Origin of the sequence: Streptomyces sp. NPDC047315, from assembly GCF_040643215.1 — a bacterium.
In the GTDB taxonomy this organism is placed as follows: Bacteria; Actinomycetota; Actinomycetes; order Streptomycetales; family Streptomycetaceae; genus Streptomyces.
In genome coordinates this window covers 1-115,343 of record NZ_JBEYTZ010000030.1, presented here as the reverse complement: position 1 = coordinate 115,343, position 115,343 = coordinate 1, and the positions used below count along the sequence as shown (strand labels likewise).

Here is a 115,343-nt window from a genome sequence, read left to right as displayed (position 1 = left end):
GCGGTCAGCACCCGGTGCGCACGGCGGAACTCCGCGGCGTCGATGCGCTCGTGCGGCGTGTGGTCGAGGCTGGCGTCCCCGGGGCCGTACGCCACCATGGGGACCCCGTGCCAGGTGGTGGCCAGGGTGTTCATGTCGCTGCTCCCCTTCTTCAGGAGGAACCTGGGGGCGGTGCCGGCGTCCCGGAAGGCCCGCTGGAAGCTCTTGACCAGCGGGTTGGAGCGGGGGGTCGACTTGCCGGGGGTGGCCCGCAGGACGTCCATCCGCACCGGCTCCACCGCGGCGGACCGCAGCGCGTCGAGCAGTGCGTCGACGTCGACCCCGGGGGGTACGCGCACGTCGACGACGGACTCGCCGGCCTGGACGTCGCCGTGGTTGAGCGCATTGACCCCGAGGACGGCCGTCAGGGCTTCGGGGGCCACCCGCTCCACCTCCCGGCGGGCCGCGGCCAGGGCCTCGACGAGCCGGTCTCCGGCGGTGCGCACGCCCTTGCCCGCGGTGTGGCCGGTGTGCTCCGACACCGCGAACCGCACCTTGATCAGCCCGTAGTAGCCCACCGTCAGGGCGGCGGCGCCGCTGGGCTCGCCGATGACAACGGCGTCGGCCGGGTAGTGGTCGCGCACGTGGAAGGCGCCGGCGCCGGTGATCTCCTCCTGGACCGCGCCGACGACGCGCAGCTGCACGTCGTCGGGGAGTTCAACGTCCACGAGGGTCTGGAGGAAGGTGACGAGACTCGCCTTGGCGTCCACGCTGCCGCGCCCGGTGAGGACGTCGCCGTCCCATCGGGCCGGCCAGCGGTGCGGCACGGTGTCGACGTGGCCGAGGAGCAGAAGCCGGCGCGGGCCCGAGCCGCGGGTGGCGACCAGGTTGCCGACGGTGTCGATCTCGGCCTTGATGCGGTTGTCGGTGCACCACTCGGCGAGGAACTCCGTCAGCTCCCGCTCGTCCCGGGAGACCGACGACAGCTCGACGGACCGGGCGAGCAGGGTGAGGTCGGCGGCGGGCGCGGGCGCCCGCCAGAACCAGGTGGCGTCGGTGGCGGCGAGGGTGTGCGGGCCGGTGACGGCGATGTCGCAGCTGCCGCGCATCGCGATCTCCGCCGCCCGCACCTTCTGCCGCATCCTGCCCCGGGCGTAGCGCTGTCCCTCCCCCTTGTGGGCGTGCCTCAGGGTGCTGGTGGGGTTGCGGGGGTCGGTGAGGAGTCCGGCGGTGCCGGTGACGAGCCGTAGGTGGTCGGCGTCCAGGGCGCGGGCCGCCTCGGCCGCGAGGACGTCGGCGTCGACGTTGAGGGCCGTGCCGCCCTCGACGTCGGCGACGGGTGGACTGAGGCAGACGACGTCGAAGGTGTCGAGCAGGGCCCGTAGTCGTGGCACGTCCAGGGCGCAGACGGTGCCGGCGCGGTGGTCGCGCACGATGCGGACCTTGCCGTCCTCGACGGCGCGCAGCGGGCCGTTGACGGTGGCGCTGACCAGTGAGCCGGTGCGTGCGACGGCGGCGAACACCGAAAGGCCGCGCCGGGTGAGCTCCTGTTCGATGCGGGGCAGGGTGACCTGTTCGTACGCGGCGACGATGTGCGGCGTCTCCTCCGGCGGGCAGTAGCGGACCTCGTCGCCGCCGCGGGTGGTCAGGGTGCGCACGGGGCGGCCGATGGTGCGGTAGTGCTCGCGGATGCCGGCGGCGCCGCCGGCGACGACGAGCACCTGCGCGCCGCGCTGGCGCAGCGCCAGGACCTCGTCGTACACCTCGGTGTGCACATGGCTGGCGCTGCCCAGCTTGACGACGTAGAGCGCGGCTCGCCGGGCGCTGGCGACTTCTCCCAGAGCGGACATGGTGGGGCTCCCTTTCTGCGTGGTGGTGCGCGGTGCCGCGGACGCCGGCTCAACCGATGCCCCGGCAGTTGCCGCCGTCCGCCACCAGCACGCTGCCGGTGACGAAGGCGGCCTGTTCGCTGGCGAGGAAGGCGACGAGGGCGCCGAGGTCCTCGGCCCGGCCGATCCGCCCCAGGGGCAGGCTCCGGGCGACCTCGGCGAGGCGCTCTTCGACCTCCTCGCCGTACTGGACGTCGAGGATGGGGGTGCGGTGGAACCCGGGGGCCAGCACGTTCACGGTCACCCCGGCGTCGCCGAAGGTGTGCACCAGCCCCTTGACGAAGCCGAGGACGCCGAGCCTGGCGACGGACGAGAGCCCGCTGCCGGGGTGCGGTTGGCGCACCGACTCCGAGGTGATCATGATGATGCGGCCCCACCCCGCGGCGGTGAGGTGGGGGGCCGCGGCGAGCGCGAGGGAGACGTGCGGCAGCAGGTTCCCCTCGACGGCGTCGCGGTACTCGGCGACGGTGAAGCTCTCCACCGGGCCGAAGGGCACGCCGCCGGAGTTGGTGACCACGACGTGCAGGGCGCCGAACTCCTCGGCGGTGCGGTCCACCCAGGCGGCGGCCTCTTCGGCGTCGGTGAGGTCCACGACGGTGGTCAGGACCCGGCCCGGGCCGCTCGCGTCGACCTCCGCCCGGGCGCGGGCCAGTCGGTCCGGGTCACGGGCGCAGAGGGAGACGTGGGCGCCCTCCGCGGCGAGGGCGCGGGCGGTGGCGAGGCCCAGGCCGCTGCTGGAGGCGGCGACGAGGGCGACGCGACCTGCGAGTCCGAGGTCCACTGGGTCAGTCCCTTCTCGGTTCGGTGTCGTGCGGTCAGCTCGCGCCGGCCGCAGTGGCCTTGGGGCGGCTGTCGGCGCGGGCCCGCCCGGGCAGCAGGGGGTATCCGTACCGGGTGAGCAGGGGTGCGGAGATGCCGGTGGCGGCGACGAGGTCGCGGGCGCCGAGTTCGGTGCGCCAGCGTTCGTCGGGCCGGATCGTCGTCGTCCCCCGGCGCAGCCGGTCGGGGTTGCCCGTGACGGTGTGGTTGACGCCGAGTTCGACGACGCCGGAGTCGTCCACCGGCGAGTCGTCGTCCAGCCCGGCGAAGCGCAGCACCTCGGTGACGGTGCGGCCCGGCGCGCGGGACAGGTCCTCGTGGCGGATGCGCAGGTAGCGGCCGACGGCGGCTTCGCCGATGAGTTCGGACGCCAGGTTGAAGGCCGTCCAGTAGCCGGTGCTGCGCGCCGGGCTCATCGGGTCGATGTACTCCTTGCCGCGTCGGTAGGACAGGGCGGTGGCCCGGGGATCGCGCACGATGTGCAGGACGCGGACGTCGAGGTCGGTGCGGCCGAGCAGGGCGGCGGCCTCGGCGGGGTACTTGGAGCCGTCGACGACGAGCCGTTCGGCGCCCCGTTCGGCGAGCAGCCGGTAGATGCGTGCGGTGTGGCCGGTGAGCTCCTCGACGCCGGGGGCGGGGGCCGCGGTGCCGAGGGACTCAGCGAGCCGGGTGCGGGTGTGCCGGGTGCGCAGCAGCGCGCGCTGGCGCATCGTGAGGTGACGGGCGGTCGCCTCCGGTGCCGTCTCGGGCGCGCCGGCGGCGAAGGCGGCCAGGACGTCGGACCACAGCGGGCAGTCGCGCACGGCGGCGCCGCAGCCGCAGGTGGAGTTGGTGCCCGCGCCCAGGACGCCGTTGCGCCACAGGTAGTGCAGCTCGCCGATGTGGCGTACGCCGGGGAGCTCGTTGAGCAGATTGCCCAACAGGGTGGAGCCGCTGCGCATCCAGCCGGTGATGTAGAGGACGCGCGGGAGATGGTCGGTCATCGGGTGGGGTCCTTCCGGGTACCGGGCGGCGGTCAGTCGCGCGACAGCAGCAGGAAGTGCTGCGGCAGGTGGACCGCGAGCCCGACGCGGGTGCTGGCTTCGACGAGGTCGCCGCCGTCGGGGCCGGCGCCGCGGCGCAGCGCGATGGACGCCACCTCGGGCACCAGGAGGGTGGCCGCCGCGCGGAAGTCGCCGAGCAGCGCCTGGTCACGCGGGATCATCCGGGTGCGGGAGACCGTGATGCCGACGCCGCCGAGCAGGCCGAGGGTGCCGGCCTTGGCGAGCTGCCAGTACGTGGCGGGGTGGACCACGATCCCGTCGCAGGAGCCGCCGGTCTCCTCCACTTCGGCCGCGGCGCTGGTGAGGGAGTCGGCGAGGTCGTCGCCGAGCGTTCCGCGGCGGATCTCGGGCAGCGTCAGCAGCCCGGGTACCGCCCCGTCCGCGCTGCCGTGCAGCAGCGACTCGTTCTCGACGACGGAGAGTCTGACGAGGACGCGGTAGTCGACGAAGGTGGCGAGCAGGGTGGGCTCGTCCAGCAGTCCGTCCGGCAGCGGTACGCAGACGGTGAGGTCGGTGAGGTCGGCGCCGCGCAGGCTGGAGGCGAAGGCGCCTTCGGGGGTGCTGGCGTACGAGGTGCCGGAGGCGTTCACCGCGGCGCGCGGGGGCTCGTACACGTAGGGGACGGTGCGGTCGGGGACGGTCGCGGTCTTGAGCAGGTGTCGTACGGCGTAGCGGGGTCGGGTGGCGAAGAGCGGGAAGGCGGCCGGGAGATGGGCCCGGAACGGTACGACGCGGTCCTCCCCCGGGGCGACGCCCCGTACGGCCCAGGCGAACTCCTCGCCCGGGGTGCGGGCCTTCAGGCCGGGGTCGGCCAGGGGGATGCGAACCCCCTGTTGAACTGCGGGACTTGCAACGGCGCCCTGCATGGTGACTCCTCCCTCGTTAACACGTTCAGGGGAAAGGCTGGCGAGCTAATTGACATTAGACATTTCTTCTGGACGCTGCGGACGCCGTGGACTTCAGGTGTCCTTATGAGGGGCATAACCTCGCGTTACCAGCTATCGCCGACACCGGTTACCGGTCATGCGGCTGGAATATGCCCTGGCCACGGCGGGGCGGGCCGCGTACGCGAGCGCGCCGGGACGGTCCATGGGGGGAGTATGAAACTCTCTGCCCGGGACCATGAAAATCTCATATCGGGTTCGTGTATCCCGGGGTAGGAGACGCCGTGCACCGGCGTCTAAGGTTTTCCTACCCGTCGCTTCACACTGCACTCTCTGATCAGGTCCCGCGTCCCCAGCGAGAAGAACGGGTGTGTGGCAGATCGTTCGTGGAGGTGAGTGGGAGAATGCACCACAACCTGCAAATCAATCAGCTCAGAACCCTGGTGGCAGTCGTCGAGCTGGGTGGCTTCCGCCGGGCCGCCGAGGCTCTGCACATCACGCAGCCCGCGGTCAGTCAACAGATCCGGCAGTTGGGCCGGCTCACCAAGGCCCCGGTCTTCACCTCGACGGGCCGCAACCTGCGGCTCAGTCCGCAGGGTGAGGAGCTGCTCGGCTACGCGCGCCGGTTGGTCACCCTCAACGACGAGGCCGTGGGGCGGTTCGTACCGCTCGCCGGCAACGTCAGGTTGTCCATCGGCATCGTGAACCAACTCGCCGAGGCGCTACCGGAGTTCCTCCGGGTCGTCATGAAACGCATGCCGCACGCCCAGGTCAGCGTGCGGACCGGGCTGAGCGAGTCCCTGGAGAGTCAGGTCTCGGCAGGACAGCTGGACCTGGCACTGCTGCTCCAGGCCCGCCCCCAGCGCACCAACGCCACCAGTCACCACCTGGGGCACATGAAGATGGACTGGTTCGGTCAACCGGCGCACGGCGAACGGGCCGCGCTCCCGCTGACGCTCTTCACCGAACCGTGCACCCTGCGCGGGCGCATCATGGAGACCCTCGACGCCTCCGACGTCCCCTGGCGCATCTCGTACGAGGGCTCCGAGTTGGTGGGGCTGCGCGCCGCCGCCAAGGCGGGCCTCGGCATGGCGTGCCTGGTGGCCAACGGCGACGAGTTGTGGGGGCTGCCCCGGGCGATCAGGCCGGGCCTACCGTCCGCGCCCGGCCCGATACCGGTCACCATGGCGTTCCCCGTCTCCGCCAACTCGTCCGGGCTGCCGGGCGTCGCGGAGAAGGCGTTCCGCCAGGCGCTGCGGGGATATCCGTTCACCGAGACCCCGGCCCGCGGGCCGATGGAGGGGATCCCGGTCTGACCGCACCACGAGCCCGATCGCCGCACCGAACTGCACCAAGAACAAGGAGATGCACGTGCCCCACGACGTGACCGTGGACCTCGCCCGCCTGGCCGACCAGGAAGGCGTCGACCCCTCCGTCGACCCGTACGCCCTCTACACCCGGTTACGGGAGGCGGGCCCCGTCCACCGGGTCCGCCTCCCCGTCACCAAGGACGAGTGCTGGCTGGTCGTCGGACACCGCGAGGCACGGGCCGCGCTCGTCGACGAGCGGCTGAGCAACGACGTCCGCCTCGCCGCCGACCCGCGTGACGACGGCTCGCTGGCGCTCGGCCGCAACATGCTCCAGGTCGACGCGGTCGAGCACGGCCGGTTGCGCCGGCTCGTCGCGGGGGTGTTCACCGCCCGTCGGGTGCGCGCCCTGCGCCCCCGCGTCCAACAGCTCGCGAACGAGTTGGTGACCGCGTTCCTCGACGGCGGGTCCGCCGACGAACCGGTCGACCTCGTCGCCGCCCTCGCGCTGCCGCTGCCGATGGCGGTCATCTGCGAACTGATGGGGGTCGCGGACGAGGACCGCGAGGACTTCCACCGCTGGTCCGACGCGATCGTGAAGCCACCGACGCCCGACGCCGCGGGCGCTGCACTGCACTCCCTCATGCGCTACTTCGCCACCCTGATCGAGAACAAGCGCCGACACGGCGGCGACGATCTGCTCAGCGCTTTGGTCCGGGCGAACGACACCGGTGACCACACCGGCGACGACGGCAGTGAAGGTGGTGCCGCGCCGGCGCCGCGGCTGAGCGACGACGACCTGCTCGGCATGGTGTTCCTGCTCTTCGTGGCGGGGCACGAGACGAGCGCCAACCTCATCGCGGCCGGCGTGCACGCCCTGCTGCGCCATCCGCGGCAGCTCGCGGAGCTCCGCGCCGACTGGTCCCTCCTCGACGGCGCCGTCGAGGAGATGTTGCGGTACTGCGCCCCGGTCCAGGCGACGGCGTTCCGCTTCACCTCCGAGCCGGTCACCGTCGCGGGCACGGAACTGCCGGCCGGGGCCCCCGTACTGGTCAGCCTGGGCGCGGTCAGTCGCGACCCCGAGCTGTTCCCCGCACCGGACGCCTTCGACATCCGTCGCCCGCCGTCGGAGGTCCGCACCCATCTGGCCTTCGGACACGGCGCGCACTACTGCATCGGCGCTCCGCTCGCCCGGCTGGAAGCCTCGCTCGCGATCCGCACGCTGCTGGAGCGATGTCCCCGGCTGCGGCTCGCACCCGAGGGCGGCGGGGCCGGTGGGATCGTCGAAGAGGTGGTGTGGCGGCCCAACGCCATGCTGCGCGGCCTCGACCGACTGCCGGTGCTGCGCGGGTGAGAAACGCCGATCGGGCCGGCCCCGGTCCGGGGCCGGCCCGATCGGGCACGTGGACCAATCCGTAGGACAGACGTCCTAGTCCGATGGACACCGGCCCGGGCCCCAGTCGACGTCCAGAGCGAGGCCCGGGACGTCGTCGTAGCCGCCGAACGCGGTGCCGGTGATGGCCGCGCCGGTGTCGCCGGCGAGATAGACGGCCAGGCTGCCGAGCCCGTCGTCCCCCGCCGGTTCGACCGCCCCGCGACCGTTCGGGCCGAACGCCCTGCCGGCGTACGGCATCACGCCCCGCAGCCCGGCCGGCGGATCCGGGGTGCGGCGCGCCCCGGGGCTGAGCACGTTGACCGTCACCCCGGTGTCCCCCAGCGCGCGCACCAGTCCGCGCATGTAGCCGAGCAGGCCCATGCGCGTCACCGATGCGACGCTCGGTTCGGACGTGCCGTGGCCGCTGACGGCGGGCGCGATCATCATCACCCGGCCGCCGCCGCGCACCTTCATGCACGGCAGCGCGGCCAGGGTGACGCTGATGTGCGTCAACACGTCGGCGTCGATCGCGGCCCGGTAGTCCGAGATCCGGAAGCCGTCGGGGGGACGGTCGAGTCCACCGGAGTCGGTGACCACGATGTCCGGGCCGCCGAAGGCGTCCGCGGTGCGCCTGACCCACTCCGCGGCGACGAAGTCGTCCCGCAGGTCGGCCGGCATGCTCAGGACGTCGCCCGCGCCCAGTGCGTTCACCTCGACGTGGGCGCGCGCCAGGGCCTGGGGGTCGCGGGCGCAGAGCGAGATGTCGGCGCCCTCGGCGGCGAGCGCCCTGGCCACGCCCAGCCCGCCTCCCCCGCTCGGGGCTACCACCATGGCGACGCGTCCTCTCAACCGTGCGGCCATGTGGCTGCTCCCTGGGGTCATGCGCCGGGCGGCGCGGCTCGCTCGTCATCCGGGATCACGCCCGGCCGGCTCCCCCGAATTCCTTCCCATCTTGGAAACTACATTATCCATGAACTCACCCAACGATTTCCCCTGCCCGTATAAGTGATTCCATCAATATCGATCAGATGGGTTTATTGGTGATTCCGGGGGGAAATCGGATACGGTTTCTATTGGCCGAATTCCACACCACCACAAGCGGGGTGACGTTCATGCAGAAGGTAGCCGCAGGACCGGAGTGCCCGGAATGCACCGCCGAGGTTCCGTTCGAGGGCGGGGCGCGGGTGAACGAGATCATCGAGTGCCCGGAGTGCAGCAGTGAGTTGGAAGTGACGTCCGTGCAGCCGCCGGAGCTGGTGTTGGCCCCGGAGGTCGAGGAGGACTGGGGCGAGTAGGCCCCGGGCGGACAGGAAGGGATTCCGCGATGAGTTCGCAACCGCCGCGCCTCGGTGTGCTGGCGTCCCGGGTGCGCTACGAGGAGAAACGCCTCATGGCCGCGCTCGACCACCGGGGCATCGGCTATGAGCAGTTGGATTCCCGTGCGCTCTCGATCGCGGCCGGGGCGCCCCGGGTCGGTCCCGACCTCGTCCTCAACCGCGAGGTCGGGCACTACCGCGCGCTGTACGCCGCAAGCGCCCTGGAGTCGGCGGGGGTGACGGTCGTCAACAGCGCGGCGGCCACCCACGTCAGCGGGGACAAGTGGCACACCTCGGCGGCCCTGGTCCGCCGGGGGCTGCCGACGCCCAGGACGGTGCTCGCGACCACCCCTGAGGCCGCGTTCGCCGCCCTGGCGGAGATCGGCTACCCGGCCGTGATCAAGCCGCTCGTGGGGTCCTGGGGACGGCTGGTGACCCGGGTCAACGACCGGGATATGGCCGCCGCGGTGCTGGAGCACCTCGCCGCGCTCCCCTCGCCCCAGTCCCACGTCGTCTACGTGCAGGAGTACCTGCCCGGCGCCGACCGGGACATCCGGGTCCTGGTGGTGGCCGGCCGGGCGGTCGGAGCGACCTACCGGCACGGGTCGGAGTGGCGCACCAACGTCGCCCGGGGCGCCGTCAGCAGGATCTGCCCGCTTCGACCCGGCCACGTGCAACTCGCCGTCGCCGCCGCCGAAGCGGTGGGCGCCGACGTCGCCGGCGTCGACCTCCTCGAAGACAGGGACGGACGGCTCACCGTGATCGAAGTCAACGACAGGGTCGAGTTCCGGGGCCTCCAGGAGGCGCACGGCACCTCGATCGACGTGGCCGGCGCCTTCGTGGACGCGCTGGCGGAACGCCTGACCGCCGGGCGCGGCGACCGTCGCACCGCCGAGGGGGCCGCGGCATGACACGCGTCGCCGTCGTCGGAGCCGCCGGGTACATCGGCGGCGAGCTGCTGCGCATCCTCGTCGGTCACCGCGGCGTGGAACTCGTCGCCGCCACCTCCCGCAGCCTCCAGGGACGGCCCGTGGACGGGCCGCATCCGAACCTGCGCGGTCGCACCCGACTGGCCTTCAGCGCGGAGGAGGACCTCGACCGGGTGGACGTGCTCTTCTTGGCGACGCCGCACCGGGAGACCATGCAGCGCATGCCGGAGTTCCTGGCCAGGGCCGAGACCGTCATCGACCTGTCCGGCGACTTCCGGCTGCGCGACCCGCAGGCGTACGTCGACTACTACGGCGTCCCGCACGAGGCGCCCGAGCTGCTCGACGCCTTCGTGCCCGGGCTGCCCGAGTTCCACCGGGAGCAGTTGCGCACCGCGGACCGGATCAGCGTGCCGGGGTGCATGGCGACCGCGGGGATCCTCGCGTTCGTGCCGCTCGCCCGGGCCGGTCTGATAGAGGACGAGCTGACGGTCGACGCCCGCACCGGCTCCAGCGGCTCGGGAGCCAAGGCGGGCCGGGAGAACCTGCACGCCGAACGCAGCGGTGCACTCCGCGTCTTCGCGCCGACGCGCCACCGTCACGAGGCCGAGATCGCCCAGGCCACCGGAGTGTCGGTACGGATGACGGCGACGGGTGTTGAGGCCGTGCGCGGGGTGCAGATCCTCGGCCGGGCCCAGCTCGCGCCGGGGGCCGACGAGCGGAGCATCCGGGCCGCGTACCGCGCCCACTACTCTGCAGAACCGTTTGTGCGGGTAGTGGCGCACCGCCGCGGGCTGCACCGCTTCCCGGACGCGAAGATCCTCTCCGGCTCCAACTTCTGTGACGTGGGCTTCGCGCTGGACCGGGGCGCCGCCCAGGTCACCGTGATCGCGGCCCTGGACAACCTGGTCAAGGGCGGTGCGGGCAACGCGGTGCAGTGCATGAACGTCAGGTACGGACTGCCCGAGGAACAGGGCCTGGAGTTCACCGGGCTGCACCCCAACTGACGGCGGGCGCCGCGCGTGCCGCTGGACCGGGCCGGGCGGCCCGCCCCGTACCCCGTACACCGTACTTCTGTGAATCCGCCGCCGTCACCGCACGCCCTCGTCATCGCACGCCCCTCTCCATCCCGCGTGCGGCCGGCTCTCCCTTCCCGTGCGCACCGCCCACCACGGGTGCCCCGAACCCGCTCGACCCGCACTCGGCCCGCCTCGATGAGGCCCGGCCGACTCAACGAGAGGACAGGCATGACCAGCCCGCCCACTTTGCGGAGCCCGGCCCTGCCGGGCACGACCGCCGACCCGGCCGCCGTGACGGGCCGGATCAGGGAACACATCGTCACCCTGTGCGCGAGCCCGGAGGGCGGACACCTCGGGGGCTCGATGTCCCTCGTCGAGATCCTCACCGCCCTGTACTTCAACGTGCTGAGGATCGACCCGAACGACCCCGCCGCGCCCGACCGGGACATCCTGGTGCTGAGCAAGGGCCACGGCGGACTCGCCCTGTACTCGACCCTGTGTGAGGCCGGGTTCTTCCCCGCGCAGCGCCTGGCCGAGTACGCCCGCCCCGGCAGCGACTTCATGGCGCATCCCCACCCGGGCATCCCGGGCATCGAGATGCCGTCCGGCTCCCTCGGCCACGGCCTGGCCCTCGGGGTCGGATACGCCGTCGCCGCCCGGCTCGACCGCTCGGACCGCCGCTGCTTCGTGGTGATGGGCGACGGCGAACTCCAGGAGGGCTCCGTCTGGGAGGCCGCCGCGGTCGCCGCGAGCCACCGGCTCGGCGGGCTGACGGCCGTGATCGACCGCAACCGCCTCCAGATCACCGGCGAGACGGAGTCCGTGAGCCGGCTCGAACCGCTCGCCGAGCGCTGGCGCGCCTTCGGCTGGCGAGTGACCGAGGTCGACGGACACGACGTCAAGGCGCTCACCGGCGCCCTGTCGGCGCCCGATCCGCACCGGCCGACGATGGTCATCGCGCACACCGTCAAGGGCAAGGGCGTGCCCGCCGTCGAGGGGCAGGCCCGCAGCCACTACGCCCGGCTCGGCGAGCGCCAGCGCCAGCGGCTGCTGACGTCGCTGCGCGCCGCGGCCCGCAGGAGGCTGTGATGACCACCGCCGCGCCGCCCTCCACCCGGGAGGTCTATCGGGACCTCATGGCCGAGCTGCTGCCCCGCGACCCCCGGCTGGTCTGTCTGGACACCGACACCGGGCTGTTCAACGGCGTCGACTTCGGGGCCGGCGCCGACCGGTACCTCAACCTCGGCATCGCCGAAGCCACCTTGATGTCGGCCGCGGCGTCCCTCGCGAAGGCGGGCCGGGTGCCCGTCGTCAACACGATGGCGGCGTTCGCGGCGGCCCGCGCCCTGGAGTCGGTGAAGATCGACATCGCGTTGGGGAACCTGCCGGTGCGGATCGCCGCCACGCACTCCGGGGTGTCCGCCGGGCATCTGGGGCCCACGCACCACGCCCTGGAGGACCTGGCGGTGATGCGCACGCTGCCGAACATGACGGTCGTCGTGCCCGGTGACGCGGCCACCACGGCGGACCTGTTCCGGCAGTCGCTCGACCTGCCGGGCCCGGTCTACCTGCGGCTCGGCCGCAACTCCGTACCGGACCTGCCCGAGGGTCCGCCGGTGCTGCTGGGCCGGGCCCAGTGGCTGCGCCGGGGCACGGACATCGCCCTGGCCGCCTGCGGCCCGCACCCGGTGCAGGCCGCCGTCGCCGCGGCGGAGCAGTTGGCCGAGGAGGGGATCTCCGCGTCGGTGCTCCATGTGCACACCGTCAAGCCGCTGGACGTGGCCGCGCTCATGGAGGCGGCCGGGGACAGCCGCACGGTGGTCACGGTCGAGGAGCACTGGCGCACCGCGGGCTTCGGAGCCGCGGTGGCCGAGGCGCTGAGCGAACTGGCGCCCGCACGCGTGATGCGGGTCGCCATGCCCGACGCGTTCGTGCCCGTCGCCGGCGGCCAAGAGTACCTGCTGGCCCGCGGGGGCGTCACGGCCGGCGCGGTCGCCGCCCGCGCCAGGACCGCACTCGGCAGACGCAGGAGGGACGCACGATGAGCGAGGTGTTCCGCACGTCCGGTTGGTGGCGTGAGGAAACGATCCTGGACGATCTGCGGCGCGCGGTGGCCCGCCGTCCCGACAAGGCGGCGCTGGTCTGCTACCGCGACGGGGAGCCCGAGACGCTGTCGTACGCGGAGCTGGCCGAGCGGGTCGACCGGATCGCGGTCAACCTGCGCCGCCTCGGGGTGCGCCGCGGCGACGTGGTCACCCTCCAGCTCCCCAACTCCTGGCAGTTGGTGGCGCTGTGTCTGGCGTGCGCCCGGATCGGCGCGGTCGCCGGCCCCGTGGTGCCGGTGATGCGCCGGCGCGAGGTGGAGTTCATGACCCGGCTCACCGCCAGCGCGGTGTACGTCGCCGCCGGCGAGTTCCGCGGCTTCTCCTACGCGCGGATGAGCGCCGAGATCGCCGCGGACGTGCCCACGCTGCGCCACCGGGTGCTGATCGGCGGCGGGCCCGACGCGCTCGACTTCGACGCGGCCCTCCTGGACCCCGCACCGGACGCGTCCGAGCTGGCGGCCCTGGACGGGTTGGAGGCGCGGCCCGACGAAGCGGCGCAGATCATGTTCACCTCCGGCACCACCGGGGAGCCCAAGGGCGTCGTGCACAGCCACAACACGCTGTACGCCATGAACCGCGCCCAGGCCGACGTCCTAGGGCTCGTCGCCGACGAGGTGACGGCCATGGGCTCCCCCACCACCCACCAGGCCGGCTACACCTGGAACTTCGTGATGCCGCTGCTGCTGGGCGCGACGTCCGTGCACGTCGACGCCTGGGACCCGCGGGCGATGCTCGACGTCCTCTCCGAGCAACGGGTCACCTTCTTCATGGGCGCGCCCACCTTCCTCTCCGACCTGATCGAGGCCCAGCGCACCGCGCCGCGGGATCTGTCGGGCCTGCGGACCTTCGCCACCGGCAGCGCACCCATCGCCCCGCTGCTCGTGGAGGACGCGCGTCGGGTGCTGGGCTGTCGGGTGCACGCCCTGTGGGGCATGACGGAGAACGGCTGCGTGACGATCACCCGGCCCGAGGACCCGCCGCTGCGCGCCGCCGAGAGCGACGGCACCCCCGTCCCGGGCATGGAGGTCCGGGTCGTCGACGACAAGGGCGTGCCGGTGCCGGCCGGCGGGGCGGGGCTGCTCCAGGTCCGGGGCGCCGCCCAGTGCCTGGGCTACTTCCGCCGCCAGGACGTGTACGCCGCGTGCGTCACCGACGACGGCTGGTTCGACACCGGTGACCTCGCCCGCGACGACGGCCACGGCGGGATCCGCATCACGGGCCGGGTCAAGGACGTGATCATGCGGGGCGCCGAGAACGTGCCGGCGGTGGAGGTGGAGGCGGCGCTGCTGCGGCACCCGGCCGTCAAGGACGTCGCCGTGGTCGGCTATCCGGACGACCGGCTCGGCGAGCGGGCCTGTGCGGTGGTCGTCGCCGTCGACCGGCCGCCGCAGCTCGCCGACCTCCAGGAGCACCTCGCGGCGCTGGAGATGACCAAGCGGTACTGGCCGGAGCGGCTGGAGATCGTCGCGGCGCTGCCGCGCACCCCCTCCGGAAAGATCCAGAAATTCGCCCTGCGGGAGTGGCTGCGCGCCTAGGGAGTGTCTTCAAACACTTTGAAGACACGGCCTAAGCCCGGCGCCCGGGACCGGGCACGGGCGCGCGCCCCGCGAACGATCGAGACGGGATTGGCATGGACTTCGACTTCACCGAAGAGCAGCAGCAACTGGCGAAGGCCGTGGGTGAGTTCGCGGCGGCCAAGGTCGCCCCGCACCGCCACGAGAGCGACGTGCGCGGCAGCTACCGCCCGGGGCTGCTGCGGGAGATGGCCGACGAGGGGCTGTTCTCGCTGCGGGTGCCCCCGGCGTACGGCGGGCGCGGGCTGTCCGCGGTGGGCTGCGGCATCGCCCTTGAGGAGTTGGCGGCGGCCGACCTCACCGTCTGCTTCCCGGTGCTGAACGCCGCCCTCGTCGGCGCGGTGCTCGCGGCGAACGGCACCGAGGACCAACTCGCGCGCTGGCTGCCGCCGATCGCGCACGGCGAGGCGGTGGTGGCGCTCGGGCTCACCGAGCCGGATCGCGGCACGGACGCGGCCAACATCGACATGCGGGCCGAACCGCGCGCCGGGGGCTGGGTGTTGACGGGCGAGAAGACCTCGATCATGGTCACCGCCTATGCGACGCACTGTCTGGTCTTCGCCCGCACCGGCGGCCCGGGGGCGCGCGGCATCACCGCGTTCTACACCCCGCTCGACGTCGAGGGGGTGCGCCGCGAGCGGTTGAGCGACCTCGGCTGCCGGGCCGGCGGGCGCGGTCGGATCGTCTTCGACGGGGTGTTCGTCGACGAGCGGGACGTCGTCGGGGAGCCGGGCCTCGGCTTCGTGGAGGTGATGCGCGGCTTCGGGGTCTCCCGGGCGCTGATCGCGCTGATGGCGATCGCGGTGGGCCGGGCGGCGCTGGACGAGGCGATCGCCCACGCCGGCCGCCGGGAGGCGTTCGGCAGCCCGATCGGCACCTTCCAGTCGGTGGCCTTCCCGCTGGTGGAGCACGTGACGATGCTGCACGCGGCACGCCTGGTGTCGTACGAGGCGCTGCACCGCGCGGACGCGGGCCGCGATCCGCGCGTACCGGCGAACATGGCGAAGTGGTGGGCGCCGAAGGCCGCGGTGGAGGCCGTGCACCAGTCGCTGCTGACCCTCGGTCACCTGGGGTGGAGCGAGGAGGGGCCGGTGGCGCAGCGGCTGCGGGACGTGATCGGGCTGCAACTGGCGGACGGCACGGCCGCGGCGACCAAACTCGTCGTCGCCCGGCAGCTGTTGGGGCGCGAGGCGGCGCCCTGACGCGCCGTCGCCGCGGGGGCGGTCAGGCGCGGGTCTCGGTGCGCTTGCCCTCGCGGTAGGTGCGCATCTTGGCCCGCGTGCCGCACACGGCCATGGAGCACCAGCGGCTGCCGCGGTTGCGCGAGCGGTCGTAGAAGGCCCACTCGCAGCGGTGTTCCCGGCACGCCTTGAGCCGCTGCCAGGAGCCGTCGGACACGGCGGAGACGCTGATCGCCAGGACCGTGGCGAGGACGCCGCGCATGTCGGTGAGTGCGGGTTGGAGGCCGAGGTGCGAGCCGTGGTCGTCGAAGCCGGCGACGATCGGGCAGTCGCGGGCGATGTGGCCGAGCGCGGCGCGGGCCTCGGGGTCGGGGTCCGCGCCGTTGTTCTCGCGCAGCAGCGCGCGCAGGGCCTCGCGCAGGGCGATCGCGTCGCGGCGGTCGGGCTCGCTCGGTTCGACGCCCGCGCCGGCGAGGCCGTGGTGCGTCAGCCAGCGGCGCATGCGTTCGGTCGAGGTGAACTCGTCCGGCCCGAACTCCACGTTCACGCTGTTCACAAAGGACTGCACGAGGGAGAGGCGGCCGGGCGCTACGGCCCGGTCACCCGGTTGGCGAACTTCCCGCAATCGCTCCACGGCGCACACCCTACCGACGTTGGTCCTTCACTGGTAGCGGTTCGTCGAACGTCCCCTTGGCCAAGCAAGGTCCCCCTCTGCTGGGCCCTCTGGACGAAGCCGCCGTTGCCCCTGCGGGAGCGTTGGTCTCTGCGGCCCGGTGGTGGGCTTGTCGCGCAGTTCCCGCGCCCCTGTCTTGCATCCCCGGCCGTCCACCTGCGGGACGAGGGTCTTTTAGGGGCGCTGGGGTCCCCCATGCCCTCTGGGCACAGGTGGGGGTGCCCCCGTCCCCGCAGGGCACAGGTGGGGGTGCCCCCGTGCCCGCAGGGCACAGGGGGAGGAACTGCGCGACAAGCCCACCACCAGGGTGCAGACGCCACCACCGCACCCCTTCACGGCGATACCGCGCCCGCCGAGGCAACCACACCGTCGGAGGGGCCACGTGGGACCGTCCCGACACGACCCAGCGCGCGGTCGACGAGGGGGCCGGCGCCGCCGGTGTAGGTGGTGGCGTCCAGGAGGGCCGCGAGGGTCGCCGGGGCCAGGTGGGGGCGTACCTCCGGGTGGTCGGCGAGCAGGTCCGAGAGCGGTCGTCCGGTGGTGGTGGCGGCCCCTGCGACGTCGGTGAGCAGCGCCCTGGCGCGGGCCTTGCCGAGCGCGGGGGCGAGGGCGGCGGCGACGCGTTCGGTGGCGACCGCGCTGCCGGTCAGCGACAGGTTGCGGCGCATCGCGTCCGGGGCGACGGTCAGGCCCCGGGTCAGTTCGACCGCGGTGTGGGCTGCGCCGCCCACCAGCCGTAGGCACTCGCGCAGCAGTAGCCACTCCGCGTGCCAGGCGCCGGCCGAGCGTTCGTCCTCCGACACCAGGCACTGCGTCAGGCCCGCGGCCATGGGCGGCACTTGGAGGGCGGCGCTGCGGATCAGCGTGGACAGTACGGGGTTGCGCTTGTGCGGCATCGCGGAGGAGACCCCGCGCCCTTCGGCAGACGGCTCGGCCACCTCGCCGACTTCGGTGCGGTGCAGGACCTGCACGTCCGCTGCGATCTTGCCGAGTGCGCCGGCGGTGAACGCGAGGGCCGCGGCGAGGTCGGCCACCGGGGTGCGCAGGGCGTGCCACGGCAGGACGGTGCGGGCGAGCCCGGTCTCTGCGGCGTACGCGTGGACCAGGGCTTCGAGGTAGTCCGCGGCGTTGCGGGGGCCGTTCGCCGCGGCGCTCCCGTCGAGCGCCGCGTACTCCAGGTAGCCGGCGAGGGTGCCGGCGGCGCCGCCGAGGGAGACCGGCAGCCCGTCCGCCAGCAGGTCGTCCACCCGGCGCAGCGCGTCGAGGACGAGTTGGCGCCAGCCGGCGGCCTTGAGGCCGAAGGTGGTGGGGACGGCGTGCAGGGCGAGGGTGCGGCCGGCCATCGGGGTGTCCCGGTGTTCGGCGGCGAGTGCGCCGAGGGCTTCGGCGACGTGCGTCAGATCGGCCCGGACGATCCTCAGGGCCCGGGCCGCCACCAGCATCGCGCCGGTGTCGAAGACGTCCTGGCTGGTGGCGCCGCGGTGTACGTAGTCGGCGGAAGCCGGGTCGACGTCGGCGACGAGCCGGGTCAGTCGGGCGACGAGCGGGACGACGGGGTTGGCGGTCTGTCGGGCCGCAACCGCGATGTCGCGTGCGTCGAAGCGTTCGGCGCGCGCGGTGGCGGTGATGGTGCGGGCCGCTCGTGGGGGCAGGGTGCCGAGTCGGGCCTGGGCTCGGGCGAGGGCGGCTTCGGCGTCCAGGAGGGCTTGGAGCCAGGCCCGGTCGCTGACCGCGTCCTCCACGGGGGTGCCGGCCCGGACCGGGGAGAGCAGTCCGGTGTCGTGGGCCCGGTCGGGGCGGTCGCTCACACGATCACCCCGTTCACTTCCGAGGCGTCCGTGGGGCGGTGCGCCGAGGCGTCGGCGCCGGTCGGCAAGGTGGCGGGCGGCAGTGCGAGCACCGCGCGGGCGATGGCGTCGGCGTCGGCGAGGGTCACGGAGTCGACGCCGGGGCGGATGCCGGCGGCGGTGACCCAGTGGACGGCCTCGGTGGGCACGCCGTAGGCAAACCGCCGCGGGTGGACGTGGCCGCTGGCGTCCCGCAGCCGGTAGGGGCGTTCGGTGACGGCCAGTCCCCCGGTCTCGTATCCGCCGCCACGGGCGTCCGGGATGCGGTACGGCGCGGCCTGTTCGGTGGTGAGCAGGTGCCGCAGCAGGGGGTCGCGGGTGCGGCGGAGGTCCGGTTCGGGCAGCCGTGCCTCGATCAGCACCCGGGAGCGCACCAGCGGTCCGGGCACCACGGTGGAGTCGGCGACGAACGCGGGGTTCTCCACGTCGAGTCGGATGCGGGTGCCGGGGCCGGTGAGGGTGACCAGGCCCGCTTCGATCAGGGCGATCAGCTCCTCGATCCGGGACGCCGGCGGGCCGATGGACAAGAAGGCGTTCAGCGGGGTGTACCAGCGCTCCAGGTCGTCGCGGTGCGAGGCGGCGTCCAGGCCGCCGTGGTCGACGGCGAGCCGGATCTCGTTGCGCAGGTCCCGCAGGACGTCGAGGGCGGCCTTCAGCGGCCCGTCGACGTTGCCGGCCTGGGCCTCGGCCACGTCGTGCGCGAGGTGGCCGACGAGCCAGGTGCCGAAGTCGGTCCGGTCGGTGAACTGCCGTTCGCCGTAGGGGCGCACGATGCGGTCCCAGTCCCAGCGGTCGGCGGGCGAAATGCCGTACTGCTCCAGCAGGGGCGTGGCGTCGCGGTCGTCGGCGAGGTCCAGGAAGGCGGTGGTGAAGGCGGCTTCGGCGGTGGACCGGCCGCGGCGGCGCAGCAGGGCCGCGTAGTAGACGGCCTCCACTTCGCGGCGGATCAGCGGCCACAGCTCGGCCAGGAAGTCCACGGCCCGGCCGCGCTCGGTGGCCCAGCGGCGCAGTGCGGCGATGTACTGGGGGGTGAGGAGGCGGGGGGTGTGGCGGCCGTGGGCGCCCTTCTGGTTGCGTCCGCGCGCCTGGTAGGGCACGCCGCGCCGGGAGCTGGGGAAGAGGAGGGGTTCGTCTCCCGAGGGGTGGTAGCGCAGCCGTCCGTCGTCGCCGCGGGCGTAGGTGCCGCCGCGCCCGGTGGTGAACAGCGCCATGTGGTCGAAGAAGTTGAGGCCGAGTCCGCGCAGCAGCACGTTTTCGCCGGGTTCGATGCCGTCGAGGTCCACGTCGGCCGGGTTGGCCGGCGGGATGTACGTGAGCCGGTGCACCCGGGCCAGGCTCGCGGTCCTGGCCTCGTGCGGGGAGAGCGCGGCGGGGACGTGGCCGAGGGTGAGTACGACGGCGTCGAGGCCGTGCAGCCGTGTGCCGTCCTCCAGTCGGACGCCCTGGGGTCCGCCCTGCATGCCGTGGGTGTCGGCGAGGGCGACGGCGCGGGAGCGGTGCACCCGGATGGTCACGTGGGCCGGGACACGCGAGGTGACCTGGAGGAAGGCGTCGTGCAGGTAGCGGCCGTTGAAGGCGCGCGTCGGGTAGTCGTCCGGGCCCAGTCGGCGGGCTTCGGCGAGGGTCGCCTCGTCGTAGTCGCCGGGTGCGCCGAGCAGCGCGAGGGACTGGGCCCACTCGTACAGGCTGGGTCCGGGCTCGACGGGGCCGTCGATCCGGGAGCTGGCGTCGGTGTAGACCGTGATCTGCGAGGCGACGGTGTTCATCAGCAGGTGGCGCGACTGGTCGGAGCGCCACACGGCGCCGGCGCCGGGTACGGCCGGGTCGACGACGTGGATCACCAGTTCGCCGCGGCCGGGGCGGGCGCGTTCGTTGGCGCACAGCCGCTCAAGCAGGGACAGGCCGCGCGGTCCTGCGCCGACGACGCAGATCTCGGCGCGTCGGGAGCGGTGGCCCGGGGCGGGGGTGTGGGCAGTGGTCATGTCAGGGCTCCCGTGGTGGCGTGGACGCCCCGCGCCGCGGCGAGGGGGGTGCGGTGTCCGTGCATCCAGGCGACGTGGTCGTGGAGTTCGTCCGCGTCCATGGCGGACAGCAGCGCGTTCCTCTGCTCGGCGGCGGGACCCGCGGGGTGCCACAGGCGGATGCTTTCGCGGGCGGTGAGCTGGATGCGTGCGGTGCGTTCGCGCCGGGCGTCGGCGTACGCGGCGAGGCGCGCGGGCAGGGCGCCGGCGTCCGCACCGCCGAGCAGTTCGCCGAGGACGACGGCGTCCTCCAGCGCCTGGCAGGCGCCCTGGGCCGCGTAGTGCAGCATGGCGTGCGCGGCGTCGCCGAGGAGGGCGACCCGGCCGTCGGTCCAGCGGTCCGTGGGGTCGCGGTCCACCAGGGTCCAGGTCTTCCACTCGTCGCCCAGCTCCAGCAGCTGTCGGGCGATGCCGCCGAGCGGGGTGAAGGTACGGCGGACGGTGCGGCGGGAGGCCGGGACGCCCGAGACGGGCTCGGTGGTGCCGTCGTCGTGGCTGGCGGCGAGGTTGAGGTGGCGTCCGCCGGCGATCGGGTAGTGCACGAAGTGGCAGCCCGGCCCGGTCCACCAGACGACGGACCGTTCGAACCGCAGTCGCTGCGGTACCCGTTCCATGGGGATGACGGCGCGGTAGACGGTGATGCCGGAGACCCTGGGGTCTCCGTCGCCGACGAGTTGGCGGCGGACGGCGGAGTGGATGCCGTCGGCGGCGATCAGGACGTCGCCGCTGATGCGGGTGCCGTCGGTGAGGACGGCGGTCGCGGTGGTGGCGTCCTGCTCGTAGCGGGCGACGGCGTGTCCGCTGTGCAGGGACACGGCGTCGGAGGCGAGGCAGGCGCGCAGCAGCGCGGCGTGGAGTTCGGCGCGGTGCGCGACGACGTAGGGGTTGCCGAAGCGCTGCCGGTATCGGGCGGTCAGCGGCAGGCTGGTGACGTGTCGGCCGGTGACCCCGTCCATGAAGCGCAGTTCGGACATGTTCACGGCGGTGGCGCGGACCGCGTCGCCGACGCCGAGGGCGTCGAGCGCGTGCAGGCCGTTGGGGGCGATCTGGATGCCGGCGCCGATCTCGGCGAAGCGGTCCGCCCGTTCCAGGACGGCGGCGCGGTGGCCGCGGGCGGTGACCGCGAGTGCGGTGGCGAGCCCGCCGATGCCGCCGCCCGCGATGACGACGAGTGCCATCACGCGCTCCCGTTCTCCGCCGCGAGCCAGCGGGCCAGTTCCAGCCGTTTGATCTTGGTGGTGGCGGTCTGCGGCAGGTCGTCGAGGTGCCGTTGGACGGGGTCCGCCATGGGCGGCAGTCCGGCGGTGGCCGTCCGCCAGGCGTCGAGGTCGAGCGGGGCGCCGTCCCTGGTGCACACCACCGGTACGGGCTCGCCCGCCGACCCGGGCACGATGACGACCTCGGTGAGCTGTTCCAACTTGCTGAACAGGGCGTCCTCGGCGGCGAGCGTGGAGCCGAAGCCGTCGATGAGGTCGACCTCGCGGTCCAGCAGGTGGATGCAGCCCCAGCGGCTGCGGTAGCCCACGTCGCCCATCCGCCACCAGCCGTCGGCGGACACCTGGGCGTCGTAGCGCTCCTGCTCCCCCAGGTAGGTGACGATCCGTCCGTCGCTCCTGATCTCGATGTGGCCGGGGTTGTCGCTGGACGGCGGCTTGCCGTCGCGGCTGACGACGCGGATGTCCGTCATGCCGGGGAACGGCATGCCCACGCAGCGGCCGTCCGCGTGCGCCGAGCGGCGCCGGGTGTAGCCGCGCACCACGACCGGGCCGACCTCGCTCTGGCCGTACAGCTGCCCGAACAGGGGGGCGCGGCGGCGGGAGGCGGCCAGCAGTCGGCGCACGGTGCGCGGGTGGATGGCGTCGAAGGTGGAGCTGAAGAGCTTCACGCCGGCGAGGGGTTCGCGCGGGTCGTCAGCGAGCTCCTCCCAGGCCATGAACGAGTTGGGGTGGGCCTCCAGGACGCCCGGGCGCAGCCGGGCGAACAGGTCGGCCGCGGCGCCCGGGTCGGAGTCGGCGAGCACGGCCACCGGGAAGCCGCGGAGCAGGGAGATCGCGAGCGCGGTCATCAGCCGGGAGTGCACGAAGGAGACGTGGATGGCGACGGTCTCGCGGCCGTGCACGATGCCGGCGAGCGCGGTGGCCTGGGGCCGGTAGCGGGCCTGGAGGGTGCGGCCGGTGTGCACGGCGAGCTTGGGAACGCCGGTGGTGCCGGAGGTGTGGGTGATGAGGGTGGGGTGGTCGGCGGGCATGGTGACGGAGGGGACGCGCGGGGCCCCGGCGAGGGCCGCGAGTTCCAGCGCTCCCTGATGGCTGCCGGAGGTCAGCAGGACACGCTCGGCGCGGTCGAAGACCGAGCGCGGTAGCGCGGCGAGCTTGGCGGCGTCGGTGACGAGGTAGGGGCGGTCGGTGCGGCGCACCAGTTCGGCGACGGTGTGCCCGTCCAGCGCCGGCGAGAGCAGTACGGGCACGGCGCCGATGCGGGCCGCCGCGAGGGCGATCAGGGTGATGTCGAAGCCGTCGGTCTTGTGGACGACGACGCGGTCACCGGGTCGGATGCGCACCGCCCACAGCCGCGCGGCGATGTCGTCGACGAGGTCGGCGGCTTCGGCGACGGTGGCGCGCCGCCCGAACTCGGGGGCGATGTCGAGGTCGTGGTCGAGGATCAGGACGTTCGCCGGGTGCCGGGCGGCGGCGCGTTCGAAGAGGGTGCCCAGCTGGATGCCTCTGTTCCGTACACGCTGGAGAAACATGTGGTCAGACCTTTGCCGGAGGGTGTCGACCGGCGGCCGTCGGCAGCCGGAGGGGCGGGCGCACGGCGGTGCCGGTGCGCGGGGCCGGTCCGGTGGGTGCGGCCGGCCGGGCGTCGTGCGGCGGAGCGGCGGTACGGGGGGTGCCGCAGTCAGCGCGGGGTGTCGTCGCCCTCGGTGACGCCCTCGATGACGTCCTTGATGCGGGCCAGGGTGCGCGGCAGGTCGGCGGCGAGCTTGTCGCTCCACTCGGCGAAGAACCGGGCGCGTTCGGTGGCGTCCATCTCCGCGGTGATCCCGCGGATGCCCTCGGTGGCGGCGCCCATCGTGAAGCGGTGGACGAGTCGGCTGCCGCCCCGGGCGGGTTCGACGTCGTACGCCCAGGTGCTGTCCTGCTTGCGGCCCGACTTGTCGCGCATCGACCACTGGAAGGTCACGCCGGGTTCGGCGGCGATCACCTCGGACTCGGTGAACCAGGTGCCGCGGACCACGGGGGCCCAGGCGACGACGTCCGGGGAGCGCAGGTTCTCGCCGCGGAACACCGCGCCCACGGTGGCCGGTTCGCCCGTGGTCCAGGCGCCGCCGACGCACTCGGGGCTCCACTCGCCGCTGCGCGGCAGATCGCTGACGACGGCGTACACGACGGCCGGCGGTGCGGCGACCCACACCTCGACCGCGAGCTCGAACAGGGGCGGCTCGGCGCCGCGCGGGGCCGTGGTGACGGTTCGCCCACCGGTGGCGGTGACGGCTGTCTCGGTCATGTCCAAGTGCCCCTTTCACGTCCCCGGGCGGGGAGGTCGCCGTGGGGGCGCCCCGAGCACCCCCGATACCATCCATTACGGTAAGCAGGTAACGACGGTGCGGCCATGGGCCCCCGATAAGGGCTTCTTCTCGGAGCGGGAACACCCCGTGCGCCACCACTCGCGCGACGGGCGCGCCCCCGGTGTCGTACGTGCGTTACGTTCGTCGACATGCGCGCTGCCTTCATCGAACGACTCGGCGAGCCCGAGGTGATCCGCTGCGGCGAGTTGGCCGAGCCGCGCCCCGGGCCGACGGACGTCCTGGTCGACGTCGAGGCCACCGCGGTCAATCCGGTCGACACCTTCGTGCGCTCCGGCCTCTACCGCACCCCCACCCCCTTCCCCTTCGTGATCGGCCGGGACCTGGTGGGCCGGGTCGCCGGTGCGGGACCCGGCGCACCGGGGTTCGCGCCGGGCGACCGGGTGTGGTGCAACAGCCTGGGGCACGGCGGACGGCAGGGCGCGGCGGCCGAGCGGGCGGTGGTCCCCGTCGACCGGCTGTACCGGCTGCCGCAGGGCGTCGATCCGTACGAGGCCGTGGCGGTGTTCCACCCGGCCGCCACCGCCTACCTCGCGCTCTTCACCCACGGCGGGCTGCGCAGCGGGGAGACCGTCCTCGTGGCCGGCGCCGCGGGGAACGTCGGGGCCGCGCTCACCGCCCTGGCGGCGGCTGCGGGCGCCCGGGTGGTCGCCACCGCATCGGCGCACGACGCCCCGTACTGCCGTGCGCTGGGCGCGGCCGAGGTCGTGGACTACCGGGCCCCCGACGTCGCCGAACGCATCGCCGCCGGGGCGCCCGACGGGGTGGACCTGCACGTGGACACCTCCGGCCGCAACGACCTCGCCCAGGCGGTCGCACTGCTCGCGCCGCGCGGCCGGATCGTGCTGCTCGCGGGGGCCGCCAGTCGACCGGTGCTGCCGGCGGGGCAGCTGTACATGAAGGACGGCTCGCTGCGCGGCTTCGTGATCTCCCGCGCCACCGCGACCGAGCTCGCCGAGGCGGCCGGCGCGATCAATCGGCTGCTCGGGGCGGGTGCGCTGCGCCCTCGTCTGGTCGAGACGCTGCCGTTGGCGGCGGCGGAGGAGGCGCATCGGCGGCTGGAGGAGGGGGAGGTCCACGGCGCGCGTCTGGTGCTGCGGATCGGTGCCTGACCGAAGCGGCCGACGCGCCTGGGGCCTTGCCCGCGCGCCTCTGTGCCTTTTGGACGCAGCCGCCGTTCCCCTGCGGGAGCGTTGGTCTCCGCGGCCCGGTGGGTGGCTTGTCGCGCAGTTCCCCGCGCCCCCAAACCCTCGTCCGTCTGCGGACCGCGCCGGGTTGCTCGCGCAGTTCCGCCCCTGTGCCCTGCGGGCACGGGAGAACCCCCAGCACCCCAAACCCTCCATCTCCAGCCCGCAGACAAGTGACGGGGGAAGCGAAACAGGTGGCGCTGGGGGTACCACCACGCCCTTCGGGCGTAGGGGGCGGAACTGCGCGACAAGCCACAGACGACCGGTGGAGACCAACGCACCCCGCAGGGGAACGGCGGCTGCGTCCAAACGGCACAGGCGCACGCGCGGGGCTTCGGCGCGCTGACCGAGATGCCGTAAGACCCGCGTTACCTTTTGACCCGATGTGCGTTGTGTGGCCAATTGGACCATTCCCCCGAGGGAGCGCACATGCTACGTGGCGTAGCCAACGTCCGGTACCACACGTCCGACCTGGAGGCGGCCAAGCGGTGGTACACCGAACTGCTCGGCATCGAGCCGTACTTCAACCGTCCGGAGTACGCGGAGTTCCGCATCGGTGACTACTCGCACGAGCTGGGGCTGCTCGACACCCGGTACATCGGCATGTTGGGCGAGCACACGTCCACGGACGGCGGTCCGGGCGGGGTCGTCGCCTACTGGCACGTCGACGACGTGCAGCAGACGTTCGAGCGGCTGCTGTCCATGGGCGCGACCAAGCTGGAGGAGCCCCGGGACTTCGGTGAGGGCTTCATCGGGGCCACCGTCGTGGACCCCTTCGGCAACGTCCTCGGCATCATGGACAACCCGCACTACGTCGACATCCTGTCCGCACAGGGCATGAGCTGACCGCACGCGGCACGACGGCGTGGCCCCGGAAGTCGCCTCCGGGGCCACGCCGTTCGCGTGCGGTCGTTCGGTCTCAGGCGGCCCGAGCCGGTGAGCCCGCGGTGACCAACTCGGCCATGTGCGCCACGCTGGGCCGGTCGAACAGGTCCCCGACGTCCAGGTCGGCCCCCAGGTCCGTGCGGACCCGCTGGGTCAGCCGGGCGGCGCGCAGCGAGTCGCCGCCCAGCTCGAAGAAGTTGTCGAGCACCCCGATCCCGTCGATCTCCAGGACCTGCTCCCACAGCGCGGTCAGCACCCGCTCCACTTCGCCGCTCGGTGCCTGGTACGCGCTGTCGACGTCCGGGCGCGACCTCGGCGGCTCGGGCAGCGCCCGCCGGTCGATCTTGCCGTTGGTCGACGTCGGGAAGTCCCCGACCAGGTACGCCGACGGCACCATGAACGCCGGCAGGCGCTGCTGGAGCGCCTTGCGCACGTCCCGCACCACCGGGGTGGCGCCGGCGACCGGCTCGATGTAGGCGGCGAGTTGGACGTCGCCGTGCCCGTCGCGGTGGGCGAGCACCGCGGCCTGCCGCACCCCGGGCTGGGCGGCCAGCACGACCTCGATCTCCCCCAGGTGGACGGTGTTGCCGCGGACCTTGATCTGGTTGTCGGTGCGTCCGACGATCTCGATGCTGCCGTCCGGCCAGTAGCGGGCCATGTCGCCGGTGCGGTACAGCACCGGGTAGTCGGCCGGGGAGACCGGGTTCGGGATCCACTTCTGGCCGGTGAGCTCGGGGCGGTCCAGGTAGCCGGCGGACAGGCCGTCGCCCGTGATGCACAACTCGCCGACCACGCCCGGCGGCACCGGGCGGAACGCCTCGTCGAGCACGTACGTCCGCACGTTGCAGATCGGTCGGCCGATCGGCGGCAGCCGGCGCGCCCGGCCCTTTTCGCCCAGGCTCAGCCCCAGTTCCGTGATGTCGCAGGACGCCACGGTGGTCGCCTCGGTGGAGCCGTAGAGGTTGATCAGCCGGAAGGGCAGTCCGGCCGGGGGCCAGGACTGGATGCGCTCCCCGCAGACGCGGATGTCGCGCAAGGGGGTGTCCTTCGGCCACGCGAGCGCCCACAGCCGCTCCGCCATCGGCTTCATCAGCAGCGTGGTGGTGATGCCCTCGGCGAGGATCCAGGACCGCAGCCGCTCGGGGGAGGCGACGACCGTCGCCTCGGGTATGTGGACGGTGGCGCCGGACGCGAGCACCGGGAAGCACTCGACCTGGATCATTCCGTAGCCCGGCGCGGCCAGCCAGGTGCCGTGGGACTCGCGGGTCATCCGGCACAGGGTGCGCATGCCGTGGATGAGGTTGCGGGCCGAGCCGAACCGGGCGAGCACCGCCTTGGGCTCGCCGGTGGAGCCGGAGGTGTAGCCGACGTGGATGATGTCGTCCGCGTCCACGGGTTCGCCGACCGGCTCGACCGGTCCGGTGAGCCGGGCCGTCTCCTTCGGGTCGTCCAGCGCGAGCACGGGACGGTCGTCGGGCACCAGGTCGAGGTGGTCGACGAGGGTGACGACGGCGGCTGCCGACGAGTCCTGCACCATGAAGCGGACCCGGTCGCCGGGGAAGCCGGGGTCCAGCAGGACGACGGCGACCGCCAGTTTGAAGCAGGCGAGTTGGGCGGCGAGGTTGTCCGCGCCGCGCGGCAGGCAGACCCCGACCCGGTCCCGGGGCCGCACGCCCAGTGCGCGCAGCCGGTGGGAGATCCGGTCGGCCGCGTCGTTCAGCTCGCGGTACGTCACCCGGGAGTCGGGCAGCGCCACGGCGACGGCGTCCGGCGTGCGCCGCGCGTGTTCGGCGACGACCTCGTGGAAGAACGGCGCCGGCACCGGCTCGTCGGTGCGGTTCCAGTCCACCAGGGCGCGCTGCTCCTCGGCGTCGGAGAGCAGGGCGAGGTCGCGGACGGCGGTGGCGGGTTCGGCGACGAGGGCCGCCAGCACCCGCTGGAGGTGGCGGGCGTACTGGACGGCGGCGGGGGCGTCGAACCAGCCGCCGGGCAGGGCGACTTCCCAGGACGGCTCGACGTCCGGCACGAGCAACGCCGGGGCGGCGAGCCCCGTCGCCCCCGGGGGGCTCGGGGATCTCGCGTCGGTGACGACGGCCATCGGCGGGTGCTCCGTGGGGGCGGGGCGGGCCGCGGCGACGGCGGAGAGCAGTTCGTCTCCCGTGGTGTCACCGGTGACCTTCAGTTGAACGGTCGCCTCGTCGGTGCCGACGAGCAGTTCGTTCTCGCCCGTGTAGCGGTGCAGCAGGGCGGCGAGGGCGGCGGTCGCCAGGTGTCGCCGTGCGGCGCCGGTGGGCGTGGCGCTCGGGGCGGCGAGCGGGGCGCGGTGCGGCGGCAGGGCGGTGTCGTTCGCCCGGAGGCGGGCGAGCGGCAGGGCCGTGTGGGGGCTGGGGGCAGTGGTGGTCGTGGTCGTCTGGTCCACCGGTGTGGCTCCTCTCGGATGCGGACGCGGAATCCCTGCGGAACCGTGCTCGGGCCTCGCTCAGGCGACGAGTGCGGTCGTGCGGGCGGAGCGCTTCGCGACGGCTTCGGCCAGTCGCTCGACCATCCGGACCGTCTGGTCCCAGCCGGCGCAGGCGTCGGTGACGCTCAGTCCGGGGATGAGGTGGTCCGTACGGCCGAGGACGAGGTCCTGTCGGCCGGGCCGGAGGAAGGACTCCACCATCATTCCGGCGATGCTGGTGTCCCCGTCGGCGACGCGGACCGCGACGTCCTCGACGACGTCGCGCTGGCGCTCGTGGTCCTTGCCGCTGTTGCCGTGGCTGGCGTCGATGACGACGCGCGGCGGCAGTCCGGTGGCTTCGAGCAGTTCGACGGCGCCGGCGACGTGCCGGTGGCCGTAGTTGGGGCCGCTGTTGCCGCCGCGGAGGACGACGTGGCAGTCCGGGTTGCCGCGGGAGGTGACGACGGCGGCCACGCCCTCGTCGGTGACGCCGGGGTAGACGTGGCCGTGCGCGGCGGCCACGATCGCGTCGACGGCGTCCTTCGCGCTGCCGTCGGTGCCGTTCTTGAGGCCGATGGGCATGTCGAGACCGCTGGCGAGCTGTCGGTGCACCTGGCTCTGTACGGTGCGGGCGCCGATGGACGCCCAGCTCACCGCGTCGGAGAGGTAGCGCGCCACGGACGGGTCGAGGAATTCGCAGCCGACCGGGAGGCCGCTGCGGACGATCTGCACCATCAGTTCGCGGGCGCGGCGCAGCCCGTCGTTGAGGTCGTGCGTGCCGTCCAGTCCGGGGTCGCTGACGAGCCCCTTCCACCCGAGGCGGGTACGCGGCTTCTCGACGTACACGCGCATGATGACCAGCAGCGAGTCCTCGGTCTGCCGGGCGAGGTCGGCGAGGCGCCGGGCGTAGGCGAGGGTGGCCGCCGTGTCGTGGACGGAGCAGGGGCCGACGACGACGGCGAGCCGGTCGTCGATCCCCTGGAGGATGCGGACGAAGTCCTCCCGGGCGCGCAGGACGGTGCGCCGGGCTCCGGACGGCAGGGGGACCTCGGCGCGCAGGGCGGCCGGGGTGAGCAGCGGGCGGAGGGAGGCGATCCGGGCGTCGGGGGCGGCGACGGAGGCGTCGACGGTGGAGAAAGGGCTCATCGGAGTGTTCCTTCCCTGGAGGTGGTGGTCAGACGGGGTCCGCTGCGAGCACCGCCGCGGAGAAGGTGAAGCCCATGCCGGTGCCGATCAGGAGCAGGCGCTGGCCGGGCTCCAGCAGGTCGTGGCCGATCAGGTGGTCGAGCGAGTGGAGCTGGTCCACCGATCCGAGGTGGCCGATGGTGCGGCCGAGTTCGGCGAGGGTGTGGCGGGGCGCCAGGTCGAGCGGTCGTTCGAAGCTGTCGCGGTACAGGGTGCGGCCCACGTAGGGCGCGAGCAGCCAGTCGACGGCGTCGGGGGTCACGTCGGCGTCGGCGAGGGCGCGGGCGACGACGGTGCGGGTGCAGTCGGCGGTGCGCTGGATGACGTCCCGCAGGGAGACCTCGCCGCGGGACAGGAACTCCCGGGTGCGGCGGCGCATGTCGGGGCGCTCCGGCGGCGGGGCGGTGCGGAAGGGCTCGTCGCCGCGGGAGAGTCCGCCGAGGACGGTGTCGGTCTCCGAGACGTGGGACAGGAGCCGGAGCCGGCCGCCACCACGGGTGAGCACGGCGGCTGCGGCGCCGTCGCCGAAGACGATGCCGGGCGAGGTGTGGAAGCGGTCGGCGGGCGGCGCGAACCGGTCGGCGACCGTGACGAGGGCGCTGGTCAGCTCGGGGCGGGCGGTGAGCGCGTTCGCCGCGATGTCGAGGGCGGCCATGGAGCCGTTGGACCAGGCTGAGACGGCCTTGGGCATCTCCGGGAGCCGGGTGCCGAGGAGTTCGCCGGCGATCCAGCAGGGGGCGGACCACATCTCGATGCCCTGGAAGCTGGCCTGTCCGTGCAGGTGGAGGGTGTCGGGCCCGGTCGCGACGCCGAGGGCGGCGGCCTCCTTGAGGGCGAGTCGACCGGCGGAGACGGCCATTTCGGCGGGTGCCGATTCGGCGCGCGAGTAGCTGACCATGCCGGTGCTCTCGGCGGCGAGCGGGTCGTAGGAGCCGTCGTCGACGGCGGTGGATATGGGGACCAGGTCGCCCAGGACGCTGCCGGTCCCGGCGATCCAGACGTCATCGAACCTCATGGCCCGGCGCTCCTTCCGATGGGGGGCCTTGGGGCAGGTCGCGCAGGTGGTGCTCGCCGGAGAGCAGTCGGGCGGGGCCCGCGATCCCGGCGAGCACGGCGTAGGCGCTGCGCACCAGGACCCGGCCGACGGCGGAGTCGATCGCTCCGGCGAGGTGGGGCACGCTGGTGCGGTACCGCACCGAGTAGACGGCGGTGCAGCCGCCGTCGGGGCGGTCCACGGCCGACCACGAGCCGGCCAGTTCCTGGAAGTCGCCCTCCACCTGGGTGAAGGCGATGCGGTGCGGCGTGGTGTCGTCGGGTGCGGGGGCGGTGGACTGGACCCACCGTGCGGTGCCGCCGCGGAAGGCGATGACCCAGCGGCGCGCGCCCTCGCCGACGTCGTCGACGGAGAGGACGTCCGGGGCGTGGGTGGGGAAGGCGTGGTCGTCGCCGAGGCGGCTGATCAGTTCCTCGGCCGAGCAGTTGAGTTCGGCCGTGAGCGTGCGCGGTCGCATGGGTGGTCACTTCCTGTCGGTTTCACGGGCTTCGCGGGCTTCACGGGTGCACCGGATCGGCGGGTGCACGGGGTCAGCGGGGCGCGGACTCCACGGGTGCACGGGTTCAGCGGGTGCCGCCGGGCCGGATCACGCTGACGGCCTGGAGGTGGGTGGTGCGCAGCATCGGGTGGCTCGCCTCGCCGAAGGCGCCCCCGGTCAGTCCGGTGCCGCCCTGGTTGGGCAGGAAGGGCAGGAAGCCGCTGTGCGAGTCGTTGACCTTGAGGTTGCCGCCGTTGGTGACGGTGGTGAGGTAGCGCTCGATGGTGTCGGTGTCCCCCGTCCACAGGGAGTTGCGCAGCCCGTAGGCGTTGGCGTTGACGAAGGCGAGGACGTCGTCGAAGAGGGCGTCGTCGCTGCCGCCGGCCTCCGGGACGACGATCGGCAGCAGGGGGAAGAAGGTCTCGTCGCGGACGACGGAGAGGTTCCGGGCGCCGTGCAGTCCGTCGACCCTGACGACGGTGGGCTCCAGGAAGAACCCGGTGTCGCTGGGGCGTCCGTCGACCTCCAGACGGCGACCGCCGTGCACCAGCCGGGCGCCGCGGGCCAGCGCCTCGGCCAGGCATCCGTAGAACCAGTCGGCGCCGAGGACGGGGGTGAGGACGACGCCGGGCTCGTCGGGGAAGCCGGGGCGGATTCCGCTCATCGCGGCGACGAGGCGTTCGATCAGCTCGTCGGCGATCGCCGGGTGGGCGATGACCTGGTTCGGCACGTTGCAGATCTGACCGGAGTTCATGAAGAACTGCGTCAGGCTCTGCACGGCGTCGTCGAGGTCGGCGTCCCGCCACACCACGCAGGCGTCGTTGCCGGCGAGCTCCAGGATCGGCTTCTTGCGGGCGGCGACGCAGTCCTTCTCGAAGCGCAGGCCCATCGCGCTGCCGCCGAAGTAGATGACGTCGTCGACGTGTTCGCTGGCGAGCCAGGCGTCCAGCATCGGCGGCCCGCACAGGGCGTTGAGGGTGCCGGCGGGTGCCCCGGCGTCCTCCAGGACCGGCGCGACGACCTCGCGCATGGCGTACATGCAGCTGAGGGGGACGCCGCGGGGGGCGCGCACGACGAGGGTGTTGCCGGACAGCAGGGCGGTGAGGCCGTTGAGGGCGTTGACGGTGGCGGCGTTCTGGGGCGGGTTGAGGCAGACGACCCCGTCGGGGACCCGGCGCAGCGTCATCTCCCGTACGCCGTCGTGGCGCGTGGTCGCCATCTGCTCGGCGCACCACTGGAGGGTCTCGGCGCTCCAGCCGGTCTCCGGGAGTCCGTTGATCATTCCCTCGGCGACGGAGCGGGGCTGGCCCTCGGCGACGAGGAGGTCCACCAGCGGTTCGCGGTGGTCGAGCAGGCGGCGGGCGATCCGCTGACCGATCTCCAGGCGCTCGGCGAGCGGGACGCGCGCCCAGATCGGGGCGGCGGCTGCGGCGGCTTCGAGCGACTGCTGCACCAGGGCGTCGTCGGCGAGTTCGCAGGCGCCGGCGACGACGTCGCCCGCGGCGCTCGCGTCCGCCTTGCCGAGGTCGAGGTCGCGCTTGAGCCGCAGGCTCGGGAAGGTGTCCTCGATGATGGCGCGCGTGGTCACCGTGTGCACCCGGTGTCCGCTTTCGCTGGTTACATCACGACCGCCGATGTAGGCGGGATAAACCCTGGTCGTCACGTTGTCCCCTCCGAGCACTCCGTTGCGCGACCGCGCTGTGGTTACCAGTCAAAAAGTTAAGTTGGTAACCGAGTCGCGGCAATGAGCCCGCGATAAGGCTTGGTTGTCACTCGAAGAAGCCCGGTGCGGGTCGCACGACGCAGCCGGCCCCCGGGAGTGTCCCGGGGGCCGGCTTGGGGGGAGGTGCGGCGGTGAGACACCGCCAGGGGGCAAGGTGGTTAGGGCGTTTCTGATGGATCAGGCTGGTTTAGTGAGCGGGGTCTGGTGCCGTGGATCTTCCCCCTGTGCCCTGCGGGCACGGGGGGACCCCCAGCGGAGGAGGGAGTCAATGCGGTGGGGGTCCCACCGTGCCCGCAGGGCACAGGGGGCCATGGGCGACCGACGACAGCGCGGAGAGGGGGCACCTCCCGGGCCGAAGGCCCAGGGGGAACGGCACCAGGGCACGCGAGCCCAGCAAGATCCGTCAGAAGCGCCCTAGACGGGTACGGCTTCGACGAGGGCGTAGCGGGCCGGTGCCAGCGGTGTGACGTCGGCGAGTTCGAACCCGGTGCGGGCGCAGAGCGCGACGAAGTCGGCGCGGGTCCGTTCCCGCCCGCCGAGGTTGACGAGCATGTTGAGATCGCTGAGGTGTGGCAGGGGCGACGCGGACGCGTCGACCACGTCGGGCAGTACGGGCTCCACGATCAGCAGCCGGCCGTGCGGGGGCACCACTTCCCGGCAGTGCCCGAGGATCCGTTCGGACCGTACGTCGTCCCAGTCGTGCAGCACGCTCTTGAGCAGATAGGCGTCGGCGCCCGCTGGCACCGAGGTGAAGAAGTCGCCGGTGGCCGTCGTGCAGCGGTCGGCGACCCCGGCCGCGGCGAAGGTCGCCCCGGACTGCGCCAGGCCCTCCGCGGTGTCGTACAGCAGGCCCCGTAGCCCCGGATGGGCGCGGAGCACCGCGGACAGCAGGGTGCCGTCGCCCCCGCCGACGTCCGCGAGCGTGGCGAAGCGCCCGAAGTCGTACGCCGTGGGCAGGATCCGCGCGGCCACGCCGGTGTTCTGCCGCATGGCCGCGTTGAAGAGGTCGTTGAGTTCCGGTTCTCGGGCGAGGTGGGTGAAGAAGTCCGTGCCGAAGACGTCGTCGAAGGCCGGCCGGCCGTCGCGTACCGCCCCTTCCAGGCCGCGCCAGCCCTCCAGCATCGCCGGGTCGGTGCACATCCGCACGAAGGAGTGCAGCGAGTCCGGTCGGTCGGTGCGCAGCAGGGCGCCCTGCTCGGTGAGGGCGAAGTGTGCCGGGCGCACCTCAGCGACCAGGCCCAGCGCGGTGAGGGCCCGCAGCAGCCGGTGCAGCGCGCCCGGTTCACAGGAGAGTTCGTGCGCCAGCTCCCCGGCCGGCCGCGTCTCGTCCCCGAGTCGATCGGCGATGCCGAGGGAGGCCATGGCGCCGATCGCCCGGGTCTCCATGTGTCCGCAGACCAGTCGGGTGATCGCCTCGCGATCCACGGGCGGGCGGGCTCCTTCGGGGGGCGCGGCGGCCGTCGCGGGCCGGCCGGTGGTGGTGTGCGACATGCTCTTCCTCCGTCCCACGGGCGCGGTGCGGCTGCCCGGTGTGGCGACAAATGGGGTACGGCGCTGATCGCTGCGGGGCGGCTCAGCGGTAGTGCAGGGCCTGGCTCCAGTCCTCGTCGGGGCCGAGCAGGCTGCGCGGCTTGACCACGTCCCGCCCCTGGGCCAGCACCTCGTGCGGCACCAGCGCGCCGGGCGCGAGCGCGGTGATCTCGCAGGGGACGCCCAGGGTGCGGGCGACGGCCGCGGTCAGCTCGCGCACGGCGGCGTCCCGGTGCTCGTCGGGGACCTCGAAGTGCAGCCGCAGCACGTCCGGTTCGGCCCGGGCCCGCCAGAACAGCACCTCGTACGCGAGCGGCAGGTCGAAGACCAGCTCCTCCAACTGGTGCTGGGTCACGTTGCGGCCGGCGACCGGGTGTCCGAAGGCGGACCGTCCCAGGACCCGGACCGTGGGCAGGTGCCAACCGCAGCCACAGGGCTCGTTCGAGACCTCGACCTCGTCCTCCAGGTTGTACCGCAGCAGCGGCATGGCCTCGCGGTACAGCGGGGTCACCACCAACTGGCCGCTGCCCTCGGTGCTGAAGCGCCCGGTCCGCGGCGAGTACACCTCGAACAGCACCCGGTCCGCCCACAGGTGCAGCCGGCCCTCGGGGCACTCCCCCGCCAGGCTGCCGGTCTCCGTCGAGCCGTACTCCTCGACGACGGGCACGCCCCACAGCTCCCCGATGCGCCGGCGGCGGGCGGGGGTGAGCGGCTCGCCGCCGACGAAGATCGCACGCAGGTCGGGGAAGTCCTTCTCCGGGGAGAGCCCGGCAGCCCGCGCCGCGGCGGCCCACATCAGGGGCTCCGTGGGGATGGACCAGGTGAGGGTCACGCCGAGGTCGTGCAGGGCCCGGATCACCCGTACGTACGGCATGGCGAGCGAACGGTAGTCGCCGGGGACGACCAGCGCCCCGCGCATCCGGGCCGCGGCCTGCGCCAGATGACCGGTGATCATCAGGGCGTAGGGGGTGCGCACGAAGAGGGTGTCGTCGGCGGTGATGCCGACCCACTTGCGGGCGTAGCGCTCGGCGAGGTCCACCCAGTCGTCCTCGGTGTAGTACGAGGGGGTGGCCTGGCCCGCGGTGCCGCTGGACTCGTGGTACGTGGCCAGCTCGCGCCGCTCGACCGCGAGCAGCCCGAAGGGGTACTGGTCCCGCAGGTCCTGCTTGGTCGTCGGCGGCAGCGCGGCGAAGGCGTCGGCGTCCACGGGGAAGCCTGGAACATCTGGGGCGGCCGGCCAGGCCGCGGCTCCGGCGCCGGGGGCAGCGCCGGAGCCGTGCCGGGCCCGGTAGAAGGGGGTGCGCGCCGCCCAGGACAGCACCTGCGGAAGCCGTGCGCGCTGGAGTTCGCGCAGTTCCTCGATGCCGTTCCAGTCGCCTATCTGTGGCAGTGCCGGCCGCATGGGTTCTCCTCGGTCGAGTCGTCCGCCGCCGGGGGTGCGCGCCCGGCGGGGGTCAGGTCTTCTTCCGGCCGCCGTGGGGAGGCTCTCCGGCGGCCAGTCGTTCGACGTACTGCGCGATCCTGCGCTGCCGCGTCTCGGGCCGCTTCGCCTTCTGGACGTTGAGCAGGATCAGATAGCTGTTGCTCTTGCTGAGGGCGGCGAAGGCGGTGGCCGCCGCGGGGCTGGCGTCGAGCGCCTGCCGCAGGTCGTCGGGGACCTCGGCGGTGCTCGGCGGGTCGTACGCCGCGGCCCAACGGCCGTCTTCCTTGGCGCGCTCGATCTGTTCGAGGCCGGCGGGGCGCATGCGTCCCGCGTCGATCAGCTCCGTGACCTTCGCGCAGTTGATCTTGGACCAGGGGCTGCGGGGCCGGCGGGGGGTGAAGCGCTGGGCCCACCAGCCGTCGGGGGTGTTCGCCGACGACGCCTTCCCGTCGATCCAGCCGTAGCACAGCGCCACGTCCAGCGCCTCGTTCCGGTTGATCGAGGCGACCGGGGTGCCCTTCTTGGGCAGGGCCACCCAGACCTCGTCCGCGCTCCGGTGGTGCTTCTCCATCCACTCGGTGAAATCCTCGACCGTGGTGAACACACGGGTCTCATCCATCATCAAGCCGCCAGCTCTCCGTTCGGGTACCGGTTTCACCGTAGGCAGGTCGGGGCGGGGGCACCACGCGGCCGTGATGAGGAGTGCTTCTCACCTCGATCACCCCGGACCGCCCCGAGCACGTCCGCAAGGCCCCCGCCCGCCCGGTCGGCTGATCAGCCCTCACCTCCCGTGCGCGGTCGGAGCAGGCCGACGAGGACGTCCCCGATCAGCTCCGTGCCGTTGCGGGTGAGGATCGACTCGGGGTGGAACTGCACGGAGGCGAAGCCGGGGCCGCGCAGTGCGTCCACCTCCCGTCCGGTGGCGGCCCGGAACACCTCGACCGTGCCGCCCCGCACGGGGCACGCGAAGCGGTCGCCGGGTGCGACGGCGGTGTAGGTGTTGTAGAAGCCGACGAGTTCGGTGCGTCCGAAGACGTCGATCTTCCGCTGCACGCCTTGGTTGGGCACATCCCTGCGGGCGAGATCGAGGCCGAGCACCGTGCTGAGCGCCTGGTGTCCCAGGCAGATGGCGAGGAAGGGGGTGGCGCCGGCGAGCAGTCGGCCGGCGAGCTCCCGCAGCCGGGCCATCTTGGGGTCGTCGCCGTCCGTCGGGTCACCGGGCCCGGGGCCGAGGACGACGGCGTCGTAGGCGTCGAGCGCATCGGCATCGGCCCGGTCCAGGCGTTCGTCGTCGTGGCGCACCACCGTCACCTCGCAGCCCAGGGCGGTGAGGATGAGCGCGGTCATCGCGGTGAAGGCGTCCTCGGCGTCGATGACCAGGACGGTGCGGTCGGCGAGCTCCGGTGCGCGGCGGCTGCGCCGCTCCGGGTGGGCGAACCAGAAGTCGGCGAGCGGACGGTTGCGCTCGGCCAGCGCGCGGAGCACGTCGGGGTGGGCGCGCAGGTCCTCGACGGGGGCGGCGGCGGTGCCTGCGCCGGCCGGCGCGCGCAGCGCCTCCAGCAGCCCGGCGGCCTTGGCCCGGGTCTCCGCCGCCTCCGACGCGGGGTCGGAGTCCCGTACGAGCGTGGCGCCGACCGCGATCCGCAGCCGTCCGGCGGCGTCGATCTCGGCGGTGCGGATCAGGATGGACGAGTCCAAGGAGCGCTGGCCCGTCGCGTCGCGGCCGATCAGGGCGACCACTCCGGCGTAGTAGCCGCGGCCCTCGGGCTCGTACCGGCTGATGACCCGACAGGCGCTCTCCAGGGGGCCGCCGGTGACGGTGGGCGCGAACATGGTCTCGCGCAGGACGTCCCGCACGTCGAGGTCGCTGCGCCCCTCGATCAGGTACTCGGTGTGGGCGAGCCGCGCCATCTGCTTGAGCGCGGGGCCCACCACGCGTCCGCCCGACGCGCAGATCCGGGCCATCATCTTCAGCTCTTCGTCGACGACCATGTACAGCTCGTTGGTCTCTTTGGTGTCGGCGAGGAAGGTCAGGACTTCGGCGAGGTCGGGGCCGGCGTCCGGGTAGCGGTAGGTGCCGCTGATCGGGTTCATCACCACGGTGCCGGCGTCCAGGGTGATGTGGCGTTCGGGCGAGGCGCCGATGAAGGTGCGCTCCCCGGTGTGGATGACGAAGGTCCAGTGCGAGCCGGGGTCCCGGCCCAGCAGCCGTCGGTAGAACGACAGCGCCGTGCGCGGCGAGTAGTCGGTCAGCTCCGCGGAGAAGGCGCGCTTGATGACGAAGTTGGCGCCCGTGCCCCGGCCGATCTCGTCGGTGAGGATCCGGCGCACGGTGGCGGCGTACGCGTCGTCGGCGTCGAACTCGGCGCCGTCGAGCCGGATCGGCACGTCGGGCAGCCGGGCGGCGACGTCGTCCACGGGCAGCACGGTCTGCGCGGTGACGGTCATGGTCAGCAGGGGTGCGCCGTCGTCGGGGAAGGCGAAGCCGCGCTCGCCGATCTGTCGGTACGGCAGCAGGGCCAGCACCTCGTGGCGGCTCCGGCCGCCGTCGGGCGGCAGCGGGATGTCCGCGATCTTCTCCACCGCCGCCGTCTCGCCGACGATCAGGTCCAGTTGGCCGGGGCCGGTGGCGCCGGGGCGGTGCAGCAGGGCGAAGGGCGGGGCGTCCGGGCCGAGGACCAGGTCCAGCAGGTCCGGGCCGGTGCACGGGACGCCCGCCGGGCCGCGGGCACCCCGTGGCGCCTTGCGGCGGCGCCCGCGGCCCGGGGGGCGGCTGGTGGTGCGGGTCGCGGTGTCGGGCGCGGCCGGCCGGGTCGTCGGGGGGAAGGTCGTGAAGGGGGGCACGGGGGTCATCGCGCTCCTCCGTCCAGCATGGCCAGCGCGGTGGCGGTGGAGAGGGTGACCGAGCAGCGGGACGCGACGTAGTCGAGCGCCATTCGGTGGTACTCGGGGGTGAAGTCGGCGACGGCGTCCGCCACCACGAAGGTCTCGATGTCGTTCGAGAAGCCCTCGTGGGCGGTCATCAGGATGCCGACGTGTGCGTACACCCCGCAGATCACCAGTTGGTCGCGGCCCCGGTCGGCGAGCAGGTCGAGCAGCCCGGTGCGGCAGAAGGCGCTCGGGCGCCACTTGGTGAACACCACGTCCTCGGCGGCGGGCGCGAGGGCGTCGGGGATGGCGCGGTGGCGGGGGTCGGCGCTCATGCCCGTACCCCAGAAGTCCTTGAGCAGGCCGCGCTGTTCGTCGCTCATGCCGCCGGGCTGGGCGGTGTAGACGACCGGTGCGCCCAGCGCGGCGAAGCGCTCGCGCAGGTCGCGCACGTTCGCCAGGAGGTCGGCGAGGGGGGCCCGGTCGGCGGAGAAGGGCTGGAGGAAGTAGTGCTGGACGTCGTGGACGAGGAGGACGGCACGCTCGGGGTCGATGGTCCAGGGCGCCACGTTCGCGGGGAGTTCGTCTTCGGCCGGCATGGGGTACGGCTCGATCGTCGGGATCGCCATCGGTGCTCCGTTGGTCTGGGTCCGGGGCTGGTGGTGCCCGGGCTGGTTGTGGGACTGGTGGTGCCCGGGCTGGGGCTGGGCTTGCGCTGGGTCCGGGCTTGGGGTGCACGGGGTCCGGGGTCGGTGGTGCTTCAGTGGCCGAGGCCCGCGCCGCCGTCGACCGTGAGGGCGTGCAGGGTGATGTGCGCGGCCCGGTCGGAGAGCAGGAAGACCACCGCGTTCGCGATGTCGTCGGGGCTCGCGAGCCGGCCGAGCGGGATGCCGGCGCGGAAGGTCGGGCCGTCGCCCTCGATCGACACCCGGCGGGCGTCGTCGCCGTTCCACAGGGAGGTCAGCATCGGGGTGTCGGTGGAGCCGGGCGCGACGACGTTGCAGCGGATGCCGTGCCGGGCCAGCTCCAGGCCCAGGTTCTTGGTGAAGCTGGTCGCCGCCGCCTTGGAGGCCGCGTACGCCGCCATGTTCCAGCGGGGGGTGACCGCCGCGTTGGAGGCGACGGTGACGATCGCGCCCCGGCCGCGCGGGATCATGCGGCGGGCCACCGCCCTGCTGACGTTGAAGACGCCGGTGACGTTGACGGCGAAGGTGAGGTTCCAGTCGTCGTCGCTGAGCTGGGCGGCCTGGCCGGTGCGCAGCACGCCGGCCGCGTTCACCAGACTGTCGATCGGGCCGAGTTCGCGTTCCGCCCGCTCGACCGCGGTCTCCACCTCGGTGCTGGCGGCCACGCTCGCGGGGTAGCCGTGGACCCGGTGGCCCTCGGCGGTGAGTTCCTTGACGAGCGACTGCAGGTTCTCGCGGTCGGCGTCGACCGCGGCCACCGCCGCTCCTTCGGCGACCAGTTGGCGTACCGTTGCCGCGCCTATGCCGCCCGCCGCTCCGGTGACCAGCGCTGTCGTGTACCGCATCTGTCATCCCTCTCCTTCGTGTGCCGCCGCCGGGTGCGCTCGGCGACGAGGTCGGGGTCGACTCCCAGGCAGCGCACCGAAAAGGATCCGATCGCCCGGAGGTAGTCCGCTTCGAGTCGTTCTTCGTCGAAGGCGGTGCAGCGCCCGCCTTCGACGACGGTCCGGCCGGCGACCAGGACGGTGTCGACGTCCATGGAGCCGCCGAGGGCGAGGAAGCCCTCCAGGGGGCGCGTGTTGAGCAGGTAGCGCCAGTCGTCTGCCGGCACCAGCACCAGGTCGGCCTGTTTGCCGGGTTCGATGCTGCCGATCTCGCCGGACCAGCCGAGCCCCTTGGCGGGCAGTCGGGTGGCCATGGCGAGGGCGTCCGTCGGGAGGACTTCGGTGGGGTCGGCGTACATCTCGTTGAAGGTCTGCCACACCGCGCGCATCGCCTCCGCCATCCCGCCGACGGGCATGGGCGCGCCGTCGGTGGACAGGGAGACGTCGAGCCCGGCGCGGCGGAACTCGGGCATGGCCCGGGTCTCGGTGAGCGTCGACTCGCCGGCGGGGCCGTACTTGGCCGGGGAGAAGTTGATGTGGGCGCGGGCGTCGACGAGCAGGCCGCGCTCCTCGTGGTCGGCGAAGGCGCAGTGCACGGCCGTGAACCGGTCCGAGAGCAGGCCGAGTTCCGCGAACCGGCGCACGGGAGTGGTGCCGTAGTACGCGGCCATCACCCCGACCTCGTTGCGCAGCGCGCCCACGTGCGTGGCGAACGGGACGTCGTAGCGCCGGACGAGTTCCGCGAAGCCGGCGCCGAGTTCGTCGGTCATGTTGACGCCGTAGACGGACGTCGGTCGGGCGCGCACCAGTCCGCTGGTGTCGCGCTCGCAGGTGCGCAGCAGTGCTTCGATGCGGGTCAGTACGGTGTCGGCGTCCCGGGTGCGGCGGAAGCGGGTGTCGCCGGGGGCGCAGACCGCGTCGCTGGCCCAGGTGCTGACCGAACAGCGCATGCCCAGTTCGCGGGCGGCGGTCGCCAGCGCCTCGGGGCGGTTGAAGGAGCCGACGTCGCCGAGGGCGGTGACGCCGGAGCGCAGTTGCGTCCACATGGAGTAGCGGGCGATCGCCACCGCTTCTTCCGCGGTGAGCAGTTCGATCTGGTCGTAGAAGGAGTCGAAGAGCGTAGAGATCTGTTGGATGTCCCCGCCGAGGGCCATGAAGGCGGGTTTGTCGTCCCGGTCGTGGGGCGGGCGCTGCGCGCCCTTGAACACGAAGCGGGTGGCGAACATGTCGTGCCAGTGCGGGTTCACCAGGCCGGGCAGCACGAGCTTGCCCCGGGCGTCGAGGACGCGCAGCCCCGCCCGGGTCGTGGGCGTCAGCGCGGCCTCGACCTGCGCCGTCGGCCCGGCGGCGGTGATGCGACCGCCTTCGATCAGTACGGATCCGTCGGGTACGACGTGCGCCCCGGCGTCCGCCGGGTACAGGTACCCGCCTCGGACAAGCAGTGCACTCATCTGCGGGGTCCTTTCGTGTCTCCGTTACCACCAATGAAGTTACGTAGGTAACAGGCGTGGAGCCACGGGCCCTCGATAAGGGGTTCTTCTCGCAGCGCGAAGAAACCGGGTCGGCGCAGCGGGCGGAATGCACGGCCGACGGGTGCAGGATGGAGGGGAGTTCAGCGCGGGGAATGGGAGGGGCCCGCCGCCCGGGAACGCTCCGGACGGCGGGCCCCGACGCCCGTCGGTCAGCGCACCGTGCGGAAGAATGCGCGCAGGTCGTCGCAGAGCAGTTCGGGCTCCTCCAGCGACAGGAAGTGACCGCCGCGCTCCAACTCGGTCCAGCGCACGACGTTGTGGTCCCGCTCGGCCCAGCGGCGCACGGTCACGTCGTGGTTGGACACCAGCACCGCGGTGGGCACGGTGCCGGCCTGCCCCCAGTCGGCCGCCGCGCCGTCGCTGTCACCGCCGTACTCGGCGTCGGCCCCGTCGTCGCTCCAGGAGTTCGCGGACATCTCCTCGTAGTAGATCTGCGCGGCGGAGCCCGCGGTGCCGGTGAGCCAGTAGAGCGAGACCTCGGTCAGGATGCGGTCCCGGTCGATGCTGTCCTCCGGAAGGCCGTCCTCCGGGTGCGTCAGCTCCTTGAACTTCTCCACCATCCAGGCGAGTTGTCCGACGGGCGAGTCGGTGAGCGCGTACGCCACGGTCTGGGGCCGCTTCCCGTTGCACTGGAGGTAGCCGTCGTTGAAGTCCTGCATCGCCTGCCAGCGGCGCTGCTCCACCTCCGTGAGGCCGTCCATCTCGCCGTCGACGCCCGCGGGGAAGGTGACCATTCCGTTGACGTGCACGCCGCTGACGCGCTCCGGCGCCTGCTTGCCGACCTCGGGCGCGACCCACGAGCCGGTGTCGTACCCGTGGACGCCGTAGCGCTCGTACCCGAGCCCCGCCATCAGCCGGACCATCAGCCCCGCCATGGCGGCGGCGCCGGCGCCGGGGCCGGCCAGCGGGGTGGAGAAGCCGAATCCGGGCAGCGAGGGGATCACCAGGTGGAAGGCGTCGGCCGGGTCGCCGCCGTGGGCGCGGGGGTCGGACAGCGGCCCGATGACGTCGAGGAAGTCGACGACGCTGCCCGGCCAGCCGTGCAGCAGCAACAGCGGGGTGGCGTCCGCCTCCGGCGAGCGGACGTGCAGGAAGTGGACGTTCTGCCCGTCGATGTCGGTGCGGAACTGGGGGTGCGCGTTGAGCGCGGCTTCCTGGGCGCGCCAGTCGTACCCGGTCCGCCAGTACTCGGCGAGCTCCTTCAGGTACCCGACGGGCACCCCGCGGCTCCACCCGACCCCCGGCAGTTCGGCGGGCCAGCGGGTGGCGGCGAGGCGGGTGTGGAGGTCGTCGAGGTGGCTCTGGGGGATGTCGATCCGAAAGGCTGCGCTGTTCATGATGCCGACGGTAGGGGTACTTGCGGTCACCTTCTGTCCGCAACCTGCCCCTCGGGCGCACCCGCCATTTCACTACGGGAGCGTTGGCCGCTGAGGGCCGCCGCGGCTTGTCGCGCAGTTCCGCCCCCTACGCCCAGAGGGCGTGGTGGTACCCCCAGCGCCCCTGAAAGCCCGGGGTGCCCCACGCCCGCAAGGGCAGGCACCGCGGGCATGTCCGCCGCGAGCGCATCGGACAGCGCGGGCACAAAAAATCATTGGCACATGAACGGGATCGCGCCGTAACTTACGCAGTCGCCGTCCGCCACGCTCCCCCACGCCCACCCGCGGACCGCCCCCACACCCACCGCGGCGACTGGAGACCCATGGCCGGACCGGGCCTGACCAAGGAAGACGACGGCGCGGCGACAGCAGAAGGGTTGTTCTCGCGGCGGTACGCCTCCACCACGCTCACCTTCGCCGTGGTGGAGTTCCTCATCGGCTTCGCCGCCCTCGCCGTGCTGCCCACCCTCCCCGTCGCCGCTCGCGACCTCGACGGGGTGTCGCTCTACCCCCTCGTCGCGGGCTGCTTCGTCGCCGCCAGCCTGCTCGGCGGCGTGGTGGGCGGCAACTGGGCCGACCGCTCCGGGGCGCAGCGGCCACTCGCCGCCGGGGTGGCGCTCGCGGTGGGCACACTGCTGGTCTCCGCGACCAGCACCTCCGTCTGGCAGCTCGCGGCCGGCCGCTTCCTGGAAGGGCTGGCCGCCGGCATGGTGATGGTGTCCATCAACACCGCCATCGCCCAGTCCTTCCCGGACCACCTGCGCCCGCGCGCCCTCGCGCTGATGACCACCTGTTGGATCGTTCCCTCGCTGATCGGGCCGCCGGTGGCGGGCCTGGTGGCCGCCGAGTGGACGTGGCGGGCGGTGTTCTTCGGGCTGGCCGCGCTGAACGTGCTCCCCGCGCTCGCCGTCGCCGTCGTGCTGCGTCGGCGCGCAGCCGCCGCCGCGCCGCCCGCCGCGCCGAAGGACGACGCTCCGCGCCCCGCGCTGCTGGTCGCGCTCGCGGTGAGCCTGGGCGCTGCGCTCGGCCAGTACGGCGTGTCCGGCTGGAACGCGCTCCATCTGGCGTGCACGGCGAGCGGCGTCGTGCTGCTCGTGGTGTTCGCGCCCCGGCTGCTGCCGCCGGGGACCTGGCGCGCCGCGCGCGGGCTGCCCGCCACGATGCTGCTGCGCGGACTGCCGTCGGGTGCGTACTTCACCCTGGAGGCGTACGTGCCGCTGCTGCTCGACTCGGAGCGGCGCATCCCGGCGGTCCAGACGGGCCTGGCGTTCACCGGCGCCGCCTTCGCCTGGGCCGGCGGCTCGTGGATCCAGGGCCACCTGCTGGTGCGCTGGCCCCGCCACCGCACGGTCACCGTCGGCGCGCTGGTGTTCGCCGCCGCCATCGGCCTCGCGATCGCGAGCACGTTCCACTTCGTCCCGCCGCAGGCCGCCGCGGTGTCGCTGGTGGTGGCCGCGGGCGGCATGGGGATGCTCGCCCCATCGGTCACCCTGCTGGCGCTCAACCACAGCCCGCCCGAACGTCACGGGTACGCCAGCAGCGCACTGCAGACGACGCAGAACCTGGGGCAGATCGCGGTGATGGGCATCGCGTCCGCCGCGTTCACCCTGGGCCAGAGCGTGGCGTCGGAGCCGCTGGTCGCGTACGGGACCACGTTCGCCCTGATCCTGGTGCCCGCGCTACTGACCGCGGTACTCGCGCCCCGCGCCCGCACTGCCTAGGCAGCCTGCGCGTCGGCGGGCCCGTCGCCCCGCTCCTCCTTCAGGGAGAGCGTCAACTCGCCGTCGTGCGCGTCGACGAGGACCGTGTCGCCGGGGTTCAGCGTGCCGTCGAGGAGCATCGTCGACAGCCGGTTGTCCAGCTCCGTCTGGATGGTCCGGCGCAGCGGGCGGGCGCCGAACTCGGGCTGGTAGCCGCGGTTGGCGAGGAGTTCCTTCGCAGCCTCGGTGATGTCGAGGTCCACGTGCTGGGCGTGCAGCCGGCGCCGGGTGCCCGCCAGCAGCAGGTCGACGATGCGCACCAGGTCCGCCCGGGTCAGGGCGTGGAAGACGATGACCTCGTCCACCCGGTTCAGGAACTCGGGCCTGAAGTGCGCCCGCAACTCGGCCATCAGCTCGTCGCGGATCTCGTCGACCGCTCCGTGGTGGTCCAGGATCGTCTTCGATCCGATGTTGCTGGTCATGATGACGACGGTGTGGCGGAAGTCCACCGTGCGCCCCTGGGCGTCGGTCAGCCGCCCGTCGTCGAGCACCTGGAGCAGCAGGTTGAAGACGTCCGGGTGCGCCTTCTCGACCTCGTCGAAGAGGACGACGCCGTACGGCTTGCGGCGCACCGCTTCGGTGAGCTGTCCGGCCTCCTCGTACCCCACGTACCCGGGCGGGGAGCCGACGAGCCGGGAGACGGTGTGCCGTTCTTGGAACTCGCTCATGTCGAACCGCACCATGCGGTCGGGGTCGCCGAACAGCAGATCGGCGAGGGCCTTCGCGAGCTCCGTCTTGCCGACGCCGGTGGGGCCGAGGAAGAGGAAACTGCCGGTGGGGCGGTCCGGGTCGCCCATGCCGGCCCGGCCGCGGCGCACCGCCAGGGAGACCGCGGTGACGGCCTCGTCCTGCCCGATGACCCGTTCGTGCAGGGCGTCCTCCAGCTTCAGCAGCCGTTCCCGCTCGGTCTCGGTGAGCTGGGAGACGGGGATGCCGGTGCGGGCGGAGAGCACTTCGGCGATGTCGTCCGCCGTCACGCTCGCGGTCTGCTCGCGCTCCTCGCCGAGTTGGGCGAGTTCCTGCTCGACCTCGCGCATGCGCCCCTTGAGTTCACCGGCGCGTTCGTAGTCCTCGGCGCTGACCGCCTCGTCCTTCTCCCGCCGCAGCTTGGTGAGTCGGTCCTCCAGGTCGCTCAGCCCCGAGGAGCCGCCGACCGAGCGCAGCCCGACGCGTGCGCCGGCCTGGTCCATCAGGTCGATCGCCTTGTCGGGGAGGAAGCGGTCGCTGATGTAGCGGTCGGAGAGGGCCGCGGAGGCGTCCAGCGCCTCGTCCGTGAAGCGGACCTGGTGGTGGGCCTCGTAGGAGTCGCGCAGTCCGCGCAGGATCTCGACGGTCTCGTCGACGGTGGGCTCGGGCACCATCACCGGCTGGAACCGGCGCTCCAGCGCCGCGTCCTTCTCGATGTGCTTGCGGTACTCGTCGATCGTGGTGGCGCCGACGACGCTCAGGTCCCCGCGGGCGAGCGCGGGCTTGAGGATGTTGCCGGCGTCCATGGCGCCCTCGCCGCCGCTGCCGGCCCCCACGACGGTGTGGAGTTCGTCGATGAAGAGGACGACGGACTTCTTCGCCGCGGTGACCTCGTCGATCACCTTCTTCAGGCGCTCCTCGAACTCCCCGCGGTACTTCGAGCCGGCGACCAGGCCCGGCAGGTCGAGGGCGACGACGCGACGGTTGCGCAGCGCCTTCGGCACCTCGTCGGCGACGATCCGCTGGGCGAGCCCTTCGACGATCGCGGTCTTGCCGACGCCGGGGTCGCCGATGAGCACGGGGTTGTTCTTGGTGCGCCGCGACAGCACCTCGACCGTCTGCTCGATCTCCTCCGCGCGGCCGACCACCGGGTCCAGCCGTCCGCCGCGCGCCTCCTCGGTGAGGTCGCGGCCGTACTGGTCGAGGGTGGGGGTGTCACCGCGCCCGCCGCCGGGCTGCTCCGTCCCGCCCTGCGGCGTGGCGCCCGCCAGTGCGCCCGGCGCCACGCCCTCGGAGCGCAGGACGGCGGCCAGGCCGGAGTGCGGGTCGTCCGCGAGGGCCGCGATGACGTGCTCCGGGCCGATGTAGGACGCGCCGGTCGCCTGGGAGCGGGCGTGCGCGGCGAGCAGGGCGCGCTTCGCGGCGGGGGTGAGGGAGGGCTCCGTGTCCCCCGTGCCGGTGGGCAGCGTACGGTCGACGTCCTCGGCCAGCCGGTCCGGGTCCACGCCCGCCTGCTCCAGCACCTGGCGCCCGGCCGGCACCTGCGTCGCCGCCCACAGCAGGTGCCCGGTGTCCAGGTCGGACCCGTCCTCGGCCGCCCGGGCGCCCGCCGCCGCCAGCAGCTCGTGCGCGGAGTCGCTGAGGAGACGACCGATGGGCACGCGTTGCACCGCCGGCGGCGAAGCGGCCGGGCTCATCCCGAAGAAGCGGTTGAACAAGTCGGAGAACGGGTCGCCGGACCCGAAGGGCGAAGTCGTCACGTCGATCATCCCTCCGGCGCGCACCGGCGCGGTGCACCACCGCACACCCGGCACTCGCCGCGTCGATATGCACGTAGTGCCCGAACTTCCACCATTGTTCCCCGCGGGGCCCCGTCCGGCGACCGGAGCGCCCGCCGATCCGAGGCCGCAGCGCCGGCTCACCGTGACCTGAGACGCACCCGACCAAAGATCGGTGGACGGGACACCGATCTGCTTTCTAGGGTCACGCCGTGCCTGACATATCTCTGACCACACTGGTGCTGCTCGCCGTGGCCGCCGCAGCGGCCGGATGGATCGACGCGGTGGTGGGCGGCGGCGGACTGCTGCTGCTCCCCGCGCTGCTCCTCGGCCTGCCGCAGGCCCCCGCCGCACACGCCCTGGGGACGAACAAGGCGGTGGCGATCGTGGGGACGACGGGCGCCGCCGTCACGTATCTGCGCCGTGCGACGATCGACGTCCGCACCGCGGCACGGATCGGTGCGGCGGCCCTCGCCGGGTCGATGGGCGGCGCGTTCTTCGCGGCCGGCATCAGCAGCGCGGTACTACGGCCCGTGATCATGGTGGTGCTGCTCGGGGTCGCCGCGTTCGTCCTGCTGCGCCCCGGGTTCGGCACGCTCCCCGAGGAGCGGCGCCGGGCCGTGACCCGGGCGCGGAAGGTGACCGCGATCGTGGTCGTCGGCGGTGGAATCGGCTTCTACGACGGGCTGTTCGGGCCGGGTACGGGGACCTTCCTGGTGTTGGCCCTGACCGCCGTGCTCCACCTCGACCTGGTCGCCGCTTCGGCCACCGCGAAGGTGGTCAACGTGTGCACCAACGCGGGCGCGCTGGTCATGTTCGCCGTCCAGGGCGCGGTGCTCTGGCAACTGGCCGCCGTCCTCGCGGTGTTCAACCTGCTGGGGGCCACGGTCGGCGCGCGGATGGCGCTGCGGAAGGGGAGCGGGTTCGTCCGCGGGGTGCTGCTGACGGTCGTGCTCCTGCTCGTGGTGAAGCTCGGCTTCGACCAGTGGGGGCCGTGAGCACCGCCCCCGCTCCCCGACCGCCCTCAGGTCCGGTGCTTCAGCGTGCGGTCGAGCAGGTCCGTCAGCTCCGACCAGTGGCGTTCGTCGGAGTCGAGGTCGTACGCGTCGGTGTCGGCCTGCGTGAATCCGTGCTGCGCGCCGGGATACACCACCGCGTGATGGCGTACGCCCGCAGCGCTCAGCGCCTCCTCCAACCGGTCGATCTGCTCCGGCGGCATGGCGCGGTCGTGGTCGGCGTGGCCGAAGACCGCCTCGGCCCGGATGCCTCCGGCGAGCAGGTGCGGGCTCTGCGCGTCCTCGGTGGCCAGGTTCGCGCCGTGGAAGCCCGCGACGGCGGCGACCCGCTCCGGGAAGGTCCCGGCGGTGCGCAGCGCCAGATTGGCGCCCAGGCAGTACCCGACCACGCCGACCGGCCCGTCCTCGGTCAGCGGGGAGTCTCGCAGCCAGTCCAGGTACGCGCCGGCGTCCCGCATCGCCGGCTCCGGGCCCAGCGACTGGATCAGCGGCATCAGCCGCCCGAGAAGTTCCTGTCGCCGGGACGCGTCGATGAACTCCGGCAGCTCGATCACGGGGGCCGGCCCGTGCCGGTAGAAGAGGTTCGGCACCAGGACGGCGAAGCCGTGGGACGCCAGCCGGTCCGCCATCTTCCCCACGTGCTCCCGCAGTCCGAAGGCGTCCGAGAACACGAGGACCGCGGGGGGCGGGCCGCCGTCGTCGGGGCGGGCGAGACGGGCGTCCGCGGTGCCGTCCGGCGTCGGGACGTCCACGCTCTCTCCGTGCACAGCAACCATGTTCGATGCCTTCCCTTCCTCTGCTCCGCCGACCGGTACCCCCGACCGGCTCCGTCGGCGTGTTCCGTGCGCCTACGACTCGGGCACTTCGACGATCACCAGCGTGCCCCAACTGCCGGGCCGCACCGCGTGCCGCGCGCCGGCCGGGACGCAGTACATCCCGCCGGGTCCGACGGTCACGTCGACGTCGTCCACCACCAGTTCCAACTTGCCGACGAGCACGAACAGCATCTCCGCCGTGCCGTGGGACTCGGCTTCCAGCGGCTTGTCGTCCATCCGCAGGACCTTGACGCTGGCCGTCCCCACCCGCCCCAGCACCCGGGAACTCCAGGCGTCCGGCAGTGCGGAAGCCGCTTCGAAGACATTGATCGGGCTCATGGCCTACCTCTCAGGGGCACTGCTCGACGGCAGGCGCCCGCGGCACTTTCGGTGGATGTCAGGGAAGCTACCCGAGTCCCGCGGGGCCTTGGTCGACCGTTCGGCAAAACCTCCCCGCACGGGGGCACGGGCGCTTGGGCCGGAGCGGATCGGCCTCATCAACGACTGCCCGCACGCCCGGGCCGGCCGCCCGGTACGGTTCCCGCATGGACGTTTCCGCAATGAGTTCGAACGATGACGGCGTGACGCTGCCGACGCGGGTCAAGGAGGCCGCGCGGCGCCAGTTGGTGCAGGTGGGGGCGGCGGGACTGACGCTGGATGCGGTGGCGCACGACGGGGGCCTGTCCGTGGCCGAGGTGACGGGCGCCTTCCCGGACCGGGACGCCCTGCTGACCGCGCTGGTCATCGACGCGTACGACTCGTCCGCCGCCGAGATGGAGCGGGCGGACGAGGCCGCGAAGGAAGCGGGCGAGGGCGCGGGGGCGCGGCTCCTGGCGGCCACGCGCGCGCTGCGCGCCTGGTCCTTCGCCAACCCCGGTGACTTCACCTTGATTTACGGCTCGCCGGTGCCCGGGTACCACGCGCCCCAGGACACGGTGGGGCCCGCTTCGCGCACCCCCGCGGTGCTCGCCGCAATCGTGCTGTCCGCGCTGGAGGCCGGGGAGCTGACCCCGCCGCGCCGCTCCCTGCCGGGCCCGCCGCTGCTGCTGCCCGCGGCGGAGGCGCTCTTCGGCGGCGCCCCGCCGGCCCCGTACTCGGACCTCCTCGAACGCGGCATCGCGCTCTGGAGCAGCCTGGTCGGGCTGCTGGTGTTCCAGGTCTTCAGCCGCACCCACGACAGCGTCAGCGACGAGGTCGGATACTTCGACCGTGCCATCGCCGTGGCCGCCGAAGGCATCGGCCTCGAAGTGCCGTTGGCAGCGCCGCTGGGCGAGTAGACCGACTGAATCATCCGCCGCACCCGCGGCACCTGCAGGAAATCAGGCCGTGAACACCATCAGAACCCTCTGCTTCGTCATCGCAGCACTCTCTTCGTACGCCGCGCTCGGCTACCGGCTGACCCAGGTCCGGCGCAGTTGGCGGGAGAGTGCGTACCGCGCACTGATCACCACACTGGTGCTCCAGTGCCTCACCTTCACGATGGGCGCCGTCGCCATGGCCGGCGACAGCTTCCTGGGCGTCGGCAACCTCGCGATCCTCGGCATGCACCTGTCCGCCGTCGCCTTCTGCGTCAGTGCGCAGATCATCCTGTTGCGCTGGGCGGCGGCCGACGAGGACGCCCAACGGAAGTCCCGCTACTGGGTGATCACCGGGATCGCCCTGAACGCGCTGCTGACGGCGCTGTTCTTCCTCGCCGACGGCCCCGGGCGGCCTTCGTCGGACTTCGACACCGGCAGCGGCCAACCGCTGGTCCTCGTCTACCTGTTGGCCTTCATCGTCTCCCAGGCGGTGCCGTGCGTGACGATCTTCCGCCAGTGCGGTCCGTACGCGCGGATGACCGACAACGCCTCGCTGCGGCAGGCCCTGCGGCTGCTCTCGGTCGCCGCCGTGGTCCTGTTCCTCTACTGCACGGCGCGGACGGTCAACATCCTCACGGCCGCGGCCGGGGTCGACATCGGCGCCTGGGCGCTCGCTTCGAACGTCTTCAGCGCGACGGGCATCGCCGTCCTGTCGCTCAGCCTGACGAACTCCTCGTGGGGGCCGTCGGCCGGTCGGCTGCTGGAGTGGGTGCGCACCTACCGTTCGTACCGGGCCCTGTATCCGCTCTGGCGCGATCTGTACGAGTCCTCTCCGGACATCGCGCTCGAGCCGCCCGGGGCGTCGGTGTCGGCCTCGGTGTCGGACCTCGACTACCGGCTGCACCGGCGGGTGGTGGAGATACGGGACGGCTGGCGGGAGCTGCGGCCCTACATCGACCGCACGGCCCAGGACACCGGCGCTGCGGCCGAGGGCGGGAGCGAGGAGTCGCGGCAGGCGTTCACCGAGGCGGCGCAGCTCAGACGGGCGCTGCACGCCAAGCGGACCGGCACCATGCCGCACGACAACAAGGACGCCGGGGACTTCGACGACCGGGACCCGGACAACTTCTCCGCCGAGGTGGCCTGGCTCACCAAGGTGGCATCGGCCTACAGTAGGCTCGACGGGGCCAGTTGAGAGCTCCCGCCCGGTTTGCATCCCCCGTCAAACCGGGCGGGCCTCCCCCGTGTCTTCCCCGTTGTGCTGCACTTCGCCGGACGGATGGCTTCCGCCCGGACCGACCCGACCCATCCCCCGAGGGTCGGACCGGTCCGACGCCACCGATCAGACCAACCCGGCACCCCCGTGATCCAAGTTAGCTATCAGCTATCGGCGGGTTCCAACGTTGGCGGAATCCAGCGCAATTGTCAACTGACCGCTAATCTGTGACACTGGTATATAGCCAAGGGCTATACCGAGGAGGTGACGGGAGGACGACTCACCATGACCGCGACTGACGAACGGCCCCTGCTCGCCGTGCGCCTCGACGACCTGTTCAAGACGGTGCGCCCCAAGGGCAGGCACTGGACGAACGCCGAGGTGGCGGAGGAGCTCAAGCAGGCCAACCCCGATCTGAAGGTCGGGGGCGTGTACTTGTCGCAGTTGCGGACGGGGAAGCGGGCCAATCCCTCACCAGACCTCCTGGCAGCCCTGGCGCGCTTCTTCGGCGTCTCGGTGGCCTACTTCTTCGACGAGAAGGTCGCCGAGTCGGTGCTCGGCGAACTCGCCGCCGTCGAAGCGCTGCGGCAGTCCGGAGTCCGGGCGGTGGCGATGCGCGCGGCCGGGATGAAGAAGGAGAACCTCCAGGCCATCACCGCCATCATGGACCAGTACCGGCAGATGCAGGGCCTGCCGCCCGTCACCGACTCCGCCGCCCCGGAGTGAGCGCGTTGAGGGGCGTCAAGAAGGACCGGGCGTCCGATCAGGACCGGGCGCGCCGCAACCAGCTCAAGAAGCTCCGCAAGGCCGGTGCGCAGCGGATCGCCGCGCTCGACCTGCCGGAGGTCTGCGACGTGGCCGAGCTCTGCCGCCACCTCGGCGAGGCGCGCAGCCGGCCGATCACGCTCGTTCCGATGCCGATGCCCTCGACGCATCCGTGCGGGATGTGGGTCGCCGCCCGCGACGAGGACCTCATCTTCTACGACGCCAACACCACCAGCGCGCATCAGGAGCACATCATCTTGCACGAGCTGGGACACATCATCTGCTGCCATCGCGGGGCCGGCGGGCTGGACGAGGACGCCGCGCGCCTCCTCTTCCCCAACCTGGATCCGCAGATCGTGCGCGACATGCTTCTGCGCGCGACCTACGACAACGTCCAGGAGCAGGAGGCGGAGATCATCGCCTATCTGCTCGCCCAACGGATGGGCGGCGCCGAGCGGTTGCCGGACGCGCCCGAGGACACGGCGGTCAAGACGGGCCGTGACCCCGGGCACAGCGCCATGCTCAGCCGGATAGAACGCACCCTGATCTGAGGACGGGCGGTGTACGTGCGGATGCGTGGCGGCGGGGGTGACGGCTCATCGGTCGGTCGCCGCGGCCACCTCCTCGGCCAGCACCGCCACCGCCCGCCGCACGTCGTCCTCGCGGTGCTCGCTGGTGACGAAGAAGCGCAGCCGCGACAGTCCCTCCTCCACCGCGGGGTGGAAGATCGGGTCGGCGACGACGCCGCGTTCGTACAGCCGGTCCGCGACGCGCAGGGTCCTCGCCGAGTCCCCGAGGATGCACGGCACGATCGGGGTGTGGGCGCTGGAGCCGGTCGCCAGCCCCGCCGCGGCAGCCGAGCCGAGGAAGAGTTCGGAGTTGCGGTGCAGCGCGCGAAGGCGCTGCGGCTCGGCGAGGATCAGCTCGGTCGCGGCCAGTGCCGCAGCCGCGTTCGCCGGGGTCAGCCCGACGCTGTAGACGAAGCCGGGCAGCGTGTGCCGCAGCCAGCGCACCGTGCGGGCGGAGCCGCCGAGGTAGCCGCCGCAGCTCGCGAACGCCTTGGAGAGGGTGCCCATCCACAGGTCCACGTCGCCGCGGTCGACGCCGAAGAACTCGCCCACGCCCCGGCCGTGCTGCCCCACGGTGCCGATGCTGTGCGCCTCGTCGACCATCAGCAGTGCGCCGTAACGCTTCTTCAGCTCGATGACGGCCGGCAGGTCGACCAGGTCGCCGTCCATGCTGTACGCGCCCTCGACGGCGATCAGCACCCGGCGGAAGCGGGAGCGGTTGCGCCGCAGCACGTGCTCCAACTGGTCGACGTCGTTGTGGGCGAAGGGGCGCCGCGCGGCGCCGGACAGGGCGCAGCCCTGGAGGATGCTGTCGTGGGCGAGGGCGTCGTGGACCACGAGGTCACCGTCCCCGACCAGGTGCCCTATCGCGGTGACGTTGGTGGCATGCCCGCTGACCAGCGTCAGGCAGTCCCCGACGCCGAGGAAGTCGGTCAGCGCCCGCTCCAGGCGGACGGTGAGGTCGCGCTCGCCGGACAGCACCCGGCTGGCCGAGACCGAGCTGCCGTAGCGGTCGATCGCTTCGTGGACGGCTTCGTTGACCTTCGGATGGCCGGAGAGCCCCAGGTAGTTGTAGCTCCCGAAGGACAGGTAGGAGCGCCCGGCGATCACCGTGGTGTCGCGGACGTTTCCCTCGTGGACCCGGAAGTACGGGAAGTCGGCGCCGCTGTCGACGATGGCGCCGAGGCGCCGTTCGAACTGCGCCACCTCCGGGAAGTCGTCCGCGCTCGCGGTCTCCGCGCGCCAGTGGAGCGCCGGCTCCTGGAGCGCCGGATCCCGAGGTGCCGGCTCCTGCGGTTCGGCCGGGGCTGCAAGTTCCTCCGCCACCAGCGCCTGGCCCGGGGCGACGAGGCCGATCAGTCCGGCCACGGTGAGGCCGGGCGCGTACAGCTCCTCGCTCTGGAAGCCCGGGACGCGCTTGCCGATGTTGGTCTCCAGCTCCTGGAGCATCAGGGAGTCGAAGCCGAGGTCGGCCACCAGGCCCATCCCTTCGCCCAGGTCGGAGCGGGGGAAGACACCGGTGCGCGAGACCTCTTCGAAGACGATGGACGCCACCCGCGCCGGCGCCTTCGGGGGTGCGGGGGACGGCTGTTCGTGCCCGGTCGGCGTGGGCGCGTGCGCTGTCCCGTACTGCTCCCCCACCGGGACGTCCGGCCCCTCCACCTCACGCGCGGACTCGTCCACGACCCAGTGGTGGCGCGGGGCGAGCGGGCTCGGCGGCAGGGTGTACGGAGGGGTGCGCCGGGTGGGCGGGCGCTGTCCGGCTCCGGAGGTGGCACGTTCGGCGAGCTCGGTCAGCGCTTCGTGACGGGCCTCGCCGGACGGCGGGTCCGGCAGTGGTGGGGCGGCCTCGGGCGGCGCGGCGCCCGGGGGCACGGTGCCCACCGTCTGGCCGGAGCCGAGGTTCCCGTCCCGGCCGGCGGCGACGGCCGCGGCTGCCGCGGTCAGCTTGGCGATGGCGTCGTCCGCGTCCTGCGCCACCAGCGCGAGGCGTTCGGTGAAGGGGGTCCGGTTCGCCAGGGTGTCCGCCACCCGGTCGAGCGAAGGGTGGTCGGTGGCGATGGTGTGGGCCAGCTCCCGGGCGTACCGGGCGAGTCCGGCCCGGTCGCGGGCGCTGAGGACCAGCAGTTGGGGCCCTTCGACCGGAGCGGGGCGGATCGGGGTGGCGGGGCCCTGCTCCACCACCATGTGGACGCCGGTGCCGCCGAAGCCGAAGGCGCTCACGCCGGCGCGGCGCGGTTGGGCGTCCCCCGGCCAGGGCGTGGGTTTCGTCGCGACCCTCAGCCCCGCGGCGTCGAGCCCGGCGCCGTCGTCCGCGAGGTCGAAGTCGGGCTGCGGCGGTATGACGCCCCGCTGCACCGCGAGGACGGACTTGATGAGGCCGGCTATGCCGGCGGAGTTCAGCGAGTGTCCGACGACCGCCTTCACGGCGCCGAGGTAGGCGGGTGCGGCCCCTTCGCCGCGCAGTTCGCCGAGGACGCCGAGTTCGACGGGATCGCCGACCGTGGTCCCAGTGCCGTGGGCCTCCAGATAGCCCACGGTGTCCGGCGAGAGGTCCGCGTCGCGGTAGGCCCGGCGCAGTGCGCGCAGTTGGCCGGCCGCCTGCGGGTGCATGCCGCCCTGGACCGTCCCGTCGTTGGCGGTGCCGACCCCGCGGATCACCGCGTAGACGCGGTCGCCGGCGGCCACCGCGTCGCCCAGCGGACGCAGCACCAGGACGCCGGCGCCCTCGCCGAGGACGAAGCCGTCGGCCTGCGCGCCGAACGGCAGGCATCTGCCGCTGCGCGAGATGGCGCCGATGCGGCACAGGCCCACCAGCAGGTCGGGGGCGAGGACGAGTTGGGCGCCGCCGGCCAGCGCGATGCGGGTGCGGCCGGCGCGCAGCGCGTGCACGGCGTTGGCCACCGCCATCAGTCCGCCGGAGCACGCCGCGTCCAGTGCGTAGCTCTCGCCGTGCAGGTCGAAGACGGAACTGACGGTGTTCGGGCCCATGTTGAGCAGGAGGCCGGCGACCGAGGAGCCGTGCAGCCCGTCGACGCCGCGGACCGTCTCGCGCCAGTGCGGGTCCTTCGCGCGGGCCCCGAACTCTCCGCCGGTCAGCTGGCGCATGCGGATCTGCATGGTGCTCAGCTCGCGGTAGCCGCTCTCGGTGAGCGCGGTGATCACCGAGGTCTCCTCGCGGTCGAATCCTTCGACCTCCCAGCCCGCGTCCTGGACCGCCTCGCGCGCCAGGTCGATCAGCAGCCGGTGCTGGGGGTCCATGGCTCTGGCCCGGCGCGGCGGTATGCCGTAGTGGGCCGCGTCGAAGTGGCCCACGTCCGGCAGGAGCGCCATGGTGTCGGTGTACGTCGCCGAGGTGTCGCGGAAGTCGTCGCTGAGGAAGGACTCGGTGCGCCACCGCGACGGCGGGACGGCGGAGAACTGCGCCTGCGGGTCCGTCAGCAGCCGCCAGTACTCGTTGACGTTCCGCGCGCCGGGGAAGCGGCACGCCATGCCGACGACGGCGACGTCATCGTGGCGCCCTTGCCGGGCGTCGAGGCGGTTCGCGGCGCTCATCGGGCTGCTCCCACGCGCTCGCGCCACCAGCTCACGGTCGCCTTGACCTGCTCCTCGACGGGGGTGGCCCGGACGGCGAACCGTGCCTCGTACGCCCCGGAGTCGACGACGAAGGGCCGGTCGAACTGGTAGCGGACCTCCTTCAGTTCGCGCAGCAGCGGCGAGAAGAGGGCGGCCAGGCCGAGGACGGCCGACGGGAGTCCGCGCACGGCGACCGGTCCCGTGCCCGCTTCGGCAGCGAGTCGTTCGACCATGTCGCGGACGGACAGCGGGGGCTGCGTCGGGCAGTGCCAGGCCCGTCCCCAGGCGCTCTCCTCGCCGGCGACCTCGACCAGCGCTGCGGCGACGTCGGGCAGATAGGTCCAGCTGTGCGGGGCGCCGGGGTCACCGAGGGTGGAGACCGGCTTGCCGCGCAGCAGCGGAGGCATAACGCGATCGGCGAGATGGCCGCCGTCGGTCACCGTGGGGCCGAAGAAGTCCGAGGCCCGGACCTCGACCGCGTTGATCCGTCCCTGTTCGTGCAGGGACCTCGCGTGCTCCCACGCCTCGGCGCGCACGCGCCCCTTGGTGGTGGTCGCCGCGAGCGGCAACTCTTCGGTCATGGGTCCGTCCACCGGGCCGTACCCGTAGAGGTTCCCCAGCATGACGAGGACGGCGCCGGTCTCTTCGGCGGCGGCGCACGCGGCGGCGGTCAGCGGTGCCCATTCACCGGCCCAGCGGTGCAGCGGCAGCCCGGCGCAGTGGTAGATCGCGGTGGCGCCCTGCGCGGCCCGGGTCAGGCTGCGGCTGTCGGCGGCGTCCGCTTTGACGTGCTCGATTCCTGGTTCTGGGCTTCGGCCCGATCTGGTGATGACCCGTACCGAATGACCCTTTTCGGCCAACAGTCGAGCGGTGGCGGCCCCTGCGGGCCCGAAACCAATGACGACTTGAGAACTCACTCCGGCACACTAACCCGCACCTGTGCTGATCAGACGTCGAGCGACCTTGACCAAGCGCGCCCTACCGTGCGGTCGGGAGGGCCGGCGCTGTAGCCGTTGGATTCGGCCAAATGATCGTCCGGCGCTACGAAGGTATGATCACCGGCACTGCTCGGGCGTAGCGCAGAGGCAGGCGCGCCGACCCTCAAGTCGAGTCACGTCGGTTCGAATCCGACCGTCCGGGCAGCCCGGTCCCGTAGCGCAGAGGCAGGCGCACTCCCTTGGCGAGGGAGGCACGCCGGTTCGAATCCGGCCGGGCCCACGGGTACGACGACGGAGCAGGGCGGACATGACGCGGACCGGTCACGAGGGGCAGCCCGACACCGAGGAGATCGACGCCCGAGGGCCGGGCGACGAAGGGTTGGACGCCGACGAGCTGGCCGCCTTCCACCGGACGATCGGGAAGCTGCGGGCGCTCCCCCTGGACCATCCCGTACGCCTGCGGGCCGAGCACGTCGCGGAGTCCTTCGCCCGCGACGGGCGCGGCCGACGTCGCAAGGCCCGCCGGGACGGCCGGAGCGTCGCCGACGCCGCCGTGCTGGCCGCGACGGCGACGGGGGCCGTCGCCCGACGCGAGGACGCACCGCTGGCGCCCGTCGCGGAGGGCTCGACCGGTGTCCTGCACCGGCCCCGGCGCTGCTACGTGTGCAAGGCGTTCTATCGCCGGGCCGACGCTTTCTACCACGCGCTCTGTCCGACCTGTGCCGACGACAACACCGCGCGCCGCGGCCTGTCCACCGATCTCACGGGGCGTCGGGCGCTGCTCACCGGCGGGCGGGTGAAGATCGGCTTCCAGCTGGCGCTGATGATGCTCAGGGACGGCGCCGAGGTCCTCGTCACCTCCCGGTTCCCCCAGGACACCCTGCGCCGCTTCCGGGCCGCGCCCGGCAGTGGCGCATGGCTCGACCGGCTGACCGTCATCGCGGTCGACCTGCGCGACCCCCGTCAGGTCATCGGGGTCTGCGAACGCCTCCGCGAGAGCGGCGAACCGCTGGACATCCTGGTGAACAACGCGGCGCAGACGGTGCGGCGCCCGCCCGAGTCGTACGCCCGGCTCGCCGCTGGCGAAGGCGCGGAGCTCCCGGCGTCCGCGTGGGCGGCGCCCGGCTACGCCCCGATGCGGGCGTTGGAGGCGGGCGCCGCCCGGGGCGCGCTCGCCCTGGTGCTCGCGGAGGCCGACGAGGCGGGGCTGCTGCCCGACCGCGCACCTGCCAATTCCTGGTCGGCCCGGATCGGCGAACTGGATCCGGCCGAACTCCTGGAGACCCAACTCGTCAACGCCCTCGCGCCGGCCCTGCTCGTGGACCGGCTGTTGCCGCTGCTGCTGGCTTCGCCGCACACCGACCGGTACGTCGTGAACGTCACGGCGGTGGAGGGGCGGTTCGCGGTGCGGCACAAGACGGCCGGCCATCCGCACACCAACATGGCGAAGGCCGCCCTCAACATGCTCACCCGCACCAGCGGACCCGGGCTCGCGGCCCACGGGGTGCACATGTGCAGCGTGGACACCGGTTGGATCACCGACGAGAACCCGCTGCCGAAGAAGGACCGGCTGGCCGCCGAGGGCTTCCGCACGCCGCTGGACGTCGTGGACGGCGCCGCGCGCGTGTACGACCCGATCGTGCGCGGCGAGGCGGGCGCTCCGGTGTCCGGGGTCTTCCTCAAGGACTACCGGGAAGCGGCGTGGTGACCGTCCCTCAGGGCTTCGTCCGCCCGGCCATCGCGGCGAACACCTCTATCCAGAACCGCTGGTGCCGCTCCGACGCACCGACGAGATAGGTCGACCGCAGCTTCGGCGGCAGCAGCGCCACCAGTCGGGTGACCGTCTTGCGGTGCTTCTTCAGCTGGGACAGCTCGGCGTTGGCGATGACCTGGTGCACCCTGTCGCTGTCGTCGCCGCCTTCGGTGGAACGCTCGGCCGCGCGCCGCAGCCGCGCTTCCCAGGCGTCCACCTGGCGGGCGAGTTCCCGTAGGCCCGTCACGGGTCGGTCGTTCAACCGGTCGATGAGGCCGGTCAACTCCACCGGCGCGTACTCGCCGTCGCCCAGGTAGACCGTGCCCATTTCCAGCGGCAGTCCGCGCTGGTGGAGTTTGATCAGCCGCTCGATGGTGCGCTTGGTGATCCAGGCGCGGCCGTCCTCGTCGATGTCGTGCTTCCACCAGTCCAACACCGTCTCGGCCACCGGGCCGTAGGTGTCGATCAGCCATTCGTTCGCCGGGACGTCTTCGGGCCGGATCGTCAGGGACGCGGTGAACCTGGTGGCCTGGGCGATGTTGTTCCGGGTCACCAGGAGCTTGCGGCCCAGGTGGTACGGCGGGTTCTGCACCGCGATCTGTGCCCGCAGCCCTTCGATCGGCCGGCCGGCGAGCGACCACTCCTGGGTGATCTCCATGAGTTTGGCGAACGCCGCCTTGTCCTTGGGGCGGTTGTACTCGTCCCAGACGATCGCCTTCGGCTCGGGTCCGGTGAAGACGTCCGCGAGCAGGTTGTCCAGGCGGCCGTCGGGCGTCGGGATCGGTGCGCACAGGTCCTCGACGTTGGTGACCGGGAGCGAGTAGTACAGCGGTTCGCGTCCGCCGAGCCCTTCGCGGAGCGTCTGGCGCACCAGTTCGGTCTTGCCGCATCCCGGTGGGCCCTGGAGCAGCACCGTCCACCGGTTGCGCAGGGCGGCGCGCACCACGCGGCGCACCGGGTCGCTGATCCGCTCCGGGTTGGGCACGTCCAGGAGACGGGCGATCCGGTCCAGGATCTCCCTCGTGCGGTTCGGTCCGGGGCCGCCGTCGGGGCGGACGTCGGCGAGCCGCAGTCGCTCTCCGTTGACCAGTGGCAGGCCCCAGCTCAGCGGGAAGCCTTCCTCCGCTTGGGCGAGGACGTGGTCCAGGGTGCGCGGTGAGAGCAGTTCGCGCAGCCGCGGGCTGAGGGAGGCCCACAGGAAGAACACTCCGCTGAGGTCCCAGCGGCGGTAGGAGGCGGCCAGTTTGTGTCGCCAGGCGGTGTCGTCGGCGGTGATCCGGATGGTGACCATCCGGTCCAGGATCGCGAGGTCGCTGCGGCGGGCGGCCGTCTCGGCCAGGGACTCGTTGTCGGTGAGGAAGACCCCGATGCAGCCCAGCGCCCGCAGGTCGTGCCCGCCGAGCGTCCAGTTGCAGGCGATCTGCATCAGCTGCGACTGGATCGACTCGCCGGCCTGGAGGGAGTCGTCGATGAGCAGCACGAACGGTCTGCCGGGCGCGAGCTGGCTCATCACCAGCTGTCGCAGCGCCAGCCGGCCGGTCTCCGGGTCCCGCACGGGTGCGTGGGCCAGCAGGTCGTCGGGGGTGAGGTTGGCGGCGGGGACCAGGACCAGTTCCACGTCCGGATACGCCTCGGCGAGGTGGGAGACGAAGGTCGACGTCTTGCCGATGCCGTGCTCGCCGAAGACCTGGCCGGTCTGCCCCATGTCGATCATCGCGTCGATGAAGGACTCCAGCCGGGACACCCCCGTCCAGCCGTCGGGCCGCTGCGGATAGGTCGCGTTGGGTCGCCAGGGAGCCGTACGGGCGCCGGATCGGGCGGCTGCGAAGCCAGCGGAGGTGCCGGAGGGGCGGGAGAACCGTGGCGTGGACGTGCTCATGTCGTTCCTGTGGTGACGCGATGGCAGGCCATCGGGGGTGTGTGGGCTTCGGGCCAGTCGTCGCCGCCCTCGGTGATGAGCCAGATCCACTTGTCCGGCTCGGCGGGCGTGATGTGCGGTGCGTATCCGTCGGTGAGCACCACCACGGCGTCAGCGGCGACGCCGAACGGCAGGCCGTCGACGGCCGTTCGGCCCTCCACGTAGTCGGCGACCGCCTGGAAACTGGTGCCACCGCCGCCGTACACCCGCTCACCGGGGCGGAACGGCAGCACCTCGGCGTCGAAGGACAGCCAGTGCGCCTCGACCCCGTCGATGCCGCCGACGAGTTCGGTCAGCCAGCGGACCACCGCATCCGGCATCGACCCCGAGGTGTCGTACGCGATGACCAGCACCTTTTCCCGCACCGGGCCGCGCCGCGACAGCATGGGGTCGTGCCCCAGCGCGGCGAGCAGTGCGCCCCGCTTCTTCGGGTACACCAGCCGTTCGCCATCCCTGAGTTTGGACGCGACGACGTCCACCAGCCACCGCTGCCACCAGTCGACCCGGGCCGTGGGGCTGGTCCGTCCGCGCAGCAGTCCGGCGCCGAGCCGGCCCCAGGTCCGCGTCGCCCGCTCCGACGCGCCGGCGGTGCGGTCCACCAGTTCGTCGATCTCGGCCTCGGCCACGGCGTTGCCGCGGCGGGCCGCGAGGAGCGAGTTGAGCAGCACGGAGTGCACGGTGGAGTCGACGGTCTCCTGGTCGGTCGGGATCCCGGGGTGGGTGAGCCGGATGCAGCGGGCGACCGGCACGGGAGGGTGCGCCATGCGCTTCAGCTCGCCGTAGACCGACATGTCGGTGGCGATGAAGGCGGCGTAGTCCAGCGGCTCCAGACCGTGCGTCCGAAGGTCCGCGCAGTAGGCCGAGTGGATCTCGCGGGGGTCGATGCCGACGGGCGTGCCGTCCGACGTCACGGGCAGCCCGGGCACGTCGAGCCGGACCATGGCCACGTGGTTGATCGACACCTCGGCGGCGAGGGTGAAGACCGGGTCGGCCAGCAGCTCCCGCGCCACGAAGAGGTGGCGGTGGACCAGGTGTCGCGCCTCGTGGAACAACACGAACTTCACGCCGTCCAGCCCCAGGGAGACGAAGAACTCCGGGTCGTACAGCAGCAGGCAGGTGCCGTCGCCGCTGGCCACCACCGCCGCGGTGGCCACGGCCGTGGTCGCGATCTGGTGGTGGCACTTGGCGTACAGCCAGGAGGCCACCGCCGAGCCGGAGAGTCCGAAGTCCAGCAGGGCGGCTTCCTTCAGCCGTCGTGCCTCCTCGACGACCGCGGGGTCGGCGGGCCGCCAGCGCTCCAGCGCGCGCCGGTCGGCCAGGTCGACCACATGGTGCGGCCGTTCTGTGACCTCCCCGTACGTCATGCCCCGGCCCCCTTCATCCGTACCTGCTCCTTGTCATCAGCCCGCGGTGACCTCGGGCGAAGGCGTTTCTTCGCAGGGTTCGCCTATGATCGCGGCCAAGGCGGGGTCGTAGCGCAGAGGCAGTCGCGCCGGTCTCCAGAACCGGAACACGCTGGTTCGATTCCAGCCGCCCCGCCCCTTTTCCGCGTCCCTTCTCCGGTCCGTCAGGCGATCGCGCCGGCGGTCACGACGAGTTCGGGAACGGTTCCGGTGAACGTCGGCAGCAGCTGCGCCAGTACGGCCCACGCCTCCACGTTCGCCCCCAGACTCTCCCGCACCAGCGGCCTGAGCGCCGCTTCGGCGTCGAGCATCCGGCTGGGGAAGGCCCAGCGGCCGGTGGCGAGGAGGGACAGGGCGGCGAGGGCCGGCCGCTGCGTGCCGGCATAGGCCCCGGGGCCGGCGACGATGCCGGCGGTCCGCATCCGGTGGGCGTACCGGGGATGGCTGGCGAATCGTTCCCGCAGGGCCGCGGGACAGTCGGATCGCAGGGCCAGCGCCCATCGCGCGTACCCGGGCAGGGCTCGCTCCACGTCCGCGTCGATGACGTGCTGCCAGTCGTCGCGCGCGATCCAGCGGGCGATCCGGTGTCCCCCGCGCATGCCCGTGACCGCCCGGAGTTCGGGGACCAGCCGGTCCCGCGGGATCGGGTCGGGGCGCTGCGGGTACGCCGTGCTGAGCACGTCCGTCGTCCGCGGGACCGGCTCGCGCCGCCCCGGCCCGAAGGGCTCCCCGTCGATCACCGCGATCTGGAGCGCGCCTGGCAGCACGCCGGCCAGCAGCACCAGCTCGTTGATCAGCGGCTCGTCCTCCTCCAGCATCCACAGCGGCGCGGAGGCCGGCAGGGGCGCCGAGGAGATCTCCCGGACGGCGCTCCAGCGGTTGTTCGTCGGCACGGTCCCGTCCCCCTGCCGCTGCACGCCGATGCGTGCCCGCACCCGCTCGGCGTCGTCGGGCTCGGCCAGCGAGACCAGTACGTCGATCGCCCCGTTGAGCCTGCGGTCGTCGTGCACGGGTCCCCACCCTTCGTCGCCTAGGGGGCTTCTGACGGATCTTGCTGGGCTCGCGTGCCCTGGCGCGATGCCCGATGGTGCCGAGCCCGGGCCGATGGTGCCGAGCTCGAAGAAGCGTACGGGATCTTCCGCCGCCGCCCGGCACGCGCGCGGCCCGCCCCCGCGGGGTGCGGGGACGGGCCGGGCACACGGATCGGCGGGGCGTCAGACGCGGTCGGCCGCGATCAGCAGGTACTGGAAGGAGCCGTCCCGGTAGGAGTTGATGAAGGCGTCCTCGATCCCGGTGACCAGGGAGGAGGTGGCGCGCAGCTCCCAGTACGGCAGGGTCGCCGGCGTCAGGTCGATGATGGTCTGGGGGACGAGGCGGTTGTCCACCATGGCGCGCAGGTACTCGCGCCGGGAGTGGATGTTGCACTCGAAGTGCGCGTTGATCTGCGAGACCCATTTCGAGGGCTGGCCGTAGACCGGGTTCCAGCAGCCCGTGATGGTGACGTACCGGCCGCCGACGGCGAGGATGCGGGAGTGCTCGGCGAAGAGGTCGTGCAGGTCGACGTACATGCTCGACTCGTTGTTCCACGAGGCGGCGACCTGACCGGTGCCGAAGGGCGTGCCGAGCATGTTGCAGACCCGGGCCCGCACGGACTTGTCGATGCCCAGTTCGCCGGCGCGGCCGTTGGCGAAGTCGGCCTGCTTGACCGAGAGGGTGACGCCTTCGACGTCGCAGCCGAAGCGCTGGTGGGCCATCACCATGGTGCCGCCGCGACCGCAGCCCGCGTCCACCAGCACGTCGTCGCGCTGGATGGGGCCGAGGTGGTCGAGGAGCAGTTCGGCCTGGGCGGACTCCAGCCGGTGCAGCTCGGCGATGAGCTTCTGCTCGCGGTCGGGGGCGGTGGGGTCCCCGAGCGCCGTGTGGTCGACCTCGCCGATGCCGTAGTGGTGGTGGTACAGGCCGTCGACGTCACCCAGGCGCAGGTTGACGGGCCTGGCCTCGTGGTTCCAGTAGCGGGCGATGTCGCCCTGGTAGGGCGTCGCCGGGGAGGGGATGGTGACGGTGTCACGGACGGTCGTGACGTCGGGCAGGGTCACTGATGGGTCCTTCCTTACCAGAAGTCGGGCAGGCTGTAGCGGTAGGTGTTGTTCTGGTGCCAGTGGTGGTTGCCGTCGACCCAGGTGGCCACGCCGCGCAGGAAGCGGGCCACGGTCGGGACGGGGCAGGCGACGGCGAGGGCGGCGGCCTCCGCCTCGAAGGCGTGCATCAGGTCGTTGTGGACCTCGACCGCCTTCAGGTACGCGTCGCGTTCGGAGCGCTGCTCGCGCTCGCCGATCACCACCGTCAGGTTCAGGTGCCGGCCGGGGCTGCGGAGTTCCTTGGTGTAGGAGTACAGGTCGTTGACGATGGTGGTGGCGTTGGAGGCGAGGGCGATGACCCGTTGCATGGCCGGCTGTGCGTGCAGGTCCGCCGGGAGTTCGTAACCTCCGACGCTGTCGGTGATGGTGGGGCAGGGGCGGAAGTTGTTGAACTGGCGCATGGCCAGGTACTCCCACACCTCGGGGACGTGGTCCGTCTGGTCCCAGGCGGCCTCGGCGAGGTACCCCAGGTGCAGTCGGGCCATGTCGTGTCGGAATCGGTCCGCCTGGGAGGGCGTGGCCAGTTGGCCGAAGTGGTCCATCGCCGAGCGGTACGCGCGCCGGGGCGCGTCCGCGTGCAGCGACTGCGCCCAGGCCGGCTCGTACTCCGCCGTGGTGTGCAGCGGGTCGAGGGCGGTGTGCGCCAGCAGCAGGCGTCCGCCGAGGCCGACGGGCGAGCCGCCGTGGTCCTCGCAGTAGCAGTCGTCGACGGCGTTCTCGGCGACCATGAGGCGCGCGGCGGCCATCAGGTGGTCGACCGTGGGGGCGTCGGGATGGCAGGCGGCCATGTAGCGCCCCACGGCGAACCCCTCGAACTGCTCCTCCCACTCGGGGGGATACAGCTCGACCTCTTCGATCGCCCACTGCGCGATCCTGCGGTCGACCTCGGCGGCCCGGACGGGGTCGTACTCCACCGGGTGGTGGTACAGGCCCGGGACGGGGCTGCCGGGCGGCGGCGGCCCCGACCCGTCCGCCCGGGGCGACGGCTGCGGTTCCTCGCGCCGCCCCGGGTACAGGCCCGCCGTGCCCAGGCCGGTGGGTCCGCCCAGGATGCGCCTGAGGGATTCGGTGCTCATGGGCGCGCCGCTCAGCTGCTGCGGGCGATCTGGACGTTCTCCAGCACGCCGAGGGCGTCGGGCACGAGAACGGCGGCGGAGTAGTACGTGGTGACCAGGTAGGAGATGATCGCCTTCTCGTCGATGCCCATGAAGCGCACGGAGACGCCGGGCTCGTACTCGTCCGGCAGACCGGTCTGGTTGAGGCCGATGACGCCCTGGTTGTCCTCGCCGGTGCGCATCACCAGGATGGAGCTGGTGTTCTCCTTGGAGATGGGGATCTTGTTGCACGGCAGGATCGGTACGCCGCGCCAGGCGGGGACCTGCTGGCCGCCGACGTCGACGTGGTTCGGGTACAGCCCGCGGGCGTTGAACTCGCGGCCGATGGCGGCGATGGTCCGCGGGTGGGCGAAGAAGTACTTGGAGCCGCGGCGGCGGCACAGCAGCTCGTCGAGGTCGTCGGGGGTGGGCGGGCCCGAGTGGGTCTGGATCCGCTGGTTGAAGGCGGCGTTGTGGAGCAGGCCGAACTCGCGGTTGTTGACCAGCTCGTGTTCCTGCCGCTCGCGCAGGGCCTCGATGGTGAGCCTGAGCTGCTGCTCGGTCTGGTTCATCGGCTTGTTGTAGAGGTCGGCGACCCGGGTGTGGACCCGTAGCACGGTCTGCGCGAGGGAGAGTTCGTACTCGCGGGGGTTCAGCTCGTAGTCGACGAAGGCGCCGGGCAGTTCGGCCTCGCCGTGGTGGCCGGCGGACATCGCGATCTCCGCCTCGCCCAGCCGGTTCTGCCGCTGCTGCGGGAGAGTGCGGAAGTCCCGGAGGTGCGCCTGGAGGCCGGGGGAACGTTCCACCACAGCGGCGAAGTCGGCGCGGGAGAGGGTCAGCAGGGTGCCCGCGGTCCGGGCGACGGCGGTGTGGCCCCAGGTCGCGTCCTGGTCCAGCAGCGCGTCCTGGCCGAACCGGTCGCCGTCGGCGAGCACTCCGGTGACGCTCTCGTCGCCGTAGGCGCCGACGGAGATCTGTTCGACCCGGCCGTGCGCGATCAGGTGGATCTGCTCGGCGGGGGTGTCGCGCTCCACCAGGACTTCGCCGGCGTCGAAGTCGCGCTGGACGCACCGGCCGGCGAGCTCGGTCAGCACGTCCACGTCGTCGAAGCCGCGCAGCAGCGACAGCTCGCCCAGTTCGCGGGGGATGACCCGGACCTCGGAGCCGTCCTGGACGAACTCGATGCGACCGTCACCGACGGTGTAGGTCAGTCGGCGGTTGACCCGGTAGGCGCCGCCGGAGACCTCGACCCAGGGCAGCATCTTGAGCAGCCAGCGGGAGGTGATCTCCTGCATCTGCGGGACGGACTTGGTGGTGGTGGCGAGGTTGCGGGCAGCCGCGGTGCTGAGGCTGCTCTGCGGCTGCGGCTCCTGGAGCGGCTCCGGGCTGGTGTCCACGGTCATCGGGCAGGGCTCTCCTTCACGAGGGCAGCGTTCGACGCATGCACGTGTCAGTCAGTGACATGGGGAACAGCGGATTGCGGAACTGAGAAAGGTGAAGTGCTGAGGAACTGGGGAGCAAAGGGCACGAACAGGGCGAGCTCGGGGAACGAGAGGGTGTGCGTGAAAGGGGGGTGGTCGGAGAAAACGGCACCCGGGAGATCGTTCCGTCCCAGATCCACGAGAACCGTAGGGGCTGCCGAGCCCATTGCTCCATTGGGCGGCTTCTGCCTCCCTCGATGCAGTGAACTTCCCTCGTGTCGGGTTTGCCGTCGCCGCCGATACTGCTAGCCGTCGCGCGAACGCGTGAGCGACGGCGGAAGCCACCCCGGAGCGCCCGGTCACCGGGTCGCGCCGGAGCGTCACGACGCGCGGGCACAATCGATCAGGATCCGAGAAGCGCAGGTCACCGCGGTCCACCTAGCGTGAGCTCACGACCAGGCACGACGGGCCCGACGCCCGCACCATCCGATCTTGCCCTGATTTGGCAGATAAGCAGTGGATTGCCATACTTGGCCGCCGCTGGCGGAGCGTGCGGGGACCGTGCCGGTAGATCGGCCGGATCGAACCTGGCGACGCCGAGGGAGTCCGCCGAGGCGGCAACGCCCGACAGATGGAGACACGATGAGCAAGAGGACCGCCGCGCAGTCGCCCGCGCCGTACGCCGCCGACAGCCACGAGGTGATCCGCGTGCACGGGGCGCGCGAGAACAACCTCAAGGACGTCAGCGTCGAGATCCCCAAGCGCCGGCTGACGGTGTTCACCGGCGTCTCGGGCTCGGGCAAGAGCTCCCTGGTCTTCGACACCGTCGCCGCGGAGTCGCAGCGGCTGATCAACGAGACGTACAGCGCCTTCGTGCAGGGCTTCATGCCCACGCTGGCACGGCCCGAGGTCGACGTGCTCGAAGGGCTGACCACCGCGATCATCGTCGACCAGCAGCGCCTCGGCGCGGACCCGCGCTCCACGGTGGGCACCGTCACGGACGCCAACGCGATGCTGCGGATCCTCTTCAGCCGGCTCGGCGAACCGCACGTCGGTCCGCCGAGCGCGTACGCCTTCAACGTCGCATCGGTCCGGGCCAGCGGCGCCATCACGGTCGAGCGGGGCGCCGGCGCGAAGAAGGCGGTCAAGCAGACCTTCACCCGCACCGGCGGCATGTGCGTGCGCTGCGAGGGCCGGGGCGCGGTCTCCGACATCGACCTCAGCCAGCTCTACGACGACTCCAAGTCCATCGCCGAGGGCGCGTTCACCATCCCCGGCTGGAAGTCGGACAGCTTTTGGACCGTGCGGGTCTACGCCGAGTCGGGCTTCGTCGACCCGAACAAGCCGATCCGCGACTTCACCGCGCAGGAGATGCGGGACTTCCTCCACCGGGAGGCGACCAAAGTGAAGGTCGAGGGCGTGAACCTCACCTACGAGGGGCTGATCCCCAAGATCCAGAAGTCCTTCCTGGCCAAGGACAAGGAGGCGATGCAGCCGCACGTCCGGGCGTTCGTGGAGCGCGCGGTCACCTTCACCACCTGCCCCGACTGCGACGGCACCCGGCTGAACGAGGGCGCCAGGTCCTCGAAGATCAAGCGGATCAACATCGCCGACGCGTGTGCGATGCAGATCAGCGATCTGGCGCAGTGGGTCCGCGGGCTGCGCCAGCCGTCGGTGGCGCCGCTGCTCACCGCGTTGCAGCGGACCCTCGACTCGTTCGTGGAGATCGGCCTCGGCTACCTCTCGCTGGACCGGGCGTCGGGGACGTTGTCGGGCGGCGAGGCGCAGCGCGTGAAGATGATCCGCCACCTCGGCTCCTCGCTCACCGACGTCACGTACGTCTTCGACGAGCCGACCGCCGGGCTGCACCCGCACGACATCCAGCGGATGAACGACCTGCTGCTGCGGCTGCGCGACAAGGGCAACACGGTCCTGGTGGTCGAGCACAAACCCGAGGTCATCGCGATCGCCGACCACGTCGTGGACCTCGGGCCCGGCGCCGGCACCGAGGGCGGTGCCGTCTGCTTCGAGGGCACCGTCGAGGGGCTGCGGGCCAGCGGCACGGTCACCGGACGGCACTTCGACGACCGGTCGTCGGTCAAGGCGAGCGTACGCAAGCCGACGGGTGCGCTCCGGGTCCGCGGCGCCACGTTGCACAACCTCCGGGGCGTCGACGTGGACATACCGCTCGGGGTGCTCGCGGTCGTCACCGGTGTCGCCGGCTCGGGCAAGAGTTCCCTGGTGCACGGTTCGCTGCCGCTGCAGGCGGGGGCCGATGGCGTGGTGTCGGTCGACCAGAGCCCGATCCGCGGCTCGCGGCGGAGTAATCCGGCCACGTACACCGGGCTGCTCGACCCGATCCGCAAGGCGTTCGCCAAGGCCAACGGGGTGAAGCCGGCGCTGTTCAGCGCCAACTCCGAAGGGGCCTGTCCCGAGTGCAAGGGCGCCGGCGTGATCTACACGGACCTGGCGATGATGGCGGGCGTCGCCACCCCCTGCGAGGAGTGCGGGGGCCGGCGGTTCCAGGCGGCGGTGCTCGACCACCACCTCGGCGGGCGCGACATCAGCGAGGTGCTCGCGATGTCGGTGACCGAGGCGGCGGAGTTCTTCGGCGCCGGCGGTGCGAGCACTCCGGCCGCCCACCGCATCCTGGGCCGGCTCGTGGACGTAGGGCTCGGCTACGTCACCCTCGGCCAGCCGCTGACGACCCTGTCGGGCGGCGAGCGGCAGCGGTTGAAGCTCGCCACGCACATGGCGGAGAAGGGCGGGGTGTTCGTCCTGGACGAGCCGACGGCCGGGCTGCACCTGGCCGACGTCGAGCAGCTCCTCGGCCTGCTGGACCGGCTCGTCGACTCGGGCAAGTCCGTGATCGTCGTCGAACACCACCAGGCGGTGATGGCGCACGCGGACTGGATCGTCGACCTCGGTCCGGGCGCGGGCCACGACGGCGGCCGGATCGTCTTCGAGGGCACCCCGGCCGAACTCGTCGCCGCGCGTTCCACCCTCACCGGGGAGCACCTGGCGCAGTACGTCGGCGGGTGATCCCTCGGCCGGTCAGGCGCTGTGGGTGTAGGAGCGGATCGCCCGCCAGCGCCGCCGGTAGAAGAGCGTGAACAGCGTCTCCCCCGCGACGGCGTACACCGCGACGGCGAGCGCCGTCGCGACCGCCGCGGCCGTCCCGGCGCGGGCGGCGGAATCCACCGCGTAGTAGCCGCCGAGCGCCTGCCCGAGGACCCCCGTGCTGAGGATGAACAGGGCGGTCGCGATGTACGGGTAGCCCATGTGCGTGCCGCTGGAGACCAGTCGGGACTCCCACCCGACCAGGTCGGCGTCCCCGAGCAGGGTGTTGATGCGCCGTTCGAGGCGCGCCACGCCGCGACCCGCCCGCTGGGAGCGGTGGTACTCGCCGAGCCAGATCAGCAGGCTCGCCTTGGCGGCTGCGGGCACGAAGACCAGGCTCACCGGTATCAGGACGACCCGGGACACGGAGGAGGTGAGCAGGGCGGCGAGGACCACCGCCAGGGAGGTGAAGGCGAAGTTCATGATGGCGATGCGGTTGCTGATGGCTTGCAGGCTCTCCTGGCGCAGGGAGTTGTACTCGGCCAACAGCGCCGAGAGCTGGTCGTACTGCATCGGCGGCGGGGGCCTTTGAGCGGCCGGGTCCGGCGGCGGCTCAGCGCCGGTGGTCATGCGGACGGCCGGGACGACCCGGACAGCCGGGACAGCAACTCGTCGAGTTGGGCGTCGTCCTCCTGGTCCATGGCGTAGTGCACGGTGCGGAAACCCGCGCGCCGGGCCCGCAGGACGTTGGGGGGGCGGTCCTCGACGACGAGGGCGGTGGCGGCGTCGGTGTGCTCGGCGGCGAGCTCGAACAGGCCCCGGCCGGGGCTCCCCTTCTCCGCGCCGTACCGGAACGACAGGAACACGAGACCGGGTTCGACGTACCGGTCCAGGTCGAGCGCCTTGGACTGGATGGCGTACCAGAAGGAGGTGTTGTTGGAGACCACGCCCACCGCCCGGCCGCCCTCGGCCGCCCGGGCGAGGAACTCGGCGGCGCGGGGGTGCGGATGCAGCAGTTCGGCCTCCAGCGCCTCGACCGCACGGGCCGTGAGGGGGACGCCGGTCTCCCGGGCGAGGGCGTCCCAGTACGCGTCGGCGGTGGACTCCACCGTGCTGAAGCGGTGCCACAGGGCGCGTGCGGTGCGCGCGAGGGCGCCGGGGTCCAGACCGTGCCGGTCGGCCAGCCCCTTGCCCGGGGTGAGCAGAAGGGTCTCCCACGGGTCGGGGAAGAGGACGTTCCCGACGTCGAACAGAACGGTCGCGGGTCTGGACAACGGGACCTCCCAGCGCCCCGGCGGAGGCGACTGTCGTGCCTGGGCAACGCGTCCACCTGGTCGGTGGCGGCTTCGGACCCTACCGGGCCCGCGATGCGGCGCGGTAGGGGTGCCGCGCCGGCGTACGGGCGGAGCCGCGGGCGGTCAGGCCTCGGGGATGAGGGCGCGGGTGACGCGGGTGACCGCCTCGACGGGGTCGGGCCCGCCCGCGCCGCTCATCAGCAGGTGGTGCCAGGTGCCCACCAGGGCGAGCGCGATGGATTCCGTGTCGGTCCCCTCCCCCACGCGCCCCTGTTCCTGCTCCGCCCGCAGGTATCCGTCGATCGCCTGCTGGACCACGCCGAAGCCGGGGGCGCCGGACCGCCAGGCGTCGCGGACCGTGCGCGCCGCGGCGGGACGGGTCAGGGAGAACGCGACGACGGCGCTGTCCAGGGTCAGCACGGCACGGGCGAGCGCGTTGAGGTTGTCCGTCACCGTGCCCGTGCCGACGCGGGCGGGCAGGTCGTCGGCGTGTTCGGCCATCCGCGCGAAGCGGTCGAGGATGAGTTCGGCGACGAATGCGTCCAGCCCGGCGAAGTGGGTGTGCAGCACGCCCTTGGCGCAGCCCGCCTCCTCGGTGATCGCCCGGCTGGTGAGCGTTCCGTCCCTGGACATCACGCGCTCCGCCGCGCCGAAGAGCCGCTCACGCAGATCGGGGATCGCGATTCCACGCGGTGACATCAAGTCCCTCCCGAGGACAGGGGATTGCAAGTATGGGCGAGCGCCCATACCGTTTGGGCAGGCGCCCATTCTAGGGCGTCCAACCACTGCGTCGAAGGAGTCCGCCCCATGCACGAAGTCGTCAACACCGCCCAGTTAAAGGCGTGGAACGGTTACGAAGGTACCCACTGGGTCCATCACCAGGACCGCTGGAACGCGATCAACGCCAACTTCGACCTGCCGCTGCTCGACGCCGCCGCCATCCAGGACGGGGACCGGGTCCTCGACGTCGGCTGCGGCGGCGGAGCGACCACCAGGCTCGCCGCCGCCACGGCGGGCCGGGGCAGCGCCCTCGGCATCGACCTGTCCGCCCCCGTACTGGAGTTGGCCCGGGCCCGGACCGCCGGGGCCGGCATCACCAACGCTTCGTTCGTCCAGGGCGACGCCCAGGTGCACGCGCTGGACGCCGACACCTTCGACGTCGCGATCAGCCGCTTCGGCATCATGTTCTTCGCCGACCCCGTCGCCGCGTTCGCCAACATCGCTAGGGCCCTGCGCCCCGGGGGCCGCATCGCCCTGCTCGCCGCCGCCGAGCCCGCGGAGAACGAGTGGCTCACGGCGCTGCGGTCCCTGGACCCCCTCCTGCCGACCGGGGACTTCGGCACCCCCGGCAGCCCCGGCATGTTCTCCCTCGCCGACCGGGACACCGCGGTCTCGGCGCTGACGTCGGCGGGCTTCCTGCACGTGCAGGCCGAATGCATCCGGGCGTACGGGATCTGGGGCCGCAACGCCGCGGAGGCGGCGGCCTTCCTGCTCTGCTCCGGCCCGGGGCGCCATCTGCTGGCGGGCCTCGGCCCCGGGATCCAAGAGAGCGTCCGGGAGGTGCTCACCGAGCAGTTGCGTCCGTACGAGAACGCCGGCGCACTGCCCCTGCGCAGCACCGGCTGGCTGCTGACCGGCACCCGCGGCGAGCGCACGCCGTCCGACTGATCCACCCCTTCCGTCACGGGGTGCGGACGGGCCCGGGGCCCGGTGGACACGTCTTTACGGCGTGATCACCGGGCCCTCCGCCGTCATTTCTCCGCCACGGCGCGCCCCTGCTGCCGCACACCTTCCGCACCGTCAAAACCGTCGGCACCGGAAGCAGCAGGGCGCCCCACCCCTCCCACCAGGAGATTCTTGTATCAGGCAAGGAGATTCGGGAGTGCTGCCCCCGGACACCGGGGGCAGCTACGCCCCGGGGGCGGCACAGAAGGTATCCAGCCAAGGGGCACGTGATAACGGACGGGGTCTGGAATCGTCGTGTGCTCCGCGTGAGAATTTTTTGCGTTACGTGTGCAGACGCAAAACTCGGGGGGAGTCTTTCCGTGCGGATGCTAGGGCCTTTCTCGTGGAACGAAGCGGGATGCTTCGACCGGGCAGCTGCTGGATTCCGATGACGTGCGCCCGCCCTTCCTGACCCTTCTCCGCTCTCCTGCCGTTCTTCTTCGTTCTCCTCTCTTCGCTGTCATGTGCACAAGCGAAAGCCGTCGTCTCTGCGCTGAGCAACTGCCGATCGGAGTCCACCTCGCATGTCGACCAAGGAAGGCCGTCCGCCGCTGGACACGGCCCAGCCGCCGCGGCCCGGCGATGACGACCTCGTCGCCGAGTTGCAGAAGTACTTCAGCTCCCTCACCCGCACGGAACTCGGGCCCGACGACGACTACTTCGCGCTCGGCCTCGTGGCCTCCCTCCAGGCGTTGCAGATCGTGACCCACGTGGAGCGGACCTACGGAATCACCGTCGACGTGGCGGACCTGGACCTGGACAGCTTCCGCACCGCCGCGCGCGTCGCCGGCTTCGTGGCCGCCAAGCGCGGTGCGCACGGCGGGCCGGCGGGCGGAGCGGCACTGTGATCGACGTCGAGCCGCTGGTGAAGACCGCGCTCGCCGAGGCGGACGCCTGGGACGAGCACGGGCTGCCCCCGGAGGCGATACGGCTGGCCGCCCACCACGGGCTGCTCGGCCTCGACCGACCCGTCGACCTGGGCGGGGGCGGCACCAGCGCCCGTGAACTGGGCGACGTCACTGCCGAGTTGGGCGCTGTGTGCTCCTCCCTGCGGGCCCTGACGACGGTCCAGGGCATGGTGAACGCCGCCCTGGACCGGTGGGGCACCGCCGAGCAGCGCGCCGAGTGGCTGCCGCAGTTGGTCGGCGGCGATCGGCTGGCGGCCGTGGCCTGCACCGAGCCCGGTGCGGGCACCGACCTGTCTGCCGTCGCCTGCGAGTTCCGACCGGGCGGCGGCGGGGACCACCGGGTGTACGGGCGCAAGCTGTGGGTGACGTTCGGCGAGGTCGCCGACGTCCTGCTGGTGCTCGGCCGGGCCCCCGGCGGGCTGGTTGCCGGACTCGTGGAGACGGACCGCGCCGGTGTCGAGATCGAGCCGGTCACCGGACAACTCGGGCTGCGCGGCGCACGGCTCGCCCACGTCACCCTCGACGGCGCCGCCCTGCCCGAGCGCCAGTTGATCGCTCCGCCCGGCTTCGGCCTCTCGCACGTGCTCGGCACCGCCCTCGACCACGGCCGCTACACCGTCGCCTGGGGCTGCGTCGGCATGGCCCGTGCCTGCCTCGACGAGGCCGTGGCACACGTCCGCAGCCGTACGCAGGGCGGCGCCCCGCTCGGCGACCACCAGACGGTCCGGGCCGCGCTCGGGCGCTGCGCGGTCACCGTCAGGGCGGCCGAGGAGCTGTGCGTACGCGCCGCCGCGCTGCGCGAGGACGGTGACCCCGGGTCCATCGTGGCCACCGTCACCGCCAAGTACGCCGCCGCCCGGGCCGCCGCCTCGGTGTCCGCCAAGGCGGTGCAGTTGCTCGGCGCGGCGGGCTGCGCTCCGGGCAGCGCCGTCGCCCGGTTCTTCCGGGACGCGAAGGTCATGCAGATCATCGAGGGCGCGGACGAGGTGGCCGAAGTGATGATCGGGAGCCATCTGTTGGGCCTGCCGCACGCCGGCGGTGCGCGATGACCGCGCAACGGCGCATCACCGTCGGCCCGGTGGCCACCTGGTTCCCGGAGCGACGGCTCGCCGTCGACCAACTGCCGGAGCTGGCCGACCTTCCCGCGCTGCGGCGCGAGCACGCACTCTCGCTCGGCGTGGACACCGTGCGGGACGCCGGTGAGGCGTCCGAGGTCGACCTGGCGGAGCGGGCGGCGCGCGCAGCGCTGGACCGCGCCGGCCTCGACGCCGCCGACGTCGACGCCCTGTTGTTGGTGCAGGGCCGGGTGCCCGAGTACCTGCTGGCCTCGGAGGCGACCCGACTGCAGCACCGGCTCGGCGCTCACCGCGCATTCGCGACCGGCGTCGGCGACCTCGGCTGTGTCTCGGTCTCCGCCGCCTTCGCGCTCGGCTCCGCGCTGCTGCGCGGTGACCCGCGCTGTCGCACCGTCCTGGTCGTCGCCGCGGCCCGGACCCCGACCCGGGCCAGGTACCGACCGCCGATGACCCTGCTGGGCGACGGCGCAGCGGCGGTCCTGCTGACGGTGGACGGCGAGGGGACCCACGAGCTGGTCGACCAGATCGTGCGCAGCGACGGCAGCTACGCCGACCTCTTCCGCATCGACTACCGCGACCTGCCGTCGCGGGACTGGGTCGAGGAGTGCGCGGACGAGCCGACGTACTCGTTCCGACTCGCCGTGGAGAGCCGCAAGCGCTTCGCCGCGCTGAACGCGGAGCTGTTGGCCCGCAACGGACTCGCCGCGAGCCGGGTCGGCACGCATCTGACCCAGAACCTCGCGGCCGGGGCGTTCGCCTTCTGGCAGGAGGCGCTGGACGTGGAGATCGACCCCGTGTGCCGGCGCAACCTCGCCGCGTACGGCCATCTCGGCTCCGTGGACGTCCTGATCAATCTGACGGACGCCGCGGCCACCCAGGCGCCCGGCGAGCACGCCCTCGTGATGAACAGCAGCCCGGTGGCGGCCTGGAGCACGTGGTTGCTGCGCCGCCTCGGCGAACGGGAAGGGGGAGTTTCACGGTGACGCCCACGACGAAGCGCACGACGGGACCCGCGGCGCGGCCTACGACGGATTCCACGTCCCGCCCCACGGTGAAGTGTCTGGTCTGGGACCTCGACGACACCCTGTGGAAGGGCGTCCTGCTGGAGCAGGACGCCACGGTGCCCACGCCGGAGGCGCTGGGGGTGCTGGGGGCGCTCGACGAGCGGGGGATCCTGCACGCGGTCGCCAGCCGCAGCGAGTACGGCCCCGCGGCGGAGAACCTGCGCAAGCACGGCGTGGCCGACCTCTTCTGCGCGGTCGAGGTGGGCTGGGGGCCGAAGTCCGAGGCGGTGCGCAGGATCGCGGACGCCCTCAACATCGGTCTGGACGCGGTCGCCTTCGTCGACAACGACCCCGTCGAGCGCGCCGAGGTGTCCACGGCCCTGCCCGAGGTGCGGTGCTATCCGGTCGAGCAGCTCGCCGAGCTGCCCGGGCTGCCCGAGTTCACCCCCGCGGTGATCACCGACGAGGCCCGCCGGCGCCGCGAGATGTACCGCGCGGAGCGACGGCGCACGGACGCGGAGGAGTACTTCACCGGCACGAACGCCGACTTCCTCACCGGCCTGGAGCTGGTGATGACCGTCCGGCGGGCCACCGAGGACGACCTCGCCCGGGCCCACGAACTCACGGTCCGCACCCACCAGCTCAACACCACGGGTCAGACGTACGACATGGCGCAGCTGCGGGCGATGTGCGCGTCCGACCGGCACGAGGTGCTGGTCGCCACGCTCCGCGACCGCTTCGGCGCCTACGGCACGATCGGCCTCGCGGTGTCGGAGCTGCGCGGCGACGACTCCGTGCTGCTCCTGCTGCTGATGTCGTGCCGGGTGATGTCCCGGGGCGTCGGCACCGCGCTGATCGGGCACGTCGTGGAGCGGGCCCGGGCGGCCGGGCACCGTCCGCTGGCCGAGTTCGTGCCGACCGAGGTCAACCGGGTGATGCTGGTGACCCTCAGGTTCGCCGGCTTCACGGTCGCCGAGTCGACCGGCGAGGGCACCCTCCTCGTCCACGAGGGCGGCGTTTCCCCCCACGCGGCCCACGTCACCGTCGTCGCCGGGGACGACCGATGACCGACGCGGCCGGCAGAACCGAAGCGGCCGACGTGAGCGACGTGGACGTGGCCGGCGGGCGCGGGGCGAACACCTGGCACGGCCCGGATTCGACGCTCCTCAGGCACGCAGCACGGGTCCCCGACCGCACCGCCGTCGCGGTCGGCCGGACCTCGCTGACCTGGCGGGAGTTGGACGGGGCGAGCGCCGCGCTCGCCGCCCGGTTGACGGCGGCCGGCGTTCGGCCCGGCCGGATCGTCGTGCTGTACCGGCGGCAGGGCGTCGAGACCGTCGTCGGGATGGTCGCGGCGGCGCGAATCGGTGCGGCCTGGTGCGTCGTGGAGCCCGGCCACCCGGTGGTGACGCTGCGCGCCCTGCTCGACGACGTGGATTGCGGGGCCGTGGTGTTCGACCCCGCGGATCCGGCGACGCCCGTGCACGCGGTGCGTCGGCTCCTCTCCGACGGGCGCGACGCCGCCCCCGCGCTGCTCGAAGCGGGCTCCGGCGTTGCGGTCGTGCCGCTCGGTGCGGGCGAGGCCCAGGGCGGCACGGTCCGCGTGCCGGGGAGCTCTCCCGCGTACGTCATCTCGACCTCGGGCACGACGGGCCGTCCCAAGGCGGTGATCGTCACCGCGGACAACCTGATCACGATGCTCGCCAGCCGCGCTCACCACGACCACGCGTCGGGCCCGGTGGCGTTCTCCGCGATGCGGTTCGCCTGGGACGGGGCGCTGCTGCTGACGCTGTGGGCGCTGTGGAGCGGCGGTACGGCCGTGCTCCCCGGCCCCGACGAGCTGGCCGACGCCGAGGCCACGGCCCGTCTGATCGCCGTCCGGCGGGTGACGCACCTGGCGGTCACCCCGTCGTTCTACCGACTCGTGCTGCCCTGGGCGGCGGGCTTCGACTCGCACCTGCGGCTGGTCGTCGTCGCCGGCGAGTCCCTGCCGGTCCCGGTGGTCGAGCGCCACCGTGCGCTGCTGCCCGGTGTCGAGTTGCGCAATGAGTACGGCCCCACCGAGGTGACCGTCACCTGTGTGGCCCACCCGGTGCGCGGGCCGCTCGCCCCGCCCGTCCCCATCGGCCGGCCCACCGGCGGCTGCACAGCGTACGTGCTGGACGGGCGGCTGCACCCCGTCGCCCGGGGCGTCGTGGGCGAGCTGTACGTGGGAGGCCCGCAGGTCGCCGCCGGGTACGCGAGGCGCCCCGGGCCGACCTCCGCGCGTTTCGTCGCCGACCCCTTCGCCGACCGGCCGGGGGCGCGCATGTACCGCACCGGTGACCTGGTGCTGACGAACGAGGGCGGGGAGTTGGAGTTCCACGGCAGGTCCGACGGCCAGGTGAAGGTCAGGGGCGTGCGGTTGGAGCGGGCGGCGGTGACGGCCGCGGTGGAGAGCCACCCGGCCGTGGCACAGGCCGTGGTGCTCCCCGTGCCCGACGAACACGGCGAGACCGCGCTCGTCGCCTTCTGGACACCCGCCGAGGGGACCGCGGTGCTGCCGGGCGTACGGGAGCTGCTGGCGCACTGCGCACCGCTGCTGGTCGCCGAGGCGGTGCCGGAACGCTTCGTCGCCGTCGGCGGGTTCCCGCTGGGGCGCACCGGGAAGGTCGACGAGGCTGCGCTCCGCGCACTGCTGACGCCGGCCGCCGCACGGACCGCGACGGGCGGTCGGCAGCGGTGGTCTCCGCTGCAGCGGTCGCTGGCGGGGCTTTGGGCGGCGGTGCTCCAGCACGACGACTTCGGCCTGGACGACGTGTTCTTCGACGTGGGCGGGAACTCCCGGCGCGTCGTCGACCTGCACCTGCGGTTGGAGCGCGACTGGCCCGGGGCGCTGCGGGTGGGCCAGCTCTTCGACCTGCCCACCGTGGCGGCGCAGGCGAAGGCCCTGGAGGCGGCCGGCGACCGGGCGCCCGCCGCCGCGCCCGGGCCCGACCCCCGGACCGACGCCCCGGACGCGGGTCCGCGGTCCGACGGTCCGGTCCTGTTCGAGATATGACGAGGGGAGCCACCATGTCCGGGTCCCATCCCGGCGTCGACGCCGACGACATCGCGATCGTCGGCATCGGCCTGAACGTCCCCGGCGCGTCGACCCTGGAGGAGTTCCGCGCCGGGCTCGCCTCCGGACGGGACAGCATCGGCCCGATGCCGGCGCCGCGCGCCGAGGCCACCGGCCTGGATCCGGCCGTACCGCGGCTGCCCATGGGGCACGTCGACGACATCCACACCTTCGACCACGCCTTCTTCAAGCTGTCGCGGCGCGAGGCCGCGCTGATCGACCCGCAGCACCGCATGGCCCTCGTCCTCGCCCACCGGGCGATCGAGGACGCCGGCTACTCGGTGGCGGGCTTCCGCGGCAGTGACACGGCGGTCGTCTTCAGCGCCGCCGCGTCCGGCTACCACGCCCTCGTCGGGGAGCAGGGGGCGCTCGGCACCCTGGGCAACGTGCCGTTCGGGCTGCCCGCGCGGATCGCGCACACGCTCGGCCTGGAGGGGCCGTGCCACGCCGTCGACACCGGGTGCAACGGCTCCCTGGTGGCGGTGCACCACGCCTGTCGCGAACTGCGCTCGGGTGACGCGCAGTACGCCCTCGCCGGCGGGGTGAGCCTGCGCATCGCGGGCGTCCCGGCGGCGGAGACGGCCGGATTCGCCGAACTCGTGTCGTCGAGCGGCCGGTGCCGGGCGTTCGACGCGGACGCGGACGGCACCGTCTCCGGCGAGGGCGGGGCTGCCCTGCTGTTGACCACCGTGCGCCGCGCGACGGCGGACCGGACCCCGATCCACGCCGTCATCCGGGGCAGTGCCACGCTCCACAACGGCGGCAGCACGGGCACCATCAGCGCGCCGAGCGCGGTGGCGCAGCGGCGCGTCATCGCCAAGGCGTGGGCGGCTGCGGGCGTCGAGCCGGCGCGCGCGGGATACGTGGAGGCCCACGGCTCCGGGACGCGGCTCGGGGACGCCGTCGAACTGGAGGCGATCGCCGCCGCGTTCGCCGGCCGCACCGCGCCCCTGCCGATCGGGTCGGTGAAGACCAACATCGGTCACCTCGACCACGCAGCCGGAATCGTCGGCCTGGTGAAGGCCGTGCTGAGCGCGGGCCGCGGCGAGCTGTACCCCTCGCTGCACTTCGCGCGTCCGACGCGGGACGTCGACCTGGCCGCGGAGCGGATCGAGGTGGTCACCGCGGCGCGCGCCTGGGAAGGCGGGGACGGTGGGCCGCGGCTCGCCGGGGTGAGCTCCTTCAGCCTGGGCGGGGTGAACGCGCACTGCGTGGTGGCGCAGCCGCCGGAGCCGCCGCGGCGCGGTGGCCCTACGACGGGGCCCGAGCTGGTCGGGGTCTCCGCCCGCAGCCAGGAGGCACTCGCGCTGCTGTGCGGCGAGTTGGCGCTCGCCCTGCGCGACGGCGAACTGCCCCTCGGGGACGTGGCCTTCACGCTCAACCAGGGCCGTACGCACCATCCGCACCGCATCGCGGTGACGGCGGGCAGCACCCGGGAACTCGCCGTGCAGCTGGCCGCCGAGGCGACGTGGCTACGAGCTGACGACGGACGGGCCGCGGGCGGGCGGCCACCGGCCGTGGCGCTGCTGCTGTCGCCGGACGCACCGCCCGCCGGCGTCACCGGTGGCGCGCTGCCGCCGGGCCTGCCGGCGACGGGGCGGGCGGCGCGGGTGCTCGCGGCGCAGATCGCCGCGTACGACGTGCTGCACGGCCACGGCGTCGCGTTCGACGCGGTGCTCGGGGCGGGTTCGTCCCGGTTCGCGGCCCGGCACGTGCTGGGCCGGCGCGCCCCCGTCGAACCGGCCGAGTTCGCCGCCGCGCACGCCGCCCCCGTCGACGTGGACGAACTGCTCGGCGTCGCCCGCAGGTTGCTGGCCGACGGGCCCGTCCTCTTCCTCGAACCCGGCCCGGACGGCGCGCTGGGACGACTGCTCGCCGAGCACCTGGCGGACGACGAGCGGGCCCTTGTGCGGTTCGTCGACGGGCCGTTGGACGCCGTGCGGGTGCTGTACGAGAGCGGGATCGACGTGGACTGGGCCGCGGTCCGGCCCGAGCACGCCGACGCGCGGCGGGTGCGGCTGCCGGGCCACCCGCTGCTCGGCACCCCGTGCTGGGCCACCAACGCGTCCGCACCTCCCCCTCCGCCCGTCGCCGCACCGCCCGCACCCGCGCCCGTACCCGTTCCCGCTCCCCCGGCGCCGACGGCCGCTGAGCCGCCGCAGCGCGCCGAGGCGTCGGACGGCGTCGGCTGGTTGCAGGGCACGCTGCGGGAGCTGCTGCACGCCGAGGCGCCCATCAGCGCCGACGAGGACTTCTTCGAGCTCGGTCTGAACTCCCTCATCGCGCTGCAACTCGTCGACCGGATCCACGAGCGCTTCGGCGTCCGTCCCAAGCTGATCGACGTCTACGAGCACCCCCGGGTCGCGGACCTCGTCCGGGTGATCGCGCCGGCGGACGCGGCACCCGGCGCGCTGCCGCCCGTCACCCGCGGGGAGGGGGCGGTCCTGTCGTTCGGACAGGAACGCATGTGGTTCCACCACCAGCTCGACCCCGACACCACGCTGTACAACCTGCCGATGGTCAGCCACGTCCGCGGCCCCCTCGACCCGGAGGCGCTGCGCGGCACGTGGGAGGACCTGGCGGACCGCCACGAGGTGCTCCGCTCCAACTTCGTCGAGCTGGAGGACGGCCCGGGCCTGCGGATCCGGCCGGAGCTCGGCGACTTCTACCGGTTCGCGGACGTCTCGGACGCGCCCGATCCGCTGCTGGCGGCCCGGGAGTTGGTGCGGGCCGCGGCGCAGGTCCGGTTCGACCTCGCGCACGATCCGCTGTTGCGGCTGCTCGTGGTCCGGCTCGGGCCGCAGGAGCACGTCGTCCAGGTCACGGTCCACCACGCGGTGAACGACGGCCACTCCCCCAAGGTCTTCGAGCGGGAGCTGCCGCTGCTGTACGCCGCGCGCGAGCGGGGAACGCGGGCCGAGCTGCCCCCGCTGCCGGTCCGCTACCGGGACTACGCCCGCTGGCAGCGCGACCTGGTGACGCGCTCCGCCCTCGACCACGAGCTGGCGTACTGGGTCGAGACGCTGCGGGACGCGCCGGTGCTGGAGCTGCCGACGGACCTCCCCCGGCCGGCGCGCAAGCGGTTCGTGGGCGACCTGTACCCCTTCACCGTCCCGACGCCGGTCCTGCGGGCGCTGCGGGAGTTGGCCCGCCGCGAGTCCGTGACCGTGTTCGTCGTCCTGCTCAGCGCGCTGTACCTGCTGCTCGCCCGCTACAGCGGGCAGCGGGACATCGTGGTCGGCACCCCGACGACCGGCCGCAACCGGCCCGAGCTGGACGGGCTCATCGGCTTCTTCAACAGCACGGTGGCGCTGCGCGCCGACCTGTCCGGCGCGCCGAGCGCCCGTGCCCTGCTGCACCGGGTGCGGTCGGTGGTTCTGGACGCCCTGGAACACCAGGAGATCCCCTTCGACCGGGTGGTGAACGCGCTCGGCGTCGACAAGGACCTGAGTCGGGCACCGCTGTTCGACGTGTTCTACGTGCACCAGGAGCTGCCGCCCGTCCAGGCGATCGGCTCCGCGGTCGGCGACTTCTTCGATCCGCGCGACACCGTCGCCAACCGGTTCGGCGGCATGCCGGCCGGCACCGCCAAGTTCGATCTGACCCTGGTGACCACGGACCGCGAGGGCGAGGACGACATGGCCGCGTGCCTGGAGTTCAGCACCGAGCTGTTCACCGAACGGACCGCGGCGGAGCTGGTCTCGGCGTACCTCGACGTCCTGGACGGCCTCGCCGGGATCACGGACGCCGACCGTCCCGTCCCGGGGTTGGCCGCGGGGTCGCGGCGCCCCGGCCCGGCCGCGCCGAGCGCCCCGGTGCCGCTGCCGCTGGTGCGGGTCCCGGCCGACCGGCCGCGGCCGGCGGCCCCCGTCGACGCCTCCGCCACCGTCACGATCGCCCTTGACGAGGACCTGTGCGCCCGGCTGACGGCCATCGGCGGGCCCGACGCCTGGGACGGCGCCCTGCTCGCCGCCTGGTTGGTGCTGTTGGCCTGGTACACGGGCGAGGACTCGGTGGCGGTCCTGGCCGCCACCGCGCGGGGGCCCCGGGTGGTGCGGGCGGACCTCGCAGGCGAGGTGGACTTCACCGGGCTGCGGGACCGGCTGCGCCGTGCCGCGGCCGAACCCCCCGACGGGGCGGCGCTTCCCGTGCGCTACGCCGGGGACGGCACCGCGGCGGACCGGTCCGGCGCCGAACTCGCCCTGGAGTGGTCCCGCAGCGGGGCCGGCGGGCTCGCCCTCGCGGTCGGCTACGCGCCCGAGCTGTTCGACGCGGGCACCGCGGCCGACCTGGCGGCCGATCTGACACGGCTGTTGGCCGGTGCGCTGGCGCACCCCGCCGCACCGGTGCACGAGGTGGCCATCGGCCACATCGCCCAAGACGATCCGTCACTCGACCCCGACCTGTCGGTGGAGGCAGCACGATGACCGAGAACACCCGCGGCGCGGCGCAGGACCGAGCGGAGCCGGTCGGCGTCGTCGGGGCCGGCACCATGGGCGTCGGCGTCTGTCAGAGCCTGATCCAGGCGGGGTTGGACGTCGTCCTCGTCGAGCCCGACGCACGGGCGGCGGACGGGGCGCGCGAACGGCTGGCCCAGTCCCTGCGGCTGACCAGGCTCCTCGGTCGGGGCCCGGCCGAGGTCGGCGGCCGGGTGCAGTGGGCGCACTCGCCCGAAGCGCTCGACGGCGTCGGGTTCGTCGTCGAGTGCGCCCCGGAGAACCGGGACCTCAAGGAGTCCCTCTTCGCCGAACTCGACCGGATCTGCCCACCGCGCGCGGTCTTCGCCTCGTGCACCTCCGCCATTCCCATCGCCCTGCTCGCGGCCCGCACCTCGCGCCCCGAACGGGTCCTCGGGCTGCACTTCATGAACCCCGTACCGCTGAAGGACACCGTCGAGGTGGTCCGCGCCGAAGCCACCTCGCAGGAGACGATGGACCGGGCGCTGGCCCTCCTCGGCCGGCTGGGCAAAGAGACCGTCGTGGTCCCGGACGGGCCCGGCTTCGTCCTCAACCGGGTGCTGATGCTGTGCATCGCCCAGGCCGCGGCCCTCGTCGACGAGGGGGCGGCGGACGGCGCCACGGTCGACGCCGTGTTCGAGAAGTGCCTCGGCCATCCGATGGGGCCGCTGCGCACGGCCGATCTGATCGGTCTGGACAACGTCATGGACACCATGGCCGTGCTGCGGGAACAGACCGGTGACGACCGGTACGCCGCGCCGCCCACGTTCGCCGCGCTGGTCGCCGACGGTCACTTGGGCCGCAAGACGGGGAAGGGCTTCCATGACTACTCCTGACGCGCACCGCCACGACCGGTCCGCCCCGCAGGGCGTGGACCGCGACCGGGTCGGCTTCGACACGGCGGCACTGGCCCGGGTCGCCCGGCGCAGCGGCGGCGGGCCGGCCGCGGTGCTGCTGGCCGCGGTCGCCGTTTACGCCCACCGCAGGTTCGGCGCGCACGACGTGACGATCGGCCTCCGGTCGGCGGGGGCGACGCTCCCGGTGCGCCTCGCGCTGGCACCGGGCCGTACGTTCGCCGAGGTCGCGCGGACCGCCGGTGCACAGCTCCGACGCGCCCGCACCGCGTCGAGCGCCCCGACGGCGCCGTCCTCGCCGGACCATCCGGACCTGGTGTGCGAGTGGGTCGAAGCCGGCCGTACGGCCCCGTCCAAAGCCGGTGCGGGGCCGGTCGCCGGCTTGGACGTACGGGCCGGCGCTGCCGACGGCGAGTGGGACGTCAAGGTCCGCTCGGGTGTCGGGGACGACCACGGGCGCCGGTTCTCGGCCCTGTTCGCGCAGTTGGCGGGGCAGCCCGAGGTGCCCGTGGGCCGGTTCGACCTGGCGGACGGGCAGGAGATGGCGCGCTTCTTCGACGAGTTCAACGACACCGGGCGCGCGGTGTCGGACGGCACCGTCCCGGGCGCCTTCGAGGCTCAGGTCCTGCGGACCCCCGATGCGCCGGCCGTCAGCCACGGCGCGGACCGGTTGACGTACGCCGAACTCGACGAGCGCGCGGACCGGTTGGCCCGGCTGCTGGTCGAGCGGGGCGCGGGGCCGGAGCAGTTGGTGGCCGTGATGCTGCCGCGGAACTGCGAGACGGTGGTCGCCGTGCTGGCCGTGCTGAAGTCGGGCGCGGCCTACGTGCCGATCGATCCGGAGCATCCGGAGGGCCGGATCCGCTACCTCCTGGACGACGCGCGGCCCGCGGCCGTGGTGACGACGGCCGCGCTGCTGGGCCGGATCCCCGAGGGCTCGCCCGTGCGCCCGGTGGTCCTGGAGGAGGCGGGGCACGACGCCGCTGTCCCGGTGGCCGGCCGCCCGGCCGTGCTGCCGCAGAACGCGGCGTACGTGATCTACACGTCGGGTTCGACGGGCCGCCCGAAGGGCGTGGTGATCACCCACCGGAACGTGGTGAACTTCGCCGCCTGGTCGGTGGACGCCCTCGGCGCCCCGGCGTTCGAGCGAGTCCTCGGGTCCACCTCGCTGAGCTTCGACATGTCGGTGTTCGAGGTCCTGGTGCCCCTGATGACCGGCGGCAGCGTGGACCTGGTGGCGAACCTGCCGGCGCTGCTCGACGCCCCGGAGTGGACCGGCAGCCTGGTGAACACCGTGCCGTCGGTCTACCGGCGGGTGCACGACGCCGAGTGGGTGGCCGAGCGGGCGACGCACTACGTCTTCTGCGGCGAGCCGCTCCCCGCCGACCTGGTGCGCGCCGTGACGCAACGCCAGCCAGGTGCACAGGTGTTCAACATCTACGGTCCGACCGAGGTCACCGTGTACGCCACGGTCTGGCGGTGCGACCCGCGGGCCGACGGTGACCCGCCGGTCGGCCGGCCCACGACGAACGTCCGCTGCCACGTCCTGGACGCGGCGCTCCGCCCGGTGCCGCTCGGCGACGTCGGCGAGCTGTACCTCGCCGGGGAGTACCTGGCCCGCGGCTACGCGCACCGGTGCGGGCTGACGGCGCAGCGGTTCGTCGCCGACCCGTTCGCGGCCGACCCGGGCGCCCGGATGTACCGCACCGGCGACCTCGCCCGCTGGGGCGCCGACGGCTCCTTGGAGTTCGTCGGTCGGGCCGACCAACAGGTCAAGGTGCGCGGCCACCGGGTCGAGCCGGGCGAGGTCGAGGCCGCGCTGCTGCGGCAGCCGTCCGTAGCCGGGGCCGTCGTGGTCGCCACCGCCGACGGCGCGGGCGATCACCGGCTCACCGCGTTCGTGGTGCCCGAGGGACCGGGTTGCGTCCCGCAGGCGCTGGTCGAGGCGGTAAGGGCCGAGTTGCCCGAACCTCTGGTGCCGTCCGCCGTCCGGCTGCTGGACGCGCTGCCGCTGAATCCGAACGGCAAGGTGGACCGGCTCGCGCTGACCGAGTCGGCCGCGGCCCCCGAGGTCTCGGACCGGTCGGCGACGTCGGCCGGCGGGCCGGTGGAGACGCTGCGCGAGGTGTTCGCCGCGGTCGTGGGGAGGTCCGACGTGGGCCCCGACGACAGCTTCTTCGCCGTCGGCGGCGACAGCATCACCTCGATCAAGCTGGTCCGCCGCATCCGTCGGGCCGGTCTGGTCGTCTCCCTCCAAGACGTCTTCGAGCGCAAGACGCCCGCGCTGCTGGGCGAGGTGGCCGTGCCCCTGGCGGCCGGCCCCGGGCCCCGGGCCGCGCTCCCCGACCGTGCGTTGATCGAGCTGGATTCCGGCGAGCGCGAGTGGCTGGCCGCGCACTGCCCGGGCGTGGAAGAAGTCCTTCCGCTCTCTCCCCTCCAAGAGGGGCTGCTCTTCCACGGCAACCACCACCGGGACCACGAGGACGTCTACGTCCTCCAGGCGGCGCTGGACTTCGTCGGCCCCTTCGACCCGGAGGCGCTACGTCACGCGGCCGAACACCTGTGCCGACGGCACAGCGGGCTGCGGGCGGGCTTCCTGCGGCTGCCGTCCGGCCGGCCGGTGCAGATCGTCCCGGCGGATGCGGCGCCGGCCCTGACCGAGGTCGACCTCACCGGGCGCCCGCCGGACGAGCAGGCGCGGGAGGCCGAGCGGCTGACCGAGGCGGACCGCAACGCCGGATTCGACCCGGCGCAGCCGCCGCTGCTGCGGCTCACCCTCATCCGGCAGGCGGACCGACGGTTCCGGCTGTTGATCACCGCCCACCACATCCTGCTGGACGGCTGGTCGGTCCAGATCGTGGCGCGTGAGCTGTTCCAGCTCTACGCCCGGCCGCGCTCCTACGACGCGCTGGGGGCCGCGCCGCACCACCGCACCTTCCTGGCCTGGCTCGCGGAGCAGGACCGGGAGGAGTCCGTGCGGGCGTGGCGCCGGGCGCTGGGCGACGTCCGCCCCACCCTCGTCGCCCCCGAGGGGCTGCGACGCAGCTCGGCCTGGCCCGAGCAGCTCGTCCACGAGCTGTCCGAGCGGCAGGCGACGGCGCTCAGCGAGCTGGCCGCCCGGCTCGGCGTCACCGTCAACACCCTCTTCCAGGTCTGCTGGGGCCTGTTGCTGGCGCAGTGGACGGGCCGCAGTGACGCGGTGTTCGGGGTGGCGGTCTCGGGGCGTTCGCCCGAGGTCGCCGACGTCGAGTCGATGGTGGGCTTCCTCATCAACACCATTCCGATGCGGATCGCGACCGACCCGGGCGAGACGCTGGCCGAGGTGCTGCGCCGGGTCCAGGACGAGCAGGCGCGGCTGCTCGCCCACCACCACCTCGGGCTGCCCGGTATCCAGCGCGCCGTGGGCCTGGAGTCGCTCTTCGACACGGCGATGGTCTTCGAGAACTTCCCCGTGGACCGCGACCCGTGGTCCGTCGTGCCCGAGTTGACGATCCTCGACGCCCGCAACGAGACCGCCGGGCACTATCCGCTGACGCTGATGGCGCTGCCGAGGCCGTCGGGGACGATGCTGCTGCTCCTGCTGCACCGTGCGGACGTCCTCGACGCGGCGACGGCCAAGCGGCTGCTCGCCCGGGCGCTTCGGCTGCTGGACGCGATGGTCACCGCGCCGACGACACGACTGGCGCAGTTGGACGTGCTCGACGACGCCGAGCGGGCCGCGATCGCCGCGTACGGGCGGGCCGACGGCTCGGGGGACGGCGGCGATGTGCCGCCCCGTACCGTCCCGGACCTGTTCGACGCGCAGGCGGCGGCGACGCCGGACGCGCCGGCGCTCCGCAGCGCGGGCCCCGGCGGCGCGGTGCTCAGCTACCGCGAGGCGTCCGCCGCCGCGTATCGCACCGCCCGGGAGCTGATCGCCCGCGGCATCGGCCCGGAGCAGGTGGTGGCGCTCGTGCTGCCGCGCGGGGCCCGGACCGTCACGGCGCTGTTCGGGGTGCTCGCCGCGGGCGCCGCGGTCGCGCTGATCGATCCCGAATACCCCGACGAGCGGCTGCGGTACGTCCTCGACGACATCCGGCCCGCCCTGGTGATCAGCGACCGGGCGAACGCCTTCGGGCCGACGCTGCGCAAGGCCGGGAACGTCCTCGTCATCGACGACCCGGACGCCGCGCGCCGGATCGAGGGACACGACGGCCGGCCCGTGACCGACGGGGAGCGCACCCGGCCGCTGCTGCCGGCGCACGCCGCGTACGTGGTGCACACCTCGGGCTCCACCGGGCGTCCCAAGGGCGTCCTCGTCCAGCACACCGGAGTGGCGGGGGTGTTGAGCACCACGGTCGCGCGGTCCCGGCTCGGGCCGGGCGGCCGGGTGCTCCAGTTCGCCTCCCCCGCGTTCGACGCCGCGCTGCTGGAGATCTTCGAGGCGCTGTGCTCCGGCTCGACGCTCGTGGTCGCGCCTGCGGACCGGCTGCTGCCGGGCCCGGGGTTGGAACGCCTCGCGCACGAGGAGCGGATCACAGCCGTCACGCTTCCGCCGTCCGCGCTCGCGGTGCTCGACCCGGCAAACGGGCTGCCGGCGGACTGCGTGATCCGCGTCGCGGGCGAGGCGCTGCCGGCCGAGTTGGTGACCCGTTGGTCGGTGCGCCACCGGCTGGTGAACGGCTACGGGCCGACCGAGGCCACCGTCTGCGCGTCCGTCAGCGACGGGCTGACCGGCACCAGCACCACCATCGGCCGCCCCGTCGCGCCGACCCGGATCCACCTGCTGGACGCGGCCCTGCGCCCGGTGCCGCCCGGGTTCGAGGGCGAGGTCTTCCTGTCGGGCCCGGCCGTCGCCCGCGGCTACGTCGGCCAGCCGGCGCGCACCGCCGAGCGCTTCGTGGCCGATCCCTTCGCCGCCAGCCCGGGGGCGCGGATGTACCGCACGGGTGACCTCGCCCGCTGGAACGCGGAGGGCTCCCTGGAGTTCGCCGGCCGCTCCGACCGCCAGGTCAAGATCCGCGGCCATCGGATCGAGCCCGGTGAGGTGGAGTCGGCCCTGCTGGCCCACGAAGCGGTGGCGCAGGCGGCCGTGCGCACCTGGACGGCCGACGGCACCGGTCCGCGGCTGGTCGCCTACGTCGTGCCCGAGCCGTCCGCCGCGCTGGACGCGGGCACGGAGGGGACGGTCCTCACCGACTGGGCCGCGGTTCACGACAGCGTGTACGCGATCGAGGACGGCGCCCACCGCAAGAGCGGGGGCAGCGCCCCCTTCGGCGACTCGTTCGCCGGCTGGAACAGCTCCTACGACGGCTCGCCGCTGCCCCGGGAGGCGATGCGGGAGTGGCGGGACGCCGTCGTCGACCGCGTCCGCGAGCTGTCGCCCCGGCACGTCCTGGAGATCGGCGCCGGCACCGGCGCGGTCCTCGCCGCGCTCGCCCCGCACTGCGAGAGCTACCACGCCACCGACATCTCCGAGGTGGCCGCGGACACCCTGCGCCGCCAGGTCGCCGACGTGCCCGAGCTCAGCGGCCGGGTCACGGTCACCCACCAGCCCGCGGACGACTTCTCCGGTCTGCCCGAGGGCCGCTTCGACACGGTCGTCCTCAACTCCGTGGTGCAGTACTTCCCCTCGCGCGACTACCTGGAGCGGGTGCTCACCGGGGCGCTGCGCCTGCTGGCGCCCGGCGGGACGGTCTTCGTCGGCGACGTCCGGGACCTCGCCGGTCGGCCGGTGCTGTACACCGCGGCCGGGATCGGTGCCGCCACCGCGGTCACCACGGTCGCGCAGACCCGGCTGACGGTGGGCCGGAAGCTGTTGCTGGACAAGGAGTTGGCGATCGCGCCGCGCTTCTTCGGCGACTTCGGCGACGCGGCCGACGTCCGGTTGAAGTCCGGCGAGCACGACAACGAGCTGACGCGGTACCGCTACGACGTCACCCTCCACAAGGCGCCGCTGTCGGGCGCGTCCGCGGCCGGGGCCACCCGGCTCGCGTGGGGCACCGACGTGACCGGGACGGGCGAGCTGAAGGCGCTGCTGGCCTCGGCCGGCGGTGCGCTGCCGCTGCGCGTCACCGACGTCCCCGACGCCCGGCTGGCCGCGGACCTCGCCGCGGCGCGGGCCCTGGACGCCGCGGCCCCGGGCACCACGGTCGGGGCGCTCGATACGACGGTGAGCGGCGACCGGGGCGTACGGCTCGCGGAGCTGGCCGCGGTGGGCGAGGAGTTCGGCTACCGCGCGCTCGCCGCGCCGGGCGCGGCACCCGGCCGGTTCGCCGTCGTCCTGATGCCGGCCGCGGCGGGCGCGGCGGTCCGGGACGTGTACGACCCGGCCGCCGACCCGACCCCCGCGCTCGTGCACGAGCCGGCCGTGGCGCAGGTGGCGGCTGCACTGCCGACGGAGTTGCCGCAGCGGCTGCGGGAGGTCCTGCCCGCGTACCAGGTGCCGTCCGCGGTCGTCGTGCTGCCACAGCTGCCCCGCACCCGCAGCGGCAAGATCGACCACGCCGCGCTGCCGGACCCGGAGTCGATCGGCAACGCGGTGGGCCGGGCTCCGCGGACGGTCCAGGAGAAGCACCTGTGCGAGTTGTTCGCCGAGACGCTGGGGCTGCCGGCCGTCGGCATCGACGACAACTTCTTCGACCTCGGCGGCCATTCGCTGCTCGCCGCCCGCTTGGCGCGGCGCATCGAGTCGACGTGGGGCACCGGCATCGACACGGCGACGCTGTTCGTCGCACCGACGGTCGCCGCCCTCGCGGAGCGGCTGGGCTCGCACGACCAGACCTTCGCGTTCGACGTCGTGCTGCCGCTGCGCGCCGCCGGTAGCCGCCCGCCGCTGTTCTGCGTGCACCCCGCCGGGGGCGTCGGCTGGACGTACTCGGTGCTGATGCGGCAACTCGGCGCCGACCACCCGGTGTACGCGATCCAGGCCCGCGGCCTGGGCCGGGACGAGCCGCTGCCGCGGACCGTCGCCGAGATGGCCGACGACTACGTCCGGCAGATCCGCGGCATCCAGCCGCAGGGGCCGTACCACCTGCTCGGCTGGTCGTTCGGCGGGATGGTGGCGCACGCGATGGCGACCGCGCTCCAGGCCGCCGGTGAGCGCGTGGGGGTGCTCGCCCTCCTGGACTCGTACGTCATCGCCGACTATCCGACGCTGCCGCCGGCGGAGGCGTTCGGCGGGGAGCAGACGATGTACGCCGCGCTGTTGTCGTTCGCCGGCGTCCGGCCCTCGGCGCTGCGGGTGGAGGAGCTGACGGCGGCGCGGTTCCTGGAGATCGTGCGGGGCACCGACAGCGTCCTGTCCGGCCTGTCCGAGCGGTATCTCCTCGGCATGGGCGAGGTGTACGGCAACAACCTTTCGCTGGGCCGGGCCTTCAAGCCGGACGTGTACCGGGGCGACGTCCTGTTCTTCGCGGCCCGCCCGGACGACGAGTCGGTGCCGATGACGGTGGACTCCTGGGATCCGTACGTGGTCGACGGGCGCGTTCGCGTGTTCGACGGCGATTTCAGCCACGCCGACATGGGCAACCCCGAGTCGCTGGCCCGGGTGGGCAAGGTGCTGGCCGGTGAACTCGGCCTGCTGGAGGAGGAGTAGGCCGTGCGGAGCGAAGCGGGAGCGGAACTGACGGCGGCGCAGCAGAGCCTGTGGTTCGGGCACGAGTTGGACGCCAGCGGGCTGCGGTACGTCGTGGGCCAGTACTTCCACATCCGGGGCCCGGTGGACGCCGACCTGTTCGAACGGGCGCTGCGGATCGAGGTCGCCGGCAGCGAGACGATGCGCGTGCGGTTCGTCAAGACCGAGGACGGGGCCCGTCAGGTCGTCGAGCCGGAGCCCCGGTGGGCGCTGCGCCGGCTCGACGTGTCGGACGCCGGGGAACCGATGGAGACCGCCGTGCGGTACTGCGAGGCGCAGTACGAGCGGCCCTTCGACCTGACGGCGGCGCCGCTGTTCGAGCACACCCTGATCAGGGTCTCCGACGCCGATCACGTGTGGTGCGCCCGCTTCCACCACCTGCTGTGCGACGGCGCCGGCTTCGACACGTTCATCCGGCGGGTGGCGCGCAGCTACACCGCGCTCCGCGCGGGTGAGCCCGTCGACGGCGGCGTCTACGACCGGATGGAGACCCTGCTCGCCGACGACGCCCGCTACCGGGCCTCGACGCGGCGGCACGACGACGCCGCCTACTGGGCGGAGCGCGTCGCCGACCTGGACGACGTGCCGGTCCTCGCGCAGGGGCCGGTGCCGCCGGGCGCCACCGGCCACGTGCGGCGCTCGGGCCACCTGCCGCCCGAGCAGTGGGCGCGGCTGCGGGAGCGGGCCGCCGCGTGGGGGGTGCAGTGGCCAGCCGTGGTGTGCGCCGCCACCGCCGTCCTGTTGCACGCCGACAGCGGGCGGCGGGACGTCGTCCTCGGCCTGTCGGTCCCCGCCCGGGTCGGGAAGGCGGCGCGCGGGGCGCTCGGCTCGGTCTCCAACGTGCTGCCGCTGCGGCTGGTCGTCGACCCCGCACGTCCGTTCGCCGAGTTGGCCCGGGACGCGAGCACGGGGATCACGGCCGTGCTGCGGCACCAGCGGTACCGGCTGGAGGACGTGCTGCGGGACGCCGCGGCCCTGGACGGCGGGCGGCGTATCGTCGGCCCGACGGTCAATGTGATGTCGATGGCCACGGACGTGGAGTTCGCCGGTCATCCGGTGACCGTCCACGAGGGCTCGCCCGGGCGGCCCGACGAACTCGCCGTCGGCGCGTACGACAACGGCGAGCCGGCGCTCAGGCTCGACGTCGACGCCTCCGCGGCCCGTTACTCCGAGGGCGACGTCACCGCCCACCACGCCCGGTTGCTCACCGCGCTGTCCGCTGTCGCCGACGCCCCCGACGCTCTCCCGGTGGGCCGGCTCGCCCTCGCTCCGGTCGACGGGCCGGCGCGCCCCGCCCGCGCCGCCGCACCGCCCACGGGCTCCCTGGTGGACCTGTTCGAACGGCAGGTCGACGTCCGCGGCGCGCGGACCGCCGTCGTCCACGGCGGTGCGTCGCTGACGTACCGCCAGCTCGACGACCGGGCGGAGGAAGTGGCCCGCGCGGTCGCCGGGTGCGGGGTGGCGCCCGGTCAGTTCGTGGCCGTGGCGCTGCCCCGCTCGCTCGACCTGGTCGCGGCGATCCTCGGCGTGCTCAAGGCGGGTGCGGCGTATGTGCCGCTGAATCCGTCGTACCCGGCCGAGCGGCTGCGCGCGACCCTCGCCGACGCGGCGCCCGCCCTGCTGATCACCGACGGGGATGCCGCGCCGCCGGACGCGCCGGTGCCCGTGCTGCGCCTTCGCGACGGGCGGTCCGTGCCCGGCGCGGTCGACCGGCCGGCGCACCGCCCGCGCCCTGCTGACGCCGCGTACACCATCTTCACCTCGGGCTCCACCGGCCGCCCCAAGGGCGTCGTGGTCACCCATGCGAACGTGGTGCGGCTGCTGACGTCGACCGCCGGTTCCTTCGGTTTCGGGGCGGACGACGTGTGGACCCTGTTCCACTCCACGGCGTTCGACTTCTCCGTCTGGGAGCTGTGGGGCGCGCTGCTGCACGGGGGGCGGCTGGTCGTCGTCGACGAGGACACGGCCCGTTCCCCGGACGAGTTCCTGGACCTCCTCGTCGAGCAGGGCGTCACGGTCCTCAACCAGACGCCGTCGGCGTTCACGGAGCTGGTGGAGGCCGATGCGCGGCGCCCGGCGGTGAGCGCCCGGCTGCGGCTGCGGTACGTCGTCTTCGGCGGGGAGGCGCTGGAGCCGTGGCGGCTGGTCGACTGGTACGCGCGGCACCCCGACTCGGCGCCCCGGCTGGTGAACATGTACGGCATCACGGAGACGACCGTCCACGTCACCGAACGCCGGCTCGACGCCGACGCCGCCGCGGCGGGCGCGGGCAGCCTCATCGGGACCCCGCTGCCCGACCTGCGCGTCCACGTGCTCGACGCGGCGCTGCGGCCGGTTGCGCCCGGTCTGCCCGGGGAGATGTACGTGTGCGGCCCCGGGCTCGCCCGCGGCTATCACGACCGGCCCGGGTTGACGGCGCAGCGCTTCGTCGCCGCCCCCGCCGGCGCACCCGGCGAGCGGATGTACCGCAGCGGTGACCTGGCGCGGCGGCGCGGGGACGGCGGTCTCGAATACCTGGGGCGCGCCGACCGCCAGGTGAAGGTCCGTGGCTTCCGCATCGAGTTGGGCGAGGTGGAGGCCGTCCTCAGCGGGCTGCCCGGGATCGCCGCCGCCGCGGCGCTGGTGGTCGAAGATCAGCCGGGCGATCGGCGGCTCGTCGGCTACGTCGTGCCCGACGGCGCCACAGATCACGCAGACGGCGCGCACGGCGCGCCAGGGGCGCTGGATGCGCGGGAGATCCGCGACGCGGTCGCCGCCTTGCTGCCCGCCCACATGGTGCCCTCGGTGGTGCACGTCGTCGACGCCCTGCCGCTGACCGCGAACGGGAAGCTGGACCAGCGGCGGCTGCGCGCCCTCGCCCCGGGCCGGTCCGCGGCGCCCGTCGCGGTGGCGGACGGCGCGACCGCGACCGTGCGCCGGCTGTTCGCCGAGGTGCTGGGCAGCGAAGCGTTCGACGTCGACGACAGCTTCTTCGCCCTTGGCGGGGACTCGCTGCTGGCCAACCGGCTCGCGCTGCGCATCGCCGCCGCTTCGGGCGCGGCAGTCTCGGTGCGCGACGTGTTCGCCCGGCCGACCGTGGCGGGCCTCGCCGAGCTGGTCCGGGACCCCGGGCACGGGGCGGCGGACGGGGCCGGCCCGATGCTCGCCGGGGACCGCCCGGCGCACGTGCCCGCGTCGTACGCCCAGCGCCGACTGTGGTTCCTGCACCGGATGGAGGGCCGGGCCGCCACCTATCTGATCCCGCTCGCCGTGCGGCTCGACGGCCCCCTGGACGTGGCGGCGCTGCACGCCGCGTGCGAGGACGTCCAGGAGCGGCACGAGAGCCTGCGCACCGTCTTCCCCGACACCGGCGACGAGCCGAGCCAGTTGGTGCTGGAACGGCCGGACACGCCGTTCGCGGTGCGCGACGTGTCCGCCGCGGAGCTCGATGCCGCGCTGCGCACGGAGGCCGCCCGGGGCTTCGACCTCACGGCCGAAGTGCCCTGGCACATCACCCTGTTCGGCACCGGGCCCCACCGGCACGTCCTGCTCGTCGTCCTGCACCACATCGCCGCCGACGAACATTCGCTGCACCCCCTGCTGCGGGACCTGTCGGCCGCGTACGCCGCCAGGTCTCGGGGCCCGGGCGGGCCCTCGGTCCCCTGGCCCCCGCTGCCGGTGCAGTACGCCGACTACGCCGTGTGGGAGCGCCGGCGCCTCGGCGACGCGGACCGGCCGGACAGCAGGCTCGCCGTCGAACTGGCCCACTGGAAGCAGGCGTTGGACGGGCTGCCGGAGGTGCTGCGGCTGCCCCGGGACCGCGATCCGGCGCCCGCCCCGGCGCACCGCGGCGGCGCCGTGGAGTTCGCTTGGGAACCGGCGTCGGGGCGGCGCGTGCGCGCCCTGGCGGCAGCGCGCGGCGCCACGGCGTTCATGGTGCTGCACGCCGCGGTCGCCTGTGTGCTGAGCCGGCTGGGCGCGGGCACGGACGTGCCCGTCGGGACGGTCACCGCGGGCCGCGACGGCGCCGGTCTCGACGACCTCGTCGGCTTCTTCGCCGAGACGGTGGTGTTGCGCACCGACCTGTCGGGCGGCCCGGGCTTCGCCGAGGTGGTCGACCGGGCGCGCCGCACTGACCTGGTCGCCTTCGCCCACCAGGTGCCCTTCGACCGGGTCGTCGACGCCGTGGGCCCGCCCCGGGTGCTCGGCCGGCACCCGCTGTTCCAGGTGGCTGTCGCGCTCCACGCCGGGCAGGCGCCGGTGGTCTCCCTGCCCGGGGTGCGGGCGGCGCCGCTCGCGCTCGACCGGTCGATGGCCAAGTTCGACCTGCTCTTCGAGTTCACCGAGAACGCGGCCGGCGGCTTCGACGGCGTGCTGGAGTACGACGCGGACGCGTTCGAGCACCGGACGGCCGAGCTCGTCGTACGGGTGCTCGGGCGGCTGCTCGAAGCGGTCCTCCACGACCCCGCGGCGCCGTTCGACTCCCTCCCCGTGCTGACCGACGAGGAACGGGCCGCCCTGCGCACGCCCGTGCCGCCCCCGGCGGCCGTCGCACGGACCGCCGTCGAACCCGCACCCGTACCCGTACCCGCGCCTGCCGAGGAGCTGTTGGCGTCCCTCTTCGGCTCGCTCCTCGGGGTCGACCGCGTCGATCCCGACGAGGAGTTCTTCCGGCTCGGCGGCGACTCCATCCTCGCGATCCGGCTGGTGAACCGCGCCAGGGCGGCGGGGCTGTCGATCCGGCCCCGCGACGTCTTCCAGTGGCAGACCCCGCGGGCGCTGGCGCGGGCCGCCGCGAACGCGCCCCTGCCGGCGGGGCCCGGGGAGCCGGCGGAGGCCGTCGGCCCCTTCCCCCGTACGCCGATCATGCACTGGCTCGCCGCGTTCGGCACCCCCGCTGACTCCTTCGCCCAGTCCGTCCTGTGCCCGCTGCCGCCCGGGGCCACCGAAGCGACGTTGGTCACGGCGCTCCAGGCGCTGTTGGACCGGCACGACGCGCTCCGCATGGCCGCGGCCGGCGACGGCTCGCTCCGGATCCGGCCGCCCGGCACGGTCCGGGCCGCGCCGTGCCTGACGCGGGTACCCACCGACGATCCGCAGGCCGAGGCGGAGCGGCAGCGAGAGGAGGCCCGCCGCGAACTGTCCGCCCGCGACGGCGTCCTGCTGCGCGCCGTGTGGCTCAAGGACACCGGCCCGGCCGGCGGCGGGCTGCTGTTGCTCCTCGTCCACCACCTGGCGGTGGACGCGGTGTCCTGGCGGATCCTCCTGCCGGACCTGGCGGCGGCCCACGCCGCGGCGCTCGCCGGCCGGCCGGCCGAACTGCCGCCCGTCGCCACCCCGTTCCGGACCTGGGCCCACCGGCTCGCGCAGGCCGCCCCGTCCGCGGCGGAGGTCGCTTGGTGGCGCGAGCAGCACACGGCGACGCACGTCGGTCGCCGGCCGGTTGACCCCGCACTGGACACCGTCGCCACCACGTCCACGGTCCGCTTCCACCTCGGAGAGCAGATCACCGGGGCGCTGCTGACCTCCGTCCCCCGCCGCTTCCACGCCAACGTGCCGGAGGTCCTCCTCGCCGCGCTCTCCGTGGCGCTGCACCGCTGGTCGGGCAAGGCCGCAGGCCGGCCCCTCCTCGTCGACGTCGAGGGCCACGGCCGCGACCTCGACCTGGCGGAGGTCGCCGACCTCGACGTCTCGCGCACCGTGGGCTGGTTCACCGTCATCCACCCGCTGCCGCTCGACGCCCGCGTCCGGGACTGGGACGCGATGGCGGCCCGCGGCACCGGCCTGGACGCGGTGGCCAAGCGGGTCAAGGAGCGGCTGCGCGGCGTTCCGCACCGGGGCGTGGGGCACGGCCTGCTGCGCTACGGCTCCGATCCCGAGGTCCGCGCCGAACTGGCCGCCGCCCCGGCGATCGGCTTCAACTACCTGGGTCGCTTCGACACCGACGACGTCCCCGGTGTCGACGGCAGCGCGTGGGAGCCGCTGCCGGGGTCGCTGCGAGGCGAGGCCGACCCTGCCATGCCCGTGGCGCACGCCTTGGAGATCGACGCGTTCGTAGCGCCCGGCGAGGGCGGGCCGCGCCTCGAATTCGTCTGCACGTGGCCGGCCGGGGTCCTCGACGGGCCCGAGGTCGAAGCCCTCGCCGACGCGTGGCGCACGGTGCTGTCGGCGTACGCCGCACACCACACCGACGCCGAAGGCGCCCTCCACACGCCGTCGGACTTCCCCCTCGTCGACGTCGCGCAGGCACAACTCGACCGGCTGGAGGCCGAGTCGGGCCCCCTGGCCGACGTGCTCCCCGCCACACCGCTCCAGTCGGGGCTGCTGTACCACTCCGACGCCGGAGGAGGTCCCGACCCCTACGTCGTACAGCTCGTCCTCGACCTGGCCGGGGACGTCGACCACGGGCGGCTGCGGGCCGCCGCCGCGTCCTTGCTCCGGCGCCACCCGCACCTCGGCGGCGCCTTCGCCCTCGCCGGGCCCGCCGGTCCGCTGTGCGTGGTGCCGCAGGACGTCGAGCTGCCGTGGCGGACCGTGGACCCGGCGTCCGGTCCGCTGACCGAGGAGGAGCTACGGGACGAGCTGGCGCAGGACCGCGGCCCGTTCTCGCCGCACCGGCCGCCGCTGCTGCGCTTCACGCTGGCCCGGACCGGCGCACGGCGCTGGTCCCTGGCCTTCACCCATCACCACGCCCTGCTCGACGGGTGGTCCGTGCCGATCCTGCTGCGTGAGCTGTTCGCCCTGTACCGCGGGGCGCAGCTACCGCCTGCGCCGCCCTACCGACGCCACCTGGCGTGGTTGGCGGCCCAGGACGCGGACCGGGCGCAGGAGGCGTGGCGCCGGGAGCTGTCCGACGTGGAGCCCACGCGACTGGGCGGCGCGCGGCAGGACGCCCCCGTCGAGCCGGCCGCGCCTCGCACCTTCACCCTGCCCGGGGAGACCGCAGCCGCGCTCGCCGAGCGTGCGGCGTGCCGCGGGCTGACCGTCAACACGCTGGTGCAGACGGCGTGGGCGCTGGTGCTGGGCCATCTCACCGGCCGGGACGACGTGGTCTTCGGCGTCACCGTGGCCGGCCGGCCCGCGGGGCTCGACGGCGCCGAGGACATGGTCGGACTGCTGATCAACACCGTGCCGGTACGGGTCGAACTGACCCCGGGCGCCGATGTCCAGGAGCTGGCCGCCACCGTCCAGGCCGCCCGGGTCCGGCTGCTCGACCACGACCACCTGGGGCTGGCCGCGATCGAGGCGACGCTCGGCGCCGGCGAACTCTTCGACACCCTCCTCGTCTTCGAGAACTATCCCCTGGACTCGGAGGACTTCACCGGTCCGGGCGCCGGGCTGCGGGTGGCGGGCGTGGACGTGCACGACGCCACCCACTACCCCCTCGCCCTCGCGGTGCTGCCCCGCGCCGGCCGGCTCGACTTCCGCTTCTACTTCCAGCCGGGTCGGCTGGAGCGCTTGGGTTCCGTCGAGGACCTGTGGCGGCTGGTCGCCGACGCCTGCCGGACGGTCGCGGACCACGGCGACCGGCCCGTGGGCTCGGTCGACCTGCTCGGGGAGCGGCGCCGCGGCGAGTTGTCGGGCCGGGGCCGCGGGGCGGTCGTGCCCGTGCCGTACCGCTCGCTCGGCGAGGCGTTCGAGGCGACGGTCCACGCCGCCCCCGACCGACCCGCGCTGTGGGCGGCCGGCCGGCTGATCGGGTACGGGCAGCTCAACGCCCGCGTCAATCGGCTGGCGCACCACCTGCGCCACCGCGGCACGGGCCCCGGGACTCCGGTCGGGCTGCGTCTTGAGCGCTCCGTCGAAGTCGCCGTCGCCTTCCTCGCCCTCGCCAAGCTCGGCGCCGTCGCCGTCCCGCTGCGTGCGGACCTGCCGCCACCGGCGCGTGCGGCGCTGCTGCGCGACGCCGGCGCCGACCTGGTCCTCAACTCGCTCACCGAGGTGGAGGAGCAGGCGGCAGGCGAGCCGGCGACCGACCCCGGCGGCAGCGTCCCGCCGAACGCGCCCGTCTGTCTGATGTTCACCTCCGGCTCCACCGGCGCGGCCAAGGGCGTCACCGTCACCCACGGCAACGTGCTGACGCGCGTCCACGACCGCGCGTTCGCCGGCGCCGAGCACGAGCGGGTCCTCTTCCACTCCTCCCACGCCTGGGACCCGGTGGTGTACGAGCTGTGGATGCCGCTGCTCACCGGCCGGTTGGCGGTTCTCGCGCCACCCGGGGACCTCGATCTGGACGACTACGCCACCACCGTGGCGGCGGGCCGGGTCACCGCGGCCTGGTTCACCGCCGGCCTGTTCGAGCTGATCTCGGAGGAGGCGCCGGGCGTCCTTGTCGACCTGCGGCAGGTCTCCACCGGAGGGGACGTCGTCGCGCCGTCCGCGGTCCGCCGGGCCCGGCGGGCCAACCCCGGGCTGCGGATCGTCAATTACTACGGCCCGGTCGAGACGACCACCTTCGCGACGGGCCACCCGATCCCCGAAGGGCCCGTCGCGGACGCCCCGCTCCCCGTGGGTCGGCCCATCGACAACACGTCCGTGGTGCTGCTCGACGCCGCGCTGCGGCCCGTGGCGCCCGGCGTACCCGGGGAGGTACACATCTCCGGGTCCGGGCTGACGGCCGGCTACCACCGGGCCCCGGCGCTCACCGCGCAGCGGTACGTCGCCGATCCCTGCGGCGCCCCGGGGGCCCGGCTGTACCGCACCGGTGACCTGGCACAGTGGGACGCCGACGGCCGGCTGCACTTCCTTGGCCGGGCCGACCGGCAGTTGAAGGTCAACGGGTTCCGCATCGAGCCGGGGGCCGTCGAGGCGGCGCTCTGCCGTGCGCCCGAGGTCGCAGCGGCGGCCGTGGCCGCGCACGCGGCGGGCACCGGGAAGACCCTCACCGCGTACGTCGTGCTGCGCGCCCCCGTGGACCCGGCGCAGCTGCGCGCCCGGCTCGCCGACCAGCTGCCCGGCCATCTGGTGCCCACCGCCGTCGTCACGCTCGACGCGCTGCCCCTGACCGCCCACGGGAAGGTCGACACGGCCGCCCTGCCCGCGCCTGCCGCCACCGGCCCCGCGGGCGGACACGCCCCGCGCACGCCCCGGCAGCAGGCCGTGGCCGCCCTGTTCGCCGAGGCCCTGGGGCTCGACTCGGTCGACGTCGACGGCGACTTCACCGCCCTCGGCGGCAACTCGCTCGCCGCCGTGAAGCTGGTGGGCCGGCTGCGCAGCGAACTCGGCGCCCGGGTGCACGTGCGCGACCTCTTCGAGGCGCGCACCGTCACCGCCCTGGAGCGTCGACTCGCCGCCCGGGCGAACGCCCCGACCGCCGCGCCCGGCGCACCTGCGGCGTTCCCCGAAGCCGCCGCGGCGGGCCCGCGCCCGGCGCGAGCCCCGCTCTCCCCCGGTCAAGAACGCCTGTGGACGGTCCACTACTTGGCTGACGACCGGCCGGACAACCTCACCACCGCGGCGCTCGAGCTGTCGGGCCGGCTGGACACGGCGGCGCTGCGCGCGGCGCTTGAGGACGTCGTGGAGCGCCACGAGGTCCTGCGGACCGTCTATCCGCACACCGACCGGGGCACCGTGCAGCAGATCCTGCCGCCCCGGTCCGCGCCGCTCGACCTGATGGGCGTGGAGGTGGCCCCGGCCGGGCTGGAGGCCGCCATCGGGGCCGAGCTGCGCATCCGCTTCGACCTGGTGGGCCGGCCGCCGCTGCGGGTGCGGCTGCTGCGCACGGCCCCCGATCGGCACGTGCTGCTGCTGGCCCTCCACCACATCGCCGTCGACGGGGAGTCCCTCGCCCCGCTGCTGCGGGACTTCGCCACCGCCTACGGCAGCAGGCTGGCGGGGGCGCCGCCCGAGTGGCCAGCGCCGGCCCCGCAGTACGCCGACTACGCCCGGTGGCTGCGCGACCGGACGGGCGAGGAGGCCGACGCCGACAGCCCGGCCGCCGCCCAGGCCCGGTACTGGCGCACGGCGACCGGTGGGCTGCCCGACGAGTTGCCGCTGCCCCTGGACCGGCCCCGGGCCGCGAAGGTCGAGGGGCGCACCGCGACACTGGCGTTCGACGTGGACGCGGCGACCCACCGGCAGCTCCATCGGATCGCCCGCGACTGCGCGGCCAGTACGTACGCCGTGTGGCACGCGGCCCTGGTCGCCGCGCTCGTCCGGCTCGGCGCCGGGGACGACGTGCCGGTCGGCGTGGCCGTCAGCGGCCGTGACGCGGCGGGCCTGGACGACCTGGTGGGGTGTGCCGTGCACACGGTGGTCCTGCGCACCGACACCTCCGCCCGGCCGACCCGTCGCGAACTCGTCGCCCAGGTCCGGGACCGGCTGTTCGCCGCACACGACCACAAGGAGTTCTCCTTCGACCGGCTCGTGGAGCTGGTCAATCCGCCGCGCTCCCCGCACCGGCACCCGCTGTTCCAGGTCGCCGTCACCCACACCGCCGTCAGCGGCACCGAGACGCCCCGGCTGCCGGGGCTCACGGTCCGGCTGCGGCCGGCCCCGGTGCCGCACTCCGACTTCGACCTGTTGTTCCACCTGTCGGAGCACCCGGCGCTCGGCGGCATCAGCGGCACCCTGACGTACGCCGCCGAGCTGTTCGACCGCGGAACGGCGCAGCGCGTGAGCGACGAGGTGTCCCGCGCCCTGGCGGCGCTGGCGGACGGGTTGGACGAGGTCGTGCCGGGACCGTCCTGAGCCGGTCATTCGTCCGGGTGGTTGTGGTGGGCGCGCGGGGTGAACCGACGGGCGGTGGGGAGGTGAAGTGCCGACGGGGGTCACTGACTTGCGTGGTGGCTGTCCGAAGGGAGTGGTGCGGGTGTTGGGGACGCACGCGGTCGTGCTGGGCGGCGGGATGAGCGGGTTGATGGCGGCGCACGTGCTGGCGGACCGCTTCGAGCGGGTGACGCTGGTGGAGCGGGACCGCGGCGGGGGCGCCGATCCACGGCGCGGCGTCCCGCAGGGGTGGCATCCGCACGTGTTGGCCCTGAAGGCGAACGTCCTGTGGGAGCGCTTGTTCCCGGGGTTGATCGAAGAGCTCATCGCGAGCGGCGGGCTGCGCGTGGGGATGCTGGATCAGCACCGCATCATCTACTACGGCCGGCTCTTCCAGCAGTCGAAGAGCGACCTGGAGACGGTGTGGGCGAGCAGGCCGTTCCTGGAGGAGGGGATCCGGGCGCGGGTGCGCCGGCATGCGAACGTGTCGTTCCGGTACGGGTGGGAGGCGGCGCGGCCGGTCGCCGGGGCCGCCGGCCGGGTCTCGGGGGTGCGGGTCGTCCCCGTCGACGGCGGCGCGGAGGAGGAGCTTCCGGCGGAGTTGGTGGTGGACGCGACGGGCCGCGCGGGGCGCGCGCGTGGCTGGTTGCGGGAGTTGGGGTACGAGGCGCCGCGGGAGGACCGGCTGGAGGTGAACCTGGGGTACGCGAGCCGGTTGGTGGAGGGCCCGCCCGATGTGTTGGGGCACGACCGGTGCATTGCGATGGGGCCCCGATTGGACCGGCCGCGCGGCTTCTACTTCACCGTCCAGGAGGCTGGCCGGTGGACGATGACGGTCTTCGGCTACGGCGACCACCGCCCGAGCGTGGAGCCCGACCGTCTGATGGCCCAGGCGGCGGCGCTGGCCCCGGACGACGTGTGGGCGGCGATCCAGTCGGCGCACGTGGCGCCCGAGGTCCACTCGTTCCAGGTGCCGAGGACCTTCCGACGCCGATACGACCGGCTGTCGCGCTTTCCCGAGGGGCTTTTGGTGACGGGGGACGCGCTGGCGGTCCTCAATCCCCTGTACGGCACGGGGATGATGTCCGCGGCGGCGTACGCGATCGTCCTCGACCGCCGGTTGAGTGACGGGCTCGACAGGATCCACAGGGGGTTCTTCCGGGACGCGGCGCGGGTGGTGCGGGGACCGTGGTGGTTCTCCAGCATCTCGGATTCGTTCCTGCCGGGTGTGGAGGGCCTTCGGGTGCCGGGGACGAAGGTCGCCAAGTGGTACCTGCGCCGCTTGGTGACGGCCGCGGAGCACGACGCGGGCGTCGCCGGCGGCTTCGTGCGGGTGGCCGGCGCGCTCGACAGCCCCCTGTCACTGGCCCGCCCCACAATGCTCCGCCGCGTCTTGCGGCCCTAGGCCGCGTCCGCCGAGTCCCGCGTGGCCCGTGCGGCAGTGCCGCGCCTTGGCTGGCACGCTGGCGCCGTGGTGCGTGTGCAGTCATGGCGTCTACGGCCCGGTGGGGACCAACGCTCCGTCAGGGAAACCGCGGCTACGTCCCGAGGCCGTCAGCCGTGGTGGGTCGCTGCCCCGAGTCGCCGCGGGAGCGTGCCGGCGGCGGGAAGTAGCCCTTGGCTACGAAGAAGTCCACGTGCCGGCGGAACAGTTCGCGGGTCGCTTCGGGCAGTTCGATCCCGCTGCCCTCCAGCGCCTCCGCGGTCTCCGCATCGTCGACCGGCGGATAGAAGGCCGCGGGGTCCGCGGCCATCGCTTCGAACGCGTCGAGCAGCGGCGCCATCGCGTTCTCCGGGTCCGCCTGGGCCCGCCGGAGCCAGGGCTCCCAGTCCGTGTCGTCCAGGACGTACCCGTACGAGCGCAGCTCTTCGACCATGGCGGCCAGTGTGAGCCCGGTGTGCCCGCAGACGTGGAAGGTGCCGTCGCCGGTGCCTGGGCGGCGTGAGAGGTGCAGGATCGTCGCGCTGGCGTAGTCCACCGGCATCAGGCGGAACAGCACCGGAACGCGCGGCACCGCGCCGAGTTGGATGAGCCCCTTCAGGCTGAGCCACACGAAGTCGCGGGTCTGGCAGGCGCCGGTCGCGTGTTCGCCGGAGACGAGGTCGATCCGGTAGACGGCGACGGGTAGCCCCCGCCGCCGGGCGATGTCGACGATCCGTTCGGACACCCACTTGCTCTGGGTATAGCCGGTGGGCAGCGTTTCGCCGGGCCCGGTGGGGTCGCCGACGGCGATGGCCGTGCCGACGTCGGTGCGCCCCGCGTACACGCCGAGGGTGGAGACGTGGTGCACGGGGACGGTGCGGTGCCGGGCGGCGAGCCGGAGCACCTCCTCGGTGCCGGCCACGTTGGCCGCCCTGACGGTGGCGTACGGCTGGACCCAGTTGACGCTGGCCCCCGGGTGGTACACGGCGTCGACCGTACGGGCCAGTTCGTCGAAGCGCTCGGGGGCGAGGCCGAGCCCGGGCCGTGCGAGGTCGCCGACGACGACGGACAGCCGGGCGGGGTCGACCTGCCCCAGGATGCCGTACCACGCCAGGTTGGCTTCCAGCCGTGCGAGGCCCGCCGGCCCGTCGGCGGCGCGCACCAGGCAGTGCACGGTGGCGCCGGTCGTGCGCATCAGGTCCCGCAGCAGGTACGCCCCGAGGAAGCCGGTGGCTCCGGTGAGGAACACCTCCCGTGGGTGCTCCACCACGCGCAGTACTTCAGCGGCCGGGCGGACGTCGTCGGCGAGGGTGATATCCACCGCGAAGTCCACGGCGGGCACGGCGGGCACGGCGTCGGGAACGGCGGCGTCGCCCGGTGGGGGCAGGAGACCGGTCCGCAGGTGTTCGGCGAGGGTGGCCGCCGTGGGGTGGTCGAAGATCAGCGTGGTGGGCAGCCGCAGCCCGGTGCGGGACGCGAGCCGGTTGCGCAGTTCGACGGCGGACAACGAGTCGAACCCGAGGTCGACGAAGGACTGTCGTTCGGCGATGCCGTCCGGGTCGGGGCGGCCGAGGACGGCGCTCGCCTCCTCCTGCACCAGCGTCACGACGCGGCGGCGCTGCTCGGCCGGCGACAGCGCGGCGAGGCCGTCGACGATCGGGCCGCCGTGCGCGTCGTCGTTGCGCGCGGTGCGCCGGTCCGCGACGCGCACGAGTGACCGCAGCACGGTGGGCACGTCGCCGGGCCGGGCGCGTAGCGCCTTGAGGTCCAGGGGGGTGGCCACGGCCAGCGCGTGGCCCAGCGCCAGCGCGCGGTCGAGCATCGCCAGTCCTTCGTCGGACCCGATGGGCGGATAGCCGGCGCGGCTGATGCGCTCGACGTCCGCCCGCGTCAACTCGCCGGTACCGTCGGTCTGTTGCCACAGTCCCCAGGCGACGGACGTCGCGGGCAGGCCCAGGCCGGCACGGTGGGCGGCGAGCGCGTCGAGCGAGGTGTTCGCGGCGGCGTACGCGGACTGCCCGGCGCCGCCGATGACCCCGGCGAGGGAGGAGAACAGCACGAACGCCGACAGGTCCAGGTCCTTGGTGAGTTCGTGCAGGTGCCAGGCGGCGTCCGTCTTGGGGCGGAGCACGGCGTGCAGCCGCTCCGGGGTCAGCGCCGTGACCAGGCCGTCGTCGCGGGCGCCCGCCAAGTGCACCACGGCGGTCAGCGGACGGTCCGCGGGGATCGCGGCGAGGGCCCGGGCGAGCGCGTCGCGGTCAGTGGCGTCGCAGGCGGCGACGGTGACGTCCGCACCGAGTCGGGTCAGCTCGGCGCGGAGTTCGGCGGCGCCTGGGGCGTGGGCGCCGCGGCGGCTGGCGAGGAGCAGATCGGTGACGCCGTGCTCGGCGACGAGGTGGCGGGCGAGGAGGGAGCCGAGGGTGCCGGTGCCGCCCGTGATGAGGACCGTGCCCCTGCCGGTGCGCGGTCCGCTGCGGGCCTTGGGGTGCCAGGAGGGGGCTCGTGCGGTGTCGTGGGGCACGGCCACCCGTTGGAGCCGGGGCAGCAGTGTCCGGCCCGCCCTGAGGGCGACTTGGGGTTCGCCCGATGCGATGACCGCGGACAGCAGGAGGAGCCCAGCCACCTCCCCCACCGCGCCCTCTGCGTCCACGTCCACGAGGACGATGCGGCCCGGGTTCTCCGACTGGGCCGAGCGGATCAGGCCCCAGGCGGTCGACGCGCCCGGGTCGGGTACCTGCTCGCCGGGCCGTGCGGCGACCGCGCCGTGCGTCACCACCACCAGGGGCAGCGCCGCGCACCGCTCGTCGGCGAGCCAGGTACGGACCGCGGCCAGCGCCAGCCATGCCGCCCGGTGCGCGGCGTCGACGGGGTCTGCGGGGTCCGGTGACAGCACGTCCACGACGACGGCTTCGACGTCGGCTAGGCGTGCCGGGGCCGCTCCTTCGCCGTCCCATGCGGCGATGCGCAGGGGCGCGGCGGGCTGCACGAGGGAGATCGGGGTCCAGTGGCAGTGGAACAGCGCGTCGTGCGCGCGGCCCAACGACGTGCCGGCCGCTGCGCCGTCGGTTCGACCGGCGGTGAGCTGGGCGACGGCGGCGACGGGCTGTCCGGTGCGGTCGGCGAGGAGCGCGGACACGGTTCCGTCGGCGCGGCGGGTCAGTCGGGCGCGCAGCGCGGTGGCGCCGGTGGCGTACAGCTGGACACCGGCCCATCGGACGGCCGTGCCGCTGGTGCCGGGATGGTCGCTCGTCGCGAGGGCCGTGCGTGCCACGGCGTCGAGCAGAGTCGGGTGCAGCCCGAAGCGGTGGGCTTCTTCCTGCGCCGCTGCGGGCAGGGTCAGTTCCGCGTGGTGGACGGTGGTGTCGGGGCCGGCTCCGTCGGCGTGGCCCGTGCCCTCGCGCTGCTGCCAAAGGCCCGTCAGCGCCGGGAGGTCCATTCGCGCCGGGAGGTCCGCGTCCGTCTTCTCGGCGTCGGCCGGGGGCCAATCGCCGAGGGTGAAGGCGGGTCCGCGGCCCCGTGCGCTCAGGCGGGCCGTGGCGACGGCCGTCCACCGCACGTCCCCTTCTTCGGGGCGGGCGTGCACGGCGAGGGTCGCCCGGCCCTCGTCGTCGGGCGGGTCCATGGTGAGCTGGAGCTGTACGCCTCCGTTCGCGGGCAGTACGAGCGGCGCCCGGACGGTGAGTTCGTCGACGGCCGTGCAGCCGACGTCGTCGCCGGCGCGCAGCGCGAGTTCCACCAGGGCGGCGGAGGGCAGCGAGGCGCGCCCGGCGACCGCGTGGCCCCGGAGCCAGGGGTGGGTGTGGGTGGAGAGTCGGGTGGTGTAGACGGTCTGCCCGCTGCCGGCGACGGTGACGGCCGCGCCCAGCAGCGGATGTCCGGTCTCGCCCAGTCCGAGGCCGGTGGCGTCGAGCGTGCGGGAGCCGGTCGCGTACCAGTGCCGCCGCTGTTGGAAGGCGTACGTCGGCAGTTCGACCCGGCGTGCGCCGCGGCCTTCGTGCAGCCGTGCCCAGTCGACGGTCCCGCCGTGCACGTGGAGGGTGCCGAGGGAGGTCAGGAAGCGGTCCACGCCGCCGTCGTCGCGGCGGAGCGTGCCGGTGACGACGGCGTCGTCCCCCAGGTTCTCCTGGAGCGAGGAGGTCAGCACCGGGTGCGGGCTGATCTCGACGAACACCCGGTGGCCGTGGTCCGCAAGTGCGCGTGCGGAGCCGGCGAACTCGACCGTGCCGCGCAGGTTCGCGTACCAGTAGTCGGCGTCCAGCCGGTCGGTGTCCAGCCAGCCGCCGGTGACGGTGGAGAAGAAGGGGACGGTGCCCGGGCGGGGTCGTACGGGGGCGAGGGCGGTGCGGAGTTCGTCCCTGACGGGTTCCACGAGCGGGCAGTGGGAGGCGAAGTCGGACGTGCCCTTCTTGGTCCGTACGCCGTCGGCGGCGCACCGCGCGAGGAACGCGCCGACCGCGGCCCGGTCGCCGGCGACGATGACCGAGGTGGGGCCGTTCTCGACGGCGATCCACAGCCGTCCGGCCCACTCCTCGATCCGTGCGGCGGCTTCGGCGCGCGGCAGGCCGACGGCGGCCATGCCCCCGGTGCCTTGGAGCTTCAACGCGACGGTGCTGCGCAGGGCGACGACGCGGGCCGCGTCCGCGAGGGTGAGTCCGCCCGCGAGGTGGGCTGCGGCGACCTCGCCCTGGGAGTGGCCGACGACGGCCGCGGGTGCCACTCCGCAGGACCGCCACAGCCACGCGAGGGACACCGTGACCGCGAACAGCGCGGGCTGGACCACGTCGAGGCGCTGGAGGTCCGCCGCGCCCTCGGCTCCGCGCAGCACGTCTTCCAACGACCAGTCGACGTACGGGGAAAGGGCGTCGGCGCACTCCGCGATCCGGTCCCGGAATCCGTCGGAGGCGTCGAGGAGTTCCCTTGCCATGGCGGGCCACTGGCTGCCCTGGCCGGGGCAGACGAAGACGGTCCCGCCGAGTTCGCCGGGGCTGCCGACGGTCCTTCCTTCGACGACCAGGGGGCTTTCCGTGCCGTTCGCGAGGGCGTCGAGGCCGGCGAGCAGTCCTTCGCGGCCCGGGCCGCCGACCACGGCGCGGTATTCCATCGTCGTACGGGTCGTGGCGAGGGACAGCGCGACGTCGGCGCGGCGGGGGGCGGGGCCGGCGGCGTCGTCGGCGCCGGCGCCGGTGTCGGCTGCGATGGAGGTGTCTGCTGCGGCGAAGGCGTGGAGGCGGCGGGCTTGAGCCCGTAGTGCGTCCCGGGTCCGCGCGGAGAGCACCCAGGGGAGCGCGCTTTCGGGGATGGTTCGGACAGGTTCGGGGTGGGGCGGGGGCGTCTCCTGCGGTTCGGGCGGGGCCTGTTCGAGGACGACGTGTGCGTTGGTGCCGCTGGCGCCGAAGGCGGACACCGCGCCGCGGCGCGGTGCGCCCGTCGCGGGCCACGGCCGGGATTGCGTCAGCAGTCGGACGTTCCCCGCCGTCCAGTCCACCACGGGGGTGGGGGCGTCGACGTGCAGCGTCTTCGGCAGCACGCCGTACCGGATGGCCTGCACCATCTTGATGACCCCGCCGACGCCGGCCGCCGCCTGGGGATGTCCGATGTTCGACTTCAGCGAGCCGAGCCACAACGGTCGTTTGGCCGGCCGGTTTTGGCCGTAGGTCGCCAACAAGGCTTGGGCTTCGATCGGGTCGCCCAGCGGGGTGCCCGTGCCGTGTCCCTCCACGGCGTCCACGTCCGCCGCCGTCAGCCCGGCGTGTTCGAGGGCCTGTCGGATCACCCGTTCCTGCGACGGGCCGTTCGGCGCCGTGAGGCCGTTCGACGCGCCGTCCTGGTTCACGGCGCTGCCGCGCACCACGGCCGCCACCCGGTGCCCCAGACGGCGGGCGTCCGACAGCCGCTCCATCACGAGCAGTCCCGCGCCCTCCGACCAGCCGAGTCCGTCGGCGGCTGCGGCGAAGGGCTTGCAGCGGCCGTCGGGGGCGAGTGCGCGCGCCCGTGCCGCGTCGAGGTATCCGCCGGGGTGGGCGCAGACGTAGGAGGAGCCGACGAGGGCGAGTTCGGATTCGCCGGACTTCAGTGACTGCGCGGCCAGGTGGAGGGCGACCAGCGACGACGAGCAGGCGGTGTCCAGGGACACCGAGGGGCCTTCGAGTCCGAGTGCGTAGGAGATGCGGCCCGACGCCATGCAGCTGAGCTTGCCGGTGACCTGGTAGCCCTCGACCTCCGGCGGGCAGTCCAGGTCGAGGTAGCTCTGTTCCACCAGTCCTGCGAAGACGCCGGTCCTGCTGCCCTTCAGGGTCGTTGGGTCGATGCCGGCGTGTTCCAGGGCTTCCCACGCGGTTTCCAGCAGCACCCGCTGCTGGGGGTCCATGGCTCGTGCTTCGCGCGGCCCGATGCCGAAGAACGCGGCGTCGAAGCGGGTCGCCCCGGTCAGGAAGCCGCCGTGCCGGATGTAGATCCGACCGGGTTCGGCGGGGTCGGGGTGGTACAGCGCGTCGAGGTCCCAGCCGCGGTCGGTGGGGAACTCGGTGATCGCGTCGCGCTCGTCGACGACGAGTCGCCACAGTTCGTCGGCGGTGTCGGCGCCGGGGAAGCGGCAGGCCATGCCGACGATCGCGACGGGCTCGCCGTTGGCCGCTTCCAGTTCGGCCACCCTCCGGCGGGACTTCTGGAGGTCCGTGGTCACCCACTTCAGGTACTCGACCAGTTTCTCTTCGCTCGGCATCGGAACCAGCGTCTCCTTGGGTGGGTGGGCGCGGTGACCTGCGGCCTCAGTTCGCCTCGCGCCCCAGTTCGCGGTCGATGAAGTCGAGGACCTCGTCGGCGGACGCGTCGGCGATGCCGGTCACCGGGGCGGGGGCGGCGGCGCCGTCGGGGGGCGGGGCGACCTTGGCGAGCAGCACCCGCAGCCGCTCGGTGACGGCGCCGCGGTCCACCGCGTCGGGCCCGGCGGCCGAGAGCGCCGCTTCGAGTTCGGCCAGTCCGTCCAGGACGGTGGTCGCTCCGGGCGACTGCGCCGGGGCGGTCAGGGCGAGGAGGTGGCGTGCGAGCGCCATGGGCGAGGGGTGGTCGAAGGCCAGGGTCGCGGGCAGCGGCAGACCGGTCTCCGCCCTGAGCCGATTCCGTAGGTCGATGGAGGTCAGCGAGTCGAAACCCAGCTCCTGGAAGGGGCGTTCGACCTCGACGGAGCCGGGGTCGCCGTGGCCGAGCACGTCGGCGGCCCGGGCGCGGACCAGGTCGAGCACGATGCGGTGCCGCTCGTCTTCGTCCGCTCCCGCCAGCCGGCGCGCGAGGGTTCCGGGCGCGGGCTCCGTCGCCGGCGCCCCGCGCGCCGGTTCCGCGGCGAGGTCGCGCAGCAGCGCCGGCAGGAGGCCGCGGGCGCCCGTCGCGAGGAGGTCCAGGGAGGCGGCGACGTACCCGCCGCCCGGCGCGGCAACGGACAGCGCGGCGTCGAAGAGCGCCGTGCCCGTGCGGCGTGACAGCGGTCGGTAGCCCTGGTGGCGGAGGCGGTGCGCGGCGGTGGCACCGTCCGGCTCCGTTCCGTTCGTGAGGTCCCGGGGCTCCCAGGGCCCCCAGGCGATCGCGGTCGCGGGCAGTCCGAGGGCCGTGCGGTGTCCGGCAAGGGCGTCCAGGTAGGCGTTCGCCGCGGCGTGGTCGGCGCGGCCGGGGTCGCCCAGGGCGCCGGTCGCGTCCGAGAACAGCACGAACGCCGTCAGGTCGAGGTCGCGGGTGAGGTCGTGCAGGTGCCGTGCGCCGTCGGCCTCGGGGCGCAGTGCGGTGTCGAGCCGGTCCGGGTCGAGCGCGTCGACCGGCGTTTCGGCGCGCCCGTCGTCCGGAGTGTGCGGGACGTGTACGACGGCGGTCAGCGGGTGCTCGGGCGGGATCGCGGCCAGCACCCCGGCGAGCGCCGCCCGGTCGCCGACGTCGCAGGGCGCGAGGTCGGCGTGCGCGCCGAGGGCGGCGAGTTCGGCCCGCAGTTCGTGCGCTCCGTCGGCCTGTGGCCCCCGTCGGCTGACGAGCAGGAGGCGGCGTACGCCGTAACGCTCCACCAGGTGGCGGGCGAAGAGACGGCCCAGGGCTCCGGTGCCGTCGGTGATCAGGACGGTGCCGCCGGGGTGGAAGACGGGGACGGGGGCCGGCGTGGTCTTGGTGGCGAAGCGGTCGAGCCGTGGGACCAGCAGCCGGCCGTCTCGTGCGGCGGTCTCGGGTTCACCGCAGAGGACGGCCGTGGTGAGCGTGGCGAGCGGGATGCCGCGCCAGACGGCCGATTCAAGGTCGGTGCCGACCTCAGCGTCGACCTCAGCGTCGACGTCGGTGTCGGTGTCGGTGTCGATGAGCACGATCCGGTCCGGGTGCTCGGCCGCGGCCGAGCGGAGCAGGCCGCGGGCGGTCGCCGCCACGGGGTCGACGTCGTCCGTCGGATCGGTCTGTGCACCGCGGCTGGTGACCACGACGAGCCGGCTCCGGGCGTGCCGTTCGTCGGCGAGCCAGCCCTGGACCAGCGCGAGCGCACGGCGCGCGGCGGTACGAGCACCTGCCCCGGTACCCGTATGGGCGGTACGCGGCCAGGGGACCAGGACGGCGTCCGGCACGGCCCTCGGGTCAGCGGATCCGTCGTCCGATGAGGGCCCGGCGAGGTCGGCGACGCCGTCGCCTTCCCCGAGCACGGCCCAACGGACGGCCTCCTCGGGCGGCGCTCCGACCAGTGGCCGCCACCCGACGCGGAACAGCGCATCGGCGTTGGCGATCGAGGCGGCGGCCAGCTCCGCATCGGAGACCTCCCGGTAGCCGACCGAGGCGGCCGTGGCGACCGGTTCGCCCTGCCCGTCCTCCAGGCGCACCGCAACCGTGTCCTCCCCGGTCGCCGTCACCAGCGCCCGTACGGGAACGGCGCCGGGCGTGTGGATCCGCACCCCCCGCCACTCGGCGGGCAGCAGCGCCGCGCCCTCGCCGGCCGTGAACGGATGGTGGCGCAGTGCTTCGTCCCAGAGCGCGGGGTGCAGCGCGTAGCCGTCGCCAGCCGGTTGGTCCGGCAGCGGCACGGAGACGGCTCCGGCGGGTGGCGTCGCAGCGGGCGGCGGCTCGTCTTCCGGCCCCAACGCGCCGTCGGCGTGCAGGGTCCAGGGCGCTTCGGCGGATTCGCCCCGGGCGTGCACGGTCAGGGAGCGGCCCCGGGGACCCGCCGTGCCCGGTGCGCCCACCGTGACTTGGAGGTGGTTCTCCTGCCGGGCGGACAGGAGCAGGGGGACGTGCAGTACGAGGTGTTCGACGGTGGGCGCGCCGACCTGCTCGCCGACGTGCGAGGCCAGCTCCACCAGTGCCCCGGCCGACAGTTCGCCGTCCCCTGGGCCGTGGCGCTCCGCGAGCTGCCGCAGGGCCCGGGACGACACGCGTCCGATGAACAACGTGCCCTTCCCGTCGGCCAGTTCGACGGCTTCGCCGAGCAGGGGGTGTCCGGTCGGGTGCGCACCCGGTCCGTCGACCGGGTCGCGTCCGGTGTCGGGGCCCAGCCAGTAGCGTTCGCGTTGGAAGGCGTAGGTGGGCAGTTCGACCCCGCGGGCTCCGCTGCCCGCGAAGAACTTCCGCCAGTCGACCGGGACGCCCGCGGCGTGCAGCATGCCGAGGCCCTGCACGACGGTGCTGGACTCCGGCCGGTCGCGGCGCATCAGGGGGACGGTGAGAGGGGCGGTGCGGGAGAGGGTGAGGGCGGCGGGGGGACTGTCCCGATCGCCGTCGAGGGCCGTCTCGACCATCGCGCTCAGGGTGCCGCCTGGTCCGACCTCCACGAAGGTCGTCGCGCCCGCCCGGGCGACGGCGTGCAGCCCGTCGGCGAACCGGACGGTCTCACGGACGTGCCGTGTCCAGTAGTCCGGGCTGGTGAGGAGGGTCGCGTCGGCGAGTTCGCCGGTGAGGTTGGAGACGAGGGGCGTGTGCGGGGTCCGGTAGGAGAGTCCGGCTGCCACCTCGTGGAACTCGGCCAGCATGCCGTCCATGCGCGCCGAGTGGAAGGCGTGGGAGACGGTGAGGCGTCGGGTCCGCCGGCCTCGTGCGGCGAGCGCCTGCGCCACCGCACTGACGGCGTCGTCGTCGCCGGAGAGCACGATCGCACGGGGTCCGTTGACCGCGGCCACCGAGGCCCGGCCCGACCACGGCACCAGCAGAGGTGTCGCCTCGTCATCGCCCGCCTCCACGGCGACCATCGCACCGCCGTCGGGAAGGGCCTGCATCAGCCGGGACCTGGCGCACACCAGGGCCGCCGCGTCCTCCGGCGTCAGCAGCCCGCTGACGTGCGCCGCGACCAGTTCGCCGATCGAGTGCCCGGCCACGAAGTCGGGCCGTACGCCCCAGGAATCCAACAGCCGGCAGAGGGCGACCTCGACGGCGAAGAGTGCGGGTTGGGTGAACTCCGTACGGTCGAGGAGGGCGGCTTCGGGTGTTCCTTCGGGGGCGAAGAGAACGTCAAGGAGGGGGCGGGGCAGTCCGCCGTCGAGCAGGGCGCACACCTCGTCCAGGGCCCGGGCGAAGACGGGAATCCGCTCGTAAAGTTCGCGGCCCATGGCCAGCTGCTGGCTGCCCTGGCCGGGGAAGAGGAACGCGGTCCGACCTCGGCCGCGTGTGCCCCGGAGCACGTCAGCGCCGGGGCTTCCGGCCCCCAGCGCTTCGAGGCCGGCCAGCAACTCGGCCCGGTTCCGGCCGAGGACGACGGCGCGGTGGTCCAGTGCGGCACGGGCGGTGGCGAGCGCGTACGCGACGTCGAGCGGGTCCTCGGACGCGGCAGCCACGTGCGCGTGCAACCGTCGGGCCTGTTCCGTCAGCGCCTGCGGCGAGCCGGCCGACACCAGCCAGGGGAGCACGGGGAGGCCGGCGCCGTCAGGGGCGTCGTCTCGGGGTTCGGTCATATCGACCCGTGTGGTGGGGGTGGGGGGTTGTTCGAGGATGACGTGGGCGTTGGTGCCGCTGATCCCGAACGAGGACACCCCCGCACGACGCGGCCGACCCTCCACCACCTCCCACGACCGCGCCTCCGCCAACAGACGCACCCCACCCGAACCCCAATCCACATGCTCGGACGCCACCTCCGCATGCAACGTCCGCGGCAACACTCCATGCCGCATCGCCTCCACCATCTTGATCACCCCACCCACACCCGCCGCCGCCTGCGCATGCCCGATATTCGACTTCAACGACCCCAACCACAACGGCC

At 73.5% G+C, this 115,343-nt stretch carries 69 protein-coding genes, 3 tRNA genes and 1 pseudogene (1 of these 73 running past the window's edge); 33 read left to right on the top strand and 40 right to left on the bottom strand.

Annotation, left to right across the window (positions count from 1 at the left end):
• The 4 genes in view from ABZ842_RS29725 to ABZ842_RS29710 are tightly spaced (at most 49 nt apart) and all read right to left on the bottom strand, a layout consistent with a single transcriptional unit that may run on beyond the window.
• On the bottom strand, window positions 1-1,829 hold the 5' portion of the coding sequence (locus ABZ842_RS29725; protein ID WP_361543425.1) for a M20/M25/M40 family metallo-hydrolase. The gene continues 28 nt to the left of window position 1, outside the view; the window shows 1,829 of its 1,857 coding nt (coding positions 1-1,829); its start codon is at window positions 1,827-1,829; its stop codon lies beyond the left edge, outside the window.
• Between the two features lie 49 nt (window positions 1,830-1,878).
• Window positions 1,879-2,649: an SDR family oxidoreductase gene (locus ABZ842_RS29720; protein WP_361543422.1), complete on the bottom strand. Its 771-nt coding sequence runs from the start codon at window positions 2,647-2,649 to the stop codon at window positions 1,879-1,881.
• A 34-nt stretch (window positions 2,650-2,683) separates the two neighbouring features.
• Window positions 2,684-3,670 carry a sulfotransferase gene (locus ABZ842_RS29715; RefSeq protein WP_361543419.1) on the bottom strand — a complete coding sequence of 329 codons (987 nt, stop codon included), beginning with the start codon at window positions 3,668-3,670 and terminating at the stop codon, window positions 2,684-2,686.
• Between the two features lie 32 nt (window positions 3,671-3,702).
• Window positions 3,703-4,596, bottom strand: coding sequence for a family 3 encapsulin nanocompartment shell protein (locus ABZ842_RS29710; RefSeq protein WP_361543416.1), 894 nt, complete (start codon window positions 4,594-4,596; stop codon window positions 3,703-3,705).
• A gap of 422 nt (window positions 4,597-5,018) precedes the next feature.
• Here ABZ842_RS29710 and ABZ842_RS29705 point away from each other — a divergent pair, with 422 nt between their 5' ends.
• A complete protein-coding gene (locus ABZ842_RS29705) occupies window positions 5,019-5,930 on the top strand; it encodes a LysR family transcriptional regulator (protein ID WP_361543413.1) in 912 nt (303 codons plus the stop codon).
• A 55-nt stretch (window positions 5,931-5,985) separates the two neighbouring features.
• Window positions 5,986-7,275 (top strand): cytochrome P450, encoded by a 1,290-nt coding sequence (locus ABZ842_RS29700; protein ID WP_361543411.1) that lies wholly within the window; start codon window positions 5,986-5,988, stop codon window positions 7,273-7,275.
• Window positions 7,276-7,350: 75 nt separating this feature from the next.
• On the opposite strand, the gene ABZ842_RS29695 is transcribed toward ABZ842_RS29700, so the two are convergent.
• Complete coding sequence (locus ABZ842_RS29695) at window positions 7,351-8,127, bottom strand: SDR family oxidoreductase (protein ID WP_361543408.1); 777 nt, start codon at window positions 8,125-8,127, stop codon at window positions 7,351-7,353.
• 281 nt (window positions 8,128-8,408) lie between these two features.
• Here ABZ842_RS29695 and ABZ842_RS29690 point away from each other — a divergent pair, with 281 nt between their 5' ends.
• The 7 genes from ABZ842_RS29690 (at window position 8,409) to ABZ842_RS29660 (ending at window position 15,438) form a co-directional block, all read left to right on the top strand.
• Window positions 8,409-8,591 (top strand): lysine biosynthesis protein LysW, encoded by a 183-nt coding sequence (locus tag ABZ842_RS29690; protein ID WP_361543405.1) that lies wholly within the window; start codon window positions 8,409-8,411, stop codon window positions 8,589-8,591.
• 29 nt (window positions 8,592-8,620) lie between these two features.
• Entirely contained in the window at window positions 8,621-9,523 is a 903-nt protein-coding gene (locus ABZ842_RS29685; RefSeq protein ID WP_361543402.1) for a RimK family alpha-L-glutamate ligase, read from the top strand.
• Window positions 9,520-10,545 (top strand): N-acetyl-gamma-glutamyl-phosphate reductase, encoded by a 1,026-nt coding sequence (gene argC, locus ABZ842_RS29680; protein WP_361543399.1) that lies wholly within the window; start codon window positions 9,520-9,522, stop codon window positions 10,543-10,545. The genes ABZ842_RS29685 and argC overlap by 4 nt, the downstream gene beginning before the upstream one ends.
• 240 nt (window positions 10,546-10,785) lie before the next feature.
• Window positions 10,786-11,646, top strand: a complete 861-nt coding sequence (locus ABZ842_RS29675) for a transketolase (RefSeq protein WP_361543396.1) — start codon at window positions 10,786-10,788, stop codon at window positions 11,644-11,646.
• Window positions 11,646-12,602, top strand: a complete 957-nt coding sequence (locus ABZ842_RS29670) for a transketolase C-terminal domain-containing protein (protein ID WP_361543393.1) — start codon at window positions 11,646-11,648, stop codon at window positions 12,600-12,602. Before ABZ842_RS29675 ends, ABZ842_RS29670 begins: the two co-directional genes overlap by 1 nt.
• Window positions 12,599-14,197: an AMP-binding protein gene (locus ABZ842_RS29665; RefSeq protein ID WP_361543390.1), complete on the top strand. Its 1,599-nt coding sequence runs from the start codon at window positions 12,599-12,601 to the stop codon at window positions 14,195-14,197. Before ABZ842_RS29670 ends, ABZ842_RS29665 begins: the two co-directional genes overlap by 4 nt.
• A gap of 95 nt (window positions 14,198-14,292) precedes the next feature.
• A complete protein-coding gene (locus ABZ842_RS29660) occupies window positions 14,293-15,438 on the top strand; it encodes an acyl-CoA dehydrogenase family protein (RefSeq protein ID WP_361543387.1) in 1,146 nt (381 codons plus the stop codon).
• Between the two features lie 22 nt (window positions 15,439-15,460).
• Here the strand turns inward: ABZ842_RS29660 and ABZ842_RS29655 are convergent, their stop codons facing one another.
• The 6 genes from ABZ842_RS29655 to ABZ842_RS29630 form a co-directional block, all read right to left on the bottom strand.
• Entirely contained in the window at window positions 15,461-15,985 is a 525-nt protein-coding gene (locus ABZ842_RS29655; RefSeq protein ID WP_361543384.1) for an ABATE domain-containing protein, read from the bottom strand.
• Between the two features lie 437 nt (window positions 15,986-16,422).
• Entirely contained in the window at window positions 16,423-17,898 is a 1,476-nt protein-coding gene (gene pcaB, locus ABZ842_RS29650; RefSeq protein WP_361543380.1) for a 3-carboxy-cis,cis-muconate cycloisomerase, read from the bottom strand.
• A complete protein-coding gene (locus tag ABZ842_RS29645; protein ID WP_361543378.1) occupies window positions 17,895-19,919 on the bottom strand; it encodes an FAD/NAD(P)-binding protein in 2,025 nt (674 codons plus the stop codon). The genes pcaB and ABZ842_RS29645 overlap by 4 nt, the downstream gene beginning before the upstream one ends.
• Window positions 19,916-21,136: an FAD-dependent monooxygenase gene (locus tag ABZ842_RS29640; RefSeq protein ID WP_361543375.1), complete on the bottom strand. Its 1,221-nt coding sequence runs from the start codon at window positions 21,134-21,136 to the stop codon at window positions 19,916-19,918. Before ABZ842_RS29640 ends, ABZ842_RS29645 begins: the two co-directional genes overlap by 4 nt.
• Window positions 21,136-22,707, bottom strand: coding sequence for a class I adenylate-forming enzyme family protein (locus ABZ842_RS29635; protein ID WP_361543372.1), 1,572 nt, complete (start codon window positions 22,705-22,707; stop codon window positions 21,136-21,138). Before ABZ842_RS29635 ends, ABZ842_RS29640 begins: the two co-directional genes overlap by 1 nt.
• 149 nt (window positions 22,708-22,856) lie before the next feature.
• A complete protein-coding gene (locus ABZ842_RS29630) occupies window positions 22,857-23,465 on the bottom strand; it encodes an SRPBCC family protein (protein WP_361543369.1) in 609 nt (202 codons plus the stop codon).
• Window positions 23,466-23,675: 210 nt separating this feature from the next.
• Between ABZ842_RS29630 and ABZ842_RS29625 the strand changes: the two genes are divergently transcribed.
• Both ABZ842_RS29625 and ABZ842_RS29620 read left to right on the top strand, forming a co-directional pair.
• Window positions 23,676-24,656 (top strand): NADPH:quinone reductase, encoded by a 981-nt coding sequence (locus ABZ842_RS29625; protein WP_361543366.1) that lies wholly within the window; start codon window positions 23,676-23,678, stop codon window positions 24,654-24,656.
• Window positions 24,657-25,160: 504 nt separating this feature from the next.
• Window positions 25,161-25,577 (top strand): VOC family protein, encoded by a 417-nt coding sequence (locus tag ABZ842_RS29620; RefSeq protein ID WP_361543363.1) that lies wholly within the window; start codon window positions 25,161-25,163, stop codon window positions 25,575-25,577.
• 73 nt (window positions 25,578-25,650) lie between these two features.
• Here the strand turns inward: ABZ842_RS29620 and ABZ842_RS29615 are convergent, their stop codons facing one another.
• The 13 genes from ABZ842_RS29615 to ABZ842_RS29555 all read right to left on the bottom strand — a co-directional run bounded on the left by ABZ842_RS29615 (window position 25,651) and on the right by ABZ842_RS29555 (window position 42,756).
• Window positions 25,651-28,035, bottom strand: a complete 2,385-nt coding sequence (locus ABZ842_RS29615) for a non-ribosomal peptide synthetase (protein WP_361543360.1) — start codon at window positions 28,033-28,035, stop codon at window positions 25,651-25,653.
• Window positions 28,036-28,095: 60 nt separating this feature from the next.
• Window positions 28,096-29,202 (bottom strand): 3-deoxy-7-phosphoheptulonate synthase, encoded by a 1,107-nt coding sequence (locus ABZ842_RS29610; protein ID WP_361543357.1) that lies wholly within the window; start codon window positions 29,200-29,202, stop codon window positions 28,096-28,098.
• 28 nt (window positions 29,203-29,230) lie between these two features.
• Window positions 29,231-30,256 carry a ketoacyl-ACP synthase III family protein gene (locus ABZ842_RS29605; RefSeq protein WP_361543354.1) on the bottom strand — a complete coding sequence of 342 codons (1,026 nt, stop codon included), beginning with the start codon at window positions 30,254-30,256 and terminating at the stop codon, window positions 29,231-29,233.
• Window positions 30,243-30,752 (bottom strand): SRPBCC family protein, encoded by a 510-nt coding sequence (locus ABZ842_RS29600; RefSeq protein WP_361543351.1) that lies wholly within the window; start codon window positions 30,750-30,752, stop codon window positions 30,243-30,245. The genes ABZ842_RS29605 and ABZ842_RS29600 overlap by 14 nt, the downstream gene beginning before the upstream one ends.
• Before the next feature lie 106 nt (window positions 30,753-30,858).
• The gene (locus ABZ842_RS29595) at window positions 30,859-32,361 is read right to left on the bottom strand and encodes an aldehyde dehydrogenase (RefSeq protein ID WP_361543348.1); all 1,503 of its coding nucleotides are present in this window, start codon (window positions 32,359-32,361) and stop codon (window positions 30,859-30,861) included.
• 549 nt (window positions 32,362-32,910) lie between these two features.
• Complete coding sequence (locus ABZ842_RS29590; protein WP_361543345.1) at window positions 32,911-33,987, bottom strand: methyltransferase; 1,077 nt, start codon at window positions 33,985-33,987, stop codon at window positions 32,911-32,913.
• A gap of 82 nt (window positions 33,988-34,069) precedes the next feature.
• On the bottom strand, window positions 34,070-35,428 hold the full coding sequence (locus ABZ842_RS29585; RefSeq protein WP_361543342.1) for an AMP-binding protein: 1,359 nt from the start codon (window positions 35,426-35,428) through the stop codon (window positions 34,070-34,072).
• Window positions 35,429-35,480: 52 nt separating this feature from the next.
• Window positions 35,481-36,053: a YdeI/OmpD-associated family protein gene (locus ABZ842_RS29580; protein WP_361543339.1), complete on the bottom strand. Its 573-nt coding sequence runs from the start codon at window positions 36,051-36,053 to the stop codon at window positions 35,481-35,483.
• Window positions 36,054-36,223: 170 nt separating this feature from the next.
• Window positions 36,224-38,302: an anthranilate synthase family protein gene (locus ABZ842_RS29575; protein WP_361543336.1), complete on the bottom strand. Its 2,079-nt coding sequence runs from the start codon at window positions 38,300-38,302 to the stop codon at window positions 36,224-36,226.
• The gene (locus tag ABZ842_RS29570) at window positions 38,299-38,946 is read right to left on the bottom strand and encodes an isochorismatase family protein (protein WP_361543333.1); all 648 of its coding nucleotides are present in this window, start codon (window positions 38,944-38,946) and stop codon (window positions 38,299-38,301) included. The genes ABZ842_RS29575 and ABZ842_RS29570 overlap by 4 nt, the downstream gene beginning before the upstream one ends.
• Before the next feature lie 131 nt (window positions 38,947-39,077).
• A complete protein-coding gene (locus ABZ842_RS29565) occupies window positions 39,078-39,848 on the bottom strand; it encodes a 2,3-dihydro-2,3-dihydroxybenzoate dehydrogenase (RefSeq protein ID WP_361543330.1) in 771 nt (256 codons plus the stop codon).
• Window positions 39,803-41,338 carry an amidohydrolase family protein gene (locus tag ABZ842_RS29560; RefSeq protein ID WP_361543327.1) on the bottom strand — a complete coding sequence of 512 codons (1,536 nt, stop codon included), beginning with the start codon at window positions 41,336-41,338 and terminating at the stop codon, window positions 39,803-39,805. Before ABZ842_RS29560 ends, ABZ842_RS29565 begins: the two co-directional genes overlap by 46 nt.
• A 230-nt stretch (window positions 41,339-41,568) precedes the next feature.
• Window positions 41,569-42,756 (bottom strand): epoxide hydrolase family protein, encoded by a 1,188-nt coding sequence (locus ABZ842_RS29555; RefSeq protein WP_361543324.1) that lies wholly within the window; start codon window positions 42,754-42,756, stop codon window positions 41,569-41,571.
• 362 nt (window positions 42,757-43,118) lie between these two features.
• On the opposite strand from ABZ842_RS29555, the gene ABZ842_RS29550 reads away from it, so the two are divergent.
• The gene (locus ABZ842_RS29550) at window positions 43,119-44,516 is read left to right on the top strand and encodes an MFS transporter (RefSeq protein ID WP_361543321.1); all 1,398 of its coding nucleotides are present in this window, start codon (window positions 43,119-43,121) and stop codon (window positions 44,514-44,516) included.
• On the opposite strand, the gene ABZ842_RS29545 is transcribed toward ABZ842_RS29550, so the two are convergent.
• Entirely contained in the window at window positions 44,513-47,011 is a 2,499-nt protein-coding gene (locus tag ABZ842_RS29545) for an ATP-dependent Clp protease ATP-binding subunit (RefSeq protein WP_361543318.1), read from the bottom strand. The genes ABZ842_RS29550 and ABZ842_RS29545 overlap by 4 nt on opposite strands.
• A gap of 221 nt (window positions 47,012-47,232) precedes the next feature.
• Between ABZ842_RS29545 and ABZ842_RS29540 the strand changes: the two genes are divergently transcribed.
• On the top strand, window positions 47,233-48,018 hold the full coding sequence (locus ABZ842_RS29540; RefSeq protein WP_361543315.1) for a TSUP family transporter: 786 nt from the start codon (window positions 47,233-47,235) through the stop codon (window positions 48,016-48,018).
• Between the two features lie 26 nt (window positions 48,019-48,044).
• On the opposite strand, the gene ABZ842_RS29535 is transcribed toward ABZ842_RS29540, so the two are convergent.
• Entirely contained in the window at window positions 48,045-48,812 is a 768-nt protein-coding gene (locus ABZ842_RS29535; protein WP_361543312.1) for a dienelactone hydrolase family protein, read from the bottom strand.
• Window positions 48,813-48,884: 72 nt separating this feature from the next.
• Window positions 48,885-49,190 (bottom strand): cupin domain-containing protein, encoded by a 306-nt coding sequence (locus tag ABZ842_RS29530; protein WP_361543309.1) that lies wholly within the window; start codon window positions 49,188-49,190, stop codon window positions 48,885-48,887.
• 206 nt (window positions 49,191-49,396) lie between these two features.
• Here ABZ842_RS29530 and ABZ842_RS29525 point away from each other — a divergent pair, with 206 nt between their 5' ends.
• The 4 genes from ABZ842_RS29525 (at window position 49,397) to ABZ842_RS29510 (ending at window position 52,681) form a co-directional block, all read left to right on the top strand.
• Complete coding sequence (locus ABZ842_RS29525) at window positions 49,397-50,128, top strand: TetR-like C-terminal domain-containing protein (RefSeq protein WP_361543306.1); 732 nt, start codon at window positions 49,397-49,399, stop codon at window positions 50,126-50,128.
• Window positions 50,129-50,177: 49 nt separating this feature from the next.
• Entirely contained in the window at window positions 50,178-51,344 is a 1,167-nt protein-coding gene (locus ABZ842_RS29520) for an MAB_1171c family putative transporter (protein ID WP_361543303.1), read from the top strand.
• A gap of 306 nt (window positions 51,345-51,650) precedes the next feature.
• Entirely contained in the window at window positions 51,651-52,091 is a 441-nt protein-coding gene (locus ABZ842_RS29515; RefSeq protein ID WP_361543300.1) for a helix-turn-helix domain-containing protein, read from the top strand.
• A gap of 5 nt (window positions 52,092-52,096) precedes the next feature.
• Window positions 52,097-52,681, top strand: a complete 585-nt coding sequence (locus ABZ842_RS29510; protein ID WP_361543437.1) for a toxin — start codon at window positions 52,097-52,099, stop codon at window positions 52,679-52,681.
• Window positions 52,682-52,726: 45 nt separating this feature from the next.
• Here ABZ842_RS29510 and ABZ842_RS29505 read toward each other — a convergent pair whose 3' ends face one another.
• On the bottom strand, window positions 52,727-56,254 hold the full coding sequence (locus tag ABZ842_RS29505) for an aminotransferase class I/II-fold pyridoxal phosphate-dependent enzyme (protein ID WP_361543297.1): 3,528 nt from the start codon (window positions 56,252-56,254) through the stop codon (window positions 52,727-52,729).
• Entirely contained in the window at window positions 56,251-57,192 is a 942-nt protein-coding gene (locus ABZ842_RS29500) for an NAD-dependent epimerase/dehydratase family protein (RefSeq protein WP_361543294.1), read from the bottom strand. Before ABZ842_RS29500 ends, ABZ842_RS29505 begins: the two co-directional genes overlap by 4 nt.
• Window positions 57,193-57,343: 151 nt before the next feature.
• Here ABZ842_RS29500 and ABZ842_RS29495 point away from each other — a divergent pair.
• The 3 genes from ABZ842_RS29495 to ABZ842_RS29485 all read left to right on the top strand — a co-directional run bounded on the left by ABZ842_RS29495 (window position 57,344) and on the right by ABZ842_RS29485 (window position 58,921).
• Window positions 57,344-57,415, top strand: a tRNA-OTHER gene (locus ABZ842_RS29495).
• Window positions 57,416-57,421: 6 nt separating this feature from the next.
• Window positions 57,422-57,493 (top strand) — tRNA-Ala (locus ABZ842_RS29490).
• Window positions 57,494-57,520: 27 nt separating this feature from the next.
• The gene (locus ABZ842_RS29485) at window positions 57,521-58,921 is read left to right on the top strand and encodes an SDR family NAD(P)-dependent oxidoreductase (RefSeq protein WP_361543291.1); all 1,401 of its coding nucleotides are present in this window, start codon (window positions 57,521-57,523) and stop codon (window positions 58,919-58,921) included.
• Between the two features lie 7 nt (window positions 58,922-58,928).
• Here ABZ842_RS29485 and ABZ842_RS29480 read toward each other — a convergent pair whose 3' ends face one another.
• Complete coding sequence (locus tag ABZ842_RS29480; RefSeq protein WP_361543434.1) at window positions 58,929-60,680, bottom strand: AAA family ATPase; 1,752 nt, start codon at window positions 60,678-60,680, stop codon at window positions 58,929-58,931.
• Between the two features lie 161 nt (window positions 60,681-60,841).
• On the bottom strand, window positions 60,842-62,248 hold the full coding sequence (locus ABZ842_RS29475) for a hypothetical protein (RefSeq protein WP_361543288.1): 1,407 nt from the start codon (window positions 62,246-62,248) through the stop codon (window positions 60,842-60,844).
• Between the two features lie 100 nt (window positions 62,249-62,348).
• Between ABZ842_RS29475 and ABZ842_RS29470 the strand changes: the two genes are divergently transcribed.
• Window positions 62,349-62,424: transfer RNA gene (locus ABZ842_RS29470), tRNA-Trp, on the top strand.
• Window positions 62,425-62,451: 27 nt separating this feature from the next.
• Here the strand turns inward: ABZ842_RS29470 and ABZ842_RS29465 are convergent.
• The 4 genes and pseudogenes from ABZ842_RS29465 to ABZ842_RS29450 all read right to left on the bottom strand — a co-directional run bounded on the left by ABZ842_RS29465 (window position 62,452) and on the right by ABZ842_RS29450 (window position 66,922).
• Window positions 62,452-63,297 (bottom strand): hypothetical protein, encoded by an 846-nt coding sequence (locus tag ABZ842_RS29465; protein WP_361543285.1) that lies wholly within the window; start codon window positions 63,295-63,297, stop codon window positions 62,452-62,454.
• Window positions 63,298-63,501: 204 nt separating this feature from the next.
• Window positions 63,502-64,383, bottom strand: a complete 882-nt coding sequence (locus tag ABZ842_RS29460; protein ID WP_361543282.1) for a geranyl diphosphate 2-C-methyltransferase — start codon at window positions 64,381-64,383, stop codon at window positions 63,502-63,504.
• Window positions 64,384-64,397: 14 nt separating this feature from the next.
• A pseudogene (locus ABZ842_RS29455) lies at window positions 64,398-65,477 on the bottom strand (family 2 encapsulin nanocompartment cargo protein terpene cyclase); the annotation flags it as partial.
• A gap of 35 nt (window positions 65,478-65,512) precedes the next feature.
• On the bottom strand, window positions 65,513-66,922 hold the full coding sequence (locus tag ABZ842_RS29450; RefSeq protein WP_361543279.1) for a family 2B encapsulin nanocompartment shell protein: 1,410 nt from the start codon (window positions 66,920-66,922) through the stop codon (window positions 65,513-65,515).
• A gap of 660 nt (window positions 66,923-67,582) precedes the next feature.
• Between ABZ842_RS29450 and ABZ842_RS29445 the strand changes: the two genes are divergently transcribed.
• Entirely contained in the window at window positions 67,583-69,982 is a 2,400-nt protein-coding gene (locus ABZ842_RS29445; protein WP_361543276.1) for an excinuclease ABC subunit UvrA, read from the top strand.
• A gap of 12 nt (window positions 69,983-69,994) precedes the next feature.
• Here the strand turns inward: ABZ842_RS29445 and ABZ842_RS29440 are convergent, their stop codons facing one another.
• The 3 genes from ABZ842_RS29440 to ABZ842_RS29430 all read right to left on the bottom strand — a co-directional run bounded on the left by ABZ842_RS29440 (window position 69,995) and on the right by ABZ842_RS29430 (window position 71,994).
• Window positions 69,995-70,630, bottom strand: coding sequence for a hypothetical protein (locus ABZ842_RS29440; protein ID WP_361543273.1), 636 nt, complete (start codon window positions 70,628-70,630; stop codon window positions 69,995-69,997).
• Window positions 70,627-71,274: a hypothetical protein gene (locus ABZ842_RS29435; RefSeq protein ID WP_361543270.1), complete on the bottom strand. Its 648-nt coding sequence runs from the start codon at window positions 71,272-71,274 to the stop codon at window positions 70,627-70,629. The genes ABZ842_RS29440 and ABZ842_RS29435 overlap by 4 nt, the downstream gene beginning before the upstream one ends.
• A 144-nt stretch (window positions 71,275-71,418) precedes the next feature.
• Window positions 71,419-71,994, bottom strand: coding sequence for a TetR/AcrR family transcriptional regulator (locus tag ABZ842_RS29430; RefSeq protein WP_361543267.1), 576 nt, complete (start codon window positions 71,992-71,994; stop codon window positions 71,419-71,421).
• 108 nt (window positions 71,995-72,102) lie between these two features.
• On the opposite strand from ABZ842_RS29430, the gene ABZ842_RS29425 reads away from it, so the two are divergent.
• From ABZ842_RS29425 to ABZ842_RS29375, 11 genes are all read left to right on the top strand, one after another.
• Window positions 72,103-72,963 (top strand): class I SAM-dependent methyltransferase, encoded by an 861-nt coding sequence (locus ABZ842_RS29425; protein ID WP_361543264.1) that lies wholly within the window; start codon window positions 72,103-72,105, stop codon window positions 72,961-72,963.
• A gap of 581 nt (window positions 72,964-73,544) precedes the next feature.
• Window positions 73,545-73,868 carry an acyl carrier protein gene (locus ABZ842_RS29420; protein WP_361543261.1) on the top strand — a complete coding sequence of 108 codons (324 nt, stop codon included), beginning with the start codon at window positions 73,545-73,547 and terminating at the stop codon, window positions 73,866-73,868.
• Complete coding sequence (locus ABZ842_RS29415) at window positions 73,865-74,977, top strand: acyl-CoA dehydrogenase family protein (protein WP_361543258.1); 1,113 nt, start codon at window positions 73,865-73,867, stop codon at window positions 74,975-74,977. Before ABZ842_RS29420 ends, ABZ842_RS29415 begins: the two co-directional genes overlap by 4 nt.
• Window positions 74,974-75,987, top strand: a complete 1,014-nt coding sequence (locus tag ABZ842_RS29410; protein WP_361543255.1) for a 3-oxoacyl-ACP synthase — start codon at window positions 74,974-74,976, stop codon at window positions 75,985-75,987. Before ABZ842_RS29415 ends, ABZ842_RS29410 begins: the two co-directional genes overlap by 4 nt.
• Window positions 75,984-77,075, top strand: coding sequence for an HAD-IIIC family phosphatase (locus tag ABZ842_RS29405; RefSeq protein WP_361543252.1), 1,092 nt, complete (start codon window positions 75,984-75,986; stop codon window positions 77,073-77,075). Before ABZ842_RS29410 ends, ABZ842_RS29405 begins: the two co-directional genes overlap by 4 nt.
• On the top strand, window positions 77,072-79,048 hold the full coding sequence (locus tag ABZ842_RS29400; RefSeq protein ID WP_361543249.1) for an amino acid adenylation domain-containing protein: 1,977 nt from the start codon (window positions 77,072-77,074) through the stop codon (window positions 79,046-79,048). The genes ABZ842_RS29405 and ABZ842_RS29400 overlap by 4 nt, the downstream gene beginning before the upstream one ends.
• 14 nt (window positions 79,049-79,062) lie before the next feature.
• Complete coding sequence (locus tag ABZ842_RS29395; RefSeq protein WP_361543246.1) at window positions 79,063-83,535, top strand: condensation domain-containing protein; 4,473 nt, start codon at window positions 79,063-79,065, stop codon at window positions 83,533-83,535.
• A complete protein-coding gene (locus ABZ842_RS29390) occupies window positions 83,532-84,401 on the top strand; it encodes a 3-hydroxyacyl-CoA dehydrogenase family protein (protein ID WP_361543243.1) in 870 nt (289 codons plus the stop codon). Before ABZ842_RS29395 ends, ABZ842_RS29390 begins: the two co-directional genes overlap by 4 nt.
• Window positions 84,388-91,995 (top strand): amino acid adenylation domain-containing protein, encoded by a 7,608-nt coding sequence (locus ABZ842_RS29385; protein WP_361543240.1) that lies wholly within the window; start codon window positions 84,388-84,390, stop codon window positions 91,993-91,995. The genes ABZ842_RS29390 and ABZ842_RS29385 overlap by 14 nt, the downstream gene beginning before the upstream one ends.
• A 3-nt stretch (window positions 91,996-91,998) precedes the next feature.
• Window positions 91,999-102,702 carry an amino acid adenylation domain-containing protein gene (locus ABZ842_RS29380; RefSeq protein ID WP_361543237.1) on the top strand — a complete coding sequence of 3,568 codons (10,704 nt, stop codon included), beginning with the start codon at window positions 91,999-92,001 and terminating at the stop codon, window positions 102,700-102,702.
• A 121-nt stretch (window positions 102,703-102,823) separates the two neighbouring features.
• Window positions 102,824-104,125, top strand: coding sequence for an NAD(P)-binding protein (locus ABZ842_RS29375; RefSeq protein ID WP_361543234.1), 1,302 nt, complete (start codon window positions 102,824-102,826; stop codon window positions 104,123-104,125).
• A 133-nt stretch (window positions 104,126-104,258) separates the two neighbouring features.
• Here ABZ842_RS29375 and ABZ842_RS29370 read toward each other — a convergent pair whose 3' ends face one another.
• Entirely contained in the window at window positions 104,259-110,864 is a 6,606-nt protein-coding gene (locus tag ABZ842_RS29370) for a thioester reductase domain-containing protein (RefSeq protein WP_361543232.1), read from the bottom strand.
• A 46-nt stretch (window positions 110,865-110,910) separates the two neighbouring features.
• A complete protein-coding gene (locus tag ABZ842_RS29365) occupies window positions 110,911-115,332 on the bottom strand; it encodes a type I polyketide synthase (protein ID WP_361543431.1) in 4,422 nt (1,473 codons plus the stop codon).
• Window positions 115,333-115,343 lie beyond the last annotated feature (11 nt).

What these genes read in the sequence shown, in the direction of transcription:
- ABZ842_RS29715 (WP_361543419.1), bottom strand. Translation starts at nt 3,670, where the DNA reads ATGACCGACCATCTCCCGCGCGTCCTCTACATCACCGGCTGGATGCGC.
- ABZ842_RS29710 (WP_361543416.1), bottom strand. Translation starts at nt 4,596, where the DNA reads ATGCAGGGCGCCGTTGCAAGTCCCGCAGTTCAACAGGGGGTTCGCATC.
- ABZ842_RS29705 (WP_361543413.1), top strand. Translation starts at nt 5,019, where the DNA reads ATGCACCACAACCTGCAAATCAATCAGCTCAGAACCCTGGTGGCAGTC.
- ABZ842_RS29695 (WP_361543408.1), bottom strand. Translation starts at nt 8,127, where the DNA reads ATGGTGGTAGCCCCGAGCGGGGGAGGCGGGCTGGGCGTGGCCAGGGCG.
- ABZ842_RS29690 (WP_361543405.1), top strand. Translation starts at nt 8,409, where the DNA reads ATGCAGAAGGTAGCCGCAGGACCGGAGTGCCCGGAATGCACCGCCGAG.
- ABZ842_RS29685 (WP_361543402.1), top strand. Translation starts at nt 8,621, where the DNA reads ATGAGTTCGCAACCGCCGCGCCTCGGTGTGCTGGCGTCCCGGGTGCGC.
- argC (WP_361543399.1), top strand. Translation starts at nt 9,520, where the DNA reads ATGACACGCGTCGCCGTCGTCGGAGCCGCCGGGTACATCGGCGGCGAG.
- ABZ842_RS29675 (WP_361543396.1), top strand. Translation starts at nt 10,786, where the DNA reads ATGACCAGCCCGCCCACTTTGCGGAGCCCGGCCCTGCCGGGCACGACC.
- ABZ842_RS29670 (WP_361543393.1), top strand. Translation starts at nt 11,646, where the DNA reads ATGACCACCGCCGCGCCGCCCTCCACCCGGGAGGTCTATCGGGACCTC.
- ABZ842_RS29665 (WP_361543390.1), top strand. Translation starts at nt 12,599, where the DNA reads ATGAGCGAGGTGTTCCGCACGTCCGGTTGGTGGCGTGAGGAAACGATC.
- ABZ842_RS29660 (WP_361543387.1), top strand. Translation starts at nt 14,293, where the DNA reads ATGGACTTCGACTTCACCGAAGAGCAGCAGCAACTGGCGAAGGCCGTG.
- ABZ842_RS29645 (WP_361543378.1), bottom strand. Translation starts at nt 19,919, where the DNA reads ATGACCACTGCCCACACCCCCGCCCCGGGCCACCGCTCCCGACGCGCC.
- ABZ842_RS29640 (WP_361543375.1), bottom strand. Translation starts at nt 21,136, where the DNA reads ATGGCACTCGTCGTCATCGCGGGCGGCGGCATCGGCGGGCTCGCCACC.
- ABZ842_RS29635 (WP_361543372.1), bottom strand. Translation starts at nt 22,707, where the DNA reads ATGTTTCTCCAGCGTGTACGGAACAGAGGCATCCAGCTGGGCACCCTC.
- ABZ842_RS29630 (WP_361543369.1), bottom strand. Translation starts at nt 23,465, where the DNA reads ATGACCGAGACAGCCGTCACCGCCACCGGTGGGCGAACCGTCACCACG.
- ABZ842_RS29625 (WP_361543366.1), top strand. Translation starts at nt 23,676, where the DNA reads ATGCGCGCTGCCTTCATCGAACGACTCGGCGAGCCCGAGGTGATCCGC.
- ABZ842_RS29620 (WP_361543363.1), top strand. Translation starts at nt 25,161, where the DNA reads ATGCTACGTGGCGTAGCCAACGTCCGGTACCACACGTCCGACCTGGAG.
- ABZ842_RS29610 (WP_361543357.1), bottom strand. Translation starts at nt 29,202, where the DNA reads ATGAGCCCTTTCTCCACCGTCGACGCCTCCGTCGCCGCCCCCGACGCC.
- ABZ842_RS29605 (WP_361543354.1), bottom strand. Translation starts at nt 30,256, where the DNA reads ATGAGGTTCGATGACGTCTGGATCGCCGGGACCGGCAGCGTCCTGGGC.
- ABZ842_RS29600 (WP_361543351.1), bottom strand. Translation starts at nt 30,752, where the DNA reads ATGCGACCGCGCACGCTCACGGCCGAACTCAACTGCTCGGCCGAGGAA.
- ABZ842_RS29590 (WP_361543345.1), bottom strand. Translation starts at nt 33,987, where the DNA reads ATGTCGCACACCACCACCGGCCGGCCCGCGACGGCCGCCGCGCCCCCC.
- ABZ842_RS29585 (WP_361543342.1), bottom strand. Translation starts at nt 35,428, where the DNA reads ATGCGGCCGGCACTGCCACAGATAGGCGACTGGAACGGCATCGAGGAA.
- ABZ842_RS29575 (WP_361543336.1), bottom strand. Translation starts at nt 38,302, where the DNA reads ATGACCCCCGTGCCCCCCTTCACGACCTTCCCCCCGACGACCCGGCCG.
- ABZ842_RS29570 (WP_361543333.1), bottom strand. Translation starts at nt 38,946, where the DNA reads ATGGCGATCCCGACGATCGAGCCGTACCCCATGCCGGCCGAAGACGAA.
- ABZ842_RS29565 (WP_361543330.1), bottom strand. Translation starts at nt 39,848, where the DNA reads ATGCGGTACACGACAGCGCTGGTCACCGGAGCGGCGGGCGGCATAGGC.
- ABZ842_RS29560 (WP_361543327.1), bottom strand. Translation starts at nt 41,338, where the DNA reads ATGAGTGCACTGCTTGTCCGAGGCGGGTACCTGTACCCGGCGGACGCC.
- ABZ842_RS29555 (WP_361543324.1), bottom strand. Translation starts at nt 42,756, where the DNA reads ATGAACAGCGCAGCCTTTCGGATCGACATCCCCCAGAGCCACCTCGAC.
- ABZ842_RS29550 (WP_361543321.1), top strand. Translation starts at nt 43,119, where the DNA reads ATGGCCGGACCGGGCCTGACCAAGGAAGACGACGGCGCGGCGACAGCA.
- ABZ842_RS29545 (WP_361543318.1), bottom strand. Translation starts at nt 47,011, where the DNA reads ATGATCGACGTGACGACTTCGCCCTTCGGGTCCGGCGACCCGTTCTCC.
- ABZ842_RS29535 (WP_361543312.1), bottom strand. Translation starts at nt 48,812, where the DNA reads ATGGTTGCTGTGCACGGAGAGAGCGTGGACGTCCCGACGCCGGACGGC.
- ABZ842_RS29530 (WP_361543309.1), bottom strand. Translation starts at nt 49,190, where the DNA reads ATGAGCCCGATCAATGTCTTCGAAGCGGCTTCCGCACTGCCGGACGCC.
- ABZ842_RS29525 (WP_361543306.1), top strand. Translation starts at nt 49,397, where the DNA reads ATGGACGTTTCCGCAATGAGTTCGAACGATGACGGCGTGACGCTGCCG.
- ABZ842_RS29515 (WP_361543300.1), top strand. Translation starts at nt 51,651, where the DNA reads ATGACCGCGACTGACGAACGGCCCCTGCTCGCCGTGCGCCTCGACGAC.
- ABZ842_RS29505 (WP_361543297.1), bottom strand. Translation starts at nt 56,254, where the DNA reads ATGAGCGCCGCGAACCGCCTCGACGCCCGGCAAGGGCGCCACGATGAC.
- ABZ842_RS29485 (WP_361543291.1), top strand. Translation starts at nt 57,521, where the DNA reads ATGACGCGGACCGGTCACGAGGGGCAGCCCGACACCGAGGAGATCGAC.
- ABZ842_RS29480 (WP_361543434.1), bottom strand. Translation starts at nt 60,680, where the DNA reads ATGATCGACATGGGGCAGACCGGCCAGGTCTTCGGCGAGCACGGCATC.
- ABZ842_RS29475 (WP_361543288.1), bottom strand. Translation starts at nt 62,248, where the DNA reads ATGACGTACGGGGAGGTCACAGAACGGCCGCACCATGTGGTCGACCTG.
- ABZ842_RS29450 (WP_361543279.1), bottom strand. Translation starts at nt 66,922, where the DNA reads ATGACCGTGGACACCAGCCCGGAGCCGCTCCAGGAGCCGCAGCCGCAG.
- ABZ842_RS29445 (WP_361543276.1), top strand. Translation starts at nt 67,583, where the DNA reads ATGAGCAAGAGGACCGCCGCGCAGTCGCCCGCGCCGTACGCCGCCGAC.
- ABZ842_RS29440 (WP_361543273.1), bottom strand. Translation starts at nt 70,630, where the DNA reads ATGACCACCGGCGCTGAGCCGCCGCCGGACCCGGCCGCTCAAAGGCCC.
- ABZ842_RS29430 (WP_361543267.1), bottom strand. Translation starts at nt 71,994, where the DNA reads ATGTCACCGCGTGGAATCGCGATCCCCGATCTGCGTGAGCGGCTCTTC.
- ABZ842_RS29425 (WP_361543264.1), top strand. Translation starts at nt 72,103, where the DNA reads ATGCACGAAGTCGTCAACACCGCCCAGTTAAAGGCGTGGAACGGTTAC.
- ABZ842_RS29420 (WP_361543261.1), top strand. Translation starts at nt 73,545, where the DNA reads ATGTCGACCAAGGAAGGCCGTCCGCCGCTGGACACGGCCCAGCCGCCG.
- ABZ842_RS29410 (WP_361543255.1), top strand. Translation starts at nt 74,974, where the DNA reads ATGACCGCGCAACGGCGCATCACCGTCGGCCCGGTGGCCACCTGGTTC.
- ABZ842_RS29400 (WP_361543249.1), top strand. Translation starts at nt 77,072, where the DNA reads ATGACCGACGCGGCCGGCAGAACCGAAGCGGCCGACGTGAGCGACGTG.
- ABZ842_RS29395 (WP_361543246.1), top strand. Translation starts at nt 79,063, where the DNA reads ATGTCCGGGTCCCATCCCGGCGTCGACGCCGACGACATCGCGATCGTC.
- ABZ842_RS29390 (WP_361543243.1), top strand. Translation starts at nt 83,532, where the DNA reads ATGACCGAGAACACCCGCGGCGCGGCGCAGGACCGAGCGGAGCCGGTC.
- ABZ842_RS29385 (WP_361543240.1), top strand. Translation starts at nt 84,388, where the DNA reads ATGACTACTCCTGACGCGCACCGCCACGACCGGTCCGCCCCGCAGGGC.
- ABZ842_RS29370 (WP_361543232.1), bottom strand. Translation starts at nt 110,864, where the DNA reads ATGCCGAGCGAAGAGAAACTGGTCGAGTACCTGAAGTGGGTGACCACG.